99 protein-coding genes, 4 tRNA genes, 1 other RNA gene and 1 pseudogene (2 of these 105 cut by a window edge) are annotated in these 115,343 nt (G+C 48.6%); 74 read left to right on the top strand and 31 right to left on the bottom strand.

Annotation, left to right across the window (positions count from 1 at the left end; genetic code table 11):
* A protein-coding gene (nagE, locus tag L9P36_RS08715; protein WP_237466315.1) for an N-acetylglucosamine-specific PTS transporter subunit IIBC crosses the window boundary here: on the bottom strand, positions 1–1,637 show its 5' portion. Its footprint begins 43 nt before the window's first position; 1,637 of the gene's 1,680 nt are visible here — the first part of the coding sequence; the start codon lies at positions 1,635–1,637; the stop codon falls past the left edge of the window.
* Positions 1,638–1,897: 260 nt separating this feature from the next.
* On the opposite strand from nagE, the gene nagB reads away from it, so the two are divergent.
* The 5 genes from nagB to asnB all read left to right on the top strand — a co-directional run bounded on the left by nagB (position 1,898) and on the right by asnB (position 8,534).
* Complete coding sequence (gene nagB, locus L9P36_RS08720) at positions 1,898–2,698, top strand: glucosamine-6-phosphate deaminase (RefSeq protein ID WP_237466316.1); 801 nt, start codon at positions 1,898–1,900, stop codon at positions 2,696–2,698.
* Positions 2,699–2,710: 12 nt separating this feature from the next.
* Positions 2,711–3,847: an N-acetylglucosamine-6-phosphate deacetylase gene (gene nagA / locus L9P36_RS08725; RefSeq protein ID WP_237466317.1), complete on the top strand. Its 1,137-nt coding sequence runs from the start codon at positions 2,711–2,713 to the stop codon at positions 3,845–3,847.
* A 9-nt stretch (positions 3,848–3,856) separates the two neighbouring features.
* A complete protein-coding gene (nagC, locus tag L9P36_RS08730; protein ID WP_237466318.1) occupies positions 3,857–5,077 on the top strand; it encodes a DNA-binding transcriptional regulator NagC in 1,221 nt (406 codons plus the stop codon).
* 52 nt (positions 5,078–5,129) lie between these two features.
* Complete coding sequence (locus tag L9P36_RS08735) at positions 5,130–6,722, top strand: cation:proton antiporter family protein (RefSeq protein ID WP_237466319.1); 1,593 nt, start codon at positions 5,130–5,132, stop codon at positions 6,720–6,722.
* Between the two features lie 144 nt (positions 6,723–6,866).
* Entirely contained in the window at positions 6,867–8,534 is a 1,668-nt protein-coding gene (gene asnB / locus L9P36_RS08740) for an asparagine synthase B (protein ID WP_237466320.1), read from the top strand.
* A gap of 113 nt (positions 8,535–8,647) precedes the next feature.
* Here the strand turns inward: asnB and L9P36_RS08745 are convergent, their stop codons facing one another.
* Complete coding sequence (locus L9P36_RS08745; protein WP_237466321.1) at positions 8,648–9,706, bottom strand: response regulator; 1,059 nt, start codon at positions 9,704–9,706, stop codon at positions 8,648–8,650.
* 313 nt (positions 9,707–10,019) lie between these two features.
* Between L9P36_RS08745 and L9P36_RS08750 the strand changes: the two genes are divergently transcribed.
* From L9P36_RS08750 to purU, 3 genes are all read left to right on the top strand, one after another.
* Positions 10,020–11,231, top strand: a complete 1,212-nt coding sequence (locus L9P36_RS08750; RefSeq protein ID WP_237466322.1) for an EAL and HDOD domain-containing protein — start codon at positions 10,020–10,022, stop codon at positions 11,229–11,231.
* Positions 11,232–11,236: 5 nt separating this feature from the next.
* Positions 11,237–11,704, top strand: coding sequence for a YchJ family protein (locus tag L9P36_RS08755; RefSeq protein ID WP_237466323.1), 468 nt, complete (start codon positions 11,237–11,239; stop codon positions 11,702–11,704).
* A gap of 113 nt (positions 11,705–11,817) precedes the next feature.
* Positions 11,818–12,651, top strand: a complete 834-nt coding sequence (gene purU, locus L9P36_RS08760) for a formyltetrahydrofolate deformylase (protein WP_237466324.1) — start codon at positions 11,818–11,820, stop codon at positions 12,649–12,651.
* A gap of 105 nt (positions 12,652–12,756) precedes the next feature.
* On the opposite strand, the gene L9P36_RS08765 is transcribed toward purU, so the two are convergent.
* The 3 genes from L9P36_RS08765 to L9P36_RS08775 form a co-directional block, all read right to left on the bottom strand.
* Entirely contained in the window at positions 12,757–13,278 is a 522-nt protein-coding gene (locus tag L9P36_RS08765) for a VC2046/SO_2500 family protein (RefSeq protein ID WP_237466325.1), read from the bottom strand.
* 110 nt (positions 13,279–13,388) lie between these two features.
* On the bottom strand, positions 13,389–13,982 hold the full coding sequence (locus L9P36_RS08770; protein ID WP_237466326.1) for a DUF2057 family protein: 594 nt from the start codon (positions 13,980–13,982) through the stop codon (positions 13,389–13,391).
* Positions 13,983–14,058: 76 nt separating this feature from the next.
* Positions 14,059–15,033: a porin gene (locus L9P36_RS08775; RefSeq protein ID WP_237466327.1), complete on the bottom strand. Its 975-nt coding sequence runs from the start codon at positions 15,031–15,033 to the stop codon at positions 14,059–14,061.
* 513 nt (positions 15,034–15,546) lie between these two features.
* Between L9P36_RS08775 and dinG the strand changes: the two genes are divergently transcribed.
* The 7 genes from dinG to chrA all read left to right on the top strand — a co-directional run bounded on the left by dinG (position 15,547) and on the right by chrA (position 23,422).
* Positions 15,547–17,619 (top strand): ATP-dependent DNA helicase DinG, encoded by a 2,073-nt coding sequence (dinG, locus tag L9P36_RS08780; RefSeq protein WP_237467896.1) that lies wholly within the window; start codon positions 15,547–15,549, stop codon positions 17,617–17,619.
* A 5-nt stretch (positions 17,620–17,624) separates the two neighbouring features.
* Positions 17,625–18,428 (top strand): TSUP family transporter, encoded by an 804-nt coding sequence (locus L9P36_RS08785; protein WP_237466328.1) that lies wholly within the window; start codon positions 17,625–17,627, stop codon positions 18,426–18,428.
* Complete coding sequence (locus tag L9P36_RS08790; protein WP_237466329.1) at positions 18,425–18,985, top strand: primosomal replication protein; 561 nt, start codon at positions 18,425–18,427, stop codon at positions 18,983–18,985. The genes L9P36_RS08785 and L9P36_RS08790 overlap by 4 nt, the downstream gene beginning before the upstream one ends.
* A 1-nt stretch (position 18,986) precedes the next feature.
* Entirely contained in the window at positions 18,987–19,163 is a 177-nt protein-coding gene (gene rsmS, locus L9P36_RS08795) for a pleiotropic regulatory protein RsmS (RefSeq protein WP_435532735.1), read from the top strand.
* Complete coding sequence (locus tag L9P36_RS08800; RefSeq protein ID WP_237466331.1) at positions 19,145–20,341, top strand: MFS transporter; 1,197 nt, start codon at positions 19,145–19,147, stop codon at positions 20,339–20,341. Before rsmS ends, L9P36_RS08800 begins: the two co-directional genes overlap by 19 nt.
* 330 nt (positions 20,342–20,671) lie before the next feature.
* Positions 20,672–22,060, top strand: a complete 1,389-nt coding sequence (fumC, locus tag L9P36_RS08805; protein ID WP_237466332.1) for a class II fumarate hydratase — start codon at positions 20,672–20,674, stop codon at positions 22,058–22,060.
* Between the two features lie 171 nt (positions 22,061–22,231).
* Entirely contained in the window at positions 22,232–23,422 is a 1,191-nt protein-coding gene (chrA, locus tag L9P36_RS08810; protein WP_237467897.1) for a chromate efflux transporter, read from the top strand.
* An 86-nt stretch (positions 23,423–23,508) separates the two neighbouring features.
* Here the strand turns inward: chrA and L9P36_RS08815 are convergent, their stop codons facing one another.
* Together L9P36_RS08815 and L9P36_RS08820 are read right to left on the bottom strand one after the other, a co-directional pair.
* Positions 23,509–25,119 carry an RCC1 domain-containing protein gene (locus L9P36_RS08815; protein WP_237466333.1) on the bottom strand — a complete coding sequence of 537 codons (1,611 nt, stop codon included), beginning with the start codon at positions 25,117–25,119 and terminating at the stop codon, positions 23,509–23,511.
* A gap of 144 nt (positions 25,120–25,263) precedes the next feature.
* Entirely contained in the window at positions 25,264–25,452 is a 189-nt protein-coding gene (locus L9P36_RS08820; RefSeq protein ID WP_237466334.1) for a hypothetical protein, read from the bottom strand.
* A gap of 190 nt (positions 25,453–25,642) precedes the next feature.
* Between L9P36_RS08820 and L9P36_RS08825 the strand changes: the two genes are divergently transcribed.
* Together L9P36_RS08825 and L9P36_RS08830 are read left to right on the top strand one after the other, a co-directional pair.
* Complete coding sequence (locus tag L9P36_RS08825) at positions 25,643–26,902, top strand: hydroxymethylglutaryl-CoA reductase (protein WP_237466335.1); 1,260 nt, start codon at positions 25,643–25,645, stop codon at positions 26,900–26,902.
* Between the two features lie 440 nt (positions 26,903–27,342).
* On the top strand, positions 27,343–29,688 hold the full coding sequence (locus L9P36_RS08830) for a glycosyl hydrolase family 18 protein (protein WP_435532736.1): 2,346 nt from the start codon (positions 27,343–27,345) through the stop codon (positions 29,686–29,688).
* Between the two features lie 84 nt (positions 29,689–29,772).
* Here the strand turns inward: L9P36_RS08830 and L9P36_RS08835 are convergent, their stop codons facing one another.
* On the bottom strand, positions 29,773–31,707 hold the full coding sequence (locus L9P36_RS08835; RefSeq protein ID WP_237466336.1) for a BCCT family transporter: 1,935 nt from the start codon (positions 31,705–31,707) through the stop codon (positions 29,773–29,775).
* Between the two features lie 314 nt (positions 31,708–32,021).
* Between L9P36_RS08835 and L9P36_RS08840 the strand changes: the two genes are divergently transcribed.
* Positions 32,022–32,549, top strand: a complete 528-nt coding sequence (locus tag L9P36_RS08840) for an NADPH-dependent FMN reductase (protein ID WP_237466337.1) — start codon at positions 32,022–32,024, stop codon at positions 32,547–32,549.
* 197 nt (positions 32,550–32,746) lie between these two features.
* Here L9P36_RS08840 and L9P36_RS08845 read toward each other — a convergent pair whose 3' ends face one another.
* The 3 genes from L9P36_RS08845 to L9P36_RS08855 form a co-directional block, all read right to left on the bottom strand.
* Entirely contained in the window at positions 32,747–33,025 is a 279-nt protein-coding gene (locus L9P36_RS08845) for a hypothetical protein (protein ID WP_237466338.1), read from the bottom strand.
* Between the two features lie 2 nt (positions 33,026–33,027).
* Positions 33,028–33,408 (bottom strand): hypothetical protein, encoded by a 381-nt coding sequence (locus tag L9P36_RS08850; protein WP_237466339.1) that lies wholly within the window; start codon positions 33,406–33,408, stop codon positions 33,028–33,030.
* A gap of 124 nt (positions 33,409–33,532) precedes the next feature.
* Positions 33,533–34,297, bottom strand: a complete 765-nt coding sequence (locus L9P36_RS08855) for a helix-turn-helix transcriptional regulator (RefSeq protein ID WP_237466340.1) — start codon at positions 34,295–34,297, stop codon at positions 33,533–33,535.
* A gap of 155 nt (positions 34,298–34,452) precedes the next feature.
* On the opposite strand from L9P36_RS08855, the gene L9P36_RS08860 reads away from it, so the two are divergent.
* The 15 genes from L9P36_RS08860 to L9P36_RS08930 all read left to right on the top strand — a co-directional run bounded on the left by L9P36_RS08860 (position 34,453) and on the right by L9P36_RS08930 (position 47,459).
* A complete protein-coding gene (locus L9P36_RS08860; RefSeq protein WP_237466341.1) occupies positions 34,453–34,635 on the top strand; it encodes a Flp family type IVb pilin in 183 nt (60 codons plus the stop codon).
* A 17-nt stretch (positions 34,636–34,652) separates the two neighbouring features.
* The gene (locus L9P36_RS08865; RefSeq protein ID WP_237466342.1) at positions 34,653–35,147 is read left to right on the top strand and encodes an A24 family peptidase; all 495 of its coding nucleotides are present in this window, start codon (positions 34,653–34,655) and stop codon (positions 35,145–35,147) included.
* A gap of 15 nt (positions 35,148–35,162) precedes the next feature.
* Complete coding sequence (locus L9P36_RS08870; RefSeq protein ID WP_237466343.1) at positions 35,163–36,506, top strand: DUF8689 domain-containing protein; 1,344 nt, start codon at positions 35,163–35,165, stop codon at positions 36,504–36,506.
* A complete protein-coding gene (cpaB, locus tag L9P36_RS08875; RefSeq protein ID WP_237466344.1) occupies positions 36,503–37,261 on the top strand; it encodes a Flp pilus assembly protein CpaB in 759 nt (252 codons plus the stop codon). Before L9P36_RS08870 ends, cpaB begins: the two co-directional genes overlap by 4 nt.
* Before the next feature lie 14 nt (positions 37,262–37,275).
* Complete coding sequence (locus L9P36_RS08880) at positions 37,276–38,727, top strand: type II and III secretion system protein family protein (RefSeq protein WP_435532737.1); 1,452 nt, start codon at positions 37,276–37,278, stop codon at positions 38,725–38,727.
* 8 nt (positions 38,728–38,735) lie between these two features.
* Entirely contained in the window at positions 38,736–39,008 is a 273-nt protein-coding gene (locus L9P36_RS08885; protein ID WP_237466345.1) for a hypothetical protein, read from the top strand.
* Between the two features lie 17 nt (positions 39,009–39,025).
* A complete protein-coding gene (locus tag L9P36_RS08890) occupies positions 39,026–40,252 on the top strand; it encodes a pilus assembly protein TadG-related protein (protein WP_237466346.1) in 1,227 nt (408 codons plus the stop codon).
* Positions 40,253–40,693 (top strand): TadE/TadG family type IV pilus assembly protein, encoded by a 441-nt coding sequence (locus L9P36_RS08895; RefSeq protein ID WP_237466347.1) that lies wholly within the window; start codon positions 40,253–40,255, stop codon positions 40,691–40,693. It begins immediately after the preceding gene.
* Complete coding sequence (locus L9P36_RS08900; RefSeq protein WP_237466348.1) at positions 40,690–41,193, top strand: TadE/TadG family type IV pilus assembly protein; 504 nt, start codon at positions 40,690–40,692, stop codon at positions 41,191–41,193. The genes L9P36_RS08895 and L9P36_RS08900 overlap by 4 nt, the downstream gene beginning before the upstream one ends.
* A gap of 9 nt (positions 41,194–41,202) precedes the next feature.
* On the top strand, positions 41,203–42,420 hold the full coding sequence (locus L9P36_RS08905) for a CpaE/TadZ family protein (RefSeq protein WP_237466349.1): 1,218 nt from the start codon (positions 41,203–41,205) through the stop codon (positions 42,418–42,420).
* Positions 42,421–42,457: 37 nt separating this feature from the next.
* The gene (locus L9P36_RS08910; RefSeq protein ID WP_237466350.1) at positions 42,458–43,876 is read left to right on the top strand and encodes a TadA family conjugal transfer-associated ATPase; all 1,419 of its coding nucleotides are present in this window, start codon (positions 42,458–42,460) and stop codon (positions 43,874–43,876) included.
* Positions 43,877–43,884: 8 nt separating this feature from the next.
* Complete coding sequence (locus tag L9P36_RS08915) at positions 43,885–44,853, top strand: type II secretion system F family protein (protein WP_237466351.1); 969 nt, start codon at positions 43,885–43,887, stop codon at positions 44,851–44,853.
* 12 nt (positions 44,854–44,865) lie between these two features.
* Positions 44,866–45,813, top strand: coding sequence for a type II secretion system F family protein (locus L9P36_RS08920; protein ID WP_435532776.1), 948 nt, complete (start codon positions 44,866–44,868; stop codon positions 45,811–45,813).
* Positions 45,814–45,822: 9 nt separating this feature from the next.
* Complete coding sequence (locus tag L9P36_RS08925; protein ID WP_237466353.1) at positions 45,823–46,842, top strand: tetratricopeptide repeat protein; 1,020 nt, start codon at positions 45,823–45,825, stop codon at positions 46,840–46,842.
* Between the two features lie 176 nt (positions 46,843–47,018).
* Positions 47,019–47,459 carry a hypothetical protein gene (locus L9P36_RS08930; protein WP_237466354.1) on the top strand — a complete coding sequence of 147 codons (441 nt, stop codon included), beginning with the start codon at positions 47,019–47,021 and terminating at the stop codon, positions 47,457–47,459.
* Between the two features lie 116 nt (positions 47,460–47,575).
* Here the strand turns inward: L9P36_RS08930 and L9P36_RS08935 are convergent, their stop codons facing one another.
* The 3 genes from L9P36_RS08935 to ffs form a co-directional block, all read right to left on the bottom strand.
* Positions 47,576–47,983, bottom strand: a complete 408-nt coding sequence (locus L9P36_RS08935; RefSeq protein WP_237466355.1) for a hypothetical protein — start codon at positions 47,981–47,983, stop codon at positions 47,576–47,578.
* A 40-nt stretch (positions 47,984–48,023) separates the two neighbouring features.
* Positions 48,024–48,698 carry an NAD(P)H-binding protein gene (locus L9P36_RS08940; protein ID WP_237466356.1) on the bottom strand — a complete coding sequence of 225 codons (675 nt, stop codon included), beginning with the start codon at positions 48,696–48,698 and terminating at the stop codon, positions 48,024–48,026.
* Positions 48,699–48,914: 216 nt separating this feature from the next.
* Positions 48,915–49,011, bottom strand: an RNA gene (gene ffs / locus L9P36_RS08945) — signal recognition particle sRNA small type.
* 186 nt (positions 49,012–49,197) lie between these two features.
* Between ffs and L9P36_RS08950 the strand changes: the two genes are divergently transcribed.
* A complete protein-coding gene (locus L9P36_RS08950; RefSeq protein WP_237466357.1) occupies positions 49,198–49,497 on the top strand; it encodes an MGMT family protein in 300 nt (99 codons plus the stop codon).
* A gap of 89 nt (positions 49,498–49,586) precedes the next feature.
* On the opposite strand, the gene L9P36_RS08955 is transcribed toward L9P36_RS08950, so the two are convergent.
* Positions 49,587–50,042, bottom strand: coding sequence for a YbaY family lipoprotein (locus tag L9P36_RS08955; RefSeq protein WP_237466358.1), 456 nt, complete (start codon positions 50,040–50,042; stop codon positions 49,587–49,589).
* Positions 50,043–50,314: 272 nt separating this feature from the next.
* On the opposite strand from L9P36_RS08955, the gene tesB reads away from it, so the two are divergent.
* A complete protein-coding gene (tesB, locus tag L9P36_RS08960; protein WP_237466359.1) occupies positions 50,315–51,211 on the top strand; it encodes an acyl-CoA thioesterase II in 897 nt (298 codons plus the stop codon).
* A 151-nt stretch (positions 51,212–51,362) separates the two neighbouring features.
* Here the strand turns inward: tesB and L9P36_RS08965 are convergent, their stop codons facing one another.
* Complete coding sequence (locus tag L9P36_RS08965) at positions 51,363–51,830, bottom strand: Lrp/AsnC family transcriptional regulator (RefSeq protein WP_237466360.1); 468 nt, start codon at positions 51,828–51,830, stop codon at positions 51,363–51,365.
* A gap of 244 nt (positions 51,831–52,074) precedes the next feature.
* Between L9P36_RS08965 and queC the strand changes: the two genes are divergently transcribed.
* Positions 52,075–52,788 (top strand): 7-cyano-7-deazaguanine synthase QueC, encoded by a 714-nt coding sequence (gene queC, locus L9P36_RS08970; protein ID WP_237466361.1) that lies wholly within the window; start codon positions 52,075–52,077, stop codon positions 52,786–52,788.
* A gap of 130 nt (positions 52,789–52,918) precedes the next feature.
* On the opposite strand, the gene L9P36_RS08975 is transcribed toward queC, so the two are convergent.
* The gene (locus L9P36_RS08975) at positions 52,919–56,029 is read right to left on the bottom strand and encodes a multidrug efflux RND transporter permease subunit (protein WP_237466362.1); all 3,111 of its coding nucleotides are present in this window, start codon (positions 56,027–56,029) and stop codon (positions 52,919–52,921) included.
* Complete coding sequence (locus L9P36_RS08980; RefSeq protein WP_237466363.1) at positions 56,029–57,111, bottom strand: efflux RND transporter periplasmic adaptor subunit; 1,083 nt, start codon at positions 57,109–57,111, stop codon at positions 56,029–56,031. The genes L9P36_RS08975 and L9P36_RS08980 overlap by 1 nt, the downstream gene beginning before the upstream one ends.
* A 207-nt stretch (positions 57,112–57,318) precedes the next feature.
* Here L9P36_RS08980 and L9P36_RS08985 point away from each other — a divergent pair.
* The 11 genes from L9P36_RS08985 to pflA all read left to right on the top strand — a co-directional run bounded on the left by L9P36_RS08985 (position 57,319) and on the right by pflA (position 68,879).
* A tRNA-Tyr gene (locus tag L9P36_RS08985) sits at positions 57,319–57,403 on the top strand.
* A gap of 53 nt (positions 57,404–57,456) precedes the next feature.
* Positions 57,457–57,541: transfer RNA gene (locus tag L9P36_RS08990), tRNA-Tyr, on the top strand.
* A 54-nt stretch (positions 57,542–57,595) separates the two neighbouring features.
* A tRNA-Tyr gene (locus L9P36_RS08995) sits at positions 57,596–57,680 on the top strand.
* A gap of 55 nt (positions 57,681–57,735) precedes the next feature.
* A tRNA-Tyr gene (locus tag L9P36_RS09000) sits at positions 57,736–57,820 on the top strand.
* Between the two features lie 306 nt (positions 57,821–58,126).
* Positions 58,127–59,857: a response regulator gene (locus L9P36_RS09005; protein ID WP_237466364.1), complete on the top strand. Its 1,731-nt coding sequence runs from the start codon at positions 58,127–58,129 to the stop codon at positions 59,855–59,857.
* An 83-nt stretch (positions 59,858–59,940) separates the two neighbouring features.
* Positions 59,941–60,747 carry an exodeoxyribonuclease III gene (gene xthA, locus L9P36_RS09010; protein WP_237466365.1) on the top strand — a complete coding sequence of 269 codons (807 nt, stop codon included), beginning with the start codon at positions 59,941–59,943 and terminating at the stop codon, positions 60,745–60,747.
* 32 nt (positions 60,748–60,779) lie between these two features.
* On the top strand, positions 60,780–61,433 hold the full coding sequence (grxB, locus tag L9P36_RS09015; RefSeq protein WP_237466366.1) for a glutaredoxin 2: 654 nt from the start codon (positions 60,780–60,782) through the stop codon (positions 61,431–61,433).
* Positions 61,434–61,487: 54 nt separating this feature from the next.
* Positions 61,488–63,230 carry a 30S ribosomal protein S12 methylthiotransferase accessory factor YcaO gene (ycaO, locus tag L9P36_RS09020; RefSeq protein WP_237466367.1) on the top strand — a complete coding sequence of 581 codons (1,743 nt, stop codon included), beginning with the start codon at positions 61,488–61,490 and terminating at the stop codon, positions 63,228–63,230.
* 527 nt (positions 63,231–63,757) lie between these two features.
* Positions 63,758–65,299, top strand: a complete 1,542-nt coding sequence (locus L9P36_RS09025; protein WP_237466368.1) for a DUF3360 family protein — start codon at positions 63,758–63,760, stop codon at positions 65,297–65,299.
* Positions 65,300–65,491: 192 nt separating this feature from the next.
* Positions 65,492–67,768, top strand: coding sequence for a formate C-acetyltransferase (gene pflB / locus L9P36_RS09030; protein WP_237466369.1), 2,277 nt, complete (start codon positions 65,492–65,494; stop codon positions 67,766–67,768).
* Positions 67,769–68,138: 370 nt separating this feature from the next.
* On the top strand, positions 68,139–68,879 hold the full coding sequence (gene pflA / locus L9P36_RS09035) for a pyruvate formate lyase 1-activating protein (protein WP_237466370.1): 741 nt from the start codon (positions 68,139–68,141) through the stop codon (positions 68,877–68,879).
* 290 nt (positions 68,880–69,169) lie between these two features.
* On the opposite strand, the gene L9P36_RS09040 is transcribed toward pflA, so the two are convergent.
* A complete protein-coding gene (locus tag L9P36_RS09040; protein WP_237466371.1) occupies positions 69,170–70,075 on the bottom strand; it encodes a LysR substrate-binding domain-containing protein in 906 nt (301 codons plus the stop codon).
* Between the two features lie 248 nt (positions 70,076–70,323).
* Here L9P36_RS09040 and focA point away from each other — a divergent pair, with 248 nt between their 5' ends.
* The 5 genes from focA (at position 70,324) to L9P36_RS09065 (ending at position 76,730) form a co-directional block, all read left to right on the top strand.
* Positions 70,324–71,790, top strand: coding sequence for a formate transporter FocA (gene focA / locus L9P36_RS09045; RefSeq protein ID WP_237466372.1), 1,467 nt, complete (start codon positions 70,324–70,326; stop codon positions 71,788–71,790).
* Positions 71,791–72,060: 270 nt separating this feature from the next.
* Complete coding sequence (locus L9P36_RS09050; protein ID WP_237466373.1) at positions 72,061–73,803, top strand: formate--tetrahydrofolate ligase; 1,743 nt, start codon at positions 72,061–72,063, stop codon at positions 73,801–73,803.
* 204 nt (positions 73,804–74,007) lie between these two features.
* Entirely contained in the window at positions 74,008–74,508 is a 501-nt protein-coding gene (locus tag L9P36_RS09055) for a YfbU family protein (protein ID WP_237466374.1), read from the top strand.
* 128 nt (positions 74,509–74,636) lie between these two features.
* The gene (gene rlmA / locus L9P36_RS09060) at positions 74,637–75,464 is read left to right on the top strand and encodes a 23S rRNA (guanine(745)-N(1))-methyltransferase (protein WP_237466375.1); all 828 of its coding nucleotides are present in this window, start codon (positions 74,637–74,639) and stop codon (positions 75,462–75,464) included.
* 315 nt (positions 75,465–75,779) lie between these two features.
* Complete coding sequence (locus L9P36_RS09065) at positions 75,780–76,730, top strand: bile acid:sodium symporter family protein (protein WP_237466376.1); 951 nt, start codon at positions 75,780–75,782, stop codon at positions 76,728–76,730.
* 82 nt (positions 76,731–76,812) lie between these two features.
* Here the strand turns inward: L9P36_RS09065 and L9P36_RS09070 are convergent, their stop codons facing one another.
* The gene (locus L9P36_RS09070) at positions 76,813–77,070 is read right to left on the bottom strand and encodes a YfcL family protein (protein WP_237466377.1); all 258 of its coding nucleotides are present in this window, start codon (positions 77,068–77,070) and stop codon (positions 76,813–76,815) included.
* Positions 77,071–77,273: 203 nt separating this feature from the next.
* On the bottom strand, positions 77,274–78,338 hold the full coding sequence (locus L9P36_RS09075) for a class I SAM-dependent methyltransferase (RefSeq protein ID WP_237466378.1): 1,065 nt from the start codon (positions 78,336–78,338) through the stop codon (positions 77,274–77,276).
* Between the two features lie 545 nt (positions 78,339–78,883).
* Here L9P36_RS09075 and L9P36_RS09080 point away from each other — a divergent pair.
* From L9P36_RS09080 to L9P36_RS09160, 17 genes and pseudogenes are all read left to right on the top strand, one after another.
* Entirely contained in the window at positions 78,884–79,630 is a 747-nt protein-coding gene (locus tag L9P36_RS09080) for a beta-ketoacyl synthase chain length factor (RefSeq protein WP_237466379.1), read from the top strand.
* Complete coding sequence (locus L9P36_RS09085; protein WP_237466380.1) at positions 79,623–80,396, top strand: lysophospholipid acyltransferase family protein; 774 nt, start codon at positions 79,623–79,625, stop codon at positions 80,394–80,396. Before L9P36_RS09080 ends, L9P36_RS09085 begins: the two co-directional genes overlap by 8 nt.
* A gap of 11 nt (positions 80,397–80,407) precedes the next feature.
* Positions 80,408–80,671 (top strand): annotated as a pseudogene (locus L9P36_RS09090) (phosphopantetheine-binding protein); the annotation flags it as partial.
* Positions 80,672–80,689: 18 nt separating this feature from the next.
* A complete protein-coding gene (locus L9P36_RS09095) occupies positions 80,690–80,938 on the top strand; it encodes an acyl carrier protein (RefSeq protein WP_237466382.1) in 249 nt (82 codons plus the stop codon).
* Positions 80,938–81,495, top strand: coding sequence for a COG4648 family protein (locus L9P36_RS09100; RefSeq protein ID WP_237466383.1), 558 nt, complete (start codon positions 80,938–80,940; stop codon positions 81,493–81,495). Before L9P36_RS09095 ends, L9P36_RS09100 begins: the two co-directional genes overlap by 1 nt.
* Entirely contained in the window at positions 81,492–82,889 is a 1,398-nt protein-coding gene (locus L9P36_RS09105) for an AMP-binding protein (protein WP_237466384.1), read from the top strand. Before L9P36_RS09100 ends, L9P36_RS09105 begins: the two co-directional genes overlap by 4 nt.
* On the top strand, positions 82,879–83,235 hold the full coding sequence (locus L9P36_RS09110; protein WP_237466385.1) for an ApeI family dehydratase: 357 nt from the start codon (positions 82,879–82,881) through the stop codon (positions 83,233–83,235). The genes L9P36_RS09105 and L9P36_RS09110 overlap by 11 nt, the downstream gene beginning before the upstream one ends.
* Before the next feature lie 9 nt (positions 83,236–83,244).
* Positions 83,245–84,996, top strand: a complete 1,752-nt coding sequence (locus L9P36_RS09115; protein ID WP_237466386.1) for a glycosyltransferase family 2 protein — start codon at positions 83,245–83,247, stop codon at positions 84,994–84,996.
* A 3-nt stretch (positions 84,997–84,999) separates the two neighbouring features.
* Complete coding sequence (locus tag L9P36_RS09120) at positions 85,000–86,547, top strand: HAL/PAL/TAL family ammonia-lyase (RefSeq protein ID WP_237466387.1); 1,548 nt, start codon at positions 85,000–85,002, stop codon at positions 86,545–86,547.
* Between the two features lie 2 nt (positions 86,548–86,549).
* Complete coding sequence (locus L9P36_RS09125) at positions 86,550–86,963, top strand: acyl-CoA thioesterase (protein WP_435532738.1); 414 nt, start codon at positions 86,550–86,552, stop codon at positions 86,961–86,963.
* A 35-nt stretch (positions 86,964–86,998) separates the two neighbouring features.
* Entirely contained in the window at positions 86,999–87,616 is a 618-nt protein-coding gene (locus L9P36_RS09130) for an outer membrane lipoprotein carrier protein LolA (protein WP_237466389.1), read from the top strand.
* Entirely contained in the window at positions 87,588–90,002 is a 2,415-nt protein-coding gene (locus L9P36_RS09135) for an MMPL family transporter (RefSeq protein ID WP_237467900.1), read from the top strand. The genes L9P36_RS09130 and L9P36_RS09135 overlap by 29 nt, the downstream gene beginning before the upstream one ends.
* The gene (locus L9P36_RS09140) at positions 89,992–90,603 is read left to right on the top strand and encodes a DUF3261 domain-containing protein (protein WP_237466390.1); all 612 of its coding nucleotides are present in this window, start codon (positions 89,992–89,994) and stop codon (positions 90,601–90,603) included. The genes L9P36_RS09135 and L9P36_RS09140 overlap by 11 nt, the downstream gene beginning before the upstream one ends.
* A complete protein-coding gene (locus tag L9P36_RS09145; RefSeq protein WP_237466391.1) occupies positions 90,603–91,826 on the top strand; it encodes a beta-ketoacyl-[acyl-carrier-protein] synthase family protein in 1,224 nt (407 codons plus the stop codon). The genes L9P36_RS09140 and L9P36_RS09145 overlap by 1 nt, the downstream gene beginning before the upstream one ends.
* Complete coding sequence (locus tag L9P36_RS09150; protein WP_237466392.1) at positions 91,823–92,284, top strand: hotdog family protein; 462 nt, start codon at positions 91,823–91,825, stop codon at positions 92,282–92,284. The genes L9P36_RS09145 and L9P36_RS09150 overlap by 4 nt, the downstream gene beginning before the upstream one ends.
* Entirely contained in the window at positions 92,284–93,009 is a 726-nt protein-coding gene (locus L9P36_RS09155; RefSeq protein ID WP_237466393.1) for a 3-ketoacyl-ACP reductase FabG2, read from the top strand. The genes L9P36_RS09150 and L9P36_RS09155 overlap by 1 nt, the downstream gene beginning before the upstream one ends.
* Positions 93,010–93,011: 2 nt before the next feature.
* Complete coding sequence (locus tag L9P36_RS09160; protein ID WP_237466394.1) at positions 93,012–94,247, top strand: beta-ketoacyl-ACP synthase; 1,236 nt, start codon at positions 93,012–93,014, stop codon at positions 94,245–94,247.
* Positions 94,248–94,341: 94 nt separating this feature from the next.
* On the opposite strand, the gene L9P36_RS09165 is transcribed toward L9P36_RS09160, so the two are convergent.
* Positions 94,342–95,178: a hypothetical protein gene (locus tag L9P36_RS09165; RefSeq protein WP_237466395.1), complete on the bottom strand. Its 837-nt coding sequence runs from the start codon at positions 95,176–95,178 to the stop codon at positions 94,342–94,344.
* A 324-nt stretch (positions 95,179–95,502) separates the two neighbouring features.
* On the opposite strand from L9P36_RS09165, the gene L9P36_RS09170 reads away from it, so the two are divergent.
* Positions 95,503–96,033 carry an RNA methyltransferase gene (locus tag L9P36_RS09170; RefSeq protein WP_237466396.1) on the top strand — a complete coding sequence of 177 codons (531 nt, stop codon included), beginning with the start codon at positions 95,503–95,505 and terminating at the stop codon, positions 96,031–96,033.
* Positions 96,034–96,074: 41 nt separating this feature from the next.
* Here the strand turns inward: L9P36_RS09170 and L9P36_RS09175 are convergent, their stop codons facing one another.
* From L9P36_RS09175 to prmB, 5 genes are all read right to left on the bottom strand, one after another.
* Positions 96,075–96,779: a class I SAM-dependent DNA methyltransferase gene (locus L9P36_RS09175; RefSeq protein WP_237466397.1), complete on the bottom strand. Its 705-nt coding sequence runs from the start codon at positions 96,777–96,779 to the stop codon at positions 96,075–96,077.
* A 257-nt stretch (positions 96,780–97,036) separates the two neighbouring features.
* Positions 97,037–98,167, bottom strand: coding sequence for a conjugal transfer protein TraF (gene traF / locus L9P36_RS09180; protein ID WP_237466398.1), 1,131 nt, complete (start codon positions 98,165–98,167; stop codon positions 97,037–97,039).
* Between the two features lie 269 nt (positions 98,168–98,436).
* Positions 98,437–100,416, bottom strand: a complete 1,980-nt coding sequence (locus tag L9P36_RS09185) for a bifunctional metallophosphatase/5'-nucleotidase (protein ID WP_237466399.1) — start codon at positions 100,414–100,416, stop codon at positions 98,437–98,439.
* Between the two features lie 1,227 nt (positions 100,417–101,643).
* A complete protein-coding gene (aroC, locus tag L9P36_RS09190; protein WP_237466400.1) occupies positions 101,644–102,726 on the bottom strand; it encodes a chorismate synthase in 1,083 nt (360 codons plus the stop codon).
* Positions 102,727–103,017: 291 nt separating this feature from the next.
* Entirely contained in the window at positions 103,018–103,959 is a 942-nt protein-coding gene (gene prmB / locus L9P36_RS09195; RefSeq protein ID WP_290368687.1) for a 50S ribosomal protein L3 N(5)-glutamine methyltransferase, read from the bottom strand.
* Between the two features lie 117 nt (positions 103,960–104,076).
* On the opposite strand from prmB, the gene smrB reads away from it, so the two are divergent.
* Positions 104,077–104,616 (top strand): endonuclease SmrB, encoded by a 540-nt coding sequence (smrB, locus tag L9P36_RS09200; RefSeq protein ID WP_237466401.1) that lies wholly within the window; start codon positions 104,077–104,079, stop codon positions 104,614–104,616.
* A 109-nt stretch (positions 104,617–104,725) separates the two neighbouring features.
* On the opposite strand, the gene L9P36_RS09205 is transcribed toward smrB, so the two are convergent.
* The 3 genes from L9P36_RS09205 to sixA form a co-directional block, all read right to left on the bottom strand.
* Entirely contained in the window at positions 104,726–107,770 is a 3,045-nt protein-coding gene (locus L9P36_RS09205; protein WP_237466402.1) for an efflux RND transporter permease subunit, read from the bottom strand.
* A gap of 3 nt (positions 107,771–107,773) precedes the next feature.
* The gene (locus tag L9P36_RS09210; protein ID WP_237466403.1) at positions 107,774–108,850 is read right to left on the bottom strand and encodes an efflux RND transporter periplasmic adaptor subunit; all 1,077 of its coding nucleotides are present in this window, start codon (positions 108,848–108,850) and stop codon (positions 107,774–107,776) included.
* A gap of 407 nt (positions 108,851–109,257) precedes the next feature.
* The gene (gene sixA, locus L9P36_RS09215) at positions 109,258–109,734 is read right to left on the bottom strand and encodes a phosphohistidine phosphatase SixA (protein WP_237466404.1); all 477 of its coding nucleotides are present in this window, start codon (positions 109,732–109,734) and stop codon (positions 109,258–109,260) included.
* Between the two features lie 129 nt (positions 109,735–109,863).
* Between sixA and L9P36_RS09220 the strand changes: the two genes are divergently transcribed.
* Both L9P36_RS09220 and L9P36_RS09225 read left to right on the top strand, forming a co-directional pair.
* Positions 109,864–112,665 carry an insulinase family protein gene (locus L9P36_RS09220; protein ID WP_237466405.1) on the top strand — a complete coding sequence of 934 codons (2,802 nt, stop codon included), beginning with the start codon at positions 109,864–109,866 and terminating at the stop codon, positions 112,663–112,665.
* Positions 112,666–112,777: 112 nt separating this feature from the next.
* Complete coding sequence (locus tag L9P36_RS09225; protein ID WP_237466406.1) at positions 112,778–113,686, top strand: AraC family transcriptional regulator; 909 nt, start codon at positions 112,778–112,780, stop codon at positions 113,684–113,686.
* Positions 113,687–113,806: 120 nt separating this feature from the next.
* Here L9P36_RS09225 and yfbV read toward each other — a convergent pair whose 3' ends face one another.
* Positions 113,807–114,256, bottom strand: a complete 450-nt coding sequence (yfbV, locus tag L9P36_RS09230; protein ID WP_237467902.1) for a terminus macrodomain insulation protein YfbV — start codon at positions 114,254–114,256, stop codon at positions 113,807–113,809.
* A gap of 501 nt (positions 114,257–114,757) precedes the next feature.
* Here yfbV and L9P36_RS09235 point away from each other — a divergent pair.
* Positions 114,758–115,343, top strand: partial view of an acetate kinase gene (locus L9P36_RS09235; protein ID WP_237466407.1) — the start only. It continues 608 nt past the right edge of the window; only the first 586 of its 1,194 coding nucleotides appear in the window; the start codon lies at positions 114,758–114,760; its stop codon lies beyond the right edge, outside the window.

A 115,343-nucleotide genomic window follows, 5' to 3' on the forward strand; every position in this document is an offset into this window, starting at 1 on the left:
TGCTTCATTTGACCAGCAACGATTTCTGCCAAAGGACCAAGAATGACTTGTAGGTTTTGCTCACCTAGTTTAACCACACCAGCTGCACCAAGTGCTTTTAGCTGTGCTTCATCAACGATGCTGCGATCGTTTAGTGTCAAACGTAGACGAGTGATACATGCATCGATGCTTGCAAGGTTACCGTGGCCACCAAGTGCTTTTAGGTATTGCTTCGCAAGTTGCGCAGTATCAGAAGAACCTTGTTGTTTCGCTGGCGCTGCGTCTGCAGTTGCATCTTCACGACCAGGTGTTTTTAGGTTCAATGCTGAGATTAGCGCGCGGAAACCGAAGTAGTATAGCGCTGCAAATACAACACCTTGAACCAATAGCATGTATGGTTGGTGCGCTACTGGTAGTTTAGAAGACAAGATAAAGTCAACCAAACCAGCACTAAAGCCAAAGCCAGCAGTCCACTGCATCATTGAAGCAAACGCAAGTGATAGACCAGTTAGGATTGCGTGGAATACATAAAGTACAGGCGCAAGGAACATGAATGAGAATTCTAGCGGCTCAGTTACACCAGTAAAGAATGATGCAAAGCCAGCAGCTAGCATGATTGAACCCACTTGCTCACGGTTCTCAGGCTTAGCAGCGTGATACATTGCAAGTGCACCTGCAGGTAGACCAAACATCATGATTGGGAAGAAACCACCCATATAGCGGCCAATTTCGCCCACTAGACCAAGCTTGGTTGCACCTTCGATAGCAAGGATTGAACCATCGTCAGCTAGCGTCACAACACCAGTACCTGCAGCATATTTCACGCCATCAAGTACTGGACCTGCGTTCCAGAAGTTACCTAGATCGTTAATATTCGCAAGGTCGAACCAGAATACTGCGTTCAATGCGTGGTGTAGACCAACAGGAATCAATAGACGGTTTGCAAAGCCATAGATACCAGCGCCTACAGAACCCATATTCACGATTGATTCACCAAATACAACAAGCGCGTTGAAGATTGGAGGCCAAATGAACATCATCGCAAATGCAAGAACGATCATTGCAACAGAAGTAAGGATTGGAACCAAACGCTTACCACTGAAGAATGCCAACGCTTTTGGTAGTTCAACCTGGCTAAAGCGGTTGTAGATAGAAGCAGTGATTGCACCAACCAAGATACCAGTGAACTGGTTTACAACTTTGCTGAATGCAAATGCAATTGGTTTCCAAGCATCTTGCGCAGCTGCTAGAGCAACTTTTAGCTCAGCAACATTACTTGCACCGGCTTTCACCGCTGCATCAAGTGCTGCTTGTGCTTCATTTAGCGCTGTTGCTGCTGGTAAAAGGCTAATACCTTGAACAACTGCTGGATCTAAAAGTGTTTTGAAAACGTAGTAGCCAACTAGACCCGCAAGAGCAGCTGCACCGTCTTTGTCTTTAGACATACCGTAGGCAACACCCACAGCAAATAGCCAAGACATGTTATCAATAATGGCAGCACCACTCTTGATAAGTAGCATTGCTAGAGGGCTGTTCGCACCCCAGCCTGTTGGGTCGATCCAATAACCGATACCCATCAAAATTGCCGCAGCAGGTAGAACCGCTACTGGCACCATCAACGCACGACCGATGCGCTGCAAGTATCCAAGAATATTCACCGTTGTTTCCCCCTATGGTTTTCTTAGATTCGTATCTTGATGTGATCTAGCTCAAAGGCCAGTTCTCATCAAGTCTGGGCCAGTTTATGACATTAATTTTGCGGAGCAAATTAAAACCTTTTCATTTGTGATCATTGTCACTGGCTACAACCATGATCAGACGATTTTGCTAGCCCGCTCATAAAACTTATTTTATGATACGAACTAAGGTCGATTGATGGCCGTATTCATTGATTTATTTTATTTATTAGAGGTGTCTTGTGAGACTTATCCCTGTTGAATCTGCAAAAGAAGTTGGTCTATGGTCTGCGCGTTATATCGCTGATCGCATTAATGCTTTTAACCCAACTGCTGATCGTCCATTCGTTCTAGGTCTGCCAACTGGTGGTACACCACTATCTACTTACCGTCGTCTTATCGAGCTATATAAAGCAGGCGAAGTAAGCTTCAAACACGTTGTTACTTTCAACATGGATGAGTACATCGGTCTACCTGCAGAGCACCCAGAGTCATACCGTAGCTTCATGTACAACAACTTCTTTAGTCACATCGACATTCAAGAAGAAAACATCAACCTACTGAACGGTAACACTGACGACCACGCTGCAGAATGCCAACGTTACGAAGACAAAATTAAGTCTTACGGCCGCATCAACCTATTCATGGGTGGCGTGGGTAACGATGGTCACATCGCATTTAACGAGCCTGCGTCTTCTCTATCTTCACGCACTCGTATCAAAACTTTGACTGAAGATACTCGCATCGCGAACTCTCGCTTCTTTGATGGCGACATGGATCAAGTGCCTAAGTACGCACTAACTATCGGTGTAGGTACACTACTTGACGCAGAAGAGATCATGATTCTGATCACTGGCCACAACAAAGCGCTTGCACTAGAAGCAGCAGTTGAAGGTGCAGTAAACCACCTATGGACTGTATCTGCACTGCAACTTCACCCTAAATCACTGATTGTGTGTGACGAGCCTTCAACGCAAGAGCTAAAAGTGAAGACTGTAAAATACTTCCAAGAGCTTGAGCGCGATAACATCAACAACCTTTAATTGGGATTTGATATGTACGCATTAGTAAACTGCCGAATCTACACAGGTCATGATGTATATAACGATCATGCAGTGGTTGTAGACGGCGATAAAATTGCAGCGGTTTGCCCAGTATCAGAGCTTGATGCTGGCATCAAAACCATTGATCTAGACGGCGCAAACCTAAGCGCCGGCTTTATCGACCTACAGCTAAACGGCTGTGGCGGCGTGATGCTCAACGATGAAATCACCGTTGACACCATTCAAACTATGCATCGCACCAACGTGCGTTTTGGTTGTACTAGCTTTTTGCCAACACTCATCACTTCTTCTGATGAGGATATGAAAAAAGCGATCGAAGTTGCCCGTGAATACCACGCAACTTACGCCAACCAATCACTTGGCTTGCACCTTGAAGGTCCTTACCTCAGCATGGAGCGTAAAGGCATTCATAACGCAGACTATGTTCGTAAATCAGAGCAACACATGATTGATATCATCTGTGATAGCACTGATGTGGTGACCAAGGTAACACTGGCACCTGAGCAAAACCCAATTGAGCATATTGAGCAACTGGCCAAAGCTGGTGTTGTTGTCTCTGTGGGCCACACCAGTGGTACCTATGCAGATGCACGTCGTGGCTTTGCAGCGGGCGCAACTTTTGCAACGCACCTATATAACGCCATGACCCCAACTCAGGGTCGTGAGCCAGGTGTGGTTGGTGCGATTTTGGACACAGCAGAAGTCTACGCAGGTATCATCGTTGATGGTTTCCACGTTGATTTTGCAAACGTTCGTATGGCGCACAAGCTGAAAGGTGAAAAACTCGTATTGGTTACTGACGCAACTGCACCAGTGGGTACCGATATGGAGTATTTCATCTTCGTTGGTAAAAAAGTTTACTACCGCGATGGCAAATGTATCGATGAAAACGGTACACTTGGCGGTTCCGCTTTGACCATGATTGAAGCAGTTGAAAATACTGTAGAAAAAGTAGGCATCGACCTTCACGAAACCATCCGTATGGCCACCCTCTACCCTGCTCGCGCAATTAAGGTAGATGATCGCCTTGGTCTTGTGAAAAAAGGCTATATTGCCAACTTGGCCATCTTCGATCGTGACTACAAGGTTAAAGCCACTGTCGTAAACGGCGAATACGAACAACACTAAGAGAGACCTATGACTGGCGCGCAAATTGGAAACGTAGATTTAGTAAAACAACTGAACAGTGCCGCGGTATATCGACTCATCGATATTCACGGCCCGATTTCTCGAATCCAAATTGCTGATGCCAGTCATCTTGCGCCTGCTAGTGTGACTAAAATTACCCGCCAACTGCTTGAGCGTGGCCTCATTAAAGAGGTTGACCATCAAGCATCAACGGGGGGAAGACGCGCCATTTCACTCACCAGTGTGAATGAGCCGTTCCATGCAATCGCGGTCCGCTTGGGCCGCGATTATTTAAATATCAGTCTTCATGACTTAAGCGGCACCACGCTTGCTAATCAAGGTCGTGAATTCCACTACACCACGCAGCAATCTTTGATTGAAGGTTTATTCAATCACATCAGTAAAGCCATTGAACTTTGGCAAGATAAGATTGAAAACCTCATTGCTCTAGGTATTACCCTACCGGGCTTGATGGATCCTGAAACCGGCATCGTTGAATATATGCCGCATATCAAAGTGACGGATCTGCCACTTGAAGATCTTCTGCGCAAAAAGTTCGGCCTTGAAGTCTTTATCGGTAACGATATTCGCGGCTTCGCGCTGGCTGAACACTATTTTGGCCGCACTCAAGAGTGCAAAGACTCCATCCTTGTTAGTGTCCACCACGGTACGGGTGCCGGGATTATCGTAAACGGTAAAATCTTCTTTGGCTCCAATCGTAACGTCGGTGAAATTGGCCATATCCAAATCGATCCGCTGGGCGATAAATGCCAATGTGGTAACTTTGGCTGTCTTGAGACAGTTGCCGCCAATCCCGCTATTATTCAGCGCGTCAAACAGCGTTTAAATCAAGGCTATCCATCGACCCTCACCGCCACAGACGAGCTGAGCATTGCCGATATTTGCCTTGCCGCCAACCAAGGCGATGAACTCGCCAAACAAGTGATTGTCGATGTGGGTAATCAACTTGGCAAAGCCATTGCGATGACAGTTAACCTGTTTAACCCAGAGAAAGTCATTATCGCTGGCGATATTATTGCCGCATCAGAATATCTGCTACCGGCCATTCGACGCCAAGTCGCCAATCAATCATTGCCAAGTTTCCACCAATATCTTCCCATTGAAGCGACTGCACTTGCCGATATGCCGACCATCAGCGCCTTTGCTATGGTCAAACGTGCCATGCTTAATGGCGTTTTGTTACAAAAACTGCTGGGCGAAAGCGCTTAAATTTCTTACCCTATCAAGCAGTTAATTCTTTCTATTTTGTAGGGCGTGTTCCATGGAATTGGTACTCATCAGTGTCGCCTTTAGCTTCGGTTGGGCTGCACAGCGCTGCTTATTGCCACCGCTTGTTGGTTTTCTTGTCGCCGGTTTTGTGCTGCATGCTTTGGGTTATCAAAGCACCACGGCGATCACAACGCTGTCAGATCTTGGTGTCATCCTACTGCTTTTTACCATCGGCCTTAAGCTGGATGTGAAATCACTGCTATCGAAAGAGATTTGGGGCGGTGCGACGCTACACAATTTACTATCGTCGCTTTGGTTTATCCTTGCCCTGATGGCGCTCAAGTGGCTCGGGCTCACCGTCTTGCACGATCTTTCACTCGGCCAAATCAGTTTACTGGCCTTTGCCCTGTCGTTTTCTAGTACTGTTTTTGCAGTGAAATCTTTAGAAGAAAAAGGCGGCATGAATGCCACCTACGGCAAACTCGCCATTGGCGTGCTGATTATGCAAGACATCTTTGCGGTGCTGTTTCTTACCGCCTCTAAAGGTGAATGGCCTCAGTGGTACGCCTTTGCGCTGCTCGCGCTGCCCTTGATTCGCCCGCTGCTCTATCGCCTTTTTGATCAGGTGGGTCATGGCGAAATGCTGGTGCTATTTGCGATGTTTTTAGCCCTCGTGGTGGGCGCCGGCTTATTTGAATTAGTCGGCCTCAAGGGGGACTTAGGCGCGCTGATTTTAGGCATCTTGCTGTCGGGCCATGCGCGCGCCTCAGAAATGAGTAAATCTTTGTTTAACCTCAAAGAGCTCTTTTTGATCTGCTTTTTCCTCAATATTGGACTTGAGCAAACACCGACATGGACAGGGTTAGGGATTGCAGCGCTACTGATGCTACTACTACCCGTGAAAGGCGCGATTTACTACGGCATTTTCTACGGCTTTAAATTTCGCATTCGTACCACTCTCTTGGCGACACTCAGCCTTTTTAACTTCAGTGAATTTGGCTTAATTGTCACAGGGCTTGCCTATAAGCAGGGCTGGCTTCCAGGTGAGATGATGGTGGTGATGGCCTTTGCCGTTTCGCTTTCCTTTATTTTGGCCGCGCCCATTAACCAATGGGGTAGCCGTTGGTATCGCCAACATAGCGGCCAACTGAAGGAGTGGACACCTGAGCAGCTGCACTATAAAGATAAGATGATTGATTTAGGTAAAGCTGAAGTCTTAGTGCTCGGTATGGGCCGCGTTGGTACAGGTGCCTATGATGAGATCACCCAATATTATGGCAATATCGCCATTGGTGTAGATATTCGCCGTGACACCATCGAGAGCCAAACTGCGCAAGGCCGCAATGTGATTCGCGGCGATGCCTCGGACTCTGACTTTTGGGATCGCATCTTTAGCCGCAACCGTATTCGCTTGGTTCTAGTTGCCATGCCCAATCAGGAAGCCAATCAGCAAGCGATTGAGCAGTTAAGACACAGCGGCTTTACTGGCAAAGTCGCCGCAGTCGCAAAATATGCCGATGATATCGAAAGCCTCACCAGCCTTGGCGCTGACGCCGTCTTTAATATCTATCGTGAGGCCGGTGGCGGTTTCGCCCGAGATGTGCTGTCACATTTTGGACATCATATTGAATCACCCAAAATATAAACAAAATTCAATAATAACAATTTTTACTAGAAATAATTCATTACAATCACGCCAATATTAAATTGGCGTGATTTTTTATTGCACCCTGCTTTATTTTTGTTCAATGTTGTTATCGATAACAAATTGATAACAGGTAAAGCAGCCATGTGTTCTATTTTCTCTATTTTAGATATTCAATCTGATCCCGCCGCACTCAGAGCCCGTGCACTTGAGCAGTCTAAATTAATGCGTCATCGCGGCCCTGACTGGTCTGGTATATACGCGGGGGAGCGGGCCATTTTAACCCATGAGCGCCTCGCAATTGTGGGCTTAAACAGTGGCGAGCAGCCACTTTACAGTCCCGACCAGCAGCAAGTTCTGGCAGTGAACGGTGAAATTTATAACCACCAAGCACTCAAACAAAGTCTTCAATCCGACTATGCCTTTGCGACAGAGTCCGATTGCGAAATTATTCTTGCGCTCTACCGAGAAAAAGGCCCTGCGCTACTGGACGATCTCAACGGTATTTTTGCCTTTGTCCTCTATGATGCCGAGCAAGATGCCTATCTGATTGGCCGCGATCACATCGGGATTATTCCCCTTTATCAAGGCTATGATGCCCAAGGTAACTATTATGTTGCCTCTGAAATGAAAGCCCTGATGGATGTCTGTGAAACTGTCAGCGAATTTCCTCCCGGTCATTTTCTCTGGAGCAAAGCCGCTGAGCCGCAGCGCTACTACCAACGACAGTGGATGGATTATGCTGAGGTTGCCGACAATCCAACCGATGCAACACAACTCAAAGAAGCGCTAGAAAGTGCCGTCAAACGCCAACTGATGACCGATGTGCCCTATGGCGTATTACTCTCCGGCGGCTTGGACTCTTCAATTATTTCAGCCATTACCAAGACTTTTGCCGCCAAACGCATCGAAGATGATGAACAATCCGCCGCTTGGTGGCCAACCCTGCACTCCTTTGCCATCGGCCTTGAGGGCGCGCCCGATCTAAAAGCAGCAAAAAAAGTCGCCGCCCACATCGGCACCGTACACCATGAGCTCACCTACACCATTCAAGAAGGGATCGATGCGATTCGTGATGTAATTCATCACATTGAAACCTATGATGTCACCACCATTCGCGCATCAACCCCTATGTATTTGATGGCACGTAAAATCAAGGCCATGGGCATTAAAATGGTACTTTCTGGCGAGGGCGCTGACGAAATTTTCGGCGGCTACCTTTATTTTCACAAAGCGCCAAACGCGCAAGAGTTTCATGAAGAAACGGTACGCAAGCTACTGGCACTCAACCAGTTTGATTGCGCGCGCGCTAACAAAGCCATGGCTGCATGGGGCGTCGAGGCACGCGTGCCATTCCTTGATAAATCATTTTTGGACGTTGCCATGCAAATCAATCCAAAGGATAAGATGTGTGGCCATGGAAAAATTGAAAAGCACATTTTACGCGAATGCTTTGAGGATTATCTGCCGACAGAAGTCGCGTGGCGTCAAAAAGAACAATTTTCCGATGGCGTCGGTTACAGTTGGATCGACAGTTTAAAAGCAGAGGCCGAAGCGCAAGTGAGCGATCAGCAAATGAAAACCGCAGCGCACCGTTTTCCAACCAATACGCCCATGAGCAAAGAGGCCTATTTTTATCGCGAGATTTTCGAGCAGCTATTCCCTGTACCCGCTGCTGTTGAATGTGTTCCCGGAGGGCCGTCCGTGGCATGCTCAAGTGCCAAAGCCATAGAATGGGATGAGGCATTTCAACATTGCATCGACCCATCTGGGCGCGCTGTGCAAACCGTGCATCAAGACGCCTACGATTAACGCTGTCATGTCATCAGCTCAGCCTTATTTAGGCAGGGTCCCACAAGCAAAAAAGAAGCGCATTGCGCTTCTTTTTTGGCGGCCTCATAAGAGATATCGTTCGCCAACTTCAGTCATGAAACAGGCTGCAAGCTCAAACTAAAGCTCGATACACCAATTTGGCTTAAAGAGATACGACCGCCCGATGCGGGCAACATATAGTGACGAAGTTGATGTTTCCCCTCGCCAAGCCACTCACCTGATTCCACCTGATACACGCCATCACAGGTGGTCAAAGAAAATCCCATGCCACTGGTGACCATATCTAAGGTAAAATTGCTGGGGTCAAAATTGGCGAAAAGTGCGCGAATAGGTGCACTGTAATTGACCTTTTTCAAGCCAGACTCTATATGCTGAACTAAATTTAATAAATTTCGCTCGCGCTGGGCGCGCGTTCTTAAATAATCATTAAATAAAGCGCGCACCAATAAACTCATCGCCGTATTATTCTTTTCGGCTGAATTAGTATCTACAACATAAAAGCCTAAACGCCCATCATCAAGCCAAGTGTAATCCAATAAAATAGGTAAACGATCACTGGGCTGAAGTACAAAATATTTCAATTGCCACTGTTTTCCCGTAGTTTCAGTACTCGCTTGTCCCACGCTTTCAGGATGAGGCATTAAACTCAGCAATAATTCACGCGCCGCTTCCGGATGCTGCGCTAAACGTTCAATATGCTCTGCAAATTCATGTTCTTGTGCAGATTCTTCATCTATTTCACCTTGTTCTGATAAATATCGCCCAGAGAAATCTCGCTTCGCATGCACAAGGAGCGGAATCATCAAATTTTCAATTTGATTGAGGTCACGAATGGGTTTAACCAAATAATCCTTCACGCCTAGTCGCATGGCTTGCGCAACCTCTCCCATACCGCCGGTACCAGAGATCACCACGATTGGCAATTTTGCATAATCACGCAGTGCTTCTTCCATCACCTCCATGCCTGAGATCATTGGTAAATTGAGATCGCAGAACATCAAATCAGGCACAGATTCACGCAGCGCCACCAAGGCTTCTAAGCCATCTTCAACCGCACGCACAACCATGCCTAACGACTCAAGGTAGCTGACTAAAATATGACGAAATACCGGGTCGTCCTCTACAACCAAAACAGACTTTGACGTCAACACTTTGTTACCTCACTGCGACAACAACATCAATCGGGACGACGACGCGCCAAATGAACTCAATCGATTTGATTAGCAAAATTCAATGTATCTAAGCATGCGCGATCGACACCAGAGTGCAAGCGTCACGCTTTTTTTTTCCTTTTTCATTCAATAAACAGCGAATCGGTTCACGATTTATCGCTGCAACAATACCCACAAAAAAACTGTGCTGGATCGATCATATATTTATTTCACAATGCTTTATTCTTCAGACATTCACAGTTAGTGTATACACAGATAATGTCCCTATATTTCGCATAAGGCTTGCTGTTCCATGTATTCTTATGTTGCCCGCCAACCGATTTTAACGCGGAAAAAAGAAACCTTTGGCTACGAACTTCTGTTTCGTAATGGGCCAGAGAATGCTTTTCCGCGCCTTTCTGCTGAGCAGGCTACCAATAAACTACTGCTGGAAAACTATTGGTCTGACGATATTGATAAAATCACCGACGGCAAACCAAGTTTTATCAATTTCCCACAAGACAGCTTGCTACGCGGTCTACCCACACTGTTGCCGCGCGATAAAGTGATCATTGAGGTATTAGAAACCGCTACCCCCAATGATTCGCTATATAACGCCCTGCGTATTTTGGCGGGGAAAGGGTACATTTTGGCGCTGGACGATTTTATTCCCAGTGAAGAATGGCTGCGCTTTTTACCCTTAGTGCGCTTAATCAAATTTGATATCAGCGTCCTAAGCATTGAAAAGGTGCGAAATTTTGTACGTCAACACCGCTCACCTAAGCTGCGTTTTTTAGCCGAGCGTGTTGAAACCCATGAACAGTTTGAGGCAGCAAAAGCAGCTGGTTTTGATCTCTTTCAAGGCTACTTTTTTAGTCGCCCACAAATGCTACAACGCAAAGAGATCAACTCATCAAAAATCACCATTTTGCAAATTTTTGCTGAGGTGTGCCAAACCGAGATTGACTACAACAAAGTAGAGCGTCTGCTCGCCACCGATGTATCGATGTCATATAAACTACTGCGCTTTGTAAACAATCAGCGCTCGCTAGCCGCCAAGCCAATCGAGTCCTTTAAACAGGCTCTGGTCTTTTTAGGTGAAATGCAGCTGCGCCGGTTTGTCTCCATTGTTGCCACCGCGCAAGCCTCAGACGATAAACCAAGCTCGCTCTATCAGCTATCACTACAGCGCGCGAAAATGTGTGAATCCTTGGCCGATAAAATTGGCCTACGCGCACAAGCCAATCGCGCTTTCTTAGTCGGCCTCTTTTCACTACTTGACTCCCTGCTAGATACACCAATCGATGTGATCATCGAAAAACTGCCATTAAGTGAGGACATCATTTTGGCATTAACGGAGCATGAAGGACCGCTGGGTGAGCTGCTTTACTACGTGCAAAATTATGACCAAGCCAATTGGGCAGAGCTTGAACAACAAGGTATTCTGCTGGATATCAGCGATGAGGTGATTGCTGCCAGTTATGTAGAAGCCGTAGAATGGGCGCAATCCTTTAAGATTGAGTAATTCGAATGTCTCTATGCCCTTGCTGCAGTGGTCTTGCCTACGACCACTGCTGTCAGCCCTACCATCAACGCCAGCAATATGCCCCAACGCCTGAAGCGCTCATGCGCTCACGCTTTTCTGCCTACGCCATAGGCTTAGTGGATTATATCGTTGAGACCTATGCACCTAAGCTCAATGCCGCACAATTTCGCAATGATATTGCTGATGGTACACAGCTTCAATGGCGCCTATTAGAGGTGATTTCTAGCGATGCTAAAGAAAACAGCGGTACGGTCAACTTTGTCGCGTGGTTTATGGATGAACAAGGTCAGCTCGCCTGTCTAGCCGAACATTCACGTTTTATCAAAGAAGGCGGCCAATGGTATTACTTGGATGGTGAGCAGCGCCACCCTGATACCGTGTATCGTCAGCGCGGTCGTAATACCCCTTGCCCATGTTTAAGTGGCAAAAAGTTCAAACAGTGCTGCGCCTAATAGCGCTTTGAATCAAAAGGGAATGTCATGGATGACATTGTGCCGTGATGTGATTGATCTTAAAGCCGATGTGGCGTAAAAAGGTGAGCGATAGATTGTCGTCAAGGATCAACATGGAACGTAAAACCCTGCTCACAGGCTGCCCAGACTCTCGCGGCCTCATTGCCCAAATCACCAATATCTGCTTTAAGCATCAGCTCAATATTGTACACAACAGTGAATTCGTGGATTACAGCACGGGTCAATTCTTTATGCGTACAGAGCTCGAAGGTATTTTCAACGATCACACCCTGATGCTTGATCTCGACTATGCCCTACCCAAAAACAGCGAACGCCGCCTGGTCGGCGCTGAGCGCAAACGTGTGGTCATTATGGTGACCAAGGAAGCGCACTGCCTTGGCGATCTACTGATCAAAACCTTTGACGGCTCATTAGATATTCAAATTGATGCGGTCATTGGCAATTATGACAATCTACAAGCGCTCACAGAGAAATTTGATGTGCCCTATCATTACGTGAGCCACGAAGGTCTGACACGTGAAGCGCATGAAGCCAAGATGCTTGAGATCATCGATAGCATCAATCCAGACTACGTCGTGCTTGCCAAATATATGCGCGTACTCACGCCTGAATTTGTGTCTCGTTATCCAAAGCGCATTATCAATATTCACCACAGCTTCTTGCCTGCTTTTATTGGTGCGAAACCCTATCAGCAAGCCTTTGAGCGCGGCGTGAAAATCATTGGCGCCACGGCGCACTTTGTCACCAACGATCTCGATGAAGGGCCAATTATTAAGCAGCAAGTGATCCCAGTGGATCATAACTTTACCGCTCAAGATATGGCACGTGCCGGTCGTGACGTTGAAAAACAAGTGCTCAGCAAAGCCCTTGGCTTGGTGGTGGAAGATCGCGTATTTGTCTATGGCAACCGCACGGTGATTTTATAGCGCAGATACAAGCGCCCCTATCAGCCGCTAAATAGCAGACCATAAAAAAGCACCCTCGGGTGCTTTTTTATTTCTCAATTTGTATTCACATTCAGTATATTGGCGCTAAGCAACAAGCCCCAACGCACCTTCACTAATTCGCTGGTCACATTGCAACTTGTGGTAGAGCTGTATCGGTCGTATGTGCCTCATGGTGTCGCTCTGCGCTTCTGAGAGCAGCCGTCGCTGGTGGCCACTGAGGTTATGATAAACCGATTCATCAAAGCCGCAGGTCTGTGTCGGTTTATAACACAGCGGCTGAGGCGTTAATTCATCTTGTAATCGCGCGGATGATAATCCGGCAAAATGAAAAGCGTTAGCAACATCCGGCCGATAATCAGATTCACCACCATCATTAAGCAGGGGCCGTTTAGGACCTAGTTCAAATTGCCGCCTTAGGGTTGCATCGTCATAGACCTTAGTTTCCAACTGATCAAAGGGCAAGGTTTCAAAAAGATCCGGCGAGAGCATCGCCAAGAGCAAAGAGAAATCCCGCAGCGCACCGTCATGCACTGCATGGTTGAGCTGAGCGCCCAATTGCAGTTCATTGACCAGCCGTGTTTTATCTATGGTGTGTATTGCATCCATCAGCGACAACTCTGAAATGTGAATACACTGCTATCGGCTGAGGGCTTAAAAACTAAAGCAAAATAAATTTAACTGCTGCATTTCACAGCAGTTGATCAAGGATTTAATCCTTACTGTTGCGCAAGCCACTGTGCAAAGGCTTGGCGATCAGCCGGTGTTGCTTGCTCATACCACAATTTCAGCTGGCGCAATGCTTCGCTCTCGCTGTTGGGCGCTAACTTAAGAGACTGCTGCGCAGGTTGCGCTGCTGCAGGCTGTTGATAAAACGCGGCAACCACAGCTGGCATATCCTGATAGGGTGCAAACCCACTTTTACCCGGTAAAACCACCTGTGTGAATGCAATGGTTTCACCTTTGCCATCTTTTAGCTGCCATTGCGGCGTTTGATCGCGAAAAGCGTAAGCCATCTTACGATATTCACGTGTTGAAAGAGGTGCCAATAGCGTCATATCACCACTCACATGAAATGACAAAACGTAAGGCTTAGATGTAAATTGTTTTTTTCGGCTGCCATCTTTCATCTGCTGATCAAAACGAATGATGAGTTGATATTCACCCGACTGTAATGACAATTGCTTTTGAGTATTGTGTGGAAGCATTTCACCGTTGATCGCAATCGCATCGATGCCTCGACCTAACGTAAGGGTCGCAGCAGAGACCGACATGGTAAATAGGGTTAATACTATACTGAGCCAAATTCGCATTTATCACCTCTTATTCCTATATACAAAAAGCCGCCCAAAGGCGGCTTTCTCTAAAGTCAACTTTCTACCGAATAGATTAGAAAGTTACTTCCATACCTGCAACGTAGCCTAGCTCGTTATCAATAGCTGCATCGCCTTTAACATCTTCAAGGCTCACTTCTGCATAAACATTTACATTGTCATTTAGCGCACGAACAATGTTGCCGTATACAGAGCTTGCTTTATAGTCAGTATTTGCTTCTTGAGTACCATCAGTATAAGCATAACCTAGACCGAAAGTATTTTGACCAAGCGTATAAGCTGCTGCAACTTCATAAGAATTCAAGTCAACATTAGCAGCACCTGATTTGTCTACATTACCAAATGATGCGCCAACATAAAGTGCATCAAGGGTGTAACGCAATTCAACTTGGTAGCTCTTTTGAGCAACATTTGCTGCTGTATCTTGTGCCGAATCAAAGTCTGCATAGTAACCAGTTAGGTTTAGGTTATCTAGAATGTCATAACCAGCTTTTACATCAAAACCTTTGGCTTTGCCTTCGTTTTGGTTTGCAACATAGTCTGCACCAACAAAGAAGTTATCACCTTGGTAGCCATACTTGATGGTATCGCTGCTAGTAGTTTGATCATTTAGATCTACACTAATTGCACCAGCATCTTTCAACTCGATTTCAACGCCTGCGCCGATATCATCGATATATAGGTATTGGCGACCAAAGCTTAGCGCACCAAAATTACTGCTTAGACCAACAAAAGTACCATCGGTAGTTACACCACCATTTGGATTTTGGTCTTCACCAACGATAAAGCTTAGACCTGCAAATGCAGTTAGGTTGTCATTGATTACATGTGCTGCATCGATTGCCAAAGCACCATCATCAATACGCAACTCGCTATCAACTGCTTTAGTTGCTTTTTGATAGTATTGAACTTCAACAGCACCACTTAGCTGAACTGCTGTTGCATCATTTTCGTATACTGTTACGCCTGCGTTTGCCGCAGTTGCTACTAGAGCTGCTGGAATTGCAAGAGCTAGAATTGTCTTTTTCATTATGATGTTTTCCACTGCTTTTTGTTGATGAGAACACTCTAAAAGCTAAAAGAGTTTCCCCACAAAGGTTAATTCATTCAATTGAACTAACCTGCCAAACTTGTTGTCGCTATCCTTACAAACCAAGATTAGTTCTGTCAAACCAAAAAATTAAGGTGAATCACACTCACTGGTGTAATTTTGCACAAATTTCTCGTCTTTTTGTGAATAACAGGTTAATTACGACCCATTCGCATTTACATGAAATTCATTAAAATAAGTCTCACATCACAGTGATTTATCGCTATTTGGCTGCGATATTGATGCAATTAATTGAAAATGGGGCCAAAGCCGTTGTTCAAACTATGTACACTTAATTTAGCTCTAGACCATAAAAATGGGTAATTTTAATGGGTTTTCGCAAATGAGAAGAAGATCACCTTTTATTCTTCTCCCTTGCACCAATTTCGTCATCGGATAGCCGTGGCATTTCATGTTAAACTCAATCGTCCTTACCTTTATTGCTTGTCATTTATGCTGTCACCTGCGGTTACTCAACAAATTCGTCACTGTTACCAAAACCTCAAAGACCAATTGCCCCACTTTGTCTCTCGTCGTGGGCAAAACTATTTGGTGGCCGAAATTGCAAAAACCTTAGGCGGCGAATATCACGCCAAACAGCGCATGTTAGTGGCAGAAGCAGGCACAGGCATTGGTAAATCTTTAGCTTATTTGATGGGTGCCGTACCCTTTGCCCTGCATCACAATAAAAAAGTAGTGATTGCAACAGCTACAGTGGCGCTTCAAGAACAGCTACTCAATAAAGACCTGCCCCTATTTCGCCGTATTTATGACAAACCCATGGACTTTATTTTGGCCAAGGGGCGCCAGCGTTACTGCTGCGCTCATAAATTAGCGGCTAGTTTGGAAGACGATAGCCAAATGGCATTGTGGCAGCAAAAGCCCAAAGCCAAGGAGATAGCGCTGCTTAAACGCATGCAAACCGCCTATGGACAAGGCAAGTGGGATGGCGACATCGACAGTTGGCCTACCGCCATTCCGCATCACCTTTGGCAGCAAATTCAATCGGACAAACACAGCTGCCATAACGGCTTGGCAGCGCACCGTGATTGCCCTTTTCAAAAAGCGCGCAACCACCTCGATAAAGCCGATGTGATTATTGCCAATCACGCTTTGATGTTGGCTGATTTAGAGCTCGGTGGCGGTGTTATTTTGCCAGAGCCAGAGCAATGTATTTATGTGATTGATGAAGCGCACCACCTGCCGCGCGTTGCCCGCGATTTTTCTGCTGCCAGCGCTGCGCTCAAAGGCAGTGAAACTTGGCTCACGCGCTTAAACCAAGCCAGTGTTCGTTATGGCCAAGCGGGCGATCTCAAGCGCAGCGATAAATTTGTCACCGCGCTGCAAAGTGCCATTAGCCAATTGATCCCAGATTTTATTGCGCTCAGCCAGCACATTGACCCAAGCCAATTTAGCAAAGATGGCATTTACCGTTTTGCCCATGGCGAACTTCCTACTTGGCTAAGCGAACTTGCGGGCGGCTGCAAAGAGCAAAGCAAAAAAGCCTTTCAAGCACTGGGTAAATTACTGGATTTGGTCACCGAGCGCCTCAAAGAAGGCGAGATCAACAGCAAACAGGCCGATCCCATCATCAGTGAAGCTGGGGTTTATTTACAGCGCCTTGAGATGCTCAGCAAAACTTGGCACTTAATGGCTGAGCCAGAGCGAGATAAAGGCGCGCCACTGGCTCGCTGGCTTAGTCGAAACCCAGATCGCGACGGTGATTATATCGTCCATGTGTCTCCCATTGAGGTGGGCTATCGGCTGGATCAGCTGCTGTGGAGCCGTGCGGCAGGTGTGATTTTAACCTCAGCCACATTGCGCGCGCTCAATAGCTTTGATTACTTTTGCCGCCAAGCAGGCATCTATCGTGATTCCGGCTGCCAATTTTTGGCATTAAGCTCGCCTTTTGATTACACCAATCAAGCAAGGCTTGTGGTGCCTGCACTCAAACATGAGCCACAGGCGCAGCAATTTACCCAATATTTAATTGATGAGCTGCCAAACTACTTGGCAGAGGACAAAGCCAGCTTGGTGCTGTTTGCCTCCTACTGGCAGATGAATCAAGTGGCAGAAAGCATTGAGGCAACTTGTAAAAAACAGGGCTGGCAGCTTTTAGTTCAAGGTAAAGAGAGTCGTGGCAGCCTGCTTGATAAACATAAAAAAGCGGTGGATGCTGGCAAAGTCAGTATTATTTTTGGTACCAGCAGTTTTTCTGAAGGTTTGGATCTCGCTGGCGATCTACTCACCAATGTGATCATCACCAAGATTCCCTTTGCCGTGCCCACCTCCCCTGTGGAGGAAGCGCACGCCGAATATGTTGAAGCCAATGGCGGAAACGCCTTTATGCAGATTGCGGTACCAGAAGCCAGCCGCAAGCTCACCCAATCCGTCGGGCGATTGCTGCGTAAAGAAAAAGATTCTGGTAGAGTCGTGATCCTTGATCGCCGGGTGATCAGCAAACGCTACGGCAAAGCATTATTAGATGCCTTGCCCCCATTTCACAGACTGATAGAGCAGCCTTAAACCCTATGCTTCTAGACGCTATCGAGCCCTCAGTTTGGCTCATTCTCGCCTTAGTTGCCTTTATTGCCGGATTTATTGATGCCGTTGCCGGCGGCGGTGGCATGCTCACTGTTCCGGCCCTGCTTTCCTTGGGGTTACCGCCGCATATTGCGCTGGGAACCAATAAGCTCGCGGCTACATTTGCCTCAGCGACCGCTGCCTACACCTATTTTAAAAAGCAGCTCTTTTCCCCTAGTTTTTGGCGCTTATCCTTTCTTGCCACACTCACAGGTGCCATTTTCGGTACCCTAGTCGTTGACGCCATCAGCACAGCTTGGCTCGAAAAGGCGCTACCTTTGGTGATTCTCGCAGCCGCGCTCTATACCATCTGCCGTCCGCAGCGCCATGAGCATGGTCACCAGCTACCCACACCAAGCGCCAAGCTTAACAGCAAAAAAATTCTGCAAGGATTTGGGCTGGGATTTTATGATGGTGTTGCAGGCCCAGGTACAGGCGCCTTTTGGACAGTCTCGAGCATGGCGCTCTATCGCCTCAATATTTTGCTTGCTTCTGGCCTTGCCAAAGCGATGAACTTCACCAGCAACATGACCTCTTTGATTACCTTTGCGATTTTGGGGCATATCAACTGGGCTCTGGGGCTAACCATGGGACTTTGCTTGATGGCTGGCGCATGGCTTGGCGCCCACTCAGCCATTCGCTTTGGCGCTAAATTTATTCGCCCAGTGTTTATTACTGTGGTGATGATTCTCTCGCTCAAATTAGGCTACGACGCTTGGTTTGCCACAGTCCCGATGGAGAGCGCGCAATGAACAAAGCACTCAATCAACTTTTAGCGCGGATCAGCACACTCGTAACTCGGTGCGCAGATTATGACGCGCAGCATGGTGAAACGCCGCGTCCCCGCTTTGATAACCACCTGTTTCAAGGACAAAGTAAGTTACTCGAACCCTGCGCCAAAATGGTTCAAAACCTCTGTCAGCAGCTATCCAAAGAGTATGAGGCGGGTAAACTCACAGAGCAGCGATTGAGCTATAGCTGCGAGCGAATCATCGCGCAAATCAGCGCGCTAGAGCGTGAAATGGTAACCACCAAATTGCGCGCGCAAGAGCCCAAGCCCTACGGTCACTGGCAAACCAGTATCCATGAGCTCTATCAGCAATTTGCGCAGCACCAAGATTGGGAACGCCGTTTACAAATGCTGGTACAAGAAAAGCAAGTTGCCTTGGCGCAAGCCCATTCACTGGCGCACCAGCAGCAATTGCAACAACAAGTGATCGCTGCTGAAGGGCGATTGGCCCGCTGCCAAGCGGCGATGAAAAAGCTCGAACTTCGTATTCAACATCAAGAACAAAAAGGTGTGCACTAGCATGACCACCCCGCCGCTCAACCAAGCACCAGCGCATATTCAACTTGCCGTCGATCTGATTTATTTACTTGAAAGCAACGACATTGACCCACAAACCGCATTAAAAGCACTGGCTATTGTTCAACAGGATCTTGAGCAGCGCCTCGACAAGGAACCCACATGTCCAGATTCAAATTGATGACCCCAGCCCACCTGCTGCTGTTTTTTGCCTTTGTGATGTCGCTGACCTTTGCCGTATGGCAGGTACTGCTGAATAACTTTTCCATCGATTTAGCCAACTTTACCGGCCGCGAAATCGGCATTTTACAAAGTATTCGAGAGATCCCGGGCTTTCTAGCCTTTACCGCCATCTATCTGCTGTTGTTTGTTCGTGAACAAACCTTTGCTTTTTTCTTTTTGGCGCTGATGTGTTTTGGCATCGCCATCACCGGCTGGTTTCCAACCGCCATGGGGCTCTATTGCACCACTTTGGTGATGTCCATTGGCTTTCACTATTTCGAAACCGTCAATCAATCCCTCACCTTGCAGTGGATTGATAAAGAAAATACCCCGCAATTTATGGGTAAGGCGCTGGCCTACAAAAGTGCAGCCAGCCTCATCGCTTTTGCTTTGGTCTGGCTGGTGATGGATTATTTCACCATGAGCTACAACTTTGCTTACATCAGTTTTGGCGTGTTTGGTCTCGTGGCCGTGCTATTGATGTGGCTTGCGTGTCCGCGCTTTGAGCAAGCGCATGTACAAGAGAAAAAGCTGATTTTACGCCGCCGCTACTGGCTCTATTACGCGCTGACTTTCTTTAGCGGTGCCCGACGTCAGATCTTTATCGTCTTTGCCGGCTTTATGATGGTAGAGAAATTTGGCTATAGCGTTGGCCAAATTAGCCTGCTGTTTATGATCAACTATCTCTTTAACATGCTTTGCGCCCCAGCCATTGGCCGCTGGATTGCTAAAGTAGGCGAAAAGCACACCCTGACCATTGAATACGCAGGGCTGATCATTATTTTTAGCAGTTATGCCTTGGTTGAAAATGCCACGTGGGCAGCCGTACTTTATGTTGCCGATCATCTCTTTTTTGCGCTCGCCATTGCCATTAAAACCTATTTCCAAAAGATTGCTGATCCCAAGGATATGGCGTCAACCGCTGGGGTTAGCTTTACCATCAACCACATCGCCGCCGTGGTAATTCCAGTGATCCTCGGTTTGCTTTGGCTTTATTCCAGCGCCTTGGTGTTCTTTATTGGCGCAGGTTTTGCGCTGTGCTCACTGCTGTTATCACGCCTGATTCCAGACACACCTGAGCCAGGATATGAAGTCCGATGGCCAATACAACGCGCTCATGTCGAAGATGCCAAATAAGAGGGTATCATTCGAGCGCCCTAGTTCGATTTAACCGAGCTGCTATCTAACCAAGCATCTATCGAACATCTAACCGAGCCGTGATGGCATCAAACCACGCGGCTCGGTTTTTTGCCCTTTCTCAATTCCCACGATGCAATTTCAATTGAGCTTGAATCAAATTTAATTCTCCATATGGATCACAATCCATTACAAAATGGCAATAAAGTCATAGCTATTCACACCGAATCGCCGTAAATTTTTTGATTATTTCTTGGCATGGGCATGGATTGCTCAACGTCCTTGCGCCCTGTCCGATGCTTTTTCACTTTCAAGCCAGAAGGTTCCACTATGACGCAATACCGCATTGAAAAAGACACCATTGGTGAAATTGAAGTTCCAGCCAATCAACTGTGGGGCGCACAAACCCAGCGCTCATTACAAAACTTCGCTATCTCAACGGAAAAGATGCCAAAAGAGCTCATTCATGCACTTGCAAGCGTCAAGCGAAGCTGCGCTGTGGTCAATGCAAACCTTGGCGTGCTTGATGGCGAAAAAGCCAAAGCCATTGTGGCGGCCGCCGATGAAGTGCTCAACAACCAACACGCCAGTGAGTTTCCATTGGCAGTCTGGCAAACCGGCTCTGGCACCCAGTCCAATATGAATATGAACGAAGTACTGGCCAACCGTGGCTCTGCTATTTTGGGCGGCGAAGTGGGTGAAGGGCGCTTGATTCATCCCAATGATGATGTCAACAAAGGCCAGTCTTCCAACGATGTTTACCCAACAGCCATGAGCGTTGCTGCGGTGCAAAGCGTAGAAAACGTCCTGATCCCTGCGATCATTCGCCTCAAAGATGTATTGGCGAAAAAATCCCAAGATTTTATGCAGATCGTAAAAATCGGTCGTACTCACCTGCAAGATGCAACGCCACTGACCGTGGGCCAAGAGATCTCGGGCTGGGTTAGCCAGCTAGAACACAGCTTGGTGCATATTGAGCAATCACTGCCGCATCTCCGCGAGCTTGCCCTTGGTGGTACAGCTGTTGGTACTGGCCTTAATGCCCACCCAGAATTTGCGGTAGCCGTCGCCAAAGAGCTCACCGCGCACACGGGCTGCGAGTTTGTCACTGCGCCCAATAAATTTGAATCACTGGCTGCCCATGATGCCTTGGTCTTTGCCCATGGCGCATTGAAAACCCTGGCAGCTGCGATGATGAAGATCGCCAATGACGTGCGCTGGCTCGCCTCTGGCCCACGCTCTGGTTTGGGTGAACTATCCATTCCAGAAAACGAGCCAGGCAGCTCCATCATGCCGGGCAAAGTCAACCCAACCCAATGTGAAGCGGTGACCATGCTATGCGCGCAAGTGATGGGCAATGATGTGGCCATTAACGTTGGCGGCCTTTCTGGAAACTTTGAGCTCAATGTGTATAAACCATTGATGATTCATAACTTCCTACAAAGTGTTCGCTTGCTCGCTGATGGTGCAGACAGCTTTAACGTCAACTGCGCAGTGGGCATTACCGTCAACGAAACGCAAGTGGAAGCATTGGTTCAACGCTCTTTGATGCTGGTGACTGCGCTAAACCCACATATTGGCTACGATAACGCCGCGAAAATTGCGAAAAAAGCGCATAAAGAGGGTACCACCCTCAAAGAATCAGCGCTGGCGCTGGGACTGCTCACTGAAGATCAGTTTGATGCATGGGTTCGCCCAGAGAAGATGACCGGTCTTTAAGATCTGCTCATTTGCTTGATAAAAAAACCGCGCTTGTCGCGGTTTTTTTATCGCTAAAGGCGAATTAACTATTACTAAAAACAATAATTAATATGAAATCATTCGATTTGAGTCATATATTGTTTGTTTGTAATCTGAGGTCACTGAATTCAAAAGAGAATGAATATGTCCTTGCTCTCTATATTTCGCCATTTTTTTACCCTCGGTTGGGTCAGTTTTGGCGGACCTGCCGCGCATATTGGTTATTTCAAAACCACTTTTGTTGATCGCCTGAAATGGCTAAGCAATGAGGAATACGCGCAGCTAGTTGCCCTAAGTCAAATGCTGCCAGGACCCGGTTCAAGTCAGGTGGGATTTGCCTTGGGCTATCGCCAAGGTGGACTTGGCGGTGCGATCACCGCGTTTATCGCCTTTACACTACCTTCCGTCATCTTAATGCTGATTGCAGCCAGCGTCAGCGCGCAGTTTGTAGAGCAAGCATGGCTCCAAGGCATCATCGCTGGCTTAAAGCTACTTGCCGTGGTGGTGGTAGCGGATGCCATTTGGGGCATGGCCAAACAGTTTTGCCAACGCGCAATCACCATCGTGATTGCCCTTTTGAGCACCATCATCATGCTGGTGATGAGCGGCCTACTCAGCCAGTTATTGGTACTGGCGCTTGGCGCGATTCTCGGCTTGTTGTTTTTGCAACAAAGCAATCTAATGCAAAAAACGCAAACGCATTTCAACGCGCCCACCGCCAAAGCGCGCAAACGCCAAGTGATCAGTTGGCCACCTTTAGTGCTCTTTGCGCTGCTGATTCTCGGCCTGCCCATGGCTTTTGCGTATTGGCCGCAGCTCAATACATTAGCCATTAGTCAGCATTTTTACCAAGCCGGTAGCTTGGTATTTGGCGGCGGTCATGTGGTGCTACCGCTGCTAGAGCAAAGTGTGGGCGCAACACTTGGCCAAGATACCTTTTTAACTGGTTATGCCCTAGCGCAGGCCGTTCCCGGCCCGATGTTTACCTTGGCGACTTACTTAGGGTATTTCTTGATGCCAAGCGCCCCCATTCTTGGTGCACTACTGGCGACCTTGATGGTCTTTTTACCGGGCTTCTTACTCGTACTTACGGTGATTAATCAATGGCAAAACCTTGCTGCAAAACCTGCACTTCGTGGCGTGTTGATGGGTATTAATGCGGCTGTGGTGGGTTTACTGGCCAGCGCGTTTTACCAGCCCATTGCCACAAGCGCGATTCATCATTGGTCAGATGCGATCTTTGCGCTGCTGGGATTTGTCCTGCTGTATCGCTTTCGCCCCCCCATTGGTCTAATGGTGGCAGGCTTTGCTCTACTGGGTTTTCTTTGTAGCGGGCTCTAATTCCAAACACAAAAAAAGGCGCTCATCGCGCCTTTCTTATACTTCGCAGAATCAGTGATAGCCATTGATTGGCTAACACCTTCTCTTTACTTGCTTCTTTTACTTAATTCGGTTTCAGCGATTCGAGTTTCCGAAATGTCAGCATTGAGCGCTGTCGTCACCGCTTTGCTATCGCCGCCAAACATATTGTCGCCCCAAGTTACCACGCTGCCATCGGTTTTCAGCGCCGCAAAAGCATGATCGGTTGCATAAATGCGCATCACTTGATGCAGCTGACCAGCCACTGAGCGGCTGTCACCGCCAAACTCACGATGACCCCAGCTCACGACATCACCATTATTTTTTAGCGCAGCAAAGGCAAAACCATTGCCATAAATCTCGCTCACACCATTGAGCTGAGTTTGCACACTTTGGCTATCGCCACCAAAGTTTGCATCGCCCCACGTAAGGACTTGCCCCTGCTTTGAAATCGCAGCAAAAGCTTCTTGATTGGCATAAATTTGCGCGTAAGCTTGGCTTGGAATTTTCCAATCGCCACCAATATCGCCCCAGCTAAGCAATTCGCCCTTTGGTGAAACTGCAGCAAAAGCATAGTTGCTGGCCACCACATGTTGAACCGCTTGGCTAAATGGGTTGATACCACCGTAGCGACTGTAGCCCCAAGAGGTCATTCGCCCTTGCTTGTTCAGCGCGGTAAAAGCCACTTGGTTTGGATAGATGGTCACGATATCCCGTAATTTTGCTTGCACAGCACTGCTGTCGCCGCCATCACTCGCAAAGCCCCAAGTCACCACGGAGCCATCTTTTTTCAGCGCCGCAAAGGCATAGTCCGTGGTGTAGATATGCGCGACATTGCGAAGTTTGGACAAGGTTTTATCACCGCCATTTTCTGCATCGCCCCAAACCACCACAGAGCCATCTTTTCTAAGCGCGGCAAATGCAGTTTCATTGGCAACAATTGAGGTAACACCCACCAATTGCGATGCGACATCGCTGCTGTCACCGCCTCGCTCCTCATTACCCCAAGTCACCACAGTACCGTCATCTTTGAGCGCAGCAAAGGCGCTATTGGTCGCCGTAATGGTCTGTATATGGGTTAGCTTGGCTTGCACCTGACTAGCATCACCACCAGCGACTGCGCGTCCCCACGCCACCACGGTGCCATCTTTTTTCAGTGCAGCGAAAGCATGCTTGCTATGAAAAATGCTTTGAACATGAGATAGCTGCGCAGCGACTTTACTGCTGTCTCCACCATCTTCAGGCAACCCCCAAGTCACCACAGAGCCATTGGATTTAATCGCAGCAAAAGCATAGGGGTTGGCATCGATGGTCATCACCACATCAGGCTGATATAGCAATTGCTCGGGTTGACCAAGCGCATCGCCAAAATAGGCTTGCGGTGTTGCGGTCACACGAATCGCTGCGCCGTAGTCGGCCAAGGTTAGTCGATATTCCTTGCCTTTAAATTGCACATCCTGTGGGTCATCAAATTGGCCATTATCATTGCTATCGATTTGCCACAATAACTGTGTTTGTGCGCTGCTACAGCTATCGCAGTCCACCACGGCTTTGAGTGTTTGTCCGACCGCATAAGGCCCCTGCACTGAGAGTGCAGTGATTTGCGGATCACCTAGTGGCCCTGAGGCACAGCCAGATAATGAAAATAACGATACAAAACAAAGACTTTTTTTGAGCATGGTGGAACTTTTTGACGACACTATTTGGCCGCGTAGATTACCTGATTGCGCAAAGAAAACCCATTAAAAAAGAGCTAACTGTCTGTGAAATCACACCTTTTGCACAAAAAACAAGCATTCTTTCTCAGCCATTTCAGCGTCAGGTTAAGGTTGTGACGCCCAATACCAATTGGCTTGATTTTGCCACGCCTTTTCCACACCACCCGCATCATAGATTTCAGCCAAGGATAAGATTTTTGGCACCATCACGGGCGGCTGCGCAGGTGCAATATTTCGGCCATATCCGACAAAAATAAACAGCGCCAGCAGCATCATCAACCAAGGTTTACGCATGATTTCATTTCCTTTTGAAATATTGCAGCCAGCTTAATCACTCTAAAATCAATAATGTCAGGCTTGTTTCAAAAATCAGTTAAAGCTGCGCACACAAGGGGACGGATCTGTTCTAGCGCGCCTCTCAGTTACAATCCTGCGCCATATCTTAAAGAGCATCGAAAGCTGCTCGCCTGAAGTAAGAATTCTCATGACTCAAATTCAAGGATGCTGCGTTGCCACCAGCGATGCAGAACTGCAAAATCAGCTAAAGAAACTCTCGCAGGATCACCGCCCAGCAGAAAAACTACCGCGCAGTCCCTATCTCTCTGTGCGTCATATCGACAAACGCTGGCAACAGTTGAATCAAGCAGATAGCCAAGCTGAGCTGCTCGACGCACACACCCAAAGTCAGCAAGATTGCTATCACAAGAACATTGAAAATTTCATTGGCACGGTCAAATTACCCGTGGGCATCGCAGGGCCACTGCGCGTCAATGGCGCATATGCGCAAGGCGATTACACCATTCCGCTAGCCACCACGGAGGCCGCGTTAGTCGCCTCCTACCATCGCGGCGCACAGCTGATTACCGCAGCAGGCGGCGCCAGTGCGCTACTACTTCGAGAAAGTGTCACCCGCACGCCAGGACTGATCTTTTCTGGCATTGCGCAAGCGGGCGCCTTTGTCGCATGGGCTAGCCAACAGATTGAGATTTTTCGCCAAGTGGCAGAGTCCACCACCACCCATGGCAAACTCATCAACGCTAGCCTGCATATTGAGGCGCGTTATGTATTTTTGGTGTTTGAATACCACACTGGCGATGCTTCAGGACAGAACATGGTCACCATCGCCACACAAGCGATTTTGGACTATGTGATGGCGCACACTCCTGTGCAGCCCGAATACGCCTTTTTAGATGCCAATCTCTCCGGCGATAAAAAAGCGACCCATCAATCACTAACCCATGTGCGCGGCAAAAAAGTCAGCGCAGAGATCAACATCCCTGCCCATTTGGTTCAGCAATATTTGCACACCACGCCTGAAGCAATGCACCAATTTGAACGCATTAGCACCGTCGGGGGCACCCTCAGCGGTAGCATGGGGATTCATGCCCATTACGCCAATGCGCTGGCGGCGCTTTACATTGCTTGCGGCCAAGACGCGGCATGTGTGGCGGAATCTGCCAGTGGCATCACCCGCCTTGAAGTCACCTCAAAGGGCAATCTTTATGCCTCTGCCACTTTGCCCAATTTAATGGTTGGAACCGTTGGTGGCGGTACGGGATTACCCAGTCAAAAAGCTTGCCTCAAGCTGCTGGGTCTTTATGGCGCAGGGCATGCTCGAGCGTTGGCCGAGGTGGCCGCTAGTTTGTGCCTAGCCGGAGAGCTTTCCATTATTGGCGCGTTTTGCGCAGGACATTTTTCCCGCGCCCACCATAAACTGGCGCGCCCGCTCAAAGCCGACATCTAAGTTCAAAATTTGAGTGGAATATTTGAAGCTGAATATTTGAATGAAAGCCAAGATGCATACGCTGTTGCAATCGATGCTAGACACTGAAAATCATCAGCATTTTATTTCAATATTTAAATTAAATACCAATCGCTTTAGATGAATTCACTAATAGTGATAAAACAATAAGTTAAGAACACCATATATGGGTGTAGAACAGAATCATACAAGTTCAATTAAAATCCGGCAAAGTTATGTAAAATTAAGGTTAAAATTCACGATTGTGTTGGTTTCATGCCATTAATCTTGAATGGAACGTCAGGTTATTCACCGGATTTGAACCCAGTTACGAACTTAACAATGCATTCATTGCACCTTTTGTTGATTGATTCAGACTTGTTGAATCAACGCGACTCGCACCGTGTTGGTCTTGGAACTGATCAAACAAAAGGACAAATGGAATGAGCAAACCAAGCTTTAGCCGTTCACTACTGAGCATGGCCATCGGTGGCCTAATGGTAGCCGGCAGTATGAGCGGCGTTGCTAACGCTGCACCCACCCATGACAAGCAAGTGATTGGCTATATCACCCAATGGGAAGCCTGGAAAGGCACCTCTCATGGTTTCAGCGCGAAAGGTGAAGCGACGCACCTGAACGTAGACATGGACAAATACACCATCTTGAACTTCTCCTTCTTCGGCGTTGCCCATGATGGTTCATTACACAGTGGCGATCTGCGCAACAAGCAGATCTATAAGCCTGAAGTTCAACAAGAGCCAGGCCCACTCCTTCACCCTGATGTGTATTCCAGCTGGGACTTCCACATTCTTTGGGGTGAACTAGAGTACATCCACCAGTACCCAACCAATGAACCTTATGACGCAGAAAATCTTGCCAAAGTTCAAGCGCAAGGCTTTGTGCCACACGGCAGTGGTTGGCTTCATGAGCCTACAGGTGTAACGGGTCAATACCCACTGCCACTGAAAAAAGCAGGTGGTGCACCAGGTCTGATTGAATTGGCCGATCAAAAAGGCGTAAAAGTCATGGCGTCTATCGGTGGTTGGAGTATGTCCAAGCACTTTGCAGAAACAGCGAAAGATCCTGTCAAAATGGAAAACTTCCTTAAGGGTGTTGACCAATTGATGGCGCTTGGTTTCCACGGTATCGATATTGACTGGGAATACCCAGGCGCAGGCGGTATGAACTTCCAAGGCTCACCAGATGACTACGCAGCCTTTGCATTTATGCTTGAGAAAATTCGTGAGCGCATCGGTCCAAATAAAATGCTAACCGCATGTTTTGCCGCAGCGCCGAGCAAACTTGAAGGTATGGATTGGGTTCGTCTAAACAACTCACTCGATTACTTCAACATGATGACCTATGACCTCAATGGTGGTTGGTCAGCCGTTTCTGGTCACAACGCACCGCTCTATGACTACCCTGAATCAGAATCACCTGATTGGAACTTGGACGCGCTGAAAAACTACTTGGTGAGCCAAAACGTACCACTAAATAAAGTGACCTTTGGTGCTGCGTTCTACGGTCGCGGTGTACAAACAACAGAAGCAACCACTTACCTTGGCGCGCCAACTGACAAGCGTACAGTCAACAATGAAGTCGATGGCCCAATCAACTCAGCGGTTGATTTGGACAACTTCAAACTGTTCGATGGCCAACCAAACTACAACTACATTGTGAAAAACACCGCACAATGGACTGAGGATTGGGATGCCAATGCCAAGGTGCCATACAAAACCAAAGGCAAATACTTCCTTAGCTATGACAACGAGCAGTCAATCACTGACAAAGCGCAATACGTTGTTGATAACGACCTTGCTGGTTTGATCGTTTGGCAAGTGCACGGTGACATCGAGTGTAAAGGCAGCATGATTCAACACGGCTCGAAGTTGGTTGAGTGTACAAACCTCAGCTCACCACTTGCCGGTGCCATTGATAAAGTGTTTAGCGCAGCGCCAATTGAGCCAAACGACCCACCAGTGGTTCAGCCTGTTGCAGCGCAAAATGTCGCATCTGGCACTGACCTAGCATTCAGCGTAACCGCGTCTGATCCTGAAGGTGCAAAACTCACTTATACCGTGAGCAAAGGTACCATTACAGCGACTGCTACAGGTGCCGATGTGGTTTACACCGCACCAGTGACAGGCAAAGACATTGTTGAAACGCTCGTGGTCACTGTCAGCGATGGTAAGAAGTCAACGTCTATCAATGTGACTGTGAATGTCAAAGGCAACGGCATCAACACTGCGCCTGAGCTGACTGTCCCTGCGACTGCAACGGTTATCGGTGGTCAAGCGGTTGAGCTTGCAATCACGGCAACAGACGCAGACCAAGACAAAGTGACTGTCACTGCTTCACAAGGTGTGCTGAGCACGCTAGTGAATGGCTCAGCAACCCTGACCTTCAATGCGCCAAAAGTGACTGAAACCACAGTTGAGAACATCGTGGTTACTGCAACTGATGGTACTGACACTGTGTCTCAAACCATCGCTGTAACCATCAATGTTGAAGCCGCAGCCGATGCTTGGAATGCAAACACCATCTACAACACAGGTGATGAAGTCAGCCACAAAGGTGCGAAATACACTGCGAAATGGTGGACCAAAGGTGAAGAGCCAGGAACATCTGACGTGTGGGCAAAAGCATATGGCCCAGGCGACACAGCATGGGATGCAACCCGCGTGTATAACTCTGGCGACATCGCAGAGCACGGCGGTAAGCAATATAAAGCCAAGTGGTGGACAAAAGGCGAAGAGCCTGGAAAAGCTGCTGTTTGGCAAGCCCTTTAATCATTGAGATTAAAACCAAAAGAGCCTCAATTGAGGCTCTTTTTTTATACCCGCACGATCGTATACGCGCAACACAGATTCCGCTCAAGCATCGCGATGAATCATGCTTTGACTCACTGGCGGTGTTACCTCACGCTGGCGCATCAACAGGTTAAAATTCATTCGCGCTTGTTTAACCTGCGCAGATAACTGCTCTTTAAGCTCTCGCGCCTCCTGCGTTTTCTCAGTCAGCTGTGCCAGCTCATCATTCAGCTGCTGATGTAGCTCAGCGGGATCCTCGCCGCTATCGGAGCAAGCCAGTGCATGGGCGCGAATCTGCTTTTTCACCGCCCAAATTTGCTCGCGCACCAATCGCTCTTGCTCTGCGGCATGCATCGCTTGATCGCGCAGCTGCTCAAAGGTTGCCAAAGCCATGCCCTCCGTGGACCAAGGGTCAAGATCGGGCAGCGATTCAATGTTGATCACCGGATCTTCATAGTTTTTCTGATGGCGTAAATCCCAGGCTGCAGCTTTCACCGCTGAAATCATCAAACTCACCGCAATCACCAACAGTGGCAAACCACCAACAATCGCAGCCGTTTGCAGCGTGGCTAACCCGCCCATAAAAAGCAGCACCGATGGCATCAAGGAAAGCGCAAAAGCCCAGAATAGTCGGCTCCAGCGAAGTGGCTCCTCACTGACATCATTTTGTACCACCGCCGCTAGAATGTAAGAGATTGAATCAAAGCTGGTGGCGGTAAAAATCACGCACAAGACAGTGAATACCACAATCACAAAGGTGCTCCATGGCAACTGATTGAGCATGGCAAAAATCGCGGTTGTCGCCCCTTCTGCATTTAAAATACCCACCACATCGAGCTGGCCTGAAAGCTGAAGTGATAAGCCAAAATTGCCCAGCACCATAAAAAAGAGAAAACAGCCAAGCGAGCCAAAAAAGATGGAGCCAGAGACCATCTGCTTAATGGTGCGACCACGTGAGATTCGCGCAAGAAACAGCCCCATATTCGGTGCAAACACCAACCACCAAGCCCAATAGAAGATGGTCCAATCCTGCGGGAAATGGGTATCTTCAAAACTGCCATAGCCACCAAAAGGCTCAGCCCATGTGGCCATCACAAAGAAGTTCGACAGCATTCGTCCCAGCGAATCAAGGCCAGTTTCCAACATAAAAATGGTCGGCCCCACTGCCAGCACAAAGGCCAGCAAACCAATCGCCATCCAAAAATTAATATTGCTCAGTAATTTGATCCCTTTTTCCATACCTGCGTATGCGGAATAGGCAAAAATCGCGGTACAAACCATAAGGATCCCCACCTGCATTTCCGTACTTTTGGGCAGGCCAAAGAGCTGATTGATCCCTTCGGTGATCAGCGGCGCTGCTAACCCCAGCGTGGTCGCACCACCACCAAGCAAACCAAAAATAAAGAGAATATCAACCAGCTTACCGAGCAAGCCTCGACTTCGCGCCTCCCCCAGCACTGGCATCAATGCGGATGATATTTTCAATACCGGCTGTTTGCGCACATAAAAGAAATAAGCGATGGGCAGCGCTGGCACCAAGTAAATCGCCCAAGCAATGGGCCCCCAGTGAAAGACCCCATAGGTTGCCGCCCAGCGCACCGCCTCTTCAGAGCCCGGAGCCAACTGAAATGGCGGCGATTGATAATAATAAGCCCACTCAATTGCCCCCCAATACAAAATACTGGCGCCAATACCGCCGCAAAAGAGCATGGCCGCCCAAGATGCGGTGGAGAACTCCGGCGCTTCATCTGGATCCCCCAATTTAATCTGGCCGATATCAGAAAAAATGATGTAACCCATAAACATAAATGCCGCGACGCCCAAAGCTAAATAGAGAAAGCCCATGGTGTCGGTCATAAATGATTTGGCGATGGCGATCCATTCCGCGCCCTTTTCGGGAAATAGCATCAGCGGAATAACCGCGCTAAGCAACATGCCCAGCGCGCCAAAAAATGTGGTTTTATCGATCAAGTGAAACTGAAAACTTTTAAGCGTCATGAGGTTGCCCTTAAATTACCCAACTTTATTGAGCATTGAAGAGCACAGCGAAAGCACAAATCCAATCGCTTGTGGATAGCATTAAAAAATTGACGCTAAATTTAACAATCACTTTCGCTTTTTCAGCTAACTATCACTTTTGACCGAGCATCACTTCGCAGCTCAATCGCACCTTCGAAGCAAAGCCAAAGGCGAATAGCTGTTTGTTCAAAAAAATCGAACATGCTGATGCAACTGGCCGAGTTGTGAGCAAGCGGCTCACTATCTAAACTCACTGCATCGGTTTTATTCCCATGAAATAAGGACAAGCAACTATGAACATCGTGGCTTTTGGCGCATCCACCAGCAGCAACTCCATCAACAAAGCACTGGCAAATCACGCGGCTCATCTTGTGGATGGCGCGCAAGTCACCCTGCTTGATCTCAACCAATTTCATTTGCCACTTTTTAGTGAAGATGTAGAAAAAGAGCTTGGCCAACCTGATGCCGCCAAAGCCTTTGTGGCAGCCATCGCACAAGCGGATGCCTTGGTGATCTCCTTTGCCGAGCACAATGGCGCCTATACCGCAGCGTATAAAAATCTCTTTGATTGGGCATCGCGCATCAATCCACAAGTGTTTCAAAATAAGCCAGCCGTGTATTTGGCAACCTCACCGGGTCCTGGCGGCGCGCAATCCGTACTTGCAGCTGCCACGGCTTCTGCGGGCTATTTTGGTGCGACCGTCAAAGGCTCACTGTCAGTTCCAAGCTTTTATGACAATTTTGATTTTGCCAGCGGCAGCCTAACCAATGACGCGCTTGCGGCGCAGCTAAAACAAGTGATGGCCAGCCTAAGGGCTTAACGCAGTCAACAGACCTATGCGCCCAACCTATGCGCCCAACCTATGCGCCCAACCTACGCGCCCAACCTACGCGCATAAAAAAACGCCTCACATGAGGCGTTTTTTGCGTTTAGTTTTTAGCATTAAGTTCTTTGCATTGCGTTCTTTGCATTCAATTCAAACCCGAATTCAAACGATTCAAGCCCATAACAACAGTGTTAGGTATGGGTGTTTTGCACAGAAAAGCCCAAGGCTTCACTAGCACGAAACATAAATTCGCAAAGCCAAACGGAGAGATCGCGCTCGCTTGAAAGCGTTTCAAAACACAATCCTTTGGGCTCCACCATCGCCACCACAGAGTAACCACTGGGCAAATGCCATTGCGGCGAGCCATGGACATAACCTTTCCAGCCCGGCATCGCGCGATAAATTGCATCAATTTGCTGCCAGTTTTCATCACTCAAGTTATAGGGAATGTTTAAAAGGGTTCGATTCATCTTTATCGACTCAATTGAAGGTGTGTACGTTGCCATAGCGACCACGCCGCGTAGCAATAGACCATGAGGGTCACCGGATAGAGCACCATCTCAAAGCCATCCACCAACAGGGGTTGTTTGAGCACATCAAGGCTCATCAAACCAAGCAGAATCATACAAGGGGACATGGCTAAAAAGGTCAACCAGCGAAATTTACAACCAATCTCGGTGCTCGAAACAAATAAACCAAACTGCAGGAGTGCACCAATCAAGGCATAAAAGACAATGATCGGCCACTGAAAATAAGCAGGATCAAGACTATGACTATAGTCCGCGCCCATATAGGTAAAACCAAGCATCAGTAAAACGGCAATGCCGCGAATCAGCATATTTCTGACTATCAAACAAGATTCCTTCTCGTAAACACAAAGGTGCAAACGTGCCAGCAACGGCTGCGATTTGCACAGTTAAGCATATGGAAATGTCGACAAAATGCCTAGATAGTAAAGCGTCAGAGTGGCGAGCGGGTCACAGATTTTGCTGGCGATACTGCTGCGGTGTCATCGCCATGCGCTTTTTGAAAATACGCGAAAAATAGGAAGGGTCGCGAAAGCCACAAGCGTTGGCCACCTGCCCCACACGCAATAAAGGCTCCTCTTTTAAGATCCGGCACGCCAGCCTTAATCGCATATCGACAATATAATCACGACAATTGACACCCATGGCACGATGAAACAGCCGTGAAAAATAGGTCAAAGAGTAATGGCACAAGCTCGCTAACTGCTCTTCTCGAATCGGCTGATCTAAATGGCTGTCAATATAACTTAATGCAGGCTCAATGGATTGCAGCTGCCGCTCATTGGCTGAGAACATCGCATCGTTACTGGCCACCAAGCACTGCTGCTGACAACAATCACTGCGGTGAGAAAGGCAAAAAAGTGCATCTTTCCAGCGCGCCATGATCCAATCAAGATCCGCTTCACTCATCGTGCTATCGACCAAGGTAATCGATGCAGGTAAGTGAATGAAATGAAGCGGCTCAGCGGTCAATACTAGGACTATTTTATGATGCTGAAGTGCGTAACGTATCGCGCGATCAAGCCAACGATGCGAAGCACTCAAATCAACCAAAGCAACATATTGCACCGCACAATGCTGAAAACGATCCAAGGCATCCCCGCAGGTATGCGTCGAAAAGTGCTTCGATAATAGCTGCATCAAGATCGCCTGTGCTGGTGCGAGATTCGCGTCCTCGAATACACCACCAAAGCAAGGTAAAAACACGCGTCGCACCCATATCTCCTGTCTCAGTCATGAATCAGACTAAATATAGCGCATCAAAGTCCTAGTTTTGGCCAAAAGAGTCCTAACCCTTCGCAACAGAACCACCAATAGTTAAGGCACAACGCCATTTCGCGTTGTCATTTGGAACTAGGTGGAGAACCGTTATGCGTAATTTCATGAATCAATGTAAAGCCTTTATGGCCGATGAAGAAGGACTCACCATCGTTGAGTACGTGGTGGGTGCAGCCGTGATTGCAACAGTGTTGTTTGGTCTGTTCTCAGGCGGCTTCAATGCCTTGGGTACCAAACTCACAACCATCATTGGCAACATTGAAGATGGCTCTTAAGCCCTAAAGAGGTCGAGATGAGTCTGCTGAGCATGGCCATATTGCTGATCATCGCACTTTATGATCTGCAGTCGAACCGCATACCCAACCTTTGGGTTCTCGCTTTATGCATGAGTGGTGCCGTTCATTGGTTTGCCATGGATGCATCACTTCAGCAATGGGGACTTGCCCTTGCTGGCGGTGTGGCCATGTTTCTTTCAGCGCTCTTCCTCTACTCGGTCAAAGCCATGGCACCGGGCGATGTCAAACTACTCGGTGCATTGGGCTTTGTCTTTGGCTGGGGCAACCTCATTGCCCTGTGCCTCTATATTGCTTTGGGCGGTGGCCTCGTCGCTCTGTGTTTTTTACTGTTCCATCATAGCGAACATCCGATAACTGCTGCCCGCCAATACCTACGTTATCGGTTTTTAAGCTTGGGACAACACAAATCGCTGGTCATCGCCCCTTCACTTTCTATGCCCTTTGCACCCTGTGTGCTCATAGGCGTAGTGCTATTCAACTATCTTGGTTAAACACGGGGGGAAGGTATGAGTGAAGTCACCGGAACTGTCGACGAAGGGGTGCTCTACCCTCAGGTGTCCCCGCCGCCAACCCCAACAGAAGAATCAGCGCTCAATATTCCCAGTGATGTGCTTGAACATCTACTGCTTAAGCATCTCGCCACAGAGTCAAAGCAAGACATTGTTCAGCTCAGTAAAAAATTAGGCATTATCAGTGCCATCACTGAAGGCATTGTGATGCGCCTGCGTAAAAAAGCACTCATTGAAGTGCATCAGCCAGAAAACAATGGCCTAGCACAAGGAATCAAAAGTCATGTGCTCTATTCACTAACCAGCGCTGGACGCGAGCTTGCTAGCACCGCCGCAAAACGCGATGGCTACCTTGGTCCTGTCCCCATTCATATTGATGATTATGGGCCTATTGTTCGTGCGCAAGATGTGCGCCATCAAACCATTACCCGCGAGGTCATAGAGCGCGCGCTTGAAAATACAGCTGGCGCGCAGAGTCTGATTCCTACCTTAGGGCCGGCGCTCAACTCTGGCCGGGCCCTTCTTTTTTATGGCCATGCCGGGACAGGCAAAAGCTTTATTGCCAGCAAGCTGCTGCAATGCTTTCCCAATACCGTTTACATCCCTTACAGCATTTATGCCGAAGGCAGTGTCATTGAGCTCTTTAGCAACCAGCATCACCGCCCTTACAAGCAGGCGAGTGCGCAACAGCAAGTACGTTTGCAGTATCAACATGATCGCCGCTGGGTGTTGTGCCACCGCCCCAATATTCAGGTGGGTGGCGAACTCACCATGCATATGCTGGAAGTCAACTGGTGTAGCAAAACACGCACGCTCAAAGCACCTCTTCAGCTACAAGCCAATAATGGGATTTTGGTGATTGATGATTTAGGCCGTCAAAGTATGTCCATGGATGCCCTGCTCAATCGTTGGATTGTCCCCATGGAATATCGCGTCGATCATCTGGCGCTTCCCAATGGCCAACAAATTACGCTGCCCTTTTTAGTCTCGCTGGCCTTTTCAACCAACCTGTCACCGCAAGAGATTGCCGATCCTGCTTTTTTACGCCGCCTTGGTTACAAACTGCATTTTGAACCACTCAATGAGGTGGATTATCGCCAATTGTGGCAACAGATGAGTTGGCATCATGAACTGATCTATAGCGACGATCTCTTTAACGTCATTCGTCGTCTACACCGCCAGCATCAGGTCAACTATCTGCCCTGTTTGCCCAAAGATTTAGTCGGTATCTGTCGTGATTTGATTCGCTTTGAACAGTTATCGAAAAACCTCACCGCAGAGTTGATTCAACAAGCTTGGCAGCTCTACTTCTCTGACCAACCTGTAAGGAGTGCCCCATGAGTCGCAGCCACATTCTCTTTTTGCTGTTGCTCTCGATCCTACTTGGGATCGCAGCCGTAATTGTTGCGAAACAGTGGATGGATAGCCAAGCCCAAGTCACCACACAAGTCGAGGAGGTCACGCGACACCCCGTGGTGGTGGCCGCTGTTGAGATTCCATCAGGCACCATTATTGAAGCCAAACACCTCACGACCAAACAGCTTGAAGAAGATTGGCTACATGACGACGCCTATCTTGAAACCGCACCGCTCATTGGCCAAGTGGCAGCCGCTACCATTTATAACGGCGAACCCGTGCATCGCAGCCGTATCGCTAAGCCCGGTGAAGGGGCAACGCTGGCAGCATTAATTCCAGAAAACAAACGCGCCGTGACTATTCGCGTGAACGACGTTATTGGTGTGGCTGGCTTTTTGCTCCCCGGTAACAAAGTCGATGTACTCAATACAGTGGTTCGCAAAAACTACGCCAACACCACCACGGTGCTACGTGATATTCGCGTACTCGCCGTGGACCAAACCGCAAAAACCGATGACAACAAACCCGTTATCGTTCGAGCGGTGACCCTAGAGGTCTCCCCGAAAGAAGCAGAAAAACTGCTCACCGCACAAGGCAAAGGCGAAATTCAGCTAGCGCTTCGTAATCCCTACGAGCCCAACGTTGCACCGCCAAAAGCCAAAGCCAAACCTCGCTATGTCGCTCCCAGTGTCACCATTCTCAAAGGCACTGAAAGCGATAACGTGAAAGTGAAAAATTAAAAAAGGGTCAAAGCATGAAACAGATACAGTTATGGATCGTCAGCTTAACCGCCTTATGGATGCTCAGCTTGCCTGTAAGCGCCGCAACCATGGGGGAAACGCTACAAGTTCCACACCATAAATCGATTAACGTGGTGCTTTCTGGCAAAGCCAAGCGTGTTTCTCTCGGGGATCCTGAGGTGCTCGACATCGTGATGCTGCGCAGCAATGAGGTCTTTCTCATTGGTAAAAAGCTCGGTTCTACCAATGTGATGGCTTGGGACAGTCAAGGTCGCTTGATTGAGTCCATCAACATTGAGGTCACCCATGATCTCAATAGCCTCAAAGCCAAACTGTATCAATTTTTACCTAATGAGCGCATTGAGGTACACAGCAGTCAAAAACGCCTGATTCTAAGCGGCGAAGTGAGTAGCCAAGCGCATATGAATACGGCGCTAAAAATCGCCCAAACCTACACCGCGGCAGAAGCCGCAGATGAAGAGCAAGCCAGCGATACCATCAGCAATAACGGGGTCATTAACCTGATGAGCATTGGTGGCAGTCAGCAAGTGATGCTTGAAGTCACCGTTGCTGAAGTGCAGCGCTCTTTGGTGCGCCGTTTTGATTCCAATTTTCAGTTCTTTAACCAAAACGGCAACTTTGGTATTGGCGCCACCTCAACAGGTGCTGGTTTTCTGGGATCAACGCCTGTTTTTGATGCCTCCAACATCACAGATACTGGCCTACTCACCAGCTTTGTCGACGGCAATACCCTGTTTACCCTAGCACTTGATGTGGCGCGTCAAAACGGCACCGCCAAAGTGCTTGCAGAGCCAAATCTCACGGCGCTCAGTGGTGCCAAGGCCGAGTTTCTCGCTGGCGGCGAGTTTCCAATTCCAGTGCCAGATGATGATGGTATCGCCATTGAATACAAAGAATATGGTGTGGGTCTGCGCTTTATTCCCGTCGTCCTTGCCAATGATCGCATCAACCTCAACCTTGAAATTGAGGTCAGCGAAGTGGCCAATACCAGCTCACTGACCATCACCCCCGGGGATGCCAACGCCACCTATATCATTCCACCGCTCACCAAGCGCAGCGCCTCTTCAACCTTAGAGCTCGCTGATGGCCAAACCATCGGGATTGCGGGCCTGATTAGCGAAAACCTGCGTGATATTGACAACCGTATGCCGGGCCTTGGCGATGTTCCCGTCCTAGGGCAGCTTTTTGCTAGCCAAGAATATATTAAAGGCGAAACCGAACTGGTGATTTTAGTGACCCCGCGCCTTGCTCAACCCGTCGATCGCAACAAAGTCACACTCCCAACCGACGGTTTTGTTGAGCCCAGTGACATTGAATATTACCTCTTGGGTAAACGCCCATACCCCGTATCCGTTGATGTGGCACCTGAAGAGACCACATCTCAGCCCACCACTGTCACCCCGTATCAAGGCGGCAGTGAAGGCGAATTTGGCCACAGTCTATAGGAGTGATGATGATGCAACGCTTTTCTCTTTTTAGCATTTTTTGCCTCACCACGCTGCTAATGGGCTGCGCGGAACATGCGCCATTAGGTGACTCGGTGGCGCGATTGAAGACCGAGCAAACCTATGATCAACAAGCCACGGCTAATCACCAAGACTATGTGCCACAAGCATCAGGTGAACGTATGCAACCCGCGGTTCTGCTTTACCAACGCACCGCAGCACCGCAAACACTGAGCACACAAAAGCAGGGAGACAGCATTAAAGTTGAACTTGCGAAATAGTGCTCAAGGAGGCAGTGATGAAAGACAGAATCAAACGACAACAAAAACGACAGTTGCCCAAACAACAACAAGGGATGGTTGTCGTGATGGTCACTGCCGCACTATTGTTACTTCTGGCATTTATGGCCTTTGCCATTGATGTCAACCATGCCATTGTCAACAAAGCGCGGCTGCAAAACAGTGTCGATGCCGCTGCCCTTGCCGCTGCTGTGGTACTCGATAATGGTGAAGATACCACCGCTGCACAAAACGCAGCCAATACCACACTCGCGACCGCTGCCAGTCAGCTGGGAAACCATGAGTTAGACTTTGCCAATGCCAATGTCAGTATTCAGTTTTCCAATGATCCACAAACCTTTCCAGACAACAGCTTTAATCCCAATTTAGATGTGTATGTGCGCGTGCATGTCGCCGATATGCCACTCACAGGTTTCTTTATGGGGTTGTTTAATTTGGATAAAGCGGTGGATGCCAGTGCCGTCGCTGGCCCCAGTGCCTCTTTGGTAATTTTATGTAATGTGGTGCCCATTGCGGTATGTGCCGACAGCGGAGCTGGCTCAACTGGCAGTCAATTTTTAGGGTTTAACTATAACGAAACCTACGCCATCAAAATGGCATCGCACCAAAATAGCCCCATGGGTCCCGGTAACTTTCAATTGCTCGACTTTGGCTCAGGTGCCAACACAGTGCGAAACGCACTTGCTGGCGGCTATGATGGTTGTATTCGTCTCGATGAAACCGTCCAAACTAAACCGGGTAATACTGTTGGTCCCGTGGCGCAAGGTCTCAATACCCGTCTCAATATCTATCAAGGCGGCGGAATGAATTCAACCTCTTACCCGCCCGATCGCTATGTTGCGCAGCCATCAACCCCAGCATCGCAAGATAACCAAGGCAATGTTTCCCAGCCCAACTGGGGCTATAGCGATTATCTTGCAGAAATCAGTAACTGCCCAGGTGGTAGTGACTGCACCTCAGGTCCTGCTGGCCGCCGAATTCTCCCTGTGCCCATGGTTGATTGTGCCGGTAGCACAGGCGGCACCACTCAACTTGATGTCTTTGCGCTTGGTTGCTTCTTCCTTGGTCAACAAGTCCCTAATAGCAACGGACAAGGCGGGGCTGTGGTCTTTGGTGAATTTATTGAAGATTGTACCGCCAGCAATGGCTCTACGGGCACCACACCAAACAATGTGGGTCCCAATCGAATTGTCCTTTATAAGGACCCCAACAGAGGAGATGCCTAGATGAAACATGCACATCATCAACGTGGACTCGCCGCTGTCGAGCTTGCCATCACCCTACCAATTTTGTTGCTGCTTTTAGTGGCAGTAAGCGAAATCGGGCGGCTACTCATTCACTACAACACTTTGACTAAAGCGGTTCAAGATGGTGCACGCTATGCCGTGGTTGATATCTACGGCACCGCTGCGGCCAATCAAATCGCCGACGTCAATGAGATAAAAAACATGGTGGTTTATGGCAATAAAGGGGGGTCAGGTGATGCCCTACTGGTCAATCTAAACACGGGTAACGTCACGGTCAGCCAAGCCAATAGCTATGTCATTGTGACCGCGCAGCTCACCTACGCACCTGCCTTTATCAAACTACCTGAATTTTTCGGCAGTGGCGGCGATAGTCTGGTACTTCCCATTCGCGCCAGTGCATTGATGAGGACAGGGCCATGATGCAATTTCCACGGATCCACAAAAAACAGCGTGGTTTGGCCATTGTCGAGTTCACCATCATTGCTGCGTTTTTACTCTTTGTGCTCATCGCCATTATGGAGTTCGCTCGGCTGATGTATGCCATGCAATCGCTCAATGAGATGACCCGACGAGGCGCTCGCTTAGCTGCGGTTTGCCATGTCAATGATCGCAATGACATTCCCAGTCTCACCGCGATTACGGGCATCGCCCCCAAAGGCTATGAACCAACGGATATGGTGATCGAGTATCTCGATGCGGATGGCAATGTGATTGCTGGCGATCTCACCGATGACACCAATTTCAGTCAAATCCGCTTTGTCAGAGCGCGAATCAACAGCTTTACTTTTGATCTGTTGGTGCCTTTTGTCAGCTTTGACGTGAATAGCGTCATGCCTGATTTTGAAACCACTCTACCCGCAGAAAGTTTGGGGATATTAAGACCAACCGCCGACAACCCCAATGCGGTCACCAATTGCTAGGAGGCAAACATGTCAGAGGTAATTGGCCTTCAAGAGCCATCCCAACCAAGCCATATTGGCTTGCGAACTGGCCTCAATATTTGGCTGCTCTACCAAGATGATGCCTTTGAAAAGCATATGGCAGAGCAGCTTTCACATAGTCGGCAGATCCATATGGAAGCCATTGCTATGGCCAAGTTTGATCTCGACCAACTCAACCAAATGCGCTCCCCCGATTTAATCTTCGTCGAAGCAGCCAACGGCTGGGCTGACATCATTCAATCGCTCAGTAAGCTCAGCAGCAAGCACCAACAACACCATACCACGCTGGTGGTTTTTGGTGAGGAGCATGATAGCCAAGCCTTAAAAACAGCCCTACGCTTGGGGGCCAGCGACTATTTTTCCCATCATGTGCTCATTGCCGAATTAGCCCCATTGCTGCGCCACTGCGCAGAAGAAAAAGTCGGCCATAACCAACTCGGCGAGCTCTGCTTATTCATCAATACCAAAGGTGGCGCAGGTGCCACCACACTAGCGCTCAACACCGCGATTGAACTAGCCCAATACCATCATGATGATGTACTACTGCTTGAACTCGATAGCCAATTTGGTGCACTCAACGATTATCTCAATCTCAGCCCAAAATTTTCGTTGCTCGACGTTTTAGAGAACAGTGGCGACTTGGACAACACCGCGCTCGATGGCTTTGTCACCAAACACAAAAGTGGCTTACATCTCCTCACCTTTAATCACCAACATCGCCAACGCAATCAAACTGAGAGTCAGGCTTTAGGCAAATTGATGCCTATCTTGCGCCAGCGTTATCCCTTTGTGATTGTGGATCTCTCGCGAGGACTGGATGCGCATGCCTATCCACTCCTCTCAGCAGCCACCCATCTTTATTTAGTCACGCAGCAGCAACTCGCAGCCCTCAACCTCGCCAGCATGATGGTCAATGAACTGCACTATGAGTTTGGTCTCGCACGCCAACAGGTTGAAGTGGTGATCAATCGTTTTGATAAACAGCAACCTATTGGCCAAAAAGATATTGAACACACGCTGCCCAATATCGCCATTCACTTTGTGCCCAATGCCTTTAAAACCGCACTGGAAAGTACCCACCTCGGTAAGTCGATGGCAGAAGTGAAGAAAAGAAATCCAGTATCCAAAGCGCTCCAACATCTCAGTCAGCAGATCGATCCCGACCTTGCGACAGATGGTTCATGGTTCAAGCGACTATTCTCATAGCAGCTTCGAAAAAATAAATTAGACAAAGGAAAGGCTTATGTTTTTCAAACGTTCCTCAATGACGCCGCCATCAGATGAGCCTAATACAGAGCAAACGCCTGAAAACGAAACGCCAATAGCCACGCAACCATCGGCATCAGAGCAAGCTGAAGTGCAAAAGCGCTCAAAAGCAGATGAAGCCGCACGTAAGCAGCTAGAAACAGAACTTGCTGCAAAGCATTACTTTCACAAAAAACTACTTGAGACACTGGACTTAGGTTTACTTGCAGAGCTCGAGCCAGATGTCGCCAAACGCGATCTGCACGATGCCACGCTTGAATTAATGCGCGATGAAACTCACCCCTTAAGCGCAGAAGCGCGCAAACGGGTGATTAAACAAATCGAGGATGAGGTGTTTGGCCTTGGCCCATTAGAGCCACTGCTGGCTGATAAAACCGTCTCCGATATTTTGGTCAACGGCCCCAAACAGGTCATTGTTGAGCGCCGAGGAAAGCTCGAAGTCACGCCACACACCTTTTTGGATGATCGCCATCTTCGCAATATTATCGATCGTATCGTCAGTCAAGTGGGCCGACGTATTGATGAATCCTCACCCATGGTGGATGCGCGTCTCGCTGATGGCTCGCGGGTAAATGCCATTATTCCGCCGCTGGCTATCGATGGTCCTTCACTCTCCATTCGTCGTTTTGCAGTAGAGCGACTAACCATGGATAGCCTGCTTGAATTTGGCTCGCTATCCCAAGATATGGCCGATTTTCTCCATGCCATCGTCCATGGCGAGCTCAATGTCTTAATCTCAGGCGGAACCGGCTCAGGGAAAACCACCACACTCAATATCGTCTCCGGCTTTATTCCTGAAGATGAACGAATCATTACCATTGAAGACTCGGCCGAGCTACAGCTACAACAGCCCCATGTGGTTCGCCTTGAAACGCGCCCGGCAAACCTTGAAGGCAAAGGCGAAATTGGTCAGCGCGAATTGGTCAAAAACGCCCTGCGAATGCGACCTGATCGTATCGTCGTGGGCGAGGTGCGCGGCAGTGAAGCGGTGGATATGCTCGCGGCAATGAACACTGGCCATGATGGCTCGCTCACCACCATTCACGCCAACACCCCGCGCGATGCATTGAGCCGTGTTGAAAATATGTTTGCCATGGCCGGTTGGACCATCTCAACTAAAAATCTGCGCGCCCAAATTGCCTCAGCCATTCATGTTGTGATTCAAATGGAACGCCAAGAAGATGGTAAACGCCGCATGGTCAGCATTCAGGAGATCAATGGCATGGAGGGCGAGGTGATCACCATGTCTGAAATCTTCAAATTTGAACGGCGTGGGATTGATGAGCAAGGCAATGTGGTAGGCGATTATATGGCAACAGGCATTGTGCCTGCCTGCCATGATGCGCTCAAACGCAGAGGCCTTGAGCTGCCCTTTACCCTCTTTCAAAGCGCATAGGTGACAGCATGCAAGGTGATTTAACCCTCTTTTTTATTCTTCTGTTTGTCTCTGTAGTCTTGATCTCGCAAGCCTTGATCCTGCCTGCGGCAGGTAACAAAGCACGGCATAAAGAGCTCACTAAAAGGCTGCGCCAATCGCATCAGCAAATCGATGAAGAAAGTAAGCTGTTACTGCGCAAACACTATGAGGAAAGCCTATCCCCAACAGATAAAGCCTTGGTACGCTGGAGCGCCATGGCGGATTTAAAAAAATCGCTAGAGCTTGCTGGACTCAACTGGTCATTGTCTGGCGCTATCGGTTTTACGCTGGTGGTCAGTGCCATTGTTTCCGCCCTGCTTTTTTTGTTTAGTGAGTTATGGTGGATTGCGCTGCTCGGCTTTTTCCTCACCGCTATCGCCTGCTATTTTCAGTTGCATCGTCGCATCTCCAAGCGTCTTTTCGCCTTTGAAGCCCTGCTGCCCGATGCGCTCGATGTGATGCGCCGCGTCCTACAAGCGGGTCAACCCCTCAACGAAGCCTTTCGCGAGGTGGGTGAAGAGATCCCCGCACCACTCGGCCCTGAATTTACGCACACCTTTAACTTGCTTAACTATGGCTATGACATGCGCCTTGCGGTGCTGCAAATGGTCGATCGCACGCCCACAGTATCCATGCTGGCACTCGCCAGTGCCGTGCTATTGCAAAAAGAGACCGGCGGCAATCTCACCGAGAATTTATACAAGGTAAATCAAGTACTGCGTGCTCGTTTTAAATTGTCACGAAAAATCAAAACACTTTCAGCAGAGAGCCGTTTGTCGGCTTGGATTTTGGTGCTGGCACCTTTTGTTTTATTTATCGTGATGTACCTGCTTCACCCCGAATATATTGCGCCGCTTTATGAACATCCCGCAGGCATCAAGATTGTCTCTGCTGGGGTCGTCAGTTTGTTTTTTGGCGCAATTTGGATTCGAAAAATCATCAATATCGAGGTGTAACCCATGGCATGGATTGATCAGCTTACGGCCCACCTATCGCTTGCGGCCCAGCAACGTGAATGGATTATTCTTGGCATGATTTTGCTGGCCACCACCTTGGTGATCCTCACCATTGGCCTCTTGCTCTTTAGCTTGCAAAGTCCACTCAAGCGCCGACTAAAAGATCTTCAGCAGCGCTCGGGCAACCAACCGGAACAACGGAAAATTGAAGATACGCTGGAATCGCTTGAGCCCTACATCTCGCCCACCAGCAACAAGGAAAGGGAAACCGTTCGCCACCAGCTGATGCACGCAGGTTTTCACCAACAAAGCGCGCTGACACTGTTTTACGCCATTAAATTTGGCCTCACCATGCTGGGGCTCATTATTGGTATCGGGATTGCGATTTTAAATCCGCATTTAAATGGCGGTCAGCAGCTAAGCATCGTCATTATCGCCACTGCCGTAGGTTTGTTTTTACCTAACTTTGCGCTCTATCGCATGAAGAAACACCATCAATTTCGTATGCGCCAAGCGCTGCCTGATGCACTGGATCTACTGGTGGTCTGTACCGAGTCTGGTCTTGGCCTCAACGCCGCACTCATGCGTGTCTCACAAGAGCTGGTGATCTCTCATCCCGCCTTTGCCGATGAGCTGGATACCGTCTGCGTCAAGATTAAAGCGGGGATGCCCATTGCTGATGCCTTTCATGAAATGATTGTCCGCACCGGCCTGACTGAAATGCGCGGACTGGTCAACACCCTCGCCCATGCTTCTCGCATTGGTGCCAGCATCGGCCAGACACTGCGTGACTATACTGAAGATTACCGAGACAAACGCAATCAAGCCGCCGAAGAGATGGCGGCGAAGATCCCAACGAAGATGATCTTCCCTTTGGTGCTATTTATTTGGCCCTGTTTTTTTATTGTCGCCATTGGCCCTGCCATTTTGCACATCATTACCAATCTCTTTGCAGAGTAAGGAGCTCTCTTGACCCATTCAATTCGAATCAGCGCATGGTGTGCGGGGCTACTCCTGCTGCTGTCTGGCTGCGCGCAAACCCAAACGAGTAACGATCCCGTACTTAATAGCGAATATTATGACGGTGACCCCATGCTCAATCTGATGGGTGACACGCCACCCGCCAATGAACAAGAAGCGCAAGGCCGAGGTATGCAAGCGCTGCTGGATGGGAATTTAGACTTAGCCCTCTACGAATATATTCGCGCCGTACAGTTTTTAGATGCCACAGAGCAAGCCGACAGCTTTTATCAAATCGGTAGTATTCATCAAATCCGCGACAATACCGATCTCGCTGAGCGCGCATTTCGCCAATCGCTCGCTTACGATCCCAAATATATTGCCAGTCTTGAAAAGCTCGGCATTCTCGAAAGCAAACGCGGTAAAACAGCGCAAGGGGCGCAATATTTCCTTGAGGCGCTCAGTGCCGACCAGCATCGTCTGGGCGAAAACCCCAACACCTCACTCACACGCAATATGCCAGTGAGCACCATTCGCAATCTAAAATTTGATGCTCAGTCCCCCATCGGTAGTTACATTGGCCTTGGTGTAATCAGTGATATCGACCGAGACCATGACCGCGCCAAGGCTTACCTAGAGCACGCCCTTGAGATTAATCCCAACTCGGTCCGCGCACTGGTCAACTTAGGTTATTCCAACTATATGGATGGCAACTATGAGCTCGCGGCGCATCTCACCCAAGCGGCACTTCGCTTGCAACCCAGCCATGCCAAAGCGCTGAACAACATGGCGTTAATCTATTTAGCGCAAAATCGTCCGGGGCTTGCGCTCAGCACCTTTCAGCGCCACATGACTGAAGCTGAAGCGCTCAATAATGTGGGCTATTTTTTACTCATTCAAGGAAAGCCAGACCAAGCCGTGCCCTATCTGCAGCAGGCGATTAGCGCCGATCCGGCTTACTATAAAACCGCCCATGACAATCTAGAGCGCGCACTTGCTGAGATGCGAGCGCAAGGTAGTGGCAGCTAAGTTCGCACTTTTCAAATATAAAAAACCGCGCCTAGCGCGGTTTTTTTATGACAACCCCAAATACCAGCAATGCGAACACCAATCAAAGCAACCCTTCCTTTGTTAATTATTTTAACCAATTGTTTTATATTAAAAATAATCTATTCTAGCGACATCCATGGAGAGGATTTCACATTATGATTATTCGACTAAAATGTATCGCCCTGATATTTTTCGGACTCACAAGCATGTGTCATGCAGCGGTCATCCCCTATACATCGCTAGAAAAAAGCCACTTTGCCAATATTCGTCAAATCACGCTATGCCAAGATCCACAACAAGTGGCAAAGCACGACTACCGACTGATTCAAGCTTACATTCATAGCGGTGACATGATCTATGTTGATGCCATCGATTACGGAGCAAATGGTTTAGAGCGAGTGCAAGGCTGGGGATTTGACGAAATCAATCATGACCACAATGAATATACGATTGAGCAAGTCAGCTGTGTCATCAAAAAAGAAGTGCTAGAGATTCAAGGCAAGGTCAATGGTAGCGGCCATGATGATACGCACGTTTTCGCTTTCACCATTCACTTAAATCGAAAGACGGGGACCTACCAATACACAACCCATTAGGGATTGACCCTAATCACCGGAACACGCAACACATGGCCACGACTATCTTATGGATTTGAGACTTGAAGATTTGAGGCAAGACGCATCTAGCGCGGCTTGCCTCAAATAAAAAAGTATCAATGCATTGCCGCTTCAGGACGATTGATCCAATACACCCAAGCAAAAAACAGCATAAACACTAAGTCATTTAAACCGTAGATACTATAGAAAATGCCAGCGAACAGATCTTGTTGATACACCGCATCCAGTGCTTCTTTAGAATACCAAGTGAGCCATGCCAACACGTAAACCAATTTCTCGATAGTAAATGCTGCAGCCAGCCAACGAACATTGCCCTTAATTTGAGAAGCCCCTAAATAAGCGAAGCCCCAAATTACAATCATCAGCAAGCCAAAGTTGGACATCACCACAGGATCGGCAATGTGAATCGCACTATTCGTAAATAAACGAGAAAAAATCAGCACGCCACCAATATTCATAGCGCCAGCAGCAATAAAACCCCATTTCACGAGATGCGCTTTCATCGAATAATCTCCACAAAATCAATTGATCAAGTATGGAAGACTATGCGCGCGCTAACTGCATCATTTGTGATGCAGTCAAATATTCAACGCAGTCTGTCGATGGATGTTTCGCCCGAGATAACACAGCTTTCGCCATATCCTTAGCTTCGATGGGCTGATAGTTCATTAAACTGCCTTTCATCACAGGACGCAGCACCTTAAGTAGCCCCTGCACCAAGACTTCATCTTTTCTTGATTCGCTTCGCTCACCGGCAAGTGGTCCTGGATGCAAAAAAGTCAGCCGTGAAAAACAAAGTGACTGCACTTTCGCCTCCATTTGCCCTTTACAGCGCAAATAGTGAGAAAAAGCACGAGGATTGGCGCCAATGCAGGAGACCACAAAAAGATGCGTCACCCCCATGCGCTGCATCACCTTGGCAGTATGTGCGACCAAATCCACATCAACCGCATAAAAGTTCGCTTTGCTGCCCGCTTTTTTGATGGTGGTGCCGAGTGCAATTACCCCTACCGAAGGGGCAATATCATCACGACTTAATACCGGTGCCTGTAGATCATCACTGATCCATTGTTTGAGTTTGTTGTTTTCAGCACTCAAGGCACGCCGAGTCAAAGTATGCACCTGACTCACACTGTCATCATTGAGCGTGGCTTCCAATACGGCTTGGCCGACCAAACCTGTCGCCCCTGCAATCACCCAGCTGACTTGCTCTTTCATCATGGCTCCTATCAATAAACCATCTGTTGTTATTTTAGTGCGACAAGATGAGCCTAGTTAGCTGAATCGAGGCTAGATGAAATGCAATTGAGTGCGTTCGAAAAATAAAGTTGATATGTGCAGCAATGGTTCAAGTGCACCAATAGTGAGATAAAGAATACGTGGGGAAAATGTAGAAATAGGACGTGTTTACAGCTATAAAAACGGGTGAAGGCCCTACCCCAGCCACATCCCGGCACATACGTCGCCCGCTGTGGCTGCTTCCTTCCGGACCTGACCAAGTTCACGAGGTAGTATTGCGAGAGGACCAAGGAGGACCTTCATAGATAAGCTGTTTCCAGCGGTTTGCATTATGGGTAATGGCCATTTTAATTGCAAGTGATAATCCCAAGTTCTGCGCCGACTGCGGTGAAATTAATCAAATCATCATCTTGCGTGCTTGAATATCCCTCTCTACTATTCGGTGTCATTCATCACTCTACATAAGCGGCAAAATGCCATGACCTTAGAACAATTTGCGCCCATGGTGTACAGCATCTTAAGCCAGCTACCTGAAGGCAAAGTGGTGAGTTATGGCCAAATCGCGAAAATGACGGGCTACCCAAGCTATGCTCGCCTTGTGGCGCGAGCGCTCAAACAAATTCCAAAGGGAAGCTGCTTACCTTGGTATCGTGTGGTCAATAGCCGTTATCAAATTAGCCTCACAGGGCCTGATTTTGTACGGCAAAAAGAGCACTTACAGTGTGAAGGGGTGTTGGTGGATGCGCAGGGGTATATTGGGAAAAACTATCGCTTATAAGTACCTAGAGTACGCCTTGCCCCCACTTTGAAACAAAAAAAGCGCTGTGAACAGCGCTTTTTTAACTTGAAACTGATTCGATATCGCGCTTATTTTGAGCGGTCCACCATGCGCAAAATCAGGTGCGCTTGCTGGGTTTCTTCACTGTTGGTGATCACTGGATAGATGGTGTCGGTGGTAAACATCAACTGGCCATCAACATCAATGCGGGCACGAATATTATAAGGGTGACGCGCGTTGATAAGGTTTGGATCGTATTCCAAAGTAAAGTTAAATGGCACTTGGTTGCCTTCTGCCATAAAACTGTCTTGGCTGATCACTTCGGCAGGCGCATCTGCAAAGGCGATATCTTCCAAGGTCACAGTGATCACCGCATCATCTGGCAAGGCAATGCGCTGAAGGTAGGTCAAGGTACCGCGAACTTCGGCCATTGGCTGCTCTTCTACAGTCGCTGATTGATCAGCTATCGTTGATTGAGGGGTTGTACTACAAGCTGTGGCAACCAAGGCGACTGCGCCAAGCGCCAACAAACGGAAAAGTTTCATTGCAAACCTTCTTAGAATATCAAAGTAATCAGTATCTTCTCAGAGCCAAACAATTTGGCAAGCGTGTTTGCTCATTATAGCGAGTAATGACTCAATTCATCGGTGTGTTATCACAATATAACGTCTCTTTTTTTATCGACGCCTCATTATTAAGCCACGCAATGCCCTCCAGCCAAGCAATCCGTGGCGGGCTCAGCGCACTGGTCTACATTTGTCTAAGCAGTAAAATATGCTAGCGTGATGCCAATTTATTGAATCGGTAAGGAAAGACCATGGGCCAGCCCCTCAATCACCTACTTAACCTATTGAATCTTGAAAAATTAGAATTGGGCCTGTTTCGCGGCCAAAGTGAAGATTTAGGCTTACCCCAAGTGTATGGTGGACAAGTCATCGGCCAAGCATTGTCCGCAGCGAAAGATACGGTGGATCCTGCGCTGGCAGTGCATTCATTTCATAGCTACTTTTTGCGCCCAGGCAACCCAAAGCAACCCATTGTTTATGATGTGGAAAAATTGCGTGATGGCCGCAGCTTTAGCACTCGCCGTGTAAAAGCGATTCAAAATGGCGTGCCAATTTTCTACCTAACCGCGTCTTACCATGGTGAAGAATCTGGGCTTGAGCATCAAAGCCAAATGCCAGATGTGCCACCACCGCAAGATGTCCCTTCAGAGCAAGAGCTAATTAAACAACTTGCCCCATATTTGCCAACCCATGTGGCTGAGTTTTTCAGCAAAGAAAAACCCATTGAAGTGCGACCTGTTTATGTGGTGAACCCACTCAAACCAGAAAAAACGCCGCCAAAGCAATATATGTGGATTAAGGCCAATGGCAGTTTGCCAAACGATTTGCTGACCCACCAATGCATGCTGGGATATGCCTCTGATTGGAACTTCCTGCCAACAGCGCTGCATACCCAAGGTCTTAGCCTGCTGTCACCCAATCTAAAAGTGGCTACCATTGACCACTCAATGTGGTTCCATCGTCCATTTCGTTTTGATGATTGGCTGCTCTATGCCATCGATAACCCATCGAGCAGCAACTCGCGCGGCTTTGTACGTGGTGAGATTTATGATGTGCATGGCCGCTTGGTGGCGTCTGCCGTGCAAGAAGGCCTGATTCGACAGGTAAAAACAGAGAAAGTCAAAGCCGATCAAGATAGCCCAAAATAAACCGAGTAATGGGCTAGCCCTGACGAAGTACTAGGATATTGATTAGGGGCACATTCCACCAATATCCGTTCCGTAAAAAAACCAGCCAAATGGCTGGTTTTTTTATATCGATGATGTCGCGGAGTAACTCACGTAATCAGTCTGCCGCCCATTAAAGCTCAAGCGCTGTGCTTTCTTTGAGCACTTCCATGGCAAAGCTTGAGGTCACATCCGTCAGGCCATCAATCTCATTGACGAGGCGCTTATAGAAACGGTCAAAAGCTGCCATATCCGCTACCTGTACGCGCAGCAAATAGTCATACTCACCCGCCATTCGATAACAGGCCATCACAGCATCGAAATGGTCAATGGCTTCCATAAATTTGCGATACCAACGCTCAGAGTGGTTTTGCGTTTTCAGCTGCACAAAAGCGATAAAGGGGCGCCCCACCAACTCAGCATCCAAAATCGCCACACGATTTCGAATCACACCCAAGCTTTCTAGGCGTTTAATCCGCTTCCAGCAAGGCGTGGAGGTGAGATGCACACTATCGGCGATGGCTTGCAAAGACAGCATGGCGTCCTTTTGCAAACGCATCAGGATCTTTTTATCAATTTCGTCGAGGGTAACTTTTTCCATCAATCTAATTATTTAGAAAATATTTCTCACAATGCATAAATTGAAATTAGCTTGGAACGCGCCCAGCAGCAATGGCTTTCATTCTTACGCGCGTGAGCCAGTTAGCAAATGACACAATTGCTGTGCTAGTAAATAGACCCATGAGATAAAAAACATACTGTTTACAGCTTTCAGCCCGCAATGATTGTCATTTACCCCTCATGCATTACACTGAGCAGCATTCTATACAACGATGAGCACATCTATGTCAGCTTCAATTGCTGTGGTCGTTTTTAGCGGCGGCCAAGACTCCACCACCTGCTTAATTGACGCCCTTGCGCGATTTGATGAGGTTCACTGCGTGACCTTTGATTACGGTCAGCGTCATGCCCTTGAGATTGAAGTGGCAAAATCTGCGGCCAAAGCTTTGGGCGTGAAACACCATCGCATCATCGATATGGGCGTGCTTGGCGAGCTTGCCATTAGCTCCCTCACCCGAGATAACATTGAAGTCTCGCACGCACTGCAAGCCAATGGCTTACCCAACTCTTTTGTGCCGGGGCGCAATATCGCCTTTTTAACCTTTGCCGGTATTTATGCTTACCAAGTGGGCGCTGAGGCGGTGATCACTGGGGTATGTGAAACGGACTTTTCTGGCTATCCAGATTGTCGATATGAGTTTGTCAAAGCGCTGGAAAAAGCCTTGGTGCTCGGAATGGATCGCCCGCTTCGCATTGAAACGCCGCTGATGTGGCTGAATAAAGCGCAAACTTGGGCACTGGCAGACAAACTTGGCAAACTTGAATTTGTACGAATGCAAACCCTGACCTGTTACAACGGGGTGATTGGTTCAGGCTGCGGCGATTGTCCTGCATGCAACCTTCGCCAACAGGGTCTTGAGCAATACTTGGCTAATCAGACCGAAGTCCAGCGTGAGCTTGAAACCATTCAAAATAAGTCGTCCTTATCACTGCTTTAATGTGTCGCTGTGTTAACTGCGCGTTGATCAAGTATTCGATTTCAGCATATCGATAAAAATCATAACGATAGCAATAAAAAAAGGGGAAGCATGCTTCCCCTTTTCATATCATCCTCGCGCTTAGCAACCACTAGCCATGGTTATGGCGCACTGGATGATCCTCTGATTCTAATTTGGCCAACTGCGCCGCAACATAACCTGGCGAGTGCGAATATTGGCACATCAAACGATACATCGCGGGAATGATCCCCAAGGTAATCAAGGTTGCCACCGCCATACCAAAGAACACCACAGTCCCCACCGCCATACGACTTTCATAACCCGCGCCAGTTGAAATAATCAAAGGCACTGCGCCAAGTAACGTGGTAAAGGCTGTCATTAAGATCGGACGCAAACGACGCACCGATGCGTCAATAATCGCTTGCTCAAATGGACGACCCTGATCGCGCAGCTGGTTGGCAAACTCAACGATCAAGATACCGTTTTTGGTCACCATACCAATCAGCATAATCATGCCGATTTGGCTAAAGACATCCAAAGAGAGGCCCATGATCCACAAACCAATCAAGCCACCTAAAATCCCCAGAGGTACGGTAAACATCACCACCAGCGGGTTCACAAAGCTTTCAAACTGCGCAGCAAGCACCAAATAAGCCACCAACAGTGCCAGACCAAAGACCATCATGGCTGAACTTTGGTTCTCTTTAAAATCCTTGGACTCACCACTGTAGTGAATGGTGATATCTTTTGGCAGCAATTCCATGGCGCGACGATCAAGAAAATCAAGCGCTTCACTCAGCGTGGCCCCTTCAGACAAGTGCGCTTTTAAGGTGATGGATTTTTGCTTTTGGTAGTGGGTCAGCTTTTGCGCCGATGCCACCTCTTCCACCGAAGCCACCGTATCTAAAGTCACCAAACTGCCGTTGGCTCCGCGCAAGTAGATTTGGCTGAGATCGCTACTGTGATTAAAGCTGTCCTCATTACCACGCAAGTAGACATCGTACTCTTCACCATGGTCAACAAAGGTGGTTTCACTGCGACCGCCGAGCATCACTTCCAAGGTTTCGGAAATTTCACGCACGCTAATACCAAGCTCAGCTGCGCGCTGGCGGTTAAGCCGCACCAGTAGCTCTGGTGTGGTTTCGGCATAATCAATATCCGCGCCGCGCATTAAGCCAGAACTATCCGCTTCATGTTTGAGCACCTGCGCCCATTTGTTGAGCTCTTGATAGTCGCTACCGCTCAGTACAAATCCAACAGGTTCGCCAGAGCCACCACCGGCACCAGGCATAAATGGCCAAACACGAATATCAGACAAACCATCCAAGGCGCCAGCCACCATACCAAGGGCTTCTTTGGCGTGCATATCGCGATCGTTCCAGTCTTCGAGCTGAATAATCACAAAGGCCGTTTGATCCCCCGCACGGCCGCCAAAGGCTGGCGTATCATAGGAGATGGATTTCACCACACCATTGCCTACCAATGGCAATAGACGCGCCTCCACCTCATTCATATTTTGCACCATGCGGTTATAACTGGTGCCTTCTGCGCCTTTTACAAAGGCAAAAATCACGCCGCGATCCTGCGATGGAAGCAAGTCAGAAGGAATGGCTTTAAACAACAATCCAGCCAAACCAATACACCCCAACATCACCACAGGAGCCCACCAGCGACCGCGCATGACAACGCCAAGGCAACGACGATAAGCCGCTTCAACTCGCGCAAAAATGCGATCCATAAAAGCAGCAAAACGCCCTTTTTTCACATTCAGCTTGAGTAGTTTACTAGCCAACACCGGCGTTAGGGTGAGCGCGATGAGTGAGGAGAACATCACGGAAACCGCCAGCATCACCGAAAATTCAGTAAAGAAGCGACCGACCATGCCGTCCATAAAGGAGATGGGCAAAAACACCATGACCAACACCAAGGTGGTGGCGATCACCGCAAAACCAACCTCACGAGTACCTTTGTAGGCAGCAAGAAGTGGCGACTCGCCCTGCTCAATATGGTGGAAAATGTTTTCCACCACCACAATGGCATCATCCACCACCAAGCCAATGGCCAAAATCAGCGCCATCAGGGTGAGTAGGTTAATGGAATAGCCAAAGGCGTAAGCGCAAATAAAGGCAGAGATCAAAGAGACCGGAACAGTTACCGCCGGAATAATGGTGGCGCGCACCTGACCGATAAAGATATAGAGCACCAAGATCACCAGTACCGCCGTCATTGCCAGCGTCACATATACCTCGGTAATGGAGCGGTCAATATAGAGGCTGGAGTCATAATCCACTTCAAAGGTCATTTGATCTGGCAAAAAGGGCTGCATCGCCGCCACTTCAGCAATTACATCTTGCGCCACCGACACTGGGTTGGCGTCAGATTGATTAATCACCGCCAAACTGAGGGTTTGTACGCCATCACTTTTAAAGGTGGCATCTTCATTCATCGCACCGACATAAACGTCGGCCACATCTTTTAAATAGATCGGTAAACCATTTTGATGGCGCACCACCAACTGAGAAAAATCTTCAGCCGTGTTGTAAAGACGCTCAGTACGCACCGCCATCACAGTGACATCGTTACGCACCTCGCCACCTGGGCTTTCCAAGTTTTCCGAGCGCAGCGCATTGACAATATCTGAGGTCGTCACGCCGCGACCCGCCATGCGCACCGGATCAAGCTTGACGTACATCACCTTATAAAGCGCGCCATAAAGATCAACGGAACTCACACCAGTAATCAGATTAAAGCGATCCATCAACTCGCGCTCGGCGTAATCAGTGAGCTGAGTGCGATCCATCACAGGTGAGCTGAGCTTGATGTAGATGGCAGGCTCGCCTTCACCATTATCACGAGAGACAATGGGCTCATCGGCTTCTTCGGGCAAGCGGCCTTGCGCGCGCGCTACGGCGTCACGCACATCGCTTAAACCTTCCAGAATGTCCCATTCCAAATCAAAGGTAATGGTGACCCAAGACATGCCATTACGGCTGGTGGAGACAATGGTATCGATACCGCTAATGCCTGAGAGCTGATCTTCAAGCACTTGGCTGACCTGACTTTCCATAATCGAAGCCGAGGCGCCATCGTAGCGGGTCATAATTGAGATCACCGGACTATCAACATCCGGCATTTCACGCACGGCTAACTTAGTAAAGGAAACCGCACCAAAAATACATAACAGCAAACTAAGTACCAGCGCCACAACCGGGCGCTTGACTGAGGTGTCAGACAACCACATTAGTTGCGCTCCTCAGAAGCTGTTTGATCTTGAACAGAAACAGTTTGCTCTTGAATCATCACACGCGCACCGTCGCGCATATTCACCAAGCCTTGCAGCACGATGGTTGCACCTGCATCAAGCCCTTGCTCAATCATCACTTTATTATCTGAGCGTGCGCCTAACACCACTTCAGTGCGCACCGCTTTGCCATCGACAATACGATAGACATAACGCTTGGTGCCTTGGTACTCGATGGATTGAATCGGAACCACTGGTTTTTCAACGGCTGGCATTTGCAACACGGCTTGCATCAACATGCCCGGTTTTAAGGCCTGCTTGGTATTTTCAAATTCACTGCGAATACGCACGGTTAAGGCTTGCGGATCAATGCGGCTATCAATGGCCACTAACTTGCCATAAAAGGGCTGCGGCCAAGCTTGACTGTGCGCTTCCACGGCCATACCGACCTTAAGTTTGGCCAAATACTGCTCTGGAATCGGCAATTCAAGCCACATCACCTGAAGATCGTCCAAGCTCATCAGTGGATCGCCACTGTTCACTGTCATACCTCGGCTTAGGTCAAATAGCCCCACAGTGCCATCAAAGGGTGCTTTAATCTGACGAAAAGCCAGCTCCGCGCGTGCTGCATCTAAACGGGCTTTGGCCACAGCAACGGCGGCAACCTGCGCATCGAGTTCGGTTTGCGTTAATGCGCCGCGCTTGGCAAGGCGGGCAAATTCAGTACGCTTTCGTTCTTCATCACGCCAATAGGCTAGCGCTTCTGCTACTGCGGCTTGCTGCTTTGCTGATTCTAAGCGCACCAGCATTTGTCCCATTTTGACCTGATCACCCGGCTTAACCAGTACCGCATCAATGCGACCACTCACTTCAGGTGCCAGTGTCACCTGCTGCTGAGCCGTCAGTTTACCTATGGTATTGACCTCGGAATTTAGGGCTTGGGTTTGCACTTGATAGGTGGTGACCGAAACAGCGTAATCGCCAGGATTACCTCGTGGTGGTTTGGCCCAACTTGGCACAGAGAAAAAAGCACAAAATAGAACAAAAACAGGAAGGTGTTTAGAAAAACGGCGTTTACACATGTCGCTTACATCATCGCGGTGAATTTTGAACCACAGCAGTTTACTCCATTCTCTATAGTGACAAAGTAAAGCAGTGTAAAGGTGCGAAAATTTGTGCGTTTTAGCGCTATTTTATGCACTACGCACGAAAATTAGGCAGTCAGATCTATTTTTCAAAAAAAGGGGTTTACAGTCCGTAATGGTTTGATATGATGCGCCCGCACTTGTGGAGGGGTTCCCGAGTGGCCAAAGGGATCAGACTGTAAATCTGACGGCTCCGCCTTCGAAGGTTCGAATCCTTCCCCCTCCACCATCATTCGCTTTATGGCTGATTTGCGGTAAAGCAAACAATAGAATAAATCCCGTGGAGGGATTCCCGAGTGGCCAAAGGGATCAGACTGTAAATCTGACGGCTCCGCCTTCGAAGGTTCGAATCCTTCTCCCTCCACCATCATTCTTCAACGCAGCTTTTTGCTGTGATGAAACTAAAATTTGAAATACTCGTGGAGGGGTTCCCGAGTGGCCAAAGGGATCAGACTGTAAATCTGACGGCTCCGCCTTCGAAGGTTCGAATCCTTCCCCCTCCACCATCATTCTTCAGCGCAGCTTTTACTGTGATGAACACTAAAAATTAGAAATACTCGTGGAGGGGTTCCCGAGTGGCCAAAGGGATCAGACTGTAAATCTGACGGCTCCGCCTTCGAAGGTTCGAATCCTTCCCCCTCCACCATCTTTTAAAAGCCAGATGTTCGCATCTGGCTTTTTTTCTGTCTAAAACTCTACCGCCCCGCTGTACGCGCATCTTTTTCGTTATTCATACCCTCAGCATCACGTAACCCATTCGCATCTTTTAATTGTTCGCTAATGTTCTCAACGAAACGCTACGGATTTCATTGCCCATTCAAAGCCGCACCAACTACGCTTGAATGAATCATACTTGAACAAGTCACGGCCAAATAACAAGCCTCGAGATGTAGCGCGCTGACTCTCTTGAGTCGCATCACTCACTTTCATCGAATCAATGACAAGGATTGCCATGGTTTTGCATTCAAAACATCACATTCGAATGCCAAGACATATCGCTCAGCTTCGTGCCTTAGTGATTGAAGACAATCGCACCAGCGCGGTGGCGATGCGCACGCTATTAGAAAAAATCGGCTTTCAATCTATTGATCTCGCGGCAACGCCCAATGAAGCCACCGAGTTGTGCCTACGTCAGCAATATCAACTGGTGCTGGTTGATTATCATCTGGATGGAAAAATCACCGGTAGCGAACTGCTGATGTTACTGAAGCAGCAAAATCGACTCGGCAGCAATTGCGCCACCATCATGGCTTCAGGCGATAGCACGCCCGCGGTGATCCTCTCTAGCATGGATGCCACGCCCGATAGTTTTATTCGCAAGCCGGTCTCTTTACGTGCACTGCAAAATAAAGTGGCCTATGCCCTTTATCAAAGTGAGATGCGCGCACCAGTGCTTGCCGCGCTCAGTCAAGGTGAGGATGCGCTTGCACTGACGCGCTGTAAATCACAGCTCAGTCACTATGGCGCCGAACCAACGCTATATCACTTAATGCTCAATCTTCTTATGAAGCGCAATGCTTGGACGCAGGTTCGCCATTACGCTGAAATTTTTTCAGTCTCTAAATCCTCACCCTTTATCGAGGTGATGCTGGCGCGTTGTGACTTTGCCGACGATCAAATCGATAAGGGCTGTGAGCGACTGGAACGATTGATTCAACTAAGCCCCATGACTGCCGATGGTTACGATCTCTTAGCCCATTATTATTTTTTACAGGGGCGCTATGACGATGCCATCGATATTGCCGATCAGGTCTTACAACTCACCCCGCACGCCAGCCATCGCGCACTCAATCTTGCTAAATATGCCGCAGCGCGACCCAGTAGCTCTTGGTTCTTTGATGCCGCCACGCGCTTTATTCATCGTGTGCCTGTGTACAATCATCGTTGGGTCATTGAGCTGGCGCAGTTGTGTGAAAACGGGATTGAGCTCATTGAGCGCCAAGGATTTATTCGTAGCGACAATGAATTTATTCGCCCGATCAACACACTCTTTAATAAACTCAGCCATCGTTTAAGTCACAGCGACCAAAAAATCGCACGCACGCTCAAAGCCATCACCCTAAGTCGCATCGCACTAATTTATCAGCAGCCCGCGCAAGCGCAGCGCATACTCATGCAAGGGCTGAGTCCCTATTTTCATCAGCTCGGACAAATTCATGATGTGTTGCTCAGCCAAAGTCTTGTCCCCTTGTTGAAATTGGGTGAAATCCGTTTCGCCTTAAAGATTTACCAGCACATCCAAGGCAAAGAGCACAAACTGACCTTGCTGCAAGATAGCCTTAATAAGTTACGAGACAACGCCATTTTACTCAATGAGGCCAAACGCCTCTCAGAGCAGCTCAGTGCCATTCAAAAGCAAGGACATAGTGAATTAGCGATTGCCCATTACAATCACCTTTTACGCCAGTATCCCTACTGCACCGAGGCGCACCTTGGCCGCCTACTTTGTTACCATCAACTGGCATGGCATCACCATGATGATGTTAAGGCAAGTTTTCGAGTGATTCGTGATTTGCCCCTCTGTGAGCCCTTGGCCAGTCAAAAACAGCAGGTATGGCGAGCCTATGCCATGGCACCAGAGCCAGCTACGCCCTCTTCTGAGAATATCGATAACATTGCCGAGGAAGTGGAAAACCAGCTACTGGAACAGCCCAGCGACCTAGAAAGCCCCTACTCTTCCTAGGCTGACAACCGCGTAACAATGGGGTAACCTCAGCCTTATCTGCTGCTCGTCAGCCTCATTTGCGTCTAAGAGAAGAATTAAAAATGAAGATCATATCTTTTAATATCAATGGACTCCGTGCTCGCCTACATCAATTACAGGCGCTAATTGATGCTCACCAACCCGATATTATTGGTTTGCAAGAGATTAAAGTGCACGATGATGCCTTCCCACTGGCCGATGTTGAAGCCATGGGCTATCAAGTTTATTTCCACGGTCAAAAAGCGCACTACGGTGTGGCCATGCTGTGTAAGCAAACCCCAGAGTCTATTCAAAAAGGCTTTCCAACGGATGAGGAAGATGCCCAGCGTCGCATGATCATTGGCCAATTTAAGCAAGCCAATGGCCGCCTGCTAACCGTACTGAATGGCTACTTTCCACAGGGCGAAAGCATTCACCATGAAACCAAATTCCCGGCCAAAGAGAAGTTCTACGCTGATTTGATGAACTACCTTAACACCCATCGCAGTGCCGATGAAGACGTGGTGGTGATGGGCGATGTGAATATCAGCCCAACTGATGATGATATTGGTATTGGTGATGCCAACGCCAAGCGCTGGCTTAAAACCGGCAAATGCTCTTTCCAGCCGATTGAGCGCGAGTGGTTTGCGACCCTGAAGAATTGGGGCTTTACCGATACCTTCAAGAGCCAACATCCAACCACGACGGATCAATTCTCGTGGTTTGATTACCGCTCTAAAGGCTTTGATGACAACCGTGGTCTGCGCATTGACGTGATTTTGGCCACTGAATCATTGATGCCTCGCCTGCAAGAGACCGGCATTGATTATCAGCTGCGCGGCATTGAAAAACCATCGGACCACGCCCCAATTTGGGCCAGTTTTGAATAATCAACAGTGACCATAGATATAAGGATATCCCAATGAAACTGTTTGCTTTTGACCACTGTCCATTTTGCCTTCGCGCGCTCATGATGCCTGCGTATAAAGGGCTGAAAGTGGATGTGGTCTACCTTGATAACGATGATGTACAAGCACGCATCGACAAAGTAGGCGCCAATATGGTGCCGATTTTGCAAAAAGAAGATGACAGCTATATGGCTGAAAGCCTTGATGTGGTCGCTTATCTTGATAGTCAAAACACAAGTAATGCGCTGCTTGCAGCAACGCAGCAGCCACAGATTGAAGCTTGGCTCAATGAAACACGGATGAGCATTAGTCGTTTGCTGTTCCCGCGCTGGTTACGCGCAGGTCAACCTGAACTAGCGACTGACAGTGCCAAAGCCTATTTCGAAGCAAAAAAAACACCATTTATCGAAATGAGCTTTGCGCAAGCGGATGCCCAAACACAAACTTGGATTGCTGAACTCACACCACAACTGGAGATGCTCGCCCAGTGGTTGGTACTCCCATCAGCACGCCAAAATCAGCTCAGCTATGATGATATTTTGCTCTTCCCACATCTTCGCAACCTCACCGTCGTTCGCGAACTCCAGTGGCCAGAGCATGTGAAACGTTATTTGGATGAAGTACAGAAAATCACCCAAGTGCCACTACTTCACGCCCAATCGAGTTAATCCAAACCCGAGACAAAATGGGCCTGTGGGCCCATTTTTTATGAGAACAATAAAATGAAAACCTATATTCCAGGTAAAGACGCAGCCCTCGAAGAATCCATCGCCTATTTTGAGCAACAACTTGCCAAATTCGGCTTTGATCTAGAATACACCCACTGGCTCAACCCCATTCCACACGTTTGGTCGGTCCATATTCGTGACAAAGATTGCCCAATCAACTTTACCAATGGTAAAGGCGGATGCAAAAAAGCAGCCCTTGCCTCAGCGCTTGGTGAATACTTTGAGCGCCTATCATGCAACTATTTCTATGCCGATTACTACTTAGGCAAAGCGATTAGCCAAGCCCCCTTTGTTCACTATCCCGATGAAAAATGGTTCACCATTGATCAAGATGATTTGCTGCCCGCTGAAATCCTTGATGAGCGCTTGCTTGATTTTTACGATAACCAGCAAGAACTGATGGCCAGCGATTTAGTGGACCTACAATCAGGCAACGCTGAACGCGGCATTTGTACCCTTCCCTTTGTCCGCCAAAGTGACGGCCAAACCGTGTACATCCCCGTCAATATTATTGGTAACTTGTATGTTTCCAACGGTATGTCCGCAGGCAACACCAAAACCGAAGCGCGCACTCAAGCCTTGTCTGAGATTTTTGAACGCGCTGTAAAAAACCGTATTTTGCGTGAAGCGATTCGTTTGCCCCAAATTCCAGCCGATGTCATTGCGCAATATCCGCATATCGAAGAGGCTATTGCCACACTGGAGCAAGAAGGTTTTCCGATTTATGCCTTTGATGCATCACTTGGCGGCCAATATCCAGTCACCTGCGTGGTTCTCAAGAACCCAAATAACGGCACCTGTTTTGCCTCATTTGGCGCCCACCCGCGCTTTGAAGTGGCATTAGAGCGTACCGTCACTGAACTGCTGCAAGGGCGTAGCCTCAAAGATTTGGACGTATTTGTTGAGCCATCCTTTGATAACGAGTCCGTGGGCGATCATCACAACCTTGAAACCCACTTCATCGACTCCTCAGGTGAGATTCACTGGGATCTCTTTGCCACCGAGTCCGATTATGCCTTTAACCCTTGGAATTTTGATGGCACCTCAGCCCAAGAGTTTGACCGCTTAGTGGCGCAACTAATTGCAGAAGGCACCGATGTCTATATCGCAGATTACGATCATTTAGGCGTTGCTTGCTGCCGCATTATTGTGCCGGGCTGGTCTGAAATCTATCCGGCAGAAGAGTTAGTGCTCGCCAATAATAATCGCATGGCACATTTGCGTGAGACCCTACTGGCGCTACCGCAATCTGAGCTTGAGGGTGATGAATACGGCGATATTTATCACGCCATTGAGCAATGTGGTGTTGACGATGGCAACCTGCTTTATGAGCTGCTGGGCATTGCCTGTGCCGCCGGTGATCCATGGCGCACCTTGCGCGTGGGCGAGCTCAAAGGCTTACTCGCGCTTGCAGGCGGTGATTTAGAACTGGCACAAGAGCACGTATCTTGGTGCATTAACTATAATGCTTCCACTTTTACAGCGGAGCGCATGCGCTTTTATCGCTGCCTTGCACAAAGCTTACAACTGGCACAAAGTGAGCGCGATCCTGCGCAATATCGTGATGCCTTCGTGCGTCTTTATGGCGAAGAAACCGTTGATGCGGCATGGCAAAGCATCAGTGGCGATCGTATTTTCCATGGCTTACGCCATGACGATGAGACCTTGGCTAACTTTGCCGTGCACCAAGCGTTATTAGCCTCCTACGACAAGTTGCAACAAGCCAAACAGCAATAATCACCTTTTGCAGTCCAGCTCTAAAAAAGCCACATTTTTGTGGCTTTTTTTGTTTCTGAAATATGATTTTTCACTATGAAATCAATCGAATCGCATCAAAAACAACCAACACCATAAAAATTGTAAGGAAATATGCCGCAACCGTTAAAATCACGCTACAAAGGCCAACAATTCAAGTTACAATGAGCGCGCTGTAGTTTTGAAAGAAAATGACAGAAAACATACCGTTGGCATGTATTTTTCAACTATTGTTTGTAATCTTCTTTCATTTTTTGAAGTGACGTGATCGAGATCAACCAGATCGGTATCTCCTTTTGGTAGACTTCCTACAGCATGATGAAAGGATCAGTAATGGTCTTTACACAACAAAAAATTGAAATGTAGCGCCTAAACCATAGGTTGTTTTGACGGTTCACACCGCCACAGCTGGCTAGGGGACCTTTGATACAGCATTGGTGAATGCGGTTCAAATCAAAGAAAAAACAATGTTCCAATCAATGTTCCAATTTGTGTAAAACGAGGAAACCATGTCAGTACTAGACAAATCGGATAGTGCGGTTGACAAAGAAGGCTCCTATCAAGAGCTGCACCGTCCTGCATCTGAATTTGCCAGCCGATCGGATTACCTAGATCACGAGCTACAAATCATGCGCCCACGCCGCTGGGGATTAAACCTTCCTGGTCGCGATTTCCGCTTTGAGTGGGAGGATCTTGTTCCTGCCATTGCGGGTACCATTGGCATTATCGCCATGTATTCAGCTGTTATGATGTCTTGGGCAACTGGCCTTAGCCAAGCTTGGCCTCATATTGAACTGGGCAAAGACTTCGCCATTGAAGTCGCCCGTGTTGAAATGCTGATCCCAGCCCTTCTTTTCTGCGTACTCGCCTCAGGCTTTATTAACCCACGCGCGAACTTAGCCGGTAACCATGGCCCGATGATTCCGTTGATCGGTACCATTGCATTAGCGGGCGCGCACCCACTTGCCCTTGCCCTACTTCTTGGCGTTTTTGGTTTGCTCTTGAGCTACTTTAAAGGTGGTTCAAAGCTGGTCAATCTTACCAGTGAAGGGGTCGCTGGCGGCTTGCTTGTCTTCCTCGGTTTTACTGGGGCAATGAGCCAAATTAGCGATCTGCAAGCTTGGGCCAAAGGCATTGAATCTGCCGATGTCGCCGCAGGTAGCATGGGCCATGTCGGCTTGGTGGTCCTTGCGGTGACTGTGGTGATCTATGCGCTATTGGCTAAATTTGGTAAACGCTGGCTCGCAATTCCAGTTTGTGCAATTGCTGGTTTGCTGATTGCATTAATGCTTGGCGCTGGCTTTGACCTGAAATTTGAAACCCAAATGGGTCTGCCAAATCTCAACCCAGTGTACTGGTGGGGTTCAACCACAGAAGGCTGGATGTTAGGCTTACCAAATCTGCAGCACTTTATCGCATCACTTCCATTTGCGATTTTAGCGGTAGCGATGTGGTCGCCTGATTTCCTTGGCCATCGTATTTTCCAAGAGTTGAACTATCCAAAAAATACCGATCGCGTATTGATGGATGTCGATGACACTATGACCATGTGTTCGATTCGCCAAATGGTCGGTACCGCAGTGGGTGGTGGTAACATTACCTCCTCTTGGGGCACCTATATGATTCCAGCTGCGATTGCCAAACGTCCAATTCCAGCCGGCGCAATTTTGCTTGGCTCTTTGGTGATGTTTATCGCGATCCTTGGTTTCCCAATGGATGTAGCGGTATGGCCACCGGTGATGCGCGTCGCGCTGCTTGTTGGTGTGTTCTTGCCACTGCTTGAAGCAGGCATGCAAATGGTTCGTGACACCAAAGATTCACAATCTGCCGGTATCTGTATTTTTGCATCAGCAGTTGCCAACCCAGTATTGGCGTGGGCGTTAACCATGCTGCTGGATAACAACGGTTTGATTGGCGATAAAGAGCGTGCAGAGAAGCTGACAGTACTTGATAAAATCATCATTCCTGGTGGTGTTTTGATCATCTGTCTATTGGCTATGCTTGCTGTGGGTATGCTTGAAGACCAATACGGTATTAAAGCCTTACTTTAATCGCGAGTTTAGCGAGAAATTGGCGAGCAGCTATGTTATGCTGCTCGCCGTTTGAAGGATTGTCATACAAATGCAGACTCTTTGAACCTGCATCTGTATATAATTCGTAAAGTGTATTGAGGATGTGTAACGACGCGTTGATGTCGGCAGGTTTTCAATACGAGTATTTTCTACTAACAAGGTAGGTATCTAATGGCAGAGCAATTTGCTAAAGCATGGGAAGGCTTCGTTGCTGGTGACTGGCAAAACGAAGTCAACGTACGTGACTTTATTCAAAAGAACTACACCCCTTACGAGGGTGACGGCGCTTTCCTAGAGAAAGAAGCAACTCCTGCAACAGCTAAACTTTGGGAAGCTGTTATGGAAGGTATCAAACAGGAAAACGCGACTCACGCACCTGTTGACTTCGATACTGACGTTGTCTCTACAATCACTGCTCATGATGCTGGTTACATCAACAAAGATCTTGAAACTATCGTTGGTCTTCAAACTGACGCGCCTCTTAAGCGTGCTTTGATCCCTAACGGTGGTATCCGTATGATCGAAGGTTCTTGTAAAGTTTACGGCCGTGAACTAGACCCAACGATCAAACAAATCTACTCTGAATTCCGTAAAACACACAACCAAGGCGTATTCGATATCTACACTCCAGATATCCTAGCTTGCCGTAAGTCTGGTGTTCTAACTGGTCTTCCAGATGCATATGGCCGTGGCCGTATCATCGGTGACTACCGCCGTGTAGCGCTATACGGTATCGACTACTTGATGAAAGATAAATTCGCACAATTCACTTCGCTACAAGAGCGTTTTGAGAAGGGCGAAGATCTTCAAATGACCATGCAACTTCGCGAAGAAATTTGCGAACAACACCGTGCACTAGGTCAAATCAAGCAAATGGCTGCGAAATACGGTTGTGATATCTCTAACCCAGCAACCAACGCACAAGAAGCAATTCAGTGGACTTACTTCGGCTACCTAGCTGCAGTTAAATCACAAAACGGCGCAGCAATGTCTCTAGGTCGTACTTCGACTTTCCTAGACATCTTCGTTGAGCGTGATATCGCAAACGGCGTAATCACTGAAGCGCAAGCTCAAGAAATGATCGACCACTTCGTAATGAAACTACGTATGGTTCGCTTCCTACGTACGCCTGAGTACGATGAGCTATTCTCTGGCGACCCAATCTGGGCAACAGAATCTATGGGTGGTATGGGTCTTGACGGTCGTACTTTGGTAACTCGTACCAACTTCCGTTTCCTAAACTCTCTATACACCATGGGTCCTTCTCCAGAGCCAAACATCACTGTACTTTGGTCTGAGCAGCTACCTGACGGCTTCAAACGTTTCTGTGCAAAAGTATCTATCGATACTTCTTCAATCCAGTACGAAAACGACGACCTAATGCGTCCAGACATGCAATCTGATGACTACGCAATCGCATGTTGTGTATCACCAATGGTTGTTGGTAAGCAAATGCAGTTCTTCGGCGCACGTGCGAACCTTGCAAAAACTATGCTTTACTCAATCAACGGCGGTGTTGATGAGAAGCTTAAGATGCAAGTTGGTCCTAAGACCGAAGCTATTAAGACTGAGTACCTAGACTACGCAGACGTGATGGATCGCCTTGATCACTTCATGGATTGGCTAGCAACTCAATATGTGACTGCACTAAACGCAATCCACTACTCTCACGACAAGTACAGCTACGAAGCATCTTTGATGGCGCTACATGACCGTGACATCAAGCGTACTATGGCATGTGGTATCGCAGGTCTATCTGTTGCTGCTGACTCACTATCTGCAATTAAATATGCGAAAGTGAAACCAGTTCGTGACGAAGATGGCATCGCGATCGACTTCGAAATCGAAGGCGACTACCCTAAATTTGGTAACAACGATTCTCGCGTAGATGACATCGCTTGTGACCTAGTAGAGCGCTTCATGAACAAGATCCGTACTCACAAAATGTACCGTGATGCGATCCCAACTCAGTCTATCCTAACCATCACTTCTAACGTTGTTTATGGTAAGAAGACTGGTAACACACCTGACGGTCGTCGCGCAGGCGCGCCATTCGCACCTGGTGCAAACCCAATGCACGGTCGTGACGAAAAAGGTGCTGTAGCATCACTAACTTCTGTTGGTAAACTACCATTTGCACACGCAAAAGACGGTATCTCTTATACCTTCTCTATCGTTCCTAACGCACTTGGTAAAGATCTTGAAACTCAAGAAGCGAACCTTGCAGGTCTAATGGATGGTTACTTCCACCATGAGACTGGCATCGAAGGCGGCCAACACCTAAACGTAAACGTTCTAAACCGCGAAACTCTACAAGACGCAGTGAAGCACCCTGAGAAATATCCTCAGCTAACTATCCGCGTTTCTGGTTACGCTGTTCGCTTTAACTCTCTAACTGCAGAGCAACAAGCTGACGTTATCGCACGTACTTTCACTGAAAGCCTATAATTTAGTCTTTCTTTGAAGCAGAAAAGCCTCGCATTGCGAGGCTTTTTTTTATGGAAAAATGGCGCGCAAACGTCTCAATCACTGCAACAGTGTCTCACTGAAAGAGTTCACCAGAAATTGACAAAGTGAGTACACAGCTGACGATTGAACACGCTATAAATTAATCAGCAACAGGGAAATGGCACGACTTCGATACGTCTCCCCCCTCTCTCCCCTGATGCCTTCTGTCGCACTCAGACATGGTTCTCCCTTACCCATTCTGAGTGCATTTTTTTATTCTAAATTTGCCATACAAAAGACAGACAGAGCTACAGCCAAGCCGCGATTTGTAATAAAATTGCAGCAGAAAAATTTTAACGGAAGTAATGTCATGTCTACCATTGGTCGAATTCACTCCTTTGAAACCTGCGGCACTGTCGATGGCCCAGGCATTCGCTTTATTGTCTTTATGCAAGGCTGCTTGATGCGCTGTCTTTACTGCCACAACCGCGATACTTGGGATCTGCATGATGGCAAAGAAGTCACCGTTGATGAAATCATGAAAGACGTGTTGTGCTATCGTCACTTTATTAACGCATCTGGCGGCGGTGTCACCGCATCAGGCGGCGAAGCCATGCTACAACCTGAGTTTGTGCGCGATTTCTTCCGTGCCGCGCAAGCGCAGGGGATTCATACTTGTCTTGATACCAATGGTCATATTCGCAAGCACACAGAGGTCATCGATGAGGTGCTTGAAGCCACTGATTTGGTGATGCTGGACATCAAACACATTGACGATCCAACGCATCAAATTTTGGCGGGTGTTTCAAACAAACGTACCCTGCAATTTGCTGAGTACCTGCACAAACTCGGTAAAACCACTTGGATTCGCTACGTCGTTGTGCCCGGATTTACTGACGACGAAGGTGCAGCGCACCGCTTGGGTGAATTTATTAAAGATATGGACAACGTCGAGAAAATCGAACTGCTGCCTTATCACAAGCTTGGCGTACACAAATGGGAAGCACTGGGTGAGGAATACAAGCTTGAGGGCGTGAACCCACCATCCAAAGAAACCATGGAAAAAATTAAAGGCATTCTCAGCCAGTACCATAGCAATGTACGTTATTAATCAATTTTTCTGATGCGAAATTTAAAATCATAAATTGATTTAATTTTAAGCAAAATAAACCAAATACAAAAAAAGACGCCTTCGTGGCGTCTTTTTTATGTCGTTATATTACTGATTACGACAAGTGCATCATCAAAAATAAGCATTTGCAGCGATTTCATCGCAATCACTAAAAATTTATTTCTTAAATAGCGATAAAAAATAACATCAAAAAAACTGATATGTATGAAAATTAATCAAAAATAATTTTGTAAGCAATTGTTACACTATCAGTTAAATTGATAATGGCGCTACATCACGTGTGGATTATCCTTCATCATACGCTTGGCTTCACGTTTAATACAGTCACGCAATGGGTTTTCAAGCGAGTCACCACGCCAGATAAAAGACAAGGTTCGCTTCATGTTCAGCTCTGGCACATTAAGCGCTACTAGCTCACCGCGTTCAATAAATTTCACCACATCTAAGTACGGCAAGCAGCTTAAATAGGGGCCGTGCGCTACCAAGGAGCGCAATACTGGCACTTGTTCATACTCACGCCAAACATCCAAATCATCAATCACCCCATGAATGGCACCATCAAAAATGCGTCGCGTGCCTGCACCTGATTCACGCAAAACCCATTTCGCCTGCTCAAGCTGAGCCATACTCACCTGCTCATAACGCGCAAAGGGATGATGCTTAGATGCGACGATCACCAAATGGTCATAACACCAGACTTCTTGTTGTAAACGGCTATCATCACAGCGCCCCTCAATGATGCCAAGCTCGAAATCATAGTTTCGCACCCCTTCAATCACCTTTTCTGTGTTCTGAACCTTAAAATTGATGCGAAGTTCGGGAAAATCGCTATCAATAATGCTGATAAGATTTGGAAGCAGGTGCTCAGCCGCAGTCTGACTGGCGGCAAGGTTGATTTCACCACTAATAAGGTGTTGATCATAAAAGCCAAATTCGATTTGCTGTGCATCAAACAACAACTGTTTAGCACGTGGACGCAGCCACAATCCCCAATGGGTTAGCGCCATGGACTTACCTTGGCGCTCAAACAATGGGCGCCCCAATAACTTCTCTAACTGTGCCAGCGCCATACTGGTCGCGGACTGCGTCAGGGCTAGGTTTTCAGCCGCTTTACTGACACTGCCGCTTGTCGCAACTGCTTCAAATACCGCTAATTGTTTCAATGAATAGCGCATAAATCGGGGGCCTTCCTCATGGTGATGGGGATGAAAAATCTGGGCGTTTATGGCGTCAATTTAGGTTTTAAATCGCACACCAGACCATTATCAATTTTTATGATGTTTTAGCAAACAATTATCAATTTTACCCGTGACTTATCTTGCGATTAATCTGTGCCTGAAATTACACACAGACTCATGTTGAGCAACGCCCTGCGCTTTGCTTTGAGATGAATTGAACACCGTGACGACCGAAGGAGTCAGCCATGGCCGAAGCAAGTTCCGGCACCATGAAAGAGTTTAGTCCTGCTGAGATGATGAAGCAGGCAGAAAAATACGCAAAGTACAAAGCGTCTAAACCAACCAGCACCACCATCTCTTTGGCGATGACAGCTGGTGTGTTTATCGGTCTTGCGTTTGTATTCTACCTAACCGTAACCACTGGTAATTCTGGCAGCTGGGGCTTGACCCGTGTCGCTGGCGGTTTGGCATTTAGTTTGGGCCTCATTTTTGTTGTGATTTGTGGTGGTGAGCTATTCACCAGTACTGTCCTCTCCTCTATTGCCCGTGCAAATCGTCAAATCACCACAGGTAAAATGTTCAGCACTTGGGCCAAGGTTTATTTTGGTAACTTCTTGGGTGCAATGCTGCTTCTTGGTTTGGTGACCATGGGTGGTCTCTATCAGCTTGACCACGGTCAGTGGGGCCTCAATGCATTGAACGTGGCTCAGCACAAACTGCACCACACTTGGAGCCAAGCTTTTGCCCTCGGCATCCTTTGTAACCTATTGGTATGTTTGGCTGTTTGGATGACCTTCTGTTCAGACAATATGCTCACCAAATCATTTTTAATGATGATGCCTGTGGCATTGTTCGTCAGCACAGGTTTTGAGCACAGCGTCGCCAACATGTTTATGGTGCCTTTTGGTATCACCATTGCACACAATGCACCGGATGCTTTTTGGACCGGCGTGGGCGTCGCTCAAAGCCAATACAGCGACCTCAATATTTCTAACTTTATTTTCCATAACTTGATTCCTGTAACCCTAGGCAACATCGTCGGCGGTGCCGTGCTTGTTGGCCTAAGCTACTGGAACATCTTTACTCGACCACACCTTGCAGACAAAGAAGTGGGAGCAACGCTCACATCTGTATTCGATACTGCACCGCGTAGTAATAAGGAGATGCTTATGAACCAGGACAAATTGACAATTCGCGATCATATGTCAACCGCTTTCCCTAGCCTTAGCCCAGAGCTATCGATTGACCATGCCCTAGACATCCTCCTTGCTGAGAATGTAAGCGGTGCACCTGTTGTCACTAAAGATGGTCGTTTGGTTGGCTTTTTCTCAGAACACGATGCCCTTGTGGATCTATGGTGCTCTGACTACATGCCTGAAGCTGAGCGCAAAGTTCAAGATTTGATGCGCCGCGAACTACAAACTGTGTCGCCAACCGATTCAATCCTCGATCTTGCTGAATACATGTGTATCGACAAGAACGTGCTTTACCCTGTGTCTGATTCAGGTATCGCAACCTCATTTAACACCGCTTCTCTACCAGAGCGTGCACGTAATGCCCTTGTCAATCGTCCACACACTTATCCGGTGATGGAAGAGGAAACAATCGTGGGTGTGATTACTCGCCATGACATCGTCAAAGCGATGCGTGCAACTTACGGCACTCAGTTGAGCGTGATTGCGCACAACGACGAAGCGCGTGAAACAGCTTAATCGCAACTTGGAACATTGTGATAACCCAAAGGGCACCTCGGTGCCCTTTTTTTATGCCTTGTTTGCAGATAGATCTCGACCAGAGCAAACAAATGCAATATGTTTCAGTGCCCATATAGTCAAAGGTAAATCGACTTCTTTTTAATATTATTCACCAAACAACTCTCTCATCCCGAAGAATTCTGTGATATAAAGCGCACGCAAACGATTGCTTGTAGCATCACTCACACTTTGCCCATCGACACCATTGTGAAGAGGTACCCGCTGCCGATGAAAAGCGATATTGAAATTTGCCGCACGACGCCGCTATTGCCGATTGCACAGATCGCCGCAAAACTGGGTTTGACGGAGGATGACATCACCCCCCATGGCCATCTCAAAGCCAAAATTAAGCCATCTGTACTGCAGCGTTATCAAAGCAAACAAAAAGGAAAACTGGTTTTAGTCACGGCGATCACCCCGACCCCCTTGGGTGAAGGCAAAACCGTGACCACCATAGGTTTGGCGCAAGGATTGGCTAAAATTGATCAATCCGTGGTGGCCTGTATTCGTCAGCCCTCCATGGGCCCAGTCTTTGGTGTCAAAGGTGGCGCAGCCGGCGGTGGCTACAGCCAAGTGGCCCCTATGGATAAGCTTAATCTGCATTTAACTGGTGATATTCACGCCATCAGCGCGGCACACAACCTCGCAGCCGCTGCCATTGATGCGCGCCTCTATCACGAAACCCGTTTGGGCTATGCTGAGTTTGAACAAAAAACGGGTCTAAGTGCGCTGCGCATCGACCCCGATCGCATCGTTTGGCGTCGCACCATGGATCACAATGATCGCACCTTGCGCCATATCACCATTGGTCACAACGCGCCAGGCTCAACCGCCAATGGTATTGAGCGCCAGTGCGGCTTTGATATCACCGCGGCCTCAGAGCTGATGGCCATTGTTGCGTTAGCACGCAGCCTTAAAGATATGCGTGAGCGAATTGGTCGCGTGGTACTAGCTTATAATCTCGATGGCGAGCCGATTACTGCAGAAGATTTAAAAGTGGCGGGCGCCATGGCCGTATCAATGCGTGAGGTGATTGAACCCACCTTAATGCAAACCTTAGAAGGGGTTCCCACGCTGATTCATGCTGGTCCTTTTGCCAATATTGCGCATGGTAACTCGTCCATTATTGCCGATGAAATCGCTGAATCACTGGCAGATTTTGTCGTCACTGAAGCTGGTTTTGGCTCCGATATGGGCTTTGAGAAAGCCTGTAATATCAAAGCGACACAAGCCAATCGCCACCCAGATTGCGCAGTTATTGTCGCCACCCTACGCGGCCTTAAAGCCAACTCGGGACTTTATGATCTACGCCCTGGTCAGCCACTTCCAGACGCAATTTTTGGCCCCGATGAACAAGCACTACGCGCCGGATTTGAGAACCTGCGCTGGCATATCAACAATGTGAAAAAATATGGCATGCCTGCCGTGGTTGCGATCAACCGTTTTCCGCAAGACGATGAGCAAGAACTCAAACTGCTTGAAGCTTGGATTCAAGCGCTGGATGTTGCCGTTGCGTGCAGTGAAGCCTTTGCCAAAGGCGGCGAAGGTGCCACGGCGCTTGCACATGCTGTGGTGAAGGCCTGTCAGCAGCCTTGTCATTTTCAGCCGCTGTATCAAAGCTGCGAAAGCTTAAGTGATAAATTCAGCGCCGTGGCAATTAAAGGTTATGGCGCGCTGGGCGTGTCGCTTTCTGAGCAAGCCCTTGAGCAGATCCATGAGCTCACCACCTTGGGTTATGATCATTTAAGTGTGTGTCTGGCCAAAACGCCGCTTTCCATTAGCCATGACACCAGCCTAAAAGGCGCACCAGAGGGCTTTACCATTCCGATTCGAGAAGTACGTTTATGTGCAGGTGCCGGCTTTATCTATGCGCTATGTGGCAATGTTCTCACCATGCCGGGGCTACCCGAACTACCCGCCTATATGCAGCTTGATCTCGATGAGCAAGGCGATGTAGTGGGCCTAAGCTAAGTTCACAAATCGGTCAATTGGCCGGCCAATTTATCGGCAAAGCAGCGTGATTGCGCAATATGCAACCACCCGCTTATAACGCATTTGCTAAAGCGGTCACAAAGCCAATACCAAAGGTGTAAAGAGCCATGCTTTACACCTTTTTTTTTCATATGAAGCTGTTACGCTACACAAATTGATAACATTTAAAATGAAGGCTTTCTTATGGAAATGACCAATGCTCAACGACTCATTCTATCCAACCAATACTATTTGATGGCACAGATGGATCCCGATAATGCAGCCAAATATCGCCGCTTACAAACCATTGTCGAGCGCGGTTATGCCCTGCAAATTCAGGAGCTATCTAAAGATTTCGGCGAGCTCAATGAAACCACTTGTCGCTTAGTCATTGAAGTGATGGAGATGCACCACGCACTGCAAGAATCCCATCGTATGCTAGAAGCCGATGAGCAAGCGCAAGTTGACCCACGCCGCCTGCAGTTCCTTGGCTTTGATGCCGCTACGGAATCTGCACTGATGCACTATGTGCGCTTTTTAACCAGCAGCGAAGGTCTGTACCCGCAATTTGATAAAGCAGATCACCATTTCAACAGCCAAGTGCCAATGATGGAAAAATATCAGCGCATGCTCAAAACTTGGAAAAACTGCCCGCGCCAATACCACTTGTGTGCCACGGAGCTGCAACAAATTTTGGGTGCATAAGACAAGCGCTTATCGCTCTTCAACAAAAAACCCGCGCAAGCGGGTTTTTTATGCCGATTTGGGGCAGAGCCTTGAGCCCTTGCCACAATCTCAGTACACTCGCGCTGTTTTCATCAAGTGAGCGCCCCATGAGTCAGTCCAGTCATACCTATTCGGCCTATCAATGCCCATTGTGCCAACAACCGCTATTGGAAAATGCCCACCAGCTTTGTTGTAGCAATCGCCACAGCTTTGATCGCGCTAAAGAAGGCTATTTCAACTTACTACCGGTACAACATAAACGCTCAAAAGAGCCTGGTGATAGCAAAGCCATGATGCAAGCGCGTCGTGACTTTCTTGAAGCGGGTCATTATCAGCCGCTGGCTGATGCGCTTAAACAAGCAATTAGCGCATTGGGCCATGAGCCTTCTGCGCGCCTACTTGATATTGGCTGTGGTGAGGGTTTTTATACCCAGCAGCTCAGCGTCGCACATCAAACCTATGGCTTAGATATTGCCAAAGTGGCTATTCGTTATGCGGCCAAACGCTACCATAATGTGCAATTTTGCGTGGCCTCAACGCAGCGTCTTCCCTATGGCGATCAATCCATGGATGTGATTGTCAAAATCTATGCGCCGTGCGAGCCAAGCGAGCTCAAACGCGTACTCAAACCTGGTGGCACGCTGATCACCGTCACCCCTGGCCCACGTCATCTTTATCAGCTGAAGGCCTATGTTTACGGTGATGTGCGCCTTCATGATGCACAAGCGCCCGCCCTTGAAGGCTTTGATTGTGTAACCACCCAGTCGCTGCACTATCCCATGACGTTGAGCGCAAACGAAACCACTGCGCTTTTACAAATGACGCCTTTTGCTTGGCGTGCTAAACCGCCAGTTTGGCAGCAAATCAGCGAGATACCGATTCACCAAATTGAGGCCGACTTTTTGATTGCCCATTATCAGGCGGCGCTTGCATAACAGCAGCTCGTAAAACAGCGGTCACACACAGCATCTCGCAACAAATATGCAGAATCGATAAAGCAGGGTATCCCCCTGCTTTTTAGCGTTCAGGCGCCATAATTATCCTTGATCAACACGCCAATCCTCGCCTTCACCCTTTAGATTATGCAGCTAGCATCTTATCAATCATGCTGTAAAAATCGCCATTTATCACACATATATACTGAATATGAATCGGCAAACAGCATTCTCTCGTTATTTTCTCTGAGCTGTTTTCGCCTGCAGTAATCTATGGCATGTTCAATTTTTTGTAGCATTTTCAAGGATGAATTCATGCTCAACTTTTTGATTAAGTGTTTCCCACTTTGGGCCATTGTTTTTGCCATCAGCGCCTACTTGATACCCGCTCCTTTTAGCGCGCAAAAAACAATGATCGTACCGCTTTTGACCATCATTATGCTGGCCATGGGGCTTACCCTTTCATGGCAAGACTTTGCCAAAGTCCTGCACCGTAAAAAAGCCGTGGGCTTAGGGATTGCGCTGCAATTTAGTGTCATGCCACTGCTTGCTTTACTCATTAGCTGGCTGCTTCATTTTGATGCGCAGATGACTGTCGGTATGGTACTGGTGGGCAGTGTTGCTGGCGGCACATCGTCCAATGTGATGGCCTATTTGGCTAAGGGGGACGTGGCGCTGTCTATCTCCATGACTGCAATCTCAACCCTACTCGGCGTCGTCATGACGCCACTACTTACTGAGCTTTTGGCTGGCCAAGCCGTCGATGTTCCCATGCTCAGCATGTTAGAAAGCTTGCTTAAAATTGTGCTCCTGCCTGTCACCCTAGGCATTGCAGCCAATATGTTGTTTCACCGTCAAATCAGCAAAGTACAGCCGCTGCTGCCGCTCATTTCCATGCTAGCTATCTTGCTCATCATTGCCATTGTGGTTGCGCTGAACGTCAAAAATATCGTCACCATTGGTCCGATTGTTGCGCTAGCTGTGGTGCTACATAATGGATTAGGACTTGGTTTGGGTTATGGCGTGGCCAAATTGCTGGGCTTTGAAGAGTCCATCGCTCGCACCATCGCCTTTGAGGTCGGTTTGCAAAATTCAGGCTTAGCCACGGCGCTAGCAACCAAGTTCTTTACCGCTACTGCCGCCGTTGCTGGCACACTATTTTCGGTTTGGCACAATATTTCAGGCTCTTTGCTGGCAGGTTTTTGGGCCAACAGACAAGGTCCATCAGAAAAATCGGCAAACCAATCGAAGCAAAAAACCGCCTAAAGATTGCGGATTAATGCCAATAAAAAAGGCCTCAATGAGGCCTTTTTCGTGCTAATTTTGCTCGAGCTATTGGCCCTGCCGCTTATTGAAGCTGCTGCCAAAAATGCGCGACAACCACGCGATCTTGCGGTGTGAGCTCTTGCTCAGCTTGCTTGAGGCTGGCGTTAATGCGCGATTTCAATTGCTCAAGATCATCTAGGCCTTCCGCTTCACACTGCGCAACGGCCAAAGAGATATGACCGCGAAGGTAACCATTGGCAAACAACTCATCATCGCTGGCATGGGCGACATTGGCGTCCATTTTATCCATGAGCTGCTGTTCAAAATCTAGAATTTGCATGCTGACTCTCTTTTTATCGGTCTTGATTCAACCAAGACATCTTTGATCTGCTTGTCGCGAGTGTGCCTGAAAAGCGCCAGTATGACAATGCATCAAATTGCGCGTCCTCATTCCAGCCAAGCGTAAACACAGGTCATAAAAAAGCGCATGATGGCTCATGCGCTTTAATCCTTCCGTCAAGAGGCATAAGGCATACCTTCCGATTATGCTTTACGAAGCTCCAACAAGGTATGGCCAACACCCACTTCATCGCGCTGAACCACGACAAAACCAGCCTCTTTGACCAATTCAAGGAAATCATCGCTACGATAGAAACGGCTGTTGCCATTAGCAACACAGGTGAAATAGAGCGATGTGGCATTGAGGCTATAGCTTGCCGCTTCATAGCGCTGGCTATCCCAAAACAGCTCTAAAATATAAACCTTCGCATCATCAGCCATTTGCGCATGAACTTGACGCAAAATACGCACCACTTCCATCGGTGAGAAGCAATCAAGGAACTGGCTCATCCACCAAACATCTACCTCCGATGGCAACTGAACCTCATCGGCGAGCATATTTGCAGGATGAAAATGCATGCGCTCAATAAAACCAGCCGCTTTAGCATTTTGCTCAGCGACCGCCAGCTGCTGTGGCAAATCAACCAAGGTCATCGCCACATCACTGTCATGACGGCAGCACTGCAGCGCCCATTTACCAGTATTGCCACCAATGTCCACGATGTGCTTTGGCTTTTGTGCAAATACGCGCGCCAAAAGCGCCGGGAATGCATGATCAGAATAGTAATGATCAAAGGCAAACCAGCTTTGCTTGGCTTGCTCTGGCAGTTGGCTTAAACCTTCATAGACGGTAGTCCAATCGCCGAGCTCTTTTAAGCCAGCCGGCGTGCCCGTTTTGATCGCTTCAAGCAAATGCGCCAAAGGCTTGTAACAAACGTCATTGGTAAAATCCATATTGACCCGAGTCATCTCATCATGTTCAACGAAATAACCCATTTTGCTCAGGATGTAACGACTCTCTTGCCAAAAGACAATACCCACAGAAAGGCCCATATCCAGCAGCACTTTCACACCATATTCACTCACACCAGTGACTGTTGCCAGCGCTGTCGCAGTTAATCCGGTATCACCCGCATCATCCAGCGCCTTCAGGATCCCAAGCTCACGCAGAGCCAAGGCTGTTTGAAAAGCAAATGGGGCAAAAGCCAGTTTTTGCGCTTCGGTGCGCGCATCACCCGCTCGTTCAAAGCGCGGAGAGAAATCAACCACGTGTCACTCCTTACAACACTGAATGAATATATTTTTGGACGAACTTTGGTCACCAAATATCAATTTAAGGCCGCTTGAAAAATTGCGTATATATTAAATTGGGATGGTTCTTTGCGTCATCTGAATTTAATTTTTATCGGCTAGTAATTGTGCAGAATATTGATCCAATCAAACACCGATTTACTATCACAAAATGGTGATATAAGCGCGATTTCGAGGTCAAGTTCAACATCGCGACTAACCCCATATCCGTATTGACTGAATGTGACATGCCCCACACATCGCAGGTAGCATCACATCCGCCTTATCATTGGTGTGTGCTATTTGATTGAGCAATCCATCTTGCTCAGCAAGCGCCATCGTTCCCTTTTGTGAAATAAATCGAGATTGATCAATTTAAATTGCACCTTGGAAACATCGCTTACGCAATTGGTCACAAAACTAACACGCAAAAAGTGAACGCATTTAATCACTTTACTTGATGATAAAAAAGCAAAATAATACTTTTGAATTCGCTTCTCATATACCCATTGATAAGGATCACCATGGCCGTCACGCTTAATTCGCTTAGCTGCAATATCCTTGCATGGCATGCACTTGCCCCTGGCTATAACAATCAACAGCAGTGGCAGGCTTGGGCGCAGCAGCCTTCGCTCACCCTTGAGTCAGGTGATATTCCTAAATTTGATGCCATTCCAATGATGATGCGTCGTCGTATGAGCCTGAATAGTAAAATGGCCGTACAAGCAGCGCTGACCTTGTGCCAAGATGATGCGTGCCAAGTGGATTCAGTGATTTTCACCTCTCGCCATGGCGAACTTGGCCGCACCATGGAAACCATTGTTGACCTCAACCAAGGCGAAGAAGCCTCGCCCATGGCTTTTTCACAGTCAGTGCATAACACAGCTGCGGGTCTATTTACCATTGCCAGCAAACGCAAAGTGCCGGCGATCTCTCTGGCCTCTGGCAACAATAGCTTTGCCGCAGGCTGGGTTGAGGCTTGCATGTATCTTAAGCTCAATCCCACCCATCGCGTCTTGCTGGTCGATTTTGATCAGCCACTGCCAGACTATTTTGCTCAGTTTCAAACCACAGAGCACCCGGGTTATGCCGTGGCACTTTTGCTTGAAGCAGGCAATCAAATTAGCCTGAGCAGTCAGCGTTTGATTGAAGCAGGCGATACTGCGACGTGTCCCATGGCTTTGTCATTTTTGCATGGTTATCTCAGTGAGATGACACAGTGGCAGCAAATCAATCAACAACAAGTGTGGCACTGGCAACAAGATGCATAAACTGATTCGCGGCCTCGACAAATTATGGCGTATTGTCGGCACCGGCATCAGTTTTACGATGTTTGGCCTTGGCGCATTACTGCTGACCTTTTTTATCTTCCCGCTGCTCACCTGTCGCCTACGCGACCCGATGGCACGCGAAGTGAAAGTGCAACAAATTATCAGCCGCGCCTTTCGCTTTTTTATTGGTTTTATGCGCACCTTTCATGTCATTGATTGCACCATTGAAGGTGAAGCAACCCTAGCGCAGGATAAAGGTTGTTTGGTCATCGCCAATCACCCGAGCTTAATTGACTATGTGATGCTCGCCTCGGTCATGCCGCAGTGTGATTGCATCGTCAAAGCGGCGATTTGGCACAACCCTTTTATCCGCGGCATTGTCCGCGCCGCAGGTTATATTCCCAATATTTCACCGGAAGACCTGCTGAAACGCTGTGAACAGCGATTGGCCTTGGGCCATCGCATTTTGATTTTTCCTGAAGGGACACGAACCACGCCGGGTGAAGCCATGACGCTACAACGCGGCGCTGCGCAAATTGCGGCACGCACCGGTTGTGATATGCGGGTGGTCCATATCACCTGTCGCCCTTCATCACTCACCAAACAAGAAAAATGGTATCAGGTGCCTGAGACCATTTCGCTGTTTCATGTTGTGGTGCAAGAGAAGATTTCGGTTGCGCCCTTTCTTGCCGATGCACCAAGCGAGGCTGCGGCGGCGCGACGAATTAATCGTCATTTAATGACAGCCCTGTTACCCAAACACTAAGTACGCACGAGGATATTATGGAAACATTGCATCAAGAGCTGAAAGAACTCATCATTGACTCCCTCAACCTTGAGGATATCGATGCCGCAGATATCGAAACCGATGCCCCACTTTTTGGTGATGGCCTTGGTTTGGATTCAATCGATGCCCTTGAGCTTGGCCTATCTGTGAAAAAGCGTTACGGCGTGAGCCTTGATCCTGAAGACAAAGAGACCCGTACTCACTTTGCTTCAGTAGCCAACCTCGCCAGCTTTATTCAAGCCAATCAAGCATAATCGGAGACCTGTTGTAACATGACTCGTAGTGAAGTATTTGGGCAAGTTCGCGATCTTCTCGTTGAGCTATTTGAGCTAGATAGCGATGAGATTCAGGGTTCAAGCACCCTTTATGAAGATCTCGAACTTGATAGTATCGATGCAGTGGATCTGGTCGTTCGCCTCCAAAATATTACGAACAAAAAGTTCAGCCCTGAAGATTTTAAATCCGTTCGCACCGTCGATGACGTTGTTGATGCGGTGATGACACTACTTCAGGACGCCTAATGCGCTGGTTGACCGCCGTCTCAGCAGGCGCATTGCTGATTTATCCCTTTGCCGTTTATTTTGGGTTAAGTCACTTTGGCTTTACGACGGTGGCACTATTGCTCGGTGGCCTTTTTGTCATTCGACTCCTCGGTGCTGTTCAAGGGCAGCGAAATGCGCTGACCAATCTCGCAGGTTTTACCGGTGCGATTGGTCTTGGTTTATGCATTCTCGCTGCACTCTTTAAGCAACACGCATGGTTTCAATTTTATCCAGTCGCGGTCAGCGCACTGATGCTTTGCGTCTTTGCTTATAGTCTCTCCACACCCCAGCCGATCATTGAACGCTTGGCACGTTTACGCGAGCCTGAACTTGATCCGCAAGGTGTGCGCTATACCCGCACCGTCACCAAAGTCTGGTGTGGTTTCTTTGTGATCAATGGCAGCATCGCCTTGGCCACTTGTTTCGCGCCGTTAGCCTATTGGACGTTGTATAACGGCTTATTGAGTTACCTGCTAGCAGGCTCTCTGTTCGTAGGTGAATGGTTCGTTCGAGCAAGGATACGAAAACAGCCATGACAACATCTTTAAGTCATCTTCTAAACGCCGCTCGCCCGGCGCACCAGCTCGTGGCTTTTGGCCCCGCTGGCGATAAAACCTGGCAGCAATTTCGCACCGATGTGGCCACCTTGTCGCATCAACTGCAAGCCGAGCGCAGCAAACGCTGGGCACTGTGCTGCCAAGATAGCTATTTCTTTGCCGTGGCTTTTTGCGCTGCGGCACATGCGGATAAATCACTGCTATTACCCGGCAATCAGCAGCCTGAAGCGCTGCAAAGCCTGAGTGAACATATCGATGGCATCCTCACGGATCAAAGCATCAATCTTGAGCATGCGATGCAGCTGCGTCTACCTGAAGCGCTCGAGCATGATGTGATGCCCCAGTGCTGGTTTGCCGACCTCGATTTAGCCGCCCTGACCCTCACTTTATTTACCTCTGGCTCCAGTGGTTATCCCAAAGCCATTAGTAAACACTTTACCCATCTTGATGCGGAAGTGAGCGTGCTTGAAACCCTGTGGGGGGACGACACGATTTTAGAAGTGGAGAGTACCGTCTCCCATCAACATATTTATGGCTTGCTATTTCGCTTACTGTGGCCACTTTGCACGGGTCGCGCCTTTGCGCGTGAAAATCTGGTATTTCCTGAACAGGTAATTGCCCACAGCCATCACAGCCGGGTGCTGATCAGCAGTCCTGCGCTGCTCAAACGCCTGCAGCATGAAAGTGCGCCCGCGGCCAATCCTTATCGTGCGGTGTTTTCATCGGGTGGCCCACTGAGCCCAGATGGCGCTAAAGCCAGCCTTGACTATTTGCAACAGCTTCCCCATGAGGTCTTTGGCTCCACGGAAACCGGTGGCATTGCCCATCGCCAGCAATTTTCAACGACCACACCATGGCAATTGATGCCCGGCATTGAAGGCAAACAAAACGAGCTTGGCTGCTTAATGATTCTCTCGCCTTTTGTCGGCAACGAGTGGTATCACACCGATGATCTGATTGAGCTGAGCGGCGACACATTCCTGCTCAAAGGCCGTGCCGATCGGGTGGTGAAAATTGAAGAGAAACGCGTCTCGCTCAGCGAAATCGAGCAGCATTTAGAGCGCAATCCATGGATTGATGACGCGGCCGTCGCGCCCACTCAAGGGCAAGGCAATCGCACCTACCTTGGCGCTGTGGTCACACTCACCGCTGAAGGCCAACACTTTTTAACCGGCCACAGTAAAGGCAAATTGTGGATTGAGCTGCGCCAATATTTGAAAAAATGGTTAGAGCCCGTGGCAATCCCAAGACGCATTTTGATCGTCGCGCAACTGCCGATCAATGCCCAAGGGAAAAGGCAACATCACCAAATTAAAGCCTTATTAGAACAACATCATGAACAACCTCAGGAGCAACTTGTCGATGAAGCGTAAGCCAAGCATCCTAGGTCAAGAGCAAATGGATAACGGCGTTGAATTAACGCTCAACATTGATGCTGATATCGCAGATTTTCAGGGCCATTTTGAACAGTTTGCCCTGCTGCCTGGCGTCACACAAACCGATTGGGCGATCCAGTACAGCCGAGCACTATTGCCGGTTCAGGGGGATTTTCTCGCCCTTGAGGCGCTGAAATTTCAAGAGCCAATGCGCCCAAATATGACCGTCAAACTCGCCCTGAAATGGGATGCCAGCAAACGAAAAGTGAGCTTTCAGTACCAATCAGAAAAAAGTGTGCACGCCTCAGGACGTATCGCTTTTTCTAGTACCATCCCCACCTAAGGAACGGTTGTGTTTCACCCCTGTTTTTTAATTCCATGTTACAACCATGGCAAAACACTAGCGCCACTGCTTGAGCAGTTGGCGCCTTTTGGCCATTCCGTGATGATCGTTGACGATGGCAGCGATCTGGCCACTCAGCAATATATCGATGCTCTTGCCAATCTGCCTCGCGTGCAAATTCTGCGTTTACCATACAACCAAGGTAAAGGCGGCGCCGTTATCGCCGGAATGCGCGCATTGGCCGAGCAAGGCTTTAGTCATGCCATTCAAATTGATGCCGATGGTCAGCATAATTTGGCCGACCTACCTGCCCTGCTCAGCGCCAGCGAGCAAGCGCCGCAAGCGCTCATATCAGGCAAACCCATTTATGACCAAAGTGTGCCCAAGGCGCGCCTTTACGGGCGTTATGTCACCCATGTCTGGGTCTGGATTGAAACCTTGGGGCTACATATTAAAGACAGTATGTGCGGCTTTCGCAGTTATCCGCTCAATGCATGTATAGCGGTGCTCAATCAGCGCAGCATTGGTCAGCGTATGGACTTTGATACCGAGCTGATGGTGCGTCTCGATTGGCTCAATGTGCCCGTACGCTTTATTGATACCCGAGTTCATTACCCGCAAGATGGTTTGTCTCACTTTGATGCGCTGCGCGATAACTTGCGTATTAGCTGGATGCACACGAAATTGTGCTGCGGCATGTTGATTCGCGCGCCGCGCCTGATTGCCAGACATTTTCGCACGCCCAGCATTCGCTTACCGAAGCCAAGCCCTGCGCCACAGCAGCCACAGCCCCCGCAACCACAGAGCACACAATCTCAAGCCACAGCGCAGCATTGGTCTGCCAAAAAAGAGAAAGGCAGCATCGCAGCGATGAAACTGTTGCTGTGGGTTTATCGTGTATTTGGTCGCGGATTATTTCGCGCCGTGCTCTATCCGGTCATTGGTTACTATCGACTGAGCGCGCGATCGGCGCGTGAAGCATCACAAGATTACCTCAATCGATTACATCGGTTTAACCAAAGTGAAACAGATCGAAATAAACAAAAATTAACCACTTTTCGTCATCTTTTCAGCTACGGCGAAACAATGCTCGATAAATTGGCAGCTTGGGATGGTCAAATTGGTGAAAATGCACTGAAAATCCACGGATTAGAGCATTATACCCACCTCGCAGAAGCCAATCAGGGCATTGTTCTGCTCGGGGCTCACCATGGTAATTTAGAATTGTGTCGGGCCTTGAGTCACATTCATCCCGGCTTACGAATCAATGCCTTGGTCTTTAGTGAGCACGCTCAGAAATTTAATGAGGTGATCACCTCAGTGAATCCAGATGCAGCGCTGAATCTGATTTCAGTCAATCATGTGGGACCTGAACTGGCCATGGCCTTGGAAGACAAAATTAAGCAAGGCGAATGGGTGGTGATCATGGCTGATCGCACCTCGACCACCAATGAAAGTCGGGTCATCTGGTCTGAATTTTTAGGTCAAGTCGCGCCCTTTCCACAGGGGCCATTTATCCTTGCCAGTTTGCTCAAATGCCCTGTGTATACCTTATTTGGGCTGCGTCAAGAGCAAGGCCGTGGATTTGATATCTACTTTGATCCACTGTTTGAATCGCTTGCGCTACCAAGGGCAACACGTCAAGCCGCGTTACAACAAGCGGTGGATGCATACGCCACGCGGTTGCAACACTACGTCCTAAAGGCGCCGTTGCAGTGGTTTAACTTTTTTAAATTTTGGCAATTAACAGAAAGGAAATAATCCATGAGCAGTTCTCAACATGCCCCGGTTATTTTTGGGAAACAACGCCTGACAATCGAAGATGTAGTAGAGATTGCCAAAGGTCAACGAAAAGCACAGCTAAACGACAGCAGTGAGTTTCAAAATAAAATTAACCGTGGTGTTGCGTTTCTTGAGACCCTATTGGACAAAGAAGGCGTCATTTATGGTGTAACCACTGGCTATGGTGACTCCTGTACCGTTGCGATCCCAACCAGCCAAGTGCACGATTTACCCCTACACCTCACCCGTTTCCACGGTTGTGGTCTAGGCAATAACCTCACTGAAGAGCAAAGCTTAGCTGTATTAGCAACGCGTCTTTGCTCGCTCTCACAGGGTATGTCAGGTGTAACTCCTGAGCTATTAAACCAGCTCGTCACCTTAATTAATGAAGGCATTGCGCCGCGTATTCCTGAAGAAGGCTCTGTGGGTGCTAGTGGCGATTTAACCCCACTGTCTTACGTAGCTGCCGCGCTGATTGGTGAGCGCGAGTGTTACTACAAAGGTGAGCTACGCCCAACCGAATCTATTTTCGCAGAGCTTGGTATTCAGCCCATCAAATTGCAGCCAAAAGAAGGTCTGGCAATGATGAACGGCACCGCGGTGATGACCGGCCTTGCCTGTATTGCCTATAAGCGCGCTGAATATCTCGCTCAGCTTTGTACCCGTATTACGGCGATGGTGAGCGTGGGTATGCAAGGCAATGACTTCCATTTTGATGAGTCATTGTTTGCGGTGAAACCGCACCCAGGCCAGCAACAAATTGCAGCATGGCTACGCAAAGATTTGGATGCAGAGCGTCCACCACGCAACAGTGATCGCCTTCAGGATCGCTACTCTTTGCGCTGCGCCCCACATGTGATCGGTGTTTTGCAAGATAGCTTGCCTTGGCTACGCCAACTCATTGAAAATGAGCTCAACAGTGCCAACGATAACCCAATTATCGATGGTGATAACGAGCGCGTACTTCACGGTGGTCACTTCTATGGCGGCCATATCGCCATGGCGATGGATACCCTGAAAACAGCCGTAGCGAACTTAGCCGATCTGTTGGATCGTCAAATGGCGCAGCTCATGGATTATAAATTTAACAACGGTTTGCCATATAACCTATCTGGCGCCAGCGGTGAAACGAAACCGATCAACCACGGCTTTAAAGCGGTGCAAATCGGGATTTCAGCATGGACTGCAGAAGCGCTCAAAGGCACCATGCCTGCCAGCGTGTTCTCTCGCTCAACCGAATGTCACAACCAAGACAAGGTGAGCATGGGGACCATTGCCTCACGCGATTGCTTACGTGTGTTGCAACTGACCGAGCAAGTGACCGCTGCCAGCCTACTGGCTGCAACCCAAGCGATTCGCTTGCGTGAGCGTCAAGGTGAATTGGATGCAAGTCAGCTTAGCGCAGGACTCAAATCCATGGTCGAAGCGATCAGCAGTGAATTCCCACTGGTTGAGACCGATCGTCCATTGGAAGCGGAATTGCGTTACTTTATTAGCGCGATTCAAACCGCGAAATGGAGTCTTTACTAACAATGCCTATTCTCAGTGCCGAAGTGCAGTTTGTGGTGCCCTTTCAAGATGCCGACCCTATGGGCGTCGTGTGGCATGGCAATTATTTTCGTTACTTTGAAGAAGCACGTCGCGTATTGATGGACAAAATGGATTATGGATATCGCCAGATGCAAGCATCTGGCTATCTATGGCCAATCATCGATACCCGCGTTAAATACGTGCGTTCTGTTCCTTTTGGCACGGAAATCCGTGTCACCGCCGATCTCACGGAGTGGGAAAATCGATTGCGAGTGGACTATCGCATTTATGACGCGCAGACAGGTCAGTGTCTCAATAAGGCGCATACACTTCAGGTCGCCGTGGAAGAAAAAACGGGGGAAATGTGTTTTATGTCGCCCGATGTTTTCCGTAAAAAATTGGAACCCTACCTATGAGACGTCTTTGCATTTGGCTTCTGAGTGTATGCATCTTGGCAGTAACCCCAGCGGTTGCTGCCAAGCCGCTTTCCAGCCCTGAACAAAATGATCCTAACGCCCCTTTCACCAGCCAAGCGCTGCAGCAGCAATTAAGTCGTTATTCGGTGATTCAAGGCGAATTTCGCCAAACCCGCCATTTAGCGCTCTTTTCCGAACCGCTTCAGTCTTCGGGCAATTTTTTAGTCGCGGCTGAATATGGCTTAAATTGGCAGCAAACACGCCCCTTTGCGGTACAAGTGGTCCTCACCCAAGACCAATTATTACAACGCCTACCCGATGGCAGTGAAGAGCGATTAGCCGCCCAAGATAACCCAGTAATTTTCCACTTTAGCCATCTATTCCTGTCGCTATTTCAAGGTCAAACTGACGCCCTTTCTGAACAGTTTGAGATGCAGCTTTCCGGCAATGCCGAGCAGTGGCAACTCACCCTAGTGCCCACCAGCGCACCGCTCAATCAAGTGTTTTCATCAATCAATCTCAAGGGTGGACAGTTTGTCAACCAACTGACCTTACAGGAGGTGCGCGGCGATCGCACCGTCATTGAATTTATTAACCAACGCACGGAGCCAGCAGTTTTAAGTGATGAAGAACGCGCTATTTTCAATCTCTAAGCGGTTTTATTACTGGCTGGGTACGCTAGTCATCTTGCTCTGTTTGGCGGCAGTCCAATTCAGTCAAGGCGCAAAGATTCAAACCAATATCATGGCCCTTTTGCCGCAGGATAAACAAAACCCAGCGGCTGAGATGGCCTTTGCTCGTTTTGCTGACAAACTCAGTAACCAAGTGATCTTCTTGGTTGGTCAGCAAGATCTAAAACAGGCTATTGCCGCTAGTGACGCCTTTGCCGCGCGCCTCAAACAATTTGATTGGCTCACCGATGTGCAAAGCGAAATCGACAGCCAAACCCAAGCACAATGGGGCAAGCTGTTTTTCCCTTATCGCTACCAGCTGCTTACCAATGCACAGCGCGAACGTTTGGGCACGCATCCAGAACAGCAACTGACGCGGGTGAAAACCGCGCTGTTTTCCCCTTTTGCCGGGGTCAGCAGCCAAGAGCTAAGCCAAGATCCCATGCTGCTGTTTCGCGAATTTATCGGCCAGCTTGGCGCCCATGCGGGCAAGCTCAATTTAATCAACAGCCACTTAGTCGCCACCTCAGGGCAGCGTCACTACGTGCTGGTTCGCGCCAAACTCAAAGGGTCGGCTTACCAGCTCAGCATCCATCAACAAATTCCTGAGCTAAAGCGCGTCGAAAACGCGATTAATCAGCGATTTAATACCGAAATTTTGCGCCAAGGTGTGGTATTTTATGCCGCCCAAGGCACTGAAAGTGCGCAGCAAGAGATCTCTACCATCGGCTTGGGTTCACTGCTGGGCATTATTTTAATTCTGGTGTTGGTTTATCGCAGTGGCCGACCGCTATTTTTAGCCCTGCTATCGGTGTGTGTCGGCTTATTACTGGCCTATGTCTCTACCCGCTGGGTATTTGGCGAAGTGCATCTCTTTAGTTTGATTTTTGGTGCTAGCTTAACGGGCGTCTCCATCGACTACGCCTTTCATTACCTCACCGAACGCCAAGCCATGGCGGATAAATGGGACAGTGACCAGGGGCTACGCATGCTGATGCCAGCCATTACTTTGGGACTTTTGACCAGCGTCATTGGTTATTTGGGCCTGCTCTCTGCGCCTTTCCCTGGCCTGCAGCAGCTCGCGCTATTTTCCACCATGGGGCTCATTGGCGCCTTTTTTACCGTGGTGTGCGCTTATCCCTATCTCACTCAAGCGCCGAGCAGCAAAGGCTTGTCGGCACGAACCCAAGTACCTGTCAATTTATGGCTACAATTTTGGCGCTGGCGTGCCGTGCGCATTTTACTGCCGGTTTGCATGCTTGGATTTAGTTTATGGGGACTCTTTCATGCCAGCTACAACGATGATATTCGCCTATTGCAAAGCCTACCGAGCGATTTGCAATACCAAGAAAAACGCATGGGCGAGATCATGGGGCAAAGCACCAGTCCGCAATTTTTACTGATTCAGGGCCAAAATGCCGAGGAAGTATTACAGCTACAAGAGCGTCTACTCCCAGAGCTAGATCAGCTTGTTCAAGATCATGTCATTTCTGGCTATCAAGCCTTGGCAAGCTACTTGCCTTCGCAAGCAAAGCAAAAACAAAATTTTGCCTTGGTACAAAAACTCTACCTCTATCAGGGACCGCAGTTAGCGCGTCAGCTGGGGATGAGCTTTAATACCCAGATCCAAAATGATGCCTATACGCCACTGACCCTTGCCACGGTACTGTCTCAGGATCGTCTCGATCTGCTATCAACGCTTTGGCTCGGCGAAATTGATGGTCAAGCCAGCGCACTGATTTTGCTCAACGGCCTCACCGATGCGCAGCCACTGCAAACCTTAGCGAACCAATACAACGCGGTGCAATATCTCGACAAAGCCGACCAGGTTTCCGAGATATTAAAGGTCTATCGTCACCATGTGGCTGAGCTCATCATCATTGCCTATGGCCTGATTGCCCTGCTGCTTTTGTGGCGCTATGGCATTCGCCGCGCTTTAGTTTTGATGCTACCGCCAGTTACCGCAGGTTTAGTTGGTCTTGCCTGTGTGGCGCTCAGCGGTTATGCGCTCAACTTATTTAACCTGCTCGCGATTATTTTGGTGCTCGGCATTGGTATTGATTACACCCTATTCTTTGCCGAGCAAGAACGCCAGAAGCACCAGCTCCCCCATGCGACACTCTTAGCGGTAACGCTGTCTGCGCTCACCACTATTTTGTCCTTTGGTTTACTGTCACTCAGTCAAACCCATGCCATTCATAGTTTTGGTATCACTGTCTTTACCGGTATAGCCACCGCTTGGTTGCTATCGCCCTTGGCGCTTCGCCAAGTCCGCCGCGGCACCATTCACCAAGAGATGACAACGGCGCAGTCAACGCAAGTGAACCCGTCACAAAGCGCAAAGCAGGAGCCCAACCATGATCACTAATCGCATCACCGCGAATCTGATAACCACAATGCGACGTGTGGTTATCCTTCTCGCCGTGACCAGTATACTTTCAAGCTGCGCCTTGATGCGTCCGCGTCCTGCCTATCTTGCTGAAGATTTAGTGTATCCCGCACCCAGTGCGCTGGGGCAATCGCTGATGGTCAGCCAACTTATTGAAGTGCAATGGCAGGGACAAAAACGAGTGCTACCCGCACAACTTGAAGTGACAGCGCAAGGTGTGGCGCTTGCTGGTTTTTCCAGCTGGGGCACACGTCTATTCGGCTTAAGCTACGATGGCCAGAAAATCACACATGACAGCATTGCGGGTGCAGAGCTGCCCGACCCTAAATATGTGTTGTTTGATTTAATGCTCGCCCTTTGGCCACTTGACGCATGGCAACACACCTTTGCCAACAGCGCCCATTTTAAAGATTGGCGGCTTGTGGATAGCGGCAAGCAACGCCAGCTCTTTGATGCCAAGGGCACACTGATTACCACCATTGATTATCAAACCCAGCCGCCACTTCAGGGCACTATCACCCTGACCCAACATCAGCTGGGCTATCAAATTCAAATTCAAACTTTGACCGAGGATGCATGATGACTGACAGCGTTTCTACCGACATTCAACGCGCCCAACCTTGCTATATTCAGGCCTGCGGCTTGCTTTCTGCCCTTGGTCATGATGAACAGAGCACGGTTGCTGCGCTCAAGAAAAACCAAAGCCCCGGCATGGTTTCCGTTTATGACCAGCTAAACAATGGTAAACCCACCGTTGTGGGTGCCATTCATGAAGAGCTTCAATCCCTTGAACATCTCCCTGTGGAATATCGCTCACGCAACAACCAACTGATTGCCACAGCACTATCGCAAATTGCCCCGCAAGTACAAGCCGCTGTCAGCCAGTTTGGCCCTGATCGCGTTGCCGTTGTGGCTGGCACCAGCACCTCAGGTATCAACCGCAGTAGTGAAGCGCTTCAATATATGGAAGTGCACGGCGAACTGCCGGAAGATTTTCACTACCACCAGCAAGAAACCGCCGCGCCCAGCGATTTTGTTAGCTACGTATTGCGCCTTGAAGGGCCAAGCTATACGGTTTCCACCGCCTGCTCCTCCAGCGCCCGCGCCATGATGAGCGCGCAAATGTTGCTAGAAAGCCATCTGGTTGATGCGGTTTTAGTGGTGGGTGCCGACACCCTCTGCCCGCTCACCCTCAATGGTTTTAACTGCCTTGAAGCGCTCTCCTTTGAGCCATGCTTGCCCTTTAGCGTCAATCGCAGCGGCATTAATATTGGTGAGGCAGTGAGTGTGATGCTGCTGGGTCGCGATAAACCTGAACATGGCCCTGTCATTGCCTTATTAGGCGCGGGTGCAAGCTCTGATGCACACCATATCTCCGCACCTCATCCTGAAGGCGAGGGGGCGATTCGTGCCATGCAATGTGCCCTCGACCAAGCGGGCTTAACCGTTGAGGATATTGGCTATATCAATGCCCATGGTACGGCCACGCCACTCAATGACGCCATGGAGTCAAAAGCCATTTATCAGCTATTTGCAGATAAAGTGCCGGTGAGCTCAACCAAGCCACTCACCGGTCATACCCTTGGTGCAGCCGGCGCCATCGAAGCGGCGATTAGCTACTTGGTGCTCAAACATCAACTGACACCACCAGCGCAGCTCAATGATGGTCAGCGCGATCCTGAGATTGCACCGATTTTGCTTCAGCAGCAGCAACCTTTGGCCAAGCCACGCATTTTAAGTAACTCCTTTGCCTTTGGTGGCAACAATATGAGCTTGATTTTGGGCCGTGAGGATCGCGCATGAATGAAATTGAATACTTAGAGCATCTACTACCCCATCGCGCGCCAATGATGCTCCTGAGCCGAGTCATCGCCATTGGCGAAGAAACCGCGCATTGCCAAGTGGATATCAGCACCGACCATTTTTTCTATGATACCGCCAGCCAGGGCGTGGGCGCTTGGGTTGGCATTGAATTTATGGCGCAAACCGTGGGCTGTTGGTCGGGCTATCAAGCGCGGCAAAAATCACAGGTACCACCCATGGGGTTTTTGCTTGGTACGCGCAAATTTAGCAGCACGATCAGCCAGTTTAGTGCCGGCATGACGCTTGATATTCATGGTGAAAAAGTTTTAGAAAATAACGGTATGAGCGCCTTTACCTGTCGCATCGAGCATCAGGGCGAAGTGCTTGCTCACTGCCAACTTAACGCATTTATTCCGCCGCAGGCGTCACTGGCGGCGATGACTCAGGAGACAAATTGATGACCCGTTCAGTGCTCGTCACAGGTGCCAGCAAAGGGATTGGCCAAGCCATTGCCAAACAACTCGCGCAAGATGGTTTTACCATCTTGGTTCATTATATGAGCGATCGCGCAGGCGCAGAGACTACCCTTGCCGATATCGAAACGCAGGGCGGTCAAGGCCGCTTGATTCAATTTGATATCAGCGATCGCGCGCAATGTCGTGAGCGCATTGAAGCCGATATCGCTGAGCATGGCGCTTATTATGGCGCGGTCAATAATGCAGGCATTACCCGTGATACCGCATTTCCAGCGATGACCGAAGAGGAGTGGGATGGCGTCGTCCATACCAACCTCGATAGCTTCTATAACGTGCTTCATCCTTTGATCATGCCCATGGTTCAAAAACGTAAGGGCGGGCGCATCGTGACCATCGCCTCAGTATCCGGTATGATGGGCAACCGCGGTCAAACCAACTACAGTGCAGCAAAAGCTGGCGTGATTGGGGCGACCAAGGCTTTAGCTTTGGAACTTGGAAAACGCAAAATAACCGTCAATTGCGTAGCGCCTGGGCTGATCGACACGGGGATGGTGGACGACCACGTAAAAGATCATGCGCTACCACAAATTCCACTCAAACGCATGGGGCAACCTGAAGAGGTGGCCGGTGCTGTGAGTTACCTATTTTCAGATATTGCCGGTTATGTGACGCGCCAAGTGATTTCGGTCAATGGTGGATTAATATAAGTATGAAAAAACGCGTAGTCGTTACCGGCATGGCCGGTATTACGTCACTAGGCAACACTTGGGCCGAGGTACAACCTCGGCTCGCTGCTTTGCAAAGCGGTGTTCGTTATATGCCTGAGTGGGAACAGTATGAAGGACTCAACACCAAACTCGCTGCGCCCATTGATAATTTTACCCCCCCTAAGCACTACACCCGTAAGCAAATGCGTGCTATGGGCCGGGTGTCTTTATTGGCCACTGTGGCCAGTGAGCTTGCCCTAGAGCAATCAGGCTTGCTTGGGATGGATGTGCTTACCAATGGTCAAACTGGGGTGGCTTATGGCTCATCCATTGGCAGTACAGGACCGATTGGTGCCTTTGGTACCATGCTCAATGAAAAGAGCACACGCAGCATTACCGCAACCACCTATGTGCAAATGATGCCGCACACCGCGGCAGTGAATGTGGGTTTGTTCTTTGGCCTTCGTGGTCGAGTGATCCCGACATCAAGTGCTTGCACCTCCGGCAGCCAAGGCATCGGTTATGCCTTTGAAGCGATTCAACATGGCTATCAAACCGTGATGTTGGCTGGCGGCGCTGAAGAGCTTTGTCCGACAGAAGCGGCGGTCTTTGATACCCTCTTTGCCACCAGCTTGAAAAATGACACACCAAATTTAAGCCCGCGTCCCTATGATGCCAAACGCGATGGTTTGGTCATTGGTGAAGGCGCTGGCACCTTAGTGTTGGAAGAGTATGAACACGCCAAGGCGCGCGGGGCGACGATTTATGCTGAGATTGTTGGCTTTGCCAGCAACTGTGATGCCACCCATGTGACCCAGCCTAATCAAGAAACCATGCAAATCTGCATGGAGATGGCGCTACAAAACGCTGGGCTAGAAACTAAGGATATCGGTTATATCAATGGCCATGGCACCGCCACTGAAAAAGGCGATATTGCAGAAAGCCAAGCCAGTGCCAACCTTTTTGGCAACACCGCCCCTATCAGCTCTTTGAAAAGCTATTTTGGCCACACCCTTGGCGCTTGCGGCGCTGTGGAAGCTTGGCTCTCCATCGAGATGATGAATTCAGGCTGGTTTGCGCCAACCATTAATCTTGATGAGATTGACCCCCGCTGCGGCGAGATGGATTATATTCAAGGCAATGGCCGTCATATCGACTGTGATTACGTCATGAGTAATAACTTCGCCTTTGGCGGCATTAATACCTCACTCATCTTTAAGCGCTACTCAGGTGAATAACCTATTTTCTCGCTCACTAATTTGGTGATTTGAGTGAAGGTTATACGCGCTAATAAAAGCCCCAATTGGGGCTTTTTTATTTGCTGCGACAATCTCACCGATAAAGGTTACGGATCGATAAAACAGGCACCGGAAAATCAGGCGTCGATAGTCGCCAAATCGGCGCATTGGCATCGCGCGTCAAGCCGCCCATATTGGTACTCATCCGAGCCGGTAGCTCACTGTTCCATAACCAGCCGACATCAATAAGCGGCGGTGAGATGATCTCCAAATCAAAGACAAACTGTTCACTGCGGTGCCAAGACTCGGCTGGATACAGGAGATAATCAAACCCCATTTGCGCGCCATCGAGACCCAAATCCGTGAAGTAGTCATGATAGCCTTCATGAAAGGAGAGCTGCTGGCGATAGTTCACCTCAAGGATATTGTCTCCGGGTACAAGCGCAATATGAAAGGCGTAAATTTGAAAAGCCAAAGCATTTTGCTGCAATGTCGCGGTATCCATTTGCGCAATCAATTGTCGCCATGCTTCCAACGTCTGCGGACATGTGGACTCATCACGCTCACTACACAACTGATAGAGCACCGGATAGTGCGGCATCGGCCAATCTTGCTTGCTCTCCCAAACGTAGTGCTCAATCACTTGAAGCAAGAGCTCACGATAATAATTGGCATCTGTCACCGCTTGCGGCGCTAAATCAGCGGCAATCACTTGGCCATTGAGACGGATCTCAGCTGCGCCCAAATCTAAGCCAAGAAATTCAATGGGAAGCTCGCGCTGCGCACCATCATTATGCAAATAATAATGCACAGCGACATGAGCTCTGGCATCGTCCCGATGAAGATATTGATCACTGCGTAATGTCGGGAACCTGACCTGCATTTTTTCAGCCGTCAAGGTAATCCCATTTGGCACTTGCGACTGGATCATGGTGGATAGCCCCCCTTCAATCTGAGAGGGAGCGCGTAAATTGGCGCTAGCTGGCAAACTTAAGAGTAGCCAGCACAGGCATAACATTGCGTGCAGTACTTTCATCGCGATTATCTCTTCAAGCTAATTTCCAGCAGCGTACGAAAACAAGACAAACAAATCCAATTTATTCATAAGGTTACGCATGTTTCATTTAAATTATGGCACTTAATCACAGCCTTCCCTTCACCACGCCCGATAATCTTCCCTTTTTCTACCGCTGTTGGCCTCGTGCAAGCTTTGCTAGAATATGCGCCCTGCTTTAACCACCGCCTAGAGATTCAAATGAGCCAGCATAGGACCCTAATTGGTCTAATTAACCCTAAAAGCCCAACCAATGTTGGTGGCGTGATGCGCGCGGCGGGCTGTTATCAAGCAGATGAAGTGCGCTATACCGGCCATCGCTACGATCGCGCGGCAAAATTTTGCACCGATACGCAAGATGTCAGTGAGCACATAGCACTGACCAAAGTCGAATCCCTGCTTGATGATTTACCAGAGGATGTGAAGATTGTCTGCGTTGAACTCGCGCTCGGCGCAACGCCCCTGCCTCACTTTGTGCATCCAGAAAAGGCGATCTATATCTTTGGCCCGGAAGATAACTCCATTCCACAGGCCATTGCCGACCAAGCCGATCATGTGGTCTATGTGCCGACTGTGGGCTGTATGAATTTAGCCGCTTCGGTTAATGTGCTGCTCTATGATCGCTTGGCCAAATCCACAACAATGGATTTAAGCGAGCAACGCATTAAACAAAGCCGTGATAACCGCAATCGGCTCAAAATCAAAGACGCAAAAACAGGCGCATCGGCTTAAGTCCGCATCAAAAATGCATACCAATCACATAAAAAAACCGGTCAAAGGACCGGTTTTTCGCAGCGTACAAACAAAAAATTGGGATTGTGCTTCAAACGCCAATAGGTTTCTTCACACATACTTTTAACGACCTCGTCCACCTCACCTTCTGAAAGTTTGGTGATTACCAAGCCAGCGGCGCTAATCGCTTCGGTAATTACGGTCAATGGCCGGCGATAAAAACGCACTGCCACTGGCGTTCCCACGGTATCCCACATCTCTTCCACGGGCTCTTGGCTAAAGTAATTGCCACTGCTTGAACATTCAAAATCAGCAAAGGGATGATGGGTCGAAAACACCAAATAGCCGCCTGGTTTCAGCACCCGTGCGACCTCGGCAAATAGCGGTTTGAGATCCGCAATGTAGTGCAGCACCAAGGGGCAAATCAGCACATCTTTTGAGTCATTTTGTTCCTGCGGTAAACCCAAAGATAAATCCTGAACGTAAGCGGTCACTTGCTCACCAAAGCTTTGCTTGACCAACTCAATCATCTGCGTGGATGCATCAATGCAAGTGATGCTGCGTGCGCCCTTGGCCAGAAAAGTTTGCGCATAAATCCCTGAACCACAGCCCATATCGAGCACATCGCATTGGTGAACATCATCCATCAATGCAAGCGTTGAGGGGCGCTCTAAGTGCGCGTTATAAATATTATCCTGCACCGCCTTGGCATAGGCTTTAGCATGGGTTTGATACATCTCTGACATGGTCTTCCCTGAATGAATCGACTGAAGGGAGGGCTATGCTAAATGCAGGTGGCGTGCTTTGCTACAAAAATCAGCAACATCTAACAATGAAGTCATGCGAATCCACACTACACAGCCATCACCATAGACATCGAAAAGCGACAAAGAATAAATGGGGAAAGAAAGCTGGTACCGCGAATCCATAAGCGCGATGGATTCACCAGCGAGGAGAGTCATGGTCGTTCAGATTCAAATCATCAATGTGCGTAAAAGGTGCGTTAAAAAGTAAAGAGCAACTGCGCCGATGCTGCGTATTGGTTGTCCTCACCATATTGCGCCGCAATATCAAGGCCAAAGGCACCAAATGGTGTCAGGCCAATCCCCGCAGTAATCATGTCATCTGCCGTATCGGTTTGGCTGGCAGCATAACCTGCGCGAATTTGCGCCCAATCCCAAGCATTGAGCTCAAGGCCAATACGCGCAAACTGGGTGCTGTAATCCACCTCCTTAAAGTAGCGCTGCTCGGTCAAATCCCAATCAAAGCTGAGTAAAAACCAATCATTATCAAAGCTAGCGCCCACGCTATAGCTTGGCTCAACCAGATAGGTTGCAGATTTAACCTCCCCTTCATTATGAATGGACTGCTCAATCAGATTTCGCGCAGCAAAAGCAAGGGTAAACTGTGGTACTGGCTGATAACTAATCCCGGCATCAAGGTTAAAGTGAGTTTGGTGCTCACCATGATCGTCGATATCAAAATCATCAATATCATAATCATCTGGCGTCGCTAGATAGTTCAGCAGATAGATGGTTTGCAGCTTGGGCGTCACACCAATCGACAGCTGGTGCTCCTTCCAGTGAAATGCCTTAGCAAGCGCAATACCAAAATCAAGGGTACCGCCTGCGAGTCCCCACACTTCAGACTCCATATCCATGGGATCTGAGGGTGGATTATCGATATCCTCTTGGCTCACCGTCGGCTGAACAAACAGGTGCAACTGGTTTTGTGTATAAAATGCCACACTCACACTGCGCCCTGGCACCGCTAATACTGTGCCCAATTTACCGCTGCCTTGCAGGGTACTGTTTTCCATGGATTTCAGTGCATTAACCCAAGCATCTGGATCTTGCTCAGGATCGATCATTTGGATGGTATCAATCTTATCGACCAAATCATCTTTGTCATGAACGCTAAACGCGATGGTTGGGATCAAAAAGCCAATATCATCTGTTTCATTGTGATTGGCTAACTGGGCCGGATTATAAAAAGGGGCGGTGAGGTAACTGGCTGATGCGACACCAATGCCGCCCATGGCCATACTACGGCTGTCATGGCCAACCGCAGCCTGTACATTTGATGTTGCCAGCGCAACCGCAGCAGTAAGCGAAAGAACTCCTAATTTGTTCATCGGTCATTCCTTGTGTGACTTATTGTACACACCGATGTTAGGACGATTTTCCCTGCGCTATGTGAGGGCTAAGTGCCGCCAATGTTACATTTTTGTGAAAATAACATCGTGTTTTTTATCAGTAATCTCGTCGACATCACTGACATCATTTCTAAATAATCACCCCACAGGCAGTGGTTTAGGCATAAGCATAAAAAAAGCGCAGAGAACTGCGCTTCAATGAAAAGAGATTTGAATTCGGATGAATTACGTATGGTTATGGCGTGAGGTTATTTCGCACGATTGAGCGTCACCACTTCATAGTTCAGCGGTTGCAGGACTGGCTGCTCAGCCGCGATGTAATCAATCACCGCCTGCGCATCAGTATTGCAACGCACATTATCCGCTTTACAGTCCGGTACTTGATCAAGGTAATTCACAACAAACTTACCCTCTTTTTCTTGCACGTTTTTCACTGCAAAGGCCGCTAATTTGCCATCGACATAAGCGATATCCACACGCTTGGTACCATCTTTTTGTGCATCAAAAAGTGCGCGCCAACCATCATTACCGGTCGCATTGTAGTTATTGATCGCCACCACATAGGTTTGATCGTCTTTAATCGGCGTCCATGTTGGATTGCTCGCATCCCCCGTCATCACTTCAACGAAATCCAATTTACCTGCTTTACCAGGTTCAGTTTCGGTGAATTGATAACGCAAATGACCACCATAAGGGAATTTACCCGCATGGGCTCCCGGTGCGAGCGTCGCGCTAATAGTATCTTGCAGAAGCTGCTTGATCACCGCGCCTTTGACAGGCATCACCGACATGAAGTTAGAAAATGGCAACATCTCCAAAGCCATATCGCCTTCTCGGTATTCACCCGGCTCAAAGTTAGTTCGCACGCCACCTGCCCCAATCAACGCAAAGTCAACCTTCATTCCAGTCAATGCCTGCACCTCAGGCGTATTGGCCCAAAAGTATTGGCCCTCAGCAATAATGGGCGCTACATCAGAGCCATGCTTATCACTGCCAGCATCACCAGGACGGCGCGCATGGTGAATGGTTTCAGGAACACGCGCAATCACATCGCCATAGGCTTTCACCACCGCAGGCTTGTATGTGCTATCAATATGCGCGCGCATGGTCTTGTCTTCATCAACAATTTTGATGTTGTTTTGCTGATCAATAAACTGTTCAACCTGCTTGGTTTGCTCTGTTTTCAGCGCTGAAGATGGCTCGCGCATGGGTGAGGAGAAAAATTCATCATTGGAGAGCAGAATATTGGTACCCGCACATTGAATCACCTCGCCTTTGGCATCAAAGCTCACACTCATCTCGCCGATGGCTTGCGCGTATTGCCCTGCCTGCACCACACAGGTTTCACCTTGGCCATTAGGATTTTGTACCATCTCAGCGTAGGTGCCAGCGTTCTCCATGCCTAAATTGGCAAAATCACCCAGCAATGTGTGTGAGTGACCACCAACAATCACATCGATCCCATTTACTTTTGAGGCAACATCCAAATCCACCGCATTACCGATATGGGTTAAAGCAATGATTTGATCAATCCCTTTGGACTCAAGAAAATCCACAGTTTCTTGTGCTGATTTCACCAAATTGTGAAATTGCACTTTACCCGTATTGGGCGAAAGATTAGGCATATCTTCAAGTGCGAGACCAAAGACCGCGACAATCTCTTTGCCTTTTGGCAAATGGTCTAAATCAGTCACTGGTGTTTTTTCATTACCATCAAAGGCAAACACCACATAAGGTTTGAGGTTATGCTGATTTTTTAGGTCAGGATCTTGGCTAGCATCAACGTTTGCGGCAACCACAGGAAAGTTAATGCTGGCAAGGAAGGTATTGAGCTTAGCATTGTTCAAATCAAACTCATGGTTACCCAGCGCCATGGCATCAAGTCCCATATCGCTAAGCAGATCAGCGTTCATCACCCCTTCATTTAACTTAAAGTAAGCACTGCCCTGCCATGCATCACCGCCATGCAAAAAGAGAAAGCTCAGATTGTCACGACGCGCCGCTTGCGCAAGCTGCTGTGCCATGGCTTGCAAACGAGGATAACCGCCAAACTCGTTATAAACACGCTGACCTTTGGCATCAAAACTGGATTTCACTGGGTCGAAATTGGAGTGGGTATCGTTAATGTGTGCAATGGTCAGTGTAAATGGTTGCTCTTGTGGTGCTGGGCCACAACCGGCCAACAGCAGAGCCAAAGCAAGCGCGCTCAAAGGCTTTGAAAAGGTCATGATTTATCCTTCTTTATTTTGGTCGCTGCCCAGTCTTGACCACTTGAGTCAATGCCTGCGAACACGCAAGCGGCAGGACGCATCTTGATCGCGCTGACTATAACCAATGGTCGGCCATAAAAATGAGAGCAAGTGCACATGAGAATGTATCCCAAGGCAAAGATATCTGAATGATGTGGGCATTTCGCACATCATTCCATCAGCACATCTCGCTGTTCGCTAAGGATGAACTCATTATCATAATAAATAAGCGCCCATTGTTCGTGAGCGCTTTTTTCTCGAGGTATTAACGACTATCACTACTTTTCAAATAGCGATGCTGAGTCCGATTGAAGGATACGAAGTTCACCCTGCACTTTTGCTGGCGCAATGATGAAGTAGATATTCTGGCGTGACGACGCCTGTCGCTCATGCGCTATGCCAAAACAATCTATCAAGCATTCATGCCGCGAAGGCAATGAGCGAAACCCTCATCCCCTTCAGCGGCATGCTCACCAGCGGCAGTCCCATTCGCAGGTTATATTTCATGATTGCAATGCCGTGAGCAGATAAAAATAGCGACCTGATGCCATGACTTTGGCGAACATGTCTTACAAACGCTGCTCAGCGGCACCAATCATGCCGTGAATCTTGATGTTTTCCTGCTGCTGAACAAAATCATCAAAAACACGGCTGCCCGCCACCTGCACAAATAACATTCAAACTGATATTGCAATCAGAATCTCGAACCCTTTTTAGCACCGAACAAATACGCGCTCAAACATCAAAAGACAGCACAGCAACATCAACTCATTCATCAATCGCACGAACCCAAATTTGACCAAACAATTGGACTAGTTTGCTGACACGATGATCACTTGCTTATGCCCTTCTTCTTTTCGCTGCGTGCCCTAACCATAGGCGCAGTGGCAAGAAGACCAAGACAAGTTGAAACGAAGGAAAATAAAGTGTCAGTATTGAGATTTTTCTTTCTCAAAACTGATAAAACAAAGAATGCTAATGTTCACAAGATCCTATGGAATCAGCAGCTTAATTCGTTAGGACTTTTTTGCGCTTTTAGGGTTTCTTTTTGACCTAGTCAAAATCACGTTTTTCCAATGCACGGCTAGAAATCATGGCTGAAGCCCATCACGACAGGCAATTTCAAGCAAAAACAGACAGGCTTCGAATAAAATCAAAGCCCCAAAAAAACCTCGCAATCAATGCGAGGCTTTGAATCGGTGTCTATTAAATTTTCGGGGTCTGAGTATGCACCTCAAGATTTTGCCCGCGATGGCGCAGCAAATGATCCATCAAGGTGATTGCTAGCATCGCCTCTGCAATCGGCACTGCGCGAATACCCACACAAGGATCGTGACGACCACGAGTGATCACCTCAGCAGGCTCGCCATTAATGTTAATCGTTGGTCCCGGAACCGTAATGCTGGACGTCGGCTTAAGGGCCAAGTGCGCCACGATATCTTGACCGCTAGAGATGCCACCCAAAATACCACCGGCATGGTTTGAAGCAAAACCCTCAGGGGTTAACGCATCGCGATGCTCACTGCCTTTTTGCGCTACCACATCAAAGCCATCACCAATCTCTACCCCTTTCACTGCATTGATACTCATCAGGCTATGGGCTAGCTCCGCATCTAAGCGATCGAAAACAGGTTCACCTAAACCAACCGGCACACCGCGCGCGACAACAGTCACCTTGGCACCAATGGAGTCACCTTGCTTTTTCAAATCGCGGATTAAGGCATCAAATGCCTCAACCTTGCTGGCATCTGGGCAAAAGAATGGGTTTTGGCTAATTTGGCTTTCATCAACAGTTTCAATGGCGATATCGCCCATTTGCGAGAGATAACCGACAATCTCAATGCCATGCTGACGCAGGTATTTTTTCGCAATTGCACCAGCGGCCACACGCATCGCGGTTTCGCGCGCCGAAGAACGACCACCGCCGCGATAATCACGCGTGCCATATTTTTGGTGATAGGTGTAATCGGCATGGCCCGGACGAAAGAGCTGAGAAATTTCAGAGTAATCTTTCGAACGCTGATCGGTATTTTCAATCAGCAAACCAATACTGGTGCCTGTGGTGCGCCCTTCAAACACGCCAGAGAGAATTTTTACCTGATCTGGCTCGCGACGCGCCGTGGTATAACGAGAGGTGCCTGGACGGCGGCGATCCAAATCGCCTTGCAGATCGGCTTCACTGAGTTCAATGCCCGGAGGGCAACCATCAACAATGCAGCCCAGTGCTAACCCGTGGCTTTCACCAAAGGTGGTTACACGAAAATGTTGTCCGATTGAATTCCCTGCCATGACATCCTCTGTTTTGCCTGTATTTCATTGTGCGAAGGCACATAGTCGCCGAACTACGCCTTAGCTGTAAAGGGTTAATTTTGCTCGATAAGGGCAAGAAAAATGCCTCGCGATAGCAGATTTAACTAAGGATAAAACAATGCCATAAACAAAAGGCAGCACAATGGCTGCCTTGGTTTATCTTTCGCTATCTTTGATGAAAAAGACAGCAGATTGATTGGTGACTCACAAGCAAATCAGCAAGCCCTAGCATGCCGAATAATAGGCTGTTTGATAGGCCTACCCATGCGCCTAATCGCGTACTTGTTTATAATCAGCAAACAGTGGGGCACAGGCTTCAAGCTGCGATTTGGTCAACATAAAGACGCCATGACCGCCATTTTCAAACTCAAGCCACGTAAATGGCACATCAGGGTATTGCGCCATCATATGCACCATGGAGTTACCCACTTCACAAATCAGCGCGCCGCCATCATTCAAATGCGTTGGCGCATCTGCCAAAATGCGGCGTACCAAATCCAAACCATCAAAACCGGCGGCCAAGCCAAGCTCTGGCTCATGATGGAACTCATCAGGCAGATCGGCCATATCTTCGGCATCCACATAAGGCGGGTTGGACACAATCAAATCATAACCATGGGCAGGTAGTGCATTGAGCAGGTCTGATTGCATTGGGATCACTTGCTGCTCGACCCCATGTTGGTCGATGTTGATTTGCGCCACTTCCAGCGCATCATCAGAGATATCGACGATATCCACTTCGGCATCAGGGAAGGCGTGCGCCATGGCAATACCAATACAGCCACTGCCGGTGCATAAATCAAGCAAACGGCTTGGCTCATGGTTCAAAATACCGCTAAAGCCGTTATCAATCAGCTCACCGATAGGTGAACGAGGCACCAAAACGCGCTCATCCACATAAAATTCATAACCACAGAAATAAGCTTGGTTGGTCAAATAAGCCGTTGGAATACGCTCATCCACACGGCGTAGCACTTGCTCAGCCACGAGGCGACGCTCACGCTCAGTAAGGCGTGAAGCCAACAGATGCGGTGATAAATCCAATGGCAGGTGCAGGCTTGGTAGCACCAATGCTAAGGCTTCATCCCATGCATTATCACTGCCGTGGCCATAAAAAATGCCAGATTCGTTGAAGCAACTGAGGGTCCAACGCAACATATCTTGAAGCGTGACCAGCTCAGCGACCGCTTCATTTACTAATTTGTGATCCAAATTTGCCTCCGATTGGCTACAATAGCGCCCATTTTTTGCAATGCACCCGATGTAAACATGGCGTCATTCCCTGGCGGCCCACGTCGGCAAGCGATTTAAACAAGATAGGCCGAGCGCATGAGCGACAAAACCACTGACGATTTTGCTATGGATGATAGCCAGCTGTTTTCAGACGCCATGAAAGGTGTAAAAAAGATAGCGCAAGATACCATAAAGCATGCACCAACGCGCAAGATTTCCAACCTTGCCACCAGCAAGCGCCAACAAAGTGAACAGCGCAATGATGCCTTTTACTTCTCTGATGAATTTGAGCCGCATTTAAGCGAAGACGGGCCAATGCGCTATGCCCGCGACGATGTCTCCAAATATGAGGTCAAACGCCTGCGCCGAGGCATCTATGTGCCCGATATTTATTTGGATATGCACGGCATGACCCAGTTGGAGGCCAAACGTGAACTCGCCGCAATGATTGCTGAGTGTCGCAAAGAGGGCATTCGCTGCGCCTCAGTGATGCACGGCATTGGCACCCATGTATTGAAACAAAAAGCGCCGCTTTGGCTGGCTCAGCACCCAGATGTAATGGCCTTTCACCAAGCGCCGCTTGAGTTTGGTGGCGCTGGTGCACTCTTAGTGCTGATTGAAGTGAACGAGCGCTAGTCTGCCTTCATTCAAATAACGAACAAAAGAAAACGCCCGCAATCGCGGGCGTTTTTTATCGATTGACCATGTTTAAATTGGCCACGTTTGAATTGACCAGTGCAATCAATTAGGCACTTGGCGTTTTGATCCGAAACAATGCTGCATAGAGCAGTGGTATCACCACCAAAGTGAGCGCTGTCGCAAACAGCAAACCAAACATAATGGTCACCGCCATACTCTTAAAGAATGGGTCTAAGAGCAGTGGCGCCACACCCATAATGGTGGTTAGCGCGCCAAGCACCACAGGCCGCGCACGGCTAAGTGCTGAGTGCACAATGGCTTCAAAGGCTTCGCGTCCCGAGGCGATATCTTGGTCCGCTTGATCCACCAGTACGATAGCGTTTTTCACCATCATCCCGATCAAACTCAAGAAGCCCAAAATAGCCATGAACTCAAATGGCGTTTGGAAAGCCACCAAGCCGACAACCACACCAATGACCGCAAGCGGCGCGGTGAGCCAAATCACCAATGGTTGACGAATGGCGTTAAACATAAACACCACAGCCAAAATCATCGCACTAAAGCCATATGGCGCTGAAATTGCCAGACCCACGTTGGCCTCTTTGGCCGCAAGATATTCACCATACCAAGTCAGGCTATAGCCCGGTGGCAAAGCGATGGTTTCAATCTCAGCTTTAATGCGAACAAAGGCATCATTAGTTACCACACCCGGCGCTGGATCCGCTTGCACCATAATGGTTGGCATGCGATCGATACGGCGGATCATGGCGTCTTGCCAGACCAAATCGATATTGGCAATCAGCTGGCTCAGTGGTACCCACTGACCGGTTTGCTTGCTAAACACTTCGGCGTTTTCAATCACACGCTCATGGTCACGCTCAGCTTCCGGTGGACGCACTACGATTGGGATCAGATCATTGCCTTCGCGATAAACACCCACAGTGCGGCCTTCTAGCGCTTGCTGCAAGGCTTGGTTGACATCATATTGCGTCAAGCCGAGCTGCTGCATGCTGCTCTCAATAAATTGAGGGCGTACCACTGGCACTTGTTGACGCCAGTCATCTTGCACCGCAATGAGATCTGGGTCGGCAAGCATCATTGCTTTGGCTTGCTCAGACAGCTGACGAAGCACTTCTGAGTCAGGACCACGGAAACCGGCTTCAATTTTCTTACCGCCGCCGCGACCGAGCATAAATTTCCACACTTTGACCGACGCTTGCGGATATTTTTCAGTCAGCTCATCTTGTAGTGAGCCCACCAAACCCGAGATCACATGGTAATCATCCACATCAATCAGCAATTGGCCGTAAGCACTGTTCGGTGGCTCTGGCGAATAGGTCAACATAAAGCGCAAACCGCCGCCGCCAGCAAAACTAGTCACATGAGTGACACCAGTTTTCTTCGCGACATATTGGCGCATCTCTTCAAGCACAGCGGCTGTGGTTTCGATATCCGTCCCCTGAGGCAAAGACATATCCACCACAAACTGCGGACGCTGTGAGTCTGGCATAAAGCCCGGTGGTACCGCCTTCATACCCATCACGCCAGCCATAAATAGGCCCACGAGAATCAGCGCTGTGGTTTTACGATGACTGAGTACCCAAAGTAGCAACGCACGATAGCTGCGCAAAATGCGGCCCGGTTGAACCTCACCTTCGCCCACTTTGACTTTCAAGAATTGATCGCACAGCAGCGGTGTGATGGTCACAGCAAAGAGCCAGCTGAGCATCATGGAGTAGAGGATCACCCAAAATAGAGAGCCGGCATATTCACCCATATCACTTGGTGACAAACCGATGGCACTAAAGGCCAAAATACCCACCACGGTACCGCCCAGTAGCGGCCAAATGGTTGAGCTCACCACAGTTTCAATGGCTTCTTGCTTATCCTCACCTTGCTGCAGCTTCACCAACACACCGTCGGTCACCACAATGGCGTTATCCACCAGCATCCCCAGCGCAATGATCAACGCGCCCAAGGAGATACGCTGCATCGCAATATCTTCAAGCAGCATAATAATCAAGGTGCCAGCCACGGTGAGTAGCAGTACAAAACCGATGATGATCCCTGAGCGTACGCCCATAAAGACCAACAGCACGATAAATACGATCACCACAGCGGCAATCAAGTTATCGACAAAGTTCGCCACCGAAGCGCGTACAGAATCTGATTGTAGCGAGATAGCATGAAGTTCCATGCCCACTGGGCGCATCCCTTCAAGCTCAGCAAGGCGCGCTTTCACCGCATCGCCCATCTCAACAACGTTACCACCGCTGACGTTAGACACGCCAAGACCTACGGCGCGCTGACCATCATATTCCATCAGCAAGCTAGCTGGCTCTTGATAACCGCGCGTCACGCGAGCGATATCTTTTAGCTTCAAGATCTTGCCATCAGGGCCAAGGCCAATTTGCAAGTTCTCAAGGGTTGAGAAATCAGCAACAGGCGCTTCTGGGATCACCGGAATACGCATTTCACCCGCATCAAAATCACCAGCGACAGACACTTGGTTCTGCTGCTGTAGCACTTGATAAATTTGCTGGCTCGATACACCAAATTGGGCCAAGCGCTCACGTGAGATCTCAACAAAAATACGTTGCTGTTTTTGACCCAATACTGCGGTTTTCGCAACGCCAGGCACCAACGCTAACTCGCGGCGCAGCATATCCACATATTCTTGCAACTGACGATCGCTATAACCATCGCCCGTGACCGCATAGAACAGTGCATACACATCAGCAAAGTCATCATTCACAAAGGCAGGGCCAGATCCCGGCGGTAGCTGACGCTGGGCATCGCCAATTTTGCGGCGCAGTTTATCCCATACCTGATCAAGCGCGGCTTTGTCCTTGGAAAAAGCCAGCTTAATCTCAACAGTCACCTCGGAGCGACCCGGCTTGGAAACAGACTTCACCTCTTCGAGCTCTTGCAATGACTGCACAGCCCCTTCAATCACATCGGTCACCTCATCGGCAACCTCTTGCGCAGTGGCCCCCGGATATGGAGTCACAATCATCGCTTGGCGAATGATAAATTCAGGATCTTCAAAACGACCTAATTTGAGATAACTGAGGTAGCCCCCCAGAAGTAAAAGCACAATACAAACCCACACACTGGTGCGTTTTTGCATGGCATAACGGGCTATATTCATCGCTTATTCACCCTCAGTTTTGAGCGGATAAACTTGCATACCCGGCTGCACTGAATTGGCTGCAACAGTGATCACGCGCTCACCCGCTTTCAGGCCTGCGTCAATCACCACGCGATCGCCTACCAATTGACCCACAGTCACGGTGCGCTGAATCACAAAGCCTTGGTCATCAACCACCCACACATACTGCTCGCCCATGTTATTTGGCTGCACCGCAATCAAAGGCACAGAGATCACACCCTCACCTTGCTTTTCTTCTTGCGCTGACGCAACGCGAACCGTCATCCCCGGCAACACATTGCGCGATTTGAGATCCGTAAAGCCCAAGACCACTTCATAGGTTTGCGTCAAAGGGTCAGCATCGGATGCAAAGTATTTAAACTGCAATGGGAAAGCCACATCAGCCAAACCTTCCACATAGCCGTAAGCAAGCGTGCTGTGGCTATCGCGATTGGCGAGGAATTTTTGGCTTGGCACATCAATCACCACTTCCAATTGATTGAGGTTTTGCAAGCTGTAGATCACTTGATTGGCTTGAACTTGGTTGAAGTTATTGGCCAGCTTACGGGCAATCACACCATCAAAAGGTGCGCGCAGTGTGGCATCTTCAATATTACGCTGCGCATCTTGAAAACGGTTTTTGGCAAGATCGCGTTTGGTTTGTAGCTGCTCTAAATCACTTTTTGAGATCGCTTGGCTGGACTCAAAAATCTTTCGCCCGCGGCTATAATCTGCCTGCGCTTTTTTCAGCTCTGTACGCGCTGAATTTAGTGCGATTTGTAACTGACGCTGATCCAATTTAGCCAGTACCTGACCTGCTTGAACGCTATCACCTTCTTCAACGGTCATCTCAACCAGCTTGCCAGAAAGACGAAATGCTAAGTCTGCACGCTCAGCGGAGCGCACGACGCCGTGATAGCTTAAATCAGCCACAGTACTCAATTGCACTGTTTCAATCACAGCTGGACGAGCTTGTTTAACTTCCGGTTGAACCTCAACCGCAGGCTCGCCACAAGCGCTTAAATAAAAAGCACTTAAAAGTAGCAGCCCACTACGCGCAAAACGCTTGGTGCGTAACATGGATTTCATTCCTCAAAATAAGCCGTTTGATGCTTGGCAAATATAATCAAATAGAAAGGGCAAAACTGTCACTTTCCCCGCGTTTTCAAGTAAATCCGCTAAAAAGTGAGCACTGTTCAACACTCTATACTGAGGCATGGCTGAACGCGACTTGAACCGTCAAACCGCCGCTGAGAGCAAAGCTAAAAAATCAGAGTGGGATCAACAGATGCGCGCAAGTTCATGGTCTATTTCGTGGTTTTTCATCCCCGTCTGAAGTCACTAAAAAGAGAAATTTCGATGCGCCAAATAAAGACAAGAAAGAGGGCAATAGGCGCGAAAAACAGACAAAAAAGAAAAACAGACAAAAAAGAAAAACAGACAAAAAAATAGGGCCAATGGCCCTATTTCAATTGCATTCATTTGGGTTATTCGGCATCTGGCGCAAATTGATGCCAGAGCAGTTCGCCGCGCTTGGCTTGCAGATCATAATCAATGGCAAGCACTGATGAGGTCGCAAACATCGGCGGTTGAATCTCAGGTACCAAAGTTGCAGCTAAATAGCCGACCAAAGGCAGATGCGAGATAATCAGTATACTGTCAAAACCATCCACTTCCGCGCTGGCCTGTAGCAGCATGGCTACATCCATTTCATCACCATGGGGGGTGATCTCTGCCATGGTTTGCACTAAGTGTGGTTTGGGTAGTGTACTTGCCACCGCCTGCCAAGTTTGTTGTGCGCGTAAGTAAGGGCTTACCCAGACGCGATCCAATGTGCCAACCTGCGCGGCAAGCTCAGCCATCACTTGTTGTGATTGCCACTCACCATATTGCGTCAATGGACGCTCGGCATCGCTCGGTGCAAAGGATTGCGCTTCACCGTGGCGCATGATGTATATTTTCATTCGCTTTTCGTAAGCAAAACTTACGACCATGTTATTGATAAAATGCAAAAATACATGCTTGTGTGTTTGCCAGCCTGACAAAGCACCGTCATACTGAATAGGTTTACCCTAGCCATTTCGAGGCGCATCGTGCTGCAAAGTCCTAATGATCAGAAAGCTTACCAAACCCTCACGCTTGCTAACGGCTTGCGAACCATTTTGGTTCACGATCCAGAAGCACCAAGAGCTGCGGCCGCGCTTTGTATCAATGTAGGACATTTTGACGACCCAAAGGATCGTCATGGCATGGCGCACTTTCTCGAGCATATGTTATTTTTGGGGACAGAAAAATACCCCATCGCCGGCGATTTTCAAAAATTTATCAACCGTCACGGTGGCAACAATAATGCCTGGACAGGCACAGAACACACCTGTTTCTTCTTTGATGTGCAACCCGGAATGGCCTTTGACGAGGCGTTAGACCGCTTTAGTCAGTTCTTTATTGCGCCGCTTTTTATCCCTGAATTGGTGGAAAAAGAGCGCCAATCGGTTGAATCTGAATATCAGCTCAAAAAGCAAGATGATGTGCGCCGCCTGATGCAGGTGCAAAAGCAAACCATCAACCCCGATCACCCTTTTGCGAAATTTTCCGTAGGCAACGCAGAAACCCTCGCCGATGATGCCAACCAAGCCGATGGCAATATTCGCCAAGAGCTACTGGCATTTTATCAGCAGCACTACAGCAGCCACTTAATGACCTTGGCGGTGATCTCTCCAGAGCCCTTAGAGCATCAATATCGCCAAGTACAACCGCTGTTTGAAGCCATTGAGCGCAAAGCCATTGAAAAAGCGCCGATCACCACACCGATTTTGCGACCACAAGATAATCAAATCGCAATCTACGTGCAGCCAATTAAAGATATTCGCAAGCTCACGCTTAGTTTTGATCTGCCGGATCTATCGCACCTCTATCGCAGCAAACCGCTTAGTTATATTGCTCATTTACTCGGGGATGAAGGTCCGGGCAGTCTGATGGCCTATTTGAAAAAACAGGGCTGGATCACCGCACTGTCAGCTGGTGGCGGTTTAAGTGGCAGTAATTTTCGCGAATTTAGTATCAGCGTGGCGCTTACTGAAGAGGGTCTATCGCAAACGGACACGATTGCCGAAGCTTGCTTTGCCTACTTGCAACTGATTCGCGAGCGCGGCATTGATGCTTGGCGCTATCAAGAAAAACATGCGGTGATGGAAATGGCTTTTCGCTACCAAGAGCCCACCAAACCGCTAGATACCGTCTCATACCTTGCCACCAATCTGCACCACTACGCACCGGAAGATGTGATCTACGGTGATTATGTGATGAACGAGTTTAATGCCGAGCAAGTTCGCTCACTGCTAGACAAACTCACGCCAAATAACATGCGTCTCACGCTGGTCACCCGCGAGCCTAAACAAGCAATTGAGTGGGATCAGCGCGCCGATTGGTACGCAACGCCCTATCACTGCGCACCGCTCAGCGAAGCGCAACTGGCTCGCTGGCAGCAGCCAGCAATGATTCCAGCACTGGCACTGGCGCCGGAAAACCCCTTTATTCCAGAACGCTTGTCACCACTGCCCATTGAAAAGCCGCAGTCCATTCCGCAACTGTTGGAAAATCGTCCCGGTTTTCGCCTCTGGCACAAACAAGACACCATCTTTAACGTACCAAAAGGGATTTTATTTGTCGCAATTGATAGCCCTGTAGCGGTTGCCTCGGTGGAAAACATCGTGCGCACACGCCTGTGTGTTGAGCTACTGATGGACGCGATTAATGAGTCCGCCTACCCTGCGGAAGTGGCGGGCATTAGCTATAACCTCTATGCCCATCAAGGCGGCGTCACCTTGCAACTTTCAGGCTTTAGCGAAAAGCAGCCCGAATTGCTGCAACTGATTATTCAGCGCTTTGTCACGCGTCATTTTAAAACGGAGCGTTTTGAGTCGATTAAAACTCAGCTCAAACGCAGCTGGACTAATGCCAGCCAAGAAAAACCCATCAGCCAGCTCTTTAACCAGCTGACTGGTATTTTGCAGCCCAACAACCCTTGCTATCCGGCACTGCTACGCGCCCTTGAGCAAGTAGAAGTGGATCAGCTCGGCCCCTTTGTTGATGCCATGCTCAAAGAGATTTTTGTTGAGGTCTTTGTTTACGGTAATTGGCATCGCGACCAAGCGCGCCATATCGCTCAGGATCTCAAAGAAGCGCTGCGAGTAGAGAATCAAAGCTATATCGAAACCGGTAAGCCGCTAGCAAAAATTCATGGTCGCGGCACCCTGATCCATCCATACAATGTGGATCATGAAGACTCTGCGGTGCTGGTTTACCACCAATCAGAAAGCACCAGTGCACAGGCCATTGCCACATTTTTGCTGACCAACCATTTGATGTCGGCCACCTTCTTCCATGAACTGCGTACCAAGCAGCAATTGGGTTATATGGTGGGGACTGGCAATTTACCACTCAACCAACATCCGGGGTTAATCTTCTATATTCAATCGCCGGTTGCTAGCCCGAAAGAACTGATGCAGGCCATCGATACCTTTATCAACCATTTGGCACTGTTGGTGATTGAGCTCAATGATGCGCAGTGGCAAGCCAGTAAAGCGGGATTGATAGCTCAAGTTGAAGCGCCAGATACCAACCTTCGCCAGCGTGGCCAGCGCTATTGGAACAGCATTGGTCTCAAAGATTGGCAATTTGATCAGCGCGAGCGTATCGCTAAAGCGCTGAAAAAAGTGCGCCGCGTCGATGTGATTCGCTTTGTGGTCAACGCGCTCAAACCGCGCACCGCTGATCGCATGGTATTGTGCAGTGTGGGCCATCGTCATCAAGGTGCCGATCCCTTTGATTTAGGCAGTCCAGTTGGGCCAGTGAAACCCTTTCATCAAGCCAACAGTAATCGCGACGATCGCTGATCCTGTATTCAATACAATTGAAAAGCCCTGTGACATCACAGGGCTTTTTCTTTCCTCTTCATTCCCCCACCAAAATCCTTAGAATCGAGCAAGATATTCAAGGAGATTTATCATGGTTACGGATTACCATCAGCGCCTACGTCCCGTCATTCGATATTTAGAGCAACACTTTTGCGATCTGCGCTCATTGGATGAAATTGCCGCCATGGCCAATCTATCTCCCTTTCATTTTCATCGCATTTTTAAAGCGGTAACCGGTGAGCCACTCAATGAATATTTGCGCCGCTTGCGCTTAGAAGCGGCAGCGCATCAGCTCTTTTACCAAAAACAGTCGGTCACAGAAGTGGCACTCAACGTTGGATTTTCTAGCAGCCAAAGTTTGGCCAAAGCGTTTCGTCTACGCTTTGGTATTTCGCCGAGTCAAATGCGCCACTGCGACCAAATGGAAACATTTACGGAAATGATGCGGCGCAGCAAGATTGGACACCAATTGCGCAAGGCCGGACACGCAGGGCACAGTACAAAGGACTATGCTGATTGGCGTCAATCCTCATTTCGGAGTACAAAGATGAAAATCGAAACATTTCCCGCAGGTTATTTAGCATTTATTCGAATCACGGGTCCCTATGGGCAAGGGTATGAGCCGGTCTGCAATCAGCTTTATGGCTATGCACAGCGACACAATCTGATGCAAGCACCTTGGCTATTTATCTACCACGATAATCCAGAGGTCACGCCATCGGAACGCTGTCGCACCGATGTCTGCATTTTACTGAGTGAAAAACCAGCAACAGAAGCTGGCATCGAGGTATGTGATTTTATGGGCGGTCGTTATGCCACCCATCGACAGCAAGTGGAAGCGCACGCTCAATATGCCGAAGGCTGGCAACAGTTAATTGGCGAGATCGTGGCGCAAAAATTGAGCTGTGACGAAAGCCGCCCCTGTTTTGAGCTATACCACAGTATGGATCCGCAAACAGGCGTCGCCGATGTGAGTTTTTGTAGCGCCATCTCTGAGTAGCCATTGGTTCACGTAAGCCACTTACGATGACCCAATACCAATACCAAGACACAAACAAAAAGCGCGGGCTCTATGAGTCCGCGCTTTTTGAATATTGTGAAATCGATATAAAACGGGCGATTAAAACCAGCGCTCTAAATCATGTTTATCCAGCTTTTTAAAAGCGCGCGATAAAATCTGCGCCAGCTCTTGATAGCGGGGCTCAGCTTTGAGCGGCTCAACAGCAATACCCTCTTGGGTAATGGTTTGATGCAGCTCGCGATACCAAGCAGCCAGTCCGGGTGGCAGCATGGTTTGGCTGCGACTGCCAAGCCACCATAACCCTTGCAATGGTAGGCTCAGGGCAAATAGTCCCGTAACCACAGCCTGAGGTAAACCCGGTTGGTTGGTGAGCACCATTTGTAATAGCACGCCAATCACGGCAATGGCTGGTGTCACACGCAACGCAAACTGCGTGGCACGAATCACCCGCCCTTCCGGAAACATTGGATTAAGCTCTTTTCGCTGTGGCCATAGGTTCATATAGCGTTGACCTTGACCAAATCGCTTGAGAAAACCACCTTGCTGCATTGGATCTCCCCCTTTCACACTGAATCATCCAATATAAACGAAATTGGCAAGTTAACGTCACAAATTATCAATGAATCGTTACTCATTAAGCCTAGTCGAAAAGGCCTTGACTATAGAAATTTGCGTCGTACAAAAGATAATCAAAAAATACGTTATATTGGCGAAATATTATTCGAAAAAAGGCTTACTTTTCATTCAAAAATTCTTGTAAATCATCAAATTTTGTTGCGGTAAACTTGACGCACATTAACCTTTTTTCAAATAATTTTTGTTATCTTACACACTAACCGTTATCCTACGCGCCTCCTTGATATTGCTTTAAAGCTTGCATTTTTGAAGCCCTCAAGGAGCAGGGAAGCCAGCAGTGAAACGAATTCACCCGCGTCTGCGGATAGCTCACTTTCTTGACTACGCTTAGCGATGAACTGGTGTTGTTATGCCATAGGTCGCTAGCCAATAACACTACTTTCTATAAATTAAAGAGATAATAGGTCAACACTTATGTCGAAGTTAGTTCTCGTTCTTAACTGCGGTAGTTCTTCTCTGAAGTTCGCAGTCGTCGATGCTCAAAACGGGGATGAGCACCTGTCTGGTCTTGCTGAATGCCTTCACCTACCTGAAGCACGCATCAAGTGGAAACTAGATGGTAAGCATGAAGCACAACTAGGCGATGGCGCAGCCCATGCAGAAGCATTGGCTTTCATCGTTGACACCATTCTTGCTTCTAAACCTGAACTAGGTCAAAACATCATGTCTGTTGGTCACCGCGTGGTTCACGGCGGTGAGAAATTTACCAAGTCAGTTCTGATTGACGATGTTGTCCTAAAAGGTATTGAAGACTGTGCAACACTTGCACCACTTCATAACCCTGCACACATCATCGGCATCAAAGCAGCACAAGCTGCATTCCCAGGCCTTGCGAACGTTGCTGTATTTGACACCGCGTTCCACCAAACCATGCCTGAAGAAGCGTACCTATACGCACTGCCATACAAGCTTTACAAAGATCATGCAATCCGTCGTTACGGCATGCACGGTACTTCTCACCTATACATCACCCGCGAAACTGCGGCACGTCTAGGTAAAG

Origin of the sequence: Vibrio stylophorae (genome assembly GCF_921293875.1) — a bacterium.
GTDB lineage: Bacteria > Pseudomonadota > Gammaproteobacteria > Enterobacterales > Vibrionaceae > Vibrio_A > Vibrio_A stylophorae.

Coding starts and splice junctions, on each gene's coding strand:
- nagA (WP_237466317.1), top strand. CDS start 2,711: ATGTACGCATTAGTAAACTGCCGAATCTACACAGGTCATGATGTATAT.
- nagC (WP_237466318.1), top strand. CDS start 3,857: ATGACTGGCGCGCAAATTGGAAACGTAGATTTAGTAAAACAACTGAAC.
- L9P36_RS08735 (WP_237466319.1), top strand. CDS start 5,130: ATGGAATTGGTACTCATCAGTGTCGCCTTTAGCTTCGGTTGGGCTGCA.
- asnB (WP_237466320.1), top strand. CDS start 6,867: ATGTGTTCTATTTTCTCTATTTTAGATATTCAATCTGATCCCGCCGCA.
- L9P36_RS08750 (WP_237466322.1), top strand. CDS start 10,020: ATGTATTCTTATGTTGCCCGCCAACCGATTTTAACGCGGAAAAAAGAA.
- L9P36_RS08755 (WP_237466323.1), top strand. CDS start 11,237: ATGTCTCTATGCCCTTGCTGCAGTGGTCTTGCCTACGACCACTGCTGT.
- purU (WP_237466324.1), top strand. CDS start 11,818: ATGGAACGTAAAACCCTGCTCACAGGCTGCCCAGACTCTCGCGGCCTC.
- L9P36_RS08765 (WP_237466325.1), bottom strand. CDS start 13,278: ATGGATGCAATACACACCATAGATAAAACACGGCTGGTCAATGAACTG.
- L9P36_RS08770 (WP_237466326.1), bottom strand. CDS start 13,982: ATGCGAATTTGGCTCAGTATAGTATTAACCCTATTTACCATGTCGGTC.
- L9P36_RS08775 (WP_237466327.1), bottom strand. CDS start 15,033: ATGAAAAAGACAATTCTAGCTCTTGCAATTCCAGCAGCTCTAGTAGCA.
- dinG (WP_237467896.1), top strand. CDS start 15,547: ATGCTGTCACCTGCGGTTACTCAACAAATTCGTCACTGTTACCAAAAC.
- L9P36_RS08785 (WP_237466328.1), top strand. CDS start 17,625: ATGCTTCTAGACGCTATCGAGCCCTCAGTTTGGCTCATTCTCGCCTTA.
- L9P36_RS08790 (WP_237466329.1), top strand. CDS start 18,425: ATGAACAAAGCACTCAATCAACTTTTAGCGCGGATCAGCACACTCGTA.
- rsmS (WP_435532735.1), top strand. CDS start 18,987: ATGACCACCCCGCCGCTCAACCAAGCACCAGCGCATATTCAACTTGCC.
- L9P36_RS08800 (WP_237466331.1), top strand. CDS start 19,145: ATGTCCAGATTCAAATTGATGACCCCAGCCCACCTGCTGCTGTTTTTT.
- fumC (WP_237466332.1), top strand. CDS start 20,672: ATGACGCAATACCGCATTGAAAAAGACACCATTGGTGAAATTGAAGTT.
- L9P36_RS08815 (WP_237466333.1), bottom strand. CDS start 25,119: ATGCTCAAAAAAAGTCTTTGTTTTGTATCGTTATTTTCATTATCTGGC.
- L9P36_RS08820 (WP_237466334.1), bottom strand. CDS start 25,452: ATGCGTAAACCTTGGTTGATGATGCTGCTGGCGCTGTTTATTTTTGTC.
- L9P36_RS08825 (WP_237466335.1), top strand. CDS start 25,643: ATGACTCAAATTCAAGGATGCTGCGTTGCCACCAGCGATGCAGAACTG.
- L9P36_RS08830 (WP_435532736.1), top strand. CDS start 27,343: ATGAGCAAACCAAGCTTTAGCCGTTCACTACTGAGCATGGCCATCGGT.
- L9P36_RS08835 (WP_237466336.1), bottom strand. CDS start 31,707: ATGACGCTTAAAAGTTTTCAGTTTCACTTGATCGATAAAACCACATTT.
- L9P36_RS08840 (WP_237466337.1), top strand. CDS start 32,022: ATGAACATCGTGGCTTTTGGCGCATCCACCAGCAGCAACTCCATCAAC.
- L9P36_RS08845 (WP_237466338.1), bottom strand. CDS start 33,025: ATGAATCGAACCCTTTTAAACATTCCCTATAACTTGAGTGATGAAAAC.
- L9P36_RS08860 (WP_237466341.1), top strand. CDS start 34,453: ATGCGTAATTTCATGAATCAATGTAAAGCCTTTATGGCCGATGAAGAA.
- L9P36_RS08865 (WP_237466342.1), top strand. CDS start 34,653: ATGAGTCTGCTGAGCATGGCCATATTGCTGATCATCGCACTTTATGAT.
- L9P36_RS08870 (WP_237466343.1), top strand. CDS start 35,163: ATGAGTGAAGTCACCGGAACTGTCGACGAAGGGGTGCTCTACCCTCAG.
- cpaB (WP_237466344.1), top strand. CDS start 36,503: ATGAGTCGCAGCCACATTCTCTTTTTGCTGTTGCTCTCGATCCTACTT.
- L9P36_RS08880 (WP_435532737.1), top strand. CDS start 37,276: ATGAAACAGATACAGTTATGGATCGTCAGCTTAACCGCCTTATGGATG.
- L9P36_RS08885 (WP_237466345.1), top strand. CDS start 38,736: ATGATGCAACGCTTTTCTCTTTTTAGCATTTTTTGCCTCACCACGCTG.
- L9P36_RS08890 (WP_237466346.1), top strand. CDS start 39,026: ATGAAAGACAGAATCAAACGACAACAAAAACGACAGTTGCCCAAACAA.
- L9P36_RS08895 (WP_237466347.1), top strand. CDS start 40,253: ATGAAACATGCACATCATCAACGTGGACTCGCCGCTGTCGAGCTTGCC.
- L9P36_RS08900 (WP_237466348.1), top strand. CDS start 40,690: ATGATGCAATTTCCACGGATCCACAAAAAACAGCGTGGTTTGGCCATT.
- L9P36_RS08905 (WP_237466349.1), top strand. CDS start 41,203: ATGTCAGAGGTAATTGGCCTTCAAGAGCCATCCCAACCAAGCCATATT.
- L9P36_RS08910 (WP_237466350.1), top strand. CDS start 42,458: ATGTTTTTCAAACGTTCCTCAATGACGCCGCCATCAGATGAGCCTAAT.
- L9P36_RS08915 (WP_237466351.1), top strand. CDS start 43,885: ATGCAAGGTGATTTAACCCTCTTTTTTATTCTTCTGTTTGTCTCTGTA.
- L9P36_RS08930 (WP_237466354.1), top strand. CDS start 47,019: ATGATTATTCGACTAAAATGTATCGCCCTGATATTTTTCGGACTCACA.
- L9P36_RS08935 (WP_237466355.1), bottom strand. CDS start 47,983: ATGAAAGCGCATCTCGTGAAATGGGGTTTTATTGCTGCTGGCGCTATG.
- L9P36_RS08940 (WP_237466356.1), bottom strand. CDS start 48,698: ATGAAAGAGCAAGTCAGCTGGGTGATTGCAGGGGCGACAGGTTTGGTC.
- L9P36_RS08950 (WP_237466357.1), top strand. CDS start 49,198: ATGACCTTAGAACAATTTGCGCCCATGGTGTACAGCATCTTAAGCCAG.
- L9P36_RS08955 (WP_237466358.1), bottom strand. CDS start 50,042: ATGAAACTTTTCCGTTTGTTGGCGCTTGGCGCAGTCGCCTTGGTTGCC.
- tesB (WP_237466359.1), top strand. CDS start 50,315: ATGGGCCAGCCCCTCAATCACCTACTTAACCTATTGAATCTTGAAAAA.
- L9P36_RS08965 (WP_237466360.1), bottom strand. CDS start 51,830: ATGGAAAAAGTTACCCTCGACGAAATTGATAAAAAGATCCTGATGCGT.
- queC (WP_237466361.1), top strand. CDS start 52,075: ATGTCAGCTTCAATTGCTGTGGTCGTTTTTAGCGGCGGCCAAGACTCC.
- L9P36_RS08975 (WP_237466362.1), bottom strand. CDS start 56,029: ATGTGGTTGTCTGACACCTCAGTCAAGCGCCCGGTTGTGGCGCTGGTA.
- L9P36_RS08980 (WP_237466363.1), bottom strand. CDS start 57,111: ATGTGTAAACGCCGTTTTTCTAAACACCTTCCTGTTTTTGTTCTATTT.
- L9P36_RS09005 (WP_237466364.1), top strand. CDS start 58,127: ATGGTTTTGCATTCAAAACATCACATTCGAATGCCAAGACATATCGCT.
- xthA (WP_237466365.1), top strand. CDS start 59,941: ATGAAGATCATATCTTTTAATATCAATGGACTCCGTGCTCGCCTACAT.
- grxB (WP_237466366.1), top strand. CDS start 60,780: ATGAAACTGTTTGCTTTTGACCACTGTCCATTTTGCCTTCGCGCGCTC.
- ycaO (WP_237466367.1), top strand. CDS start 61,488: ATGAAAACCTATATTCCAGGTAAAGACGCAGCCCTCGAAGAATCCATC.
- L9P36_RS09025 (WP_237466368.1), top strand. CDS start 63,758: ATGTCAGTACTAGACAAATCGGATAGTGCGGTTGACAAAGAAGGCTCC.
- pflB (WP_237466369.1), top strand. CDS start 65,492: ATGGCAGAGCAATTTGCTAAAGCATGGGAAGGCTTCGTTGCTGGTGAC.
- pflA (WP_237466370.1), top strand. CDS start 68,139: ATGTCTACCATTGGTCGAATTCACTCCTTTGAAACCTGCGGCACTGTC.
- L9P36_RS09040 (WP_237466371.1), bottom strand. CDS start 70,075: ATGCGCTATTCATTGAAACAATTAGCGGTATTTGAAGCAGTTGCGACA.
- focA (WP_237466372.1), top strand. CDS start 70,324: ATGGCCGAAGCAAGTTCCGGCACCATGAAAGAGTTTAGTCCTGCTGAG.
- L9P36_RS09050 (WP_237466373.1), top strand. CDS start 72,061: ATGAAAAGCGATATTGAAATTTGCCGCACGACGCCGCTATTGCCGATT.
- L9P36_RS09055 (WP_237466374.1), top strand. CDS start 74,008: ATGGAAATGACCAATGCTCAACGACTCATTCTATCCAACCAATACTAT.
- rlmA (WP_237466375.1), top strand. CDS start 74,637: ATGAGTCAGTCCAGTCATACCTATTCGGCCTATCAATGCCCATTGTGC.
- L9P36_RS09065 (WP_237466376.1), top strand. CDS start 75,780: ATGCTCAACTTTTTGATTAAGTGTTTCCCACTTTGGGCCATTGTTTTT.
- L9P36_RS09070 (WP_237466377.1), bottom strand. CDS start 77,070: ATGCAAATTCTAGATTTTGAACAGCAGCTCATGGATAAAATGGACGCC.
- L9P36_RS09080 (WP_237466379.1), top strand. CDS start 78,884: ATGGCCGTCACGCTTAATTCGCTTAGCTGCAATATCCTTGCATGGCAT.
- L9P36_RS09085 (WP_237466380.1), top strand. CDS start 79,623: ATGCATAAACTGATTCGCGGCCTCGACAAATTATGGCGTATTGTCGGC.
- L9P36_RS09095 (WP_237466382.1), top strand. CDS start 80,690: ATGACTCGTAGTGAAGTATTTGGGCAAGTTCGCGATCTTCTCGTTGAG.
- L9P36_RS09100 (WP_237466383.1), top strand. CDS start 80,938: ATGCGCTGGTTGACCGCCGTCTCAGCAGGCGCATTGCTGATTTATCCC.
- L9P36_RS09105 (WP_237466384.1), top strand. CDS start 81,492: ATGACAACATCTTTAAGTCATCTTCTAAACGCCGCTCGCCCGGCGCAC.
- L9P36_RS09110 (WP_237466385.1), top strand. CDS start 82,879: ATGAAGCGTAAGCCAAGCATCCTAGGTCAAGAGCAAATGGATAACGGC.
- L9P36_RS09120 (WP_237466387.1), top strand. CDS start 85,000: ATGAGCAGTTCTCAACATGCCCCGGTTATTTTTGGGAAACAACGCCTG.
- L9P36_RS09125 (WP_435532738.1), top strand. CDS start 86,550: ATGCCTATTCTCAGTGCCGAAGTGCAGTTTGTGGTGCCCTTTCAAGAT.
- L9P36_RS09135 (WP_237467900.1), top strand. CDS start 87,588: ATGAAGAACGCGCTATTTTCAATCTCTAAGCGGTTTTATTACTGGCTG.
- L9P36_RS09140 (WP_237466390.1), top strand. CDS start 89,992: ATGATCACTAATCGCATCACCGCGAATCTGATAACCACAATGCGACGT.
- L9P36_RS09145 (WP_237466391.1), top strand. CDS start 90,603: ATGACTGACAGCGTTTCTACCGACATTCAACGCGCCCAACCTTGCTAT.
- L9P36_RS09150 (WP_237466392.1), top strand. CDS start 91,823: ATGAATGAAATTGAATACTTAGAGCATCTACTACCCCATCGCGCGCCA.
- L9P36_RS09155 (WP_237466393.1), top strand. CDS start 92,284: ATGACCCGTTCAGTGCTCGTCACAGGTGCCAGCAAAGGGATTGGCCAA.
- L9P36_RS09160 (WP_237466394.1), top strand. CDS start 93,012: ATGAAAAAACGCGTAGTCGTTACCGGCATGGCCGGTATTACGTCACTA.
- L9P36_RS09165 (WP_237466395.1), bottom strand. CDS start 95,178: ATGATCCAGTCGCAAGTGCCAAATGGGATTACCTTGACGGCTGAAAAA.
- L9P36_RS09170 (WP_237466396.1), top strand. CDS start 95,503: ATGAGCCAGCATAGGACCCTAATTGGTCTAATTAACCCTAAAAGCCCA.
- L9P36_RS09175 (WP_237466397.1), bottom strand. CDS start 96,779: ATGTCAGAGATGTATCAAACCCATGCTAAAGCCTATGCCAAGGCGGTG.
- traF (WP_237466398.1), bottom strand. CDS start 98,167: ATGAACAAATTAGGAGTTCTTTCGCTTACTGCTGCGGTTGCGCTGGCA.
- L9P36_RS09185 (WP_237466399.1), bottom strand. CDS start 100,416: ATGACCTTTTCAAAGCCTTTGAGCGCGCTTGCTTTGGCTCTGCTGTTG.
- aroC (WP_237466400.1), bottom strand. CDS start 102,726: ATGGCAGGGAATTCAATCGGACAACATTTTCGTGTAACCACCTTTGGT.
- smrB (WP_237466401.1), top strand. CDS start 104,077: ATGAGCGACAAAACCACTGACGATTTTGCTATGGATGATAGCCAGCTG.
- L9P36_RS09205 (WP_237466402.1), bottom strand. CDS start 107,770: ATGAATATAGCCCGTTATGCCATGCAAAAACGCACCAGTGTGTGGGTT.
- L9P36_RS09210 (WP_237466403.1), bottom strand. CDS start 108,850: ATGTTACGCACCAAGCGTTTTGCGCGTAGTGGGCTGCTACTTTTAAGT.
- sixA (WP_237466404.1), bottom strand. CDS start 109,734: ATGAAAATATACATCATGCGCCACGGTGAAGCGCAATCCTTTGCACCG.
- L9P36_RS09225 (WP_237466406.1), top strand. CDS start 112,778: ATGGTTACGGATTACCATCAGCGCCTACGTCCCGTCATTCGATATTTA.
- yfbV (WP_237467902.1), bottom strand. CDS start 114,256: ATGCAGCAAGGTGGTTTTCTCAAGCGATTTGGTCAAGGTCAACGCTAT.